Annotated in this window: 93 protein-coding genes, 1 tRNA gene and 1 pseudogene (1 of these 95 running past the window's edge); 30 read left to right on the forward strand and 65 right to left on the reverse strand. The window is 43.9% G+C overall.

Translation table 11 applies throughout. The features are described 5' to 3' along the window. Positions 1–252 precede the first annotated feature (252 nt). Positions 253–1,401, forward strand: coding sequence for an iron-containing alcohol dehydrogenase (locus tag ACHUFN_RS15415; protein ID WP_394223328.1), 1,149 nt, complete (start codon positions 253–255; stop codon positions 1,399–1,401). Here ACHUFN_RS15415 and ACHUFN_RS15420 read toward each other — a convergent pair. The 7 genes from ACHUFN_RS15420 to ACHUFN_RS15450 all read right to left on the reverse strand — a co-directional run bounded on the left by ACHUFN_RS15420 (position 1,398) and on the right by ACHUFN_RS15450 (position 9,098). Then, the gene (locus tag ACHUFN_RS15420; RefSeq protein WP_394223329.1) at positions 1,398–2,165 is read right to left on the reverse strand and encodes a 3-keto-disaccharide hydrolase; all 768 of its coding nucleotides are present in this window, start codon (positions 2,163–2,165) and stop codon (positions 1,398–1,400) included. The two genes, ACHUFN_RS15415 and ACHUFN_RS15420, sit on opposite strands and share 4 nt — an antisense overlap. Before the next feature lie 146 nt (positions 2,166–2,311). Further along, on the reverse strand, positions 2,312–2,929 hold the full coding sequence (locus tag ACHUFN_RS15425) for a gluconate 2-dehydrogenase subunit 3 family protein (RefSeq protein WP_394223330.1): 618 nt from the start codon (positions 2,927–2,929) through the stop codon (positions 2,312–2,314). Continuing rightward, entirely contained in the window at positions 2,929–4,614 is a 1,686-nt protein-coding gene (locus ACHUFN_RS15430; protein ID WP_394223331.1) for a GMC oxidoreductase, read from the reverse strand. The genes ACHUFN_RS15425 and ACHUFN_RS15430 overlap by 1 nt, the downstream gene beginning before the upstream one ends. A 44-nt stretch (positions 4,615–4,658) precedes the next feature. Further along, positions 4,659–5,540: a hydroxypyruvate isomerase family protein gene (locus ACHUFN_RS15435; protein ID WP_394223514.1), complete on the reverse strand. Its 882-nt coding sequence runs from the start codon at positions 5,538–5,540 to the stop codon at positions 4,659–4,661. A gap of 43 nt (positions 5,541–5,583) precedes the next feature. Next, positions 5,584–6,813, reverse strand: a complete 1,230-nt coding sequence (locus ACHUFN_RS15440; protein WP_394223332.1) for a nucleoside permease — start codon at positions 6,811–6,813, stop codon at positions 5,584–5,586. A 26-nt stretch (positions 6,814–6,839) separates the two neighbouring features. After that, the gene (locus tag ACHUFN_RS15445) at positions 6,840–7,907 is read right to left on the reverse strand and encodes a sugar phosphate isomerase/epimerase family protein (RefSeq protein ID WP_394223333.1); all 1,068 of its coding nucleotides are present in this window, start codon (positions 7,905–7,907) and stop codon (positions 6,840–6,842) included. A 36-nt stretch (positions 7,908–7,943) separates the two neighbouring features. Then, positions 7,944–9,098: a Gfo/Idh/MocA family protein gene (locus ACHUFN_RS15450; RefSeq protein ID WP_394223334.1), complete on the reverse strand. Its 1,155-nt coding sequence runs from the start codon at positions 9,096–9,098 to the stop codon at positions 7,944–7,946. Positions 9,099–9,507: 409 nt separating this feature from the next. Here ACHUFN_RS15450 and ACHUFN_RS15455 point away from each other — a divergent pair, with 409 nt between their 5' ends. The 3 genes from ACHUFN_RS15455 to ACHUFN_RS15465 all read left to right on the forward strand — a co-directional run bounded on the left by ACHUFN_RS15455 (position 9,508) and on the right by ACHUFN_RS15465 (position 11,908). Next, positions 9,508–10,512, forward strand: coding sequence for a LacI family DNA-binding transcriptional regulator (locus tag ACHUFN_RS15455; protein WP_394223335.1), 1,005 nt, complete (start codon positions 9,508–9,510; stop codon positions 10,510–10,512). Positions 10,513–10,565: 53 nt separating this feature from the next. After that, a complete protein-coding gene (locus ACHUFN_RS15460; RefSeq protein ID WP_394223336.1) occupies positions 10,566–11,501 on the forward strand; it encodes a sugar phosphate isomerase/epimerase family protein in 936 nt (311 codons plus the stop codon). Between the two features lie 83 nt (positions 11,502–11,584). Then, positions 11,585–11,908: a DUF3392 family protein gene (locus ACHUFN_RS15465; protein WP_014947959.1), complete on the forward strand. Its 324-nt coding sequence runs from the start codon at positions 11,585–11,587 to the stop codon at positions 11,906–11,908. A 396-nt stretch (positions 11,909–12,304) separates the two neighbouring features. Here the strand turns inward: ACHUFN_RS15465 and ACHUFN_RS15470 are convergent, their stop codons facing one another. After that, a complete protein-coding gene (locus tag ACHUFN_RS15470) occupies positions 12,305–16,147 on the reverse strand; it encodes a hybrid sensor histidine kinase/response regulator transcription factor (protein ID WP_394223337.1) in 3,843 nt (1,280 codons plus the stop codon). 72 nt (positions 16,148–16,219) lie between these two features. Here ACHUFN_RS15470 and ACHUFN_RS15475 point away from each other — a divergent pair, with 72 nt between their 5' ends. Beyond that, the gene (locus ACHUFN_RS15475; RefSeq protein WP_394223338.1) at positions 16,220–16,372 is read left to right on the forward strand and encodes a hypothetical protein; all 153 of its coding nucleotides are present in this window, start codon (positions 16,220–16,222) and stop codon (positions 16,370–16,372) included. Here ACHUFN_RS15475 and ACHUFN_RS15480 read toward each other — a convergent pair whose 3' ends face one another. Beyond that, entirely contained in the window at positions 16,373–16,891 is a 519-nt protein-coding gene (locus ACHUFN_RS15480; RefSeq protein ID WP_394223339.1) for an HAD family hydrolase, read from the reverse strand. Positions 16,892–17,145: 254 nt separating this feature from the next. Between ACHUFN_RS15480 and ACHUFN_RS15485 the strand changes: the two genes are divergently transcribed. Together ACHUFN_RS15485 and ACHUFN_RS15490 are read left to right on the forward strand one after the other, a co-directional pair. Further along, a complete protein-coding gene (locus tag ACHUFN_RS15485; RefSeq protein ID WP_394223340.1) occupies positions 17,146–18,039 on the forward strand; it encodes a DMT family transporter in 894 nt (297 codons plus the stop codon). A gap of 155 nt (positions 18,040–18,194) precedes the next feature. Beyond that, positions 18,195–19,994: a GGDEF domain-containing protein gene (locus tag ACHUFN_RS15490; RefSeq protein ID WP_394223516.1), complete on the forward strand. Its 1,800-nt coding sequence runs from the start codon at positions 18,195–18,197 to the stop codon at positions 19,992–19,994. Positions 19,995–20,089: 95 nt separating this feature from the next. Here the strand turns inward: ACHUFN_RS15490 and ACHUFN_RS15495 are convergent, their stop codons facing one another. The 3 genes from ACHUFN_RS15495 to ACHUFN_RS15505 all read right to left on the reverse strand — a co-directional run bounded on the left by ACHUFN_RS15495 (position 20,090) and on the right by ACHUFN_RS15505 (position 24,085). After that, positions 20,090–21,631 (reverse strand): trehalase family glycosidase, encoded by a 1,542-nt coding sequence (locus ACHUFN_RS15495; protein WP_394223341.1) that lies wholly within the window; start codon positions 21,629–21,631, stop codon positions 20,090–20,092. 2 nt (positions 21,632–21,633) lie between these two features. Beyond that, positions 21,634–22,872: an MFS transporter gene (locus ACHUFN_RS15500; protein ID WP_394223342.1), complete on the reverse strand. Its 1,239-nt coding sequence runs from the start codon at positions 22,870–22,872 to the stop codon at positions 21,634–21,636. Between the two features lie 187 nt (positions 22,873–23,059). Further along, entirely contained in the window at positions 23,060–24,085 is a 1,026-nt protein-coding gene (locus tag ACHUFN_RS15505) for a LacI family DNA-binding transcriptional regulator (protein ID WP_394223343.1), read from the reverse strand. 317 nt (positions 24,086–24,402) lie between these two features. Here ACHUFN_RS15505 and ACHUFN_RS15510 point away from each other — a divergent pair, with 317 nt between their 5' ends. Together ACHUFN_RS15510 and ACHUFN_RS15515 are read left to right on the forward strand one after the other, a co-directional pair. After that, on the forward strand, positions 24,403–26,664 hold the full coding sequence (locus ACHUFN_RS15510; protein ID WP_394223344.1) for a TonB-dependent receptor: 2,262 nt from the start codon (positions 24,403–24,405) through the stop codon (positions 26,662–26,664). A gap of 229 nt (positions 26,665–26,893) precedes the next feature. Beyond that, entirely contained in the window at positions 26,894–27,565 is a 672-nt protein-coding gene (locus tag ACHUFN_RS15515; protein ID WP_394223345.1) for a haloacid dehalogenase type II, read from the forward strand. 109 nt (positions 27,566–27,674) lie between these two features. On the opposite strand, the gene ACHUFN_RS15520 is transcribed toward ACHUFN_RS15515, so the two are convergent. From ACHUFN_RS15520 to ACHUFN_RS15590, 15 genes are all read right to left on the reverse strand, one after another. Further along, entirely contained in the window at positions 27,675–27,935 is a 261-nt protein-coding gene (locus ACHUFN_RS15520; protein WP_394223346.1) for a hypothetical protein, read from the reverse strand. 436 nt (positions 27,936–28,371) lie between these two features. Beyond that, positions 28,372–28,977 carry a chemoreceptor glutamine deamidase CheD gene (cheD, locus tag ACHUFN_RS15525; protein ID WP_394223347.1) on the reverse strand — a complete coding sequence of 202 codons (606 nt, stop codon included), beginning with the start codon at positions 28,975–28,977 and terminating at the stop codon, positions 28,372–28,374. Between the two features lie 39 nt (positions 28,978–29,016). Then, positions 29,017–30,063 carry a protein-glutamate methylesterase/protein-glutamine glutaminase gene (locus ACHUFN_RS15530; RefSeq protein WP_394223348.1) on the reverse strand — a complete coding sequence of 349 codons (1,047 nt, stop codon included), beginning with the start codon at positions 30,061–30,063 and terminating at the stop codon, positions 29,017–29,019. Next, positions 30,038–30,667: a chemoreceptor glutamine deamidase CheD gene (cheD, locus tag ACHUFN_RS15535; protein ID WP_394223349.1), complete on the reverse strand. Its 630-nt coding sequence runs from the start codon at positions 30,665–30,667 to the stop codon at positions 30,038–30,040. Before cheD (ACHUFN_RS15535) ends, ACHUFN_RS15530 begins: the two co-directional genes overlap by 26 nt. 14 nt (positions 30,668–30,681) lie before the next feature. Continuing rightward, positions 30,682–31,512 carry a CheR family methyltransferase gene (locus ACHUFN_RS15540; RefSeq protein ID WP_394223350.1) on the reverse strand — a complete coding sequence of 277 codons (831 nt, stop codon included), beginning with the start codon at positions 31,510–31,512 and terminating at the stop codon, positions 30,682–30,684. A gap of 3 nt (positions 31,513–31,515) precedes the next feature. Then, on the reverse strand, positions 31,516–33,996 hold the full coding sequence (locus tag ACHUFN_RS15545; RefSeq protein ID WP_463424085.1) for a methyl-accepting chemotaxis protein: 2,481 nt from the start codon (positions 33,994–33,996) through the stop codon (positions 31,516–31,518). Positions 33,997–34,470: 474 nt separating this feature from the next. Beyond that, complete coding sequence (locus ACHUFN_RS15550; RefSeq protein WP_394223352.1) at positions 34,471–34,974, reverse strand: chemotaxis protein CheW; 504 nt, start codon at positions 34,972–34,974, stop codon at positions 34,471–34,473. Next, positions 34,971–37,070, reverse strand: coding sequence for a chemotaxis protein CheW (locus ACHUFN_RS15555; RefSeq protein ID WP_394223353.1), 2,100 nt, complete (start codon positions 37,068–37,070; stop codon positions 34,971–34,973). The genes ACHUFN_RS15550 and ACHUFN_RS15555 overlap by 4 nt, the downstream gene beginning before the upstream one ends. 37 nt (positions 37,071–37,107) lie before the next feature. After that, the gene (locus ACHUFN_RS15560) at positions 37,108–37,473 is read right to left on the reverse strand and encodes a response regulator (protein ID WP_394223354.1); all 366 of its coding nucleotides are present in this window, start codon (positions 37,471–37,473) and stop codon (positions 37,108–37,110) included. A gap of 54 nt (positions 37,474–37,527) precedes the next feature. Continuing rightward, entirely contained in the window at positions 37,528–38,712 is a 1,185-nt protein-coding gene (locus ACHUFN_RS15565) for a methyl-accepting chemotaxis protein (protein ID WP_394223355.1), read from the reverse strand. Positions 38,713–39,003: 291 nt separating this feature from the next. Continuing rightward, the gene (locus ACHUFN_RS15570; RefSeq protein WP_394223356.1) at positions 39,004–39,195 is read right to left on the reverse strand and encodes a hypothetical protein; all 192 of its coding nucleotides are present in this window, start codon (positions 39,193–39,195) and stop codon (positions 39,004–39,006) included. Positions 39,196–39,933: 738 nt separating this feature from the next. Continuing rightward, positions 39,934–41,226, reverse strand: a complete 1,293-nt coding sequence (locus ACHUFN_RS15575) for a hypothetical protein (RefSeq protein ID WP_394223357.1) — start codon at positions 41,224–41,226, stop codon at positions 39,934–39,936. A 110-nt stretch (positions 41,227–41,336) separates the two neighbouring features. Beyond that, positions 41,337–42,116 (reverse strand): hypothetical protein, encoded by a 780-nt coding sequence (locus ACHUFN_RS15580; protein WP_394223358.1) that lies wholly within the window; start codon positions 42,114–42,116, stop codon positions 41,337–41,339. A 110-nt stretch (positions 42,117–42,226) separates the two neighbouring features. Continuing rightward, positions 42,227–42,682: a hypothetical protein gene (locus ACHUFN_RS15585; RefSeq protein WP_394223359.1), complete on the reverse strand. Its 456-nt coding sequence runs from the start codon at positions 42,680–42,682 to the stop codon at positions 42,227–42,229. Positions 42,683–42,883: 201 nt separating this feature from the next. Then, positions 42,884–43,252, reverse strand: coding sequence for a hypothetical protein (locus tag ACHUFN_RS15590; protein WP_394223360.1), 369 nt, complete (start codon positions 43,250–43,252; stop codon positions 42,884–42,886). Positions 43,253–44,171: 919 nt separating this feature from the next. On the opposite strand from ACHUFN_RS15590, the gene ACHUFN_RS15595 reads away from it, so the two are divergent. Further along, entirely contained in the window at positions 44,172–45,038 is an 867-nt protein-coding gene (locus ACHUFN_RS15595; protein ID WP_394223361.1) for a hypothetical protein, read from the forward strand. A 47-nt stretch (positions 45,039–45,085) separates the two neighbouring features. Here the strand turns inward: ACHUFN_RS15595 and ACHUFN_RS15600 are convergent, their stop codons facing one another. The 8 genes from ACHUFN_RS15600 to ACHUFN_RS15635 all read right to left on the reverse strand — a co-directional run bounded on the left by ACHUFN_RS15600 (position 45,086) and on the right by ACHUFN_RS15635 (position 51,676). Then, positions 45,086–45,316, reverse strand: coding sequence for a hypothetical protein (locus tag ACHUFN_RS15600; protein ID WP_394223362.1), 231 nt, complete (start codon positions 45,314–45,316; stop codon positions 45,086–45,088). Positions 45,317–45,424: 108 nt separating this feature from the next. Further along, positions 45,425–45,685, reverse strand: coding sequence for a hypothetical protein (locus ACHUFN_RS15605; RefSeq protein ID WP_269918772.1), 261 nt, complete (start codon positions 45,683–45,685; stop codon positions 45,425–45,427). 423 nt (positions 45,686–46,108) lie between these two features. Further along, complete coding sequence (locus ACHUFN_RS15610; protein ID WP_394223363.1) at positions 46,109–47,716, reverse strand: hypothetical protein; 1,608 nt, start codon at positions 47,714–47,716, stop codon at positions 46,109–46,111. Beyond that, the gene (locus tag ACHUFN_RS15615) at positions 47,706–48,725 is read right to left on the reverse strand and encodes a hypothetical protein (protein ID WP_394223365.1); all 1,020 of its coding nucleotides are present in this window, start codon (positions 48,723–48,725) and stop codon (positions 47,706–47,708) included. The genes ACHUFN_RS15610 and ACHUFN_RS15615 overlap by 11 nt, the downstream gene beginning before the upstream one ends. Positions 48,726–48,730: 5 nt before the next feature. Next, a complete protein-coding gene (locus tag ACHUFN_RS15620; RefSeq protein ID WP_394223366.1) occupies positions 48,731–49,510 on the reverse strand; it encodes a hypothetical protein in 780 nt (259 codons plus the stop codon). Between the two features lie 85 nt (positions 49,511–49,595). Further along, positions 49,596–50,636, reverse strand: a complete 1,041-nt coding sequence (locus tag ACHUFN_RS15625; protein WP_394223367.1) for a restriction endonuclease — start codon at positions 50,634–50,636, stop codon at positions 49,596–49,598. 285 nt (positions 50,637–50,921) lie between these two features. After that, positions 50,922–51,314 (reverse strand): hypothetical protein, encoded by a 393-nt coding sequence (locus tag ACHUFN_RS15630; RefSeq protein ID WP_394223368.1) that lies wholly within the window; start codon positions 51,312–51,314, stop codon positions 50,922–50,924. Between the two features lie 38 nt (positions 51,315–51,352). Then, positions 51,353–51,676: a hypothetical protein gene (locus ACHUFN_RS15635; protein WP_394223369.1), complete on the reverse strand. Its 324-nt coding sequence runs from the start codon at positions 51,674–51,676 to the stop codon at positions 51,353–51,355. Between the two features lie 107 nt (positions 51,677–51,783). Here ACHUFN_RS15635 and ACHUFN_RS15640 point away from each other — a divergent pair, with 107 nt between their 5' ends. From ACHUFN_RS15640 to ACHUFN_RS15650, 3 genes and pseudogenes are all read left to right on the forward strand, one after another. Then, positions 51,784–52,110, forward strand: a complete 327-nt coding sequence (locus ACHUFN_RS15640; protein WP_394223371.1) for a hypothetical protein — start codon at positions 51,784–51,786, stop codon at positions 52,108–52,110. Positions 52,111–52,235: 125 nt separating this feature from the next. Beyond that, on the forward strand, positions 52,236–53,987 hold the full coding sequence (locus ACHUFN_RS15645) for a tyrosine-type recombinase/integrase (RefSeq protein ID WP_394223372.1): 1,752 nt from the start codon (positions 52,236–52,238) through the stop codon (positions 53,985–53,987). A 215-nt stretch (positions 53,988–54,202) separates the two neighbouring features. After that, a pseudogene (locus ACHUFN_RS15650) lies at positions 54,203–54,982 on the forward strand (tyrosine-type recombinase/integrase); the annotation flags it as partial. Between the two features lie 200 nt (positions 54,983–55,182). Here ACHUFN_RS15650 and ACHUFN_RS15655 read toward each other — a convergent pair. From ACHUFN_RS15655 to mutY, 3 genes are all read right to left on the reverse strand, one after another. Next, positions 55,183–55,258: transfer RNA gene (locus ACHUFN_RS15655), tRNA-Phe, on the reverse strand. A 150-nt stretch (positions 55,259–55,408) separates the two neighbouring features. After that, on the reverse strand, positions 55,409–55,681 hold the full coding sequence (locus tag ACHUFN_RS15660) for an oxidative damage protection protein (protein ID WP_071816741.1): 273 nt from the start codon (positions 55,679–55,681) through the stop codon (positions 55,409–55,411). A gap of 59 nt (positions 55,682–55,740) precedes the next feature. After that, a complete protein-coding gene (gene mutY, locus ACHUFN_RS15665) occupies positions 55,741–56,808 on the reverse strand; it encodes an A/G-specific adenine glycosylase (RefSeq protein ID WP_394223373.1) in 1,068 nt (355 codons plus the stop codon). A gap of 114 nt (positions 56,809–56,922) precedes the next feature. Here mutY and ACHUFN_RS15670 point away from each other — a divergent pair, with 114 nt between their 5' ends. The 6 genes from ACHUFN_RS15670 to arcA all read left to right on the forward strand — a co-directional run bounded on the left by ACHUFN_RS15670 (position 56,923) and on the right by arcA (position 63,710). Further along, positions 56,923–57,627 carry an alpha/beta fold hydrolase gene (locus ACHUFN_RS15670; protein ID WP_394223374.1) on the forward strand — a complete coding sequence of 235 codons (705 nt, stop codon included), beginning with the start codon at positions 56,923–56,925 and terminating at the stop codon, positions 57,625–57,627. 91 nt (positions 57,628–57,718) lie between these two features. After that, positions 57,719–58,438 (forward strand): tRNA (guanosine(46)-N7)-methyltransferase TrmB, encoded by a 720-nt coding sequence (gene trmB, locus ACHUFN_RS15675; RefSeq protein ID WP_394223518.1) that lies wholly within the window; start codon positions 57,719–57,721, stop codon positions 58,436–58,438. Then, positions 58,438–59,520 carry a methyltransferase gene (locus tag ACHUFN_RS15680; RefSeq protein ID WP_394223375.1) on the forward strand — a complete coding sequence of 361 codons (1,083 nt, stop codon included), beginning with the start codon at positions 58,438–58,440 and terminating at the stop codon, positions 59,518–59,520. Before trmB ends, ACHUFN_RS15680 begins: the two co-directional genes overlap by 1 nt. Positions 59,521–59,669: 149 nt before the next feature. Then, the gene (gene glgA / locus ACHUFN_RS15685; protein ID WP_394223376.1) at positions 59,670–61,097 is read left to right on the forward strand and encodes a glycogen synthase GlgA; all 1,428 of its coding nucleotides are present in this window, start codon (positions 59,670–59,672) and stop codon (positions 61,095–61,097) included. A gap of 104 nt (positions 61,098–61,201) precedes the next feature. Next, positions 61,202–62,848 (forward strand): HAMP domain-containing sensor histidine kinase, encoded by a 1,647-nt coding sequence (locus ACHUFN_RS15690; protein ID WP_394223377.1) that lies wholly within the window; start codon positions 61,202–61,204, stop codon positions 62,846–62,848. A 154-nt stretch (positions 62,849–63,002) separates the two neighbouring features. After that, a complete protein-coding gene (gene arcA, locus ACHUFN_RS15695; RefSeq protein ID WP_014996957.1) occupies positions 63,003–63,710 on the forward strand; it encodes a two-component system response regulator ArcA in 708 nt (235 codons plus the stop codon). Between the two features lie 74 nt (positions 63,711–63,784). On the opposite strand, the gene ACHUFN_RS15700 is transcribed toward arcA, so the two are convergent. Beyond that, positions 63,785–66,955: a beta-galactosidase gene (locus ACHUFN_RS15700; protein WP_394223378.1), complete on the reverse strand. Its 3,171-nt coding sequence runs from the start codon at positions 66,953–66,955 to the stop codon at positions 63,785–63,787. A gap of 104 nt (positions 66,956–67,059) precedes the next feature. Here ACHUFN_RS15700 and ACHUFN_RS15705 point away from each other — a divergent pair, with 104 nt between their 5' ends. Then, positions 67,060–67,914, forward strand: coding sequence for a helix-turn-helix transcriptional regulator (locus ACHUFN_RS15705; RefSeq protein WP_394223379.1), 855 nt, complete (start codon positions 67,060–67,062; stop codon positions 67,912–67,914). An 85-nt stretch (positions 67,915–67,999) separates the two neighbouring features. On the opposite strand, the gene pmbA is transcribed toward ACHUFN_RS15705, so the two are convergent. After that, complete coding sequence (gene pmbA, locus ACHUFN_RS15710; RefSeq protein ID WP_394223380.1) at positions 68,000–69,331, reverse strand: metalloprotease PmbA; 1,332 nt, start codon at positions 69,329–69,331, stop codon at positions 68,000–68,002. A 72-nt stretch (positions 69,332–69,403) separates the two neighbouring features. Here pmbA and yjgA point away from each other — a divergent pair, with 72 nt between their 5' ends. Continuing rightward, positions 69,404–69,964: a ribosome biogenesis factor YjgA gene (gene yjgA / locus ACHUFN_RS15715; protein ID WP_394223381.1), complete on the forward strand. Its 561-nt coding sequence runs from the start codon at positions 69,404–69,406 to the stop codon at positions 69,962–69,964. Between the two features lie 125 nt (positions 69,965–70,089). Here yjgA and ACHUFN_RS15720 read toward each other — a convergent pair whose 3' ends face one another. The 14 genes from ACHUFN_RS15720 to ACHUFN_RS15785 all read right to left on the reverse strand — a co-directional run bounded on the left by ACHUFN_RS15720 (position 70,090) and on the right by ACHUFN_RS15785 (position 87,030). Beyond that, positions 70,090–71,016: an acyl-CoA thioester hydrolase/BAAT C-terminal domain-containing protein gene (locus tag ACHUFN_RS15720; RefSeq protein WP_394223382.1), complete on the reverse strand. Its 927-nt coding sequence runs from the start codon at positions 71,014–71,016 to the stop codon at positions 70,090–70,092. An 81-nt stretch (positions 71,017–71,097) separates the two neighbouring features. Next, positions 71,098–72,540, reverse strand: a complete 1,443-nt coding sequence (gene tldD, locus ACHUFN_RS15725) for a metalloprotease TldD (RefSeq protein WP_394223383.1) — start codon at positions 72,538–72,540, stop codon at positions 71,098–71,100. Then, positions 72,533–73,351: a carbon-nitrogen hydrolase family protein gene (locus tag ACHUFN_RS15730; protein ID WP_394223384.1), complete on the reverse strand. Its 819-nt coding sequence runs from the start codon at positions 73,349–73,351 to the stop codon at positions 72,533–72,535. The genes tldD and ACHUFN_RS15730 overlap by 8 nt, the downstream gene beginning before the upstream one ends. Then, positions 73,344–77,339, reverse strand: coding sequence for a YhdP family protein (locus ACHUFN_RS15735; RefSeq protein ID WP_394223385.1), 3,996 nt, complete (start codon positions 77,337–77,339; stop codon positions 73,344–73,346). The genes ACHUFN_RS15730 and ACHUFN_RS15735 overlap by 8 nt, the downstream gene beginning before the upstream one ends. Before the next feature lie 26 nt (positions 77,340–77,365). Then, positions 77,366–78,832, reverse strand: coding sequence for a ribonuclease G (gene rng / locus ACHUFN_RS15740; protein ID WP_394223386.1), 1,467 nt, complete (start codon positions 78,830–78,832; stop codon positions 77,366–77,368). Then, positions 78,829–79,434 (reverse strand): Maf family protein, encoded by a 606-nt coding sequence (locus tag ACHUFN_RS15745; RefSeq protein ID WP_394223387.1) that lies wholly within the window; start codon positions 79,432–79,434, stop codon positions 78,829–78,831. Before ACHUFN_RS15745 ends, rng begins: the two co-directional genes overlap by 4 nt. Before the next feature lie 36 nt (positions 79,435–79,470). Next, positions 79,471–79,947, reverse strand: a complete 477-nt coding sequence (mreD, locus tag ACHUFN_RS15750) for a rod shape-determining protein MreD (RefSeq protein ID WP_394223388.1) — start codon at positions 79,945–79,947, stop codon at positions 79,471–79,473. Next, positions 79,940–80,830, reverse strand: a complete 891-nt coding sequence (gene mreC, locus ACHUFN_RS15755) for a rod shape-determining protein MreC (RefSeq protein WP_394223389.1) — start codon at positions 80,828–80,830, stop codon at positions 79,940–79,942. Before mreC ends, mreD begins: the two co-directional genes overlap by 8 nt. 37 nt (positions 80,831–80,867) lie before the next feature. Continuing rightward, positions 80,868–81,911 carry a rod shape-determining protein gene (locus ACHUFN_RS15760; protein ID WP_014947909.1) on the reverse strand — a complete coding sequence of 348 codons (1,044 nt, stop codon included), beginning with the start codon at positions 81,909–81,911 and terminating at the stop codon, positions 80,868–80,870. A gap of 353 nt (positions 81,912–82,264) precedes the next feature. Beyond that, the gene (locus ACHUFN_RS15765) at positions 82,265–82,759 is read right to left on the reverse strand and encodes a hypothetical protein (protein ID WP_394223390.1); all 495 of its coding nucleotides are present in this window, start codon (positions 82,757–82,759) and stop codon (positions 82,265–82,267) included. Between the two features lie 362 nt (positions 82,760–83,121). Then, the gene (locus tag ACHUFN_RS15770; protein ID WP_394223391.1) at positions 83,122–83,625 is read right to left on the reverse strand and encodes a hypothetical protein; all 504 of its coding nucleotides are present in this window, start codon (positions 83,623–83,625) and stop codon (positions 83,122–83,124) included. A 145-nt stretch (positions 83,626–83,770) separates the two neighbouring features. Further along, a complete protein-coding gene (locus ACHUFN_RS15775) occupies positions 83,771–84,337 on the reverse strand; it encodes a phosphoglycerate mutase family protein (protein WP_394223392.1) in 567 nt (188 codons plus the stop codon). Between the two features lie 124 nt (positions 84,338–84,461). Continuing rightward, entirely contained in the window at positions 84,462–86,009 is a 1,548-nt protein-coding gene (gene glpD, locus ACHUFN_RS15780) for a glycerol-3-phosphate dehydrogenase (protein ID WP_394223393.1), read from the reverse strand. Positions 86,010–86,271: 262 nt separating this feature from the next. Beyond that, positions 86,272–87,030 carry a DeoR/GlpR family transcriptional regulator gene (locus tag ACHUFN_RS15785; RefSeq protein WP_394223394.1) on the reverse strand — a complete coding sequence of 253 codons (759 nt, stop codon included), beginning with the start codon at positions 87,028–87,030 and terminating at the stop codon, positions 86,272–86,274. A gap of 160 nt (positions 87,031–87,190) precedes the next feature. On the opposite strand from ACHUFN_RS15785, the gene glpK reads away from it, so the two are divergent. The 6 genes from glpK (at position 87,191) to ACHUFN_RS15815 (ending at position 97,802) form a co-directional block, all read left to right on the forward strand. Beyond that, entirely contained in the window at positions 87,191–88,675 is a 1,485-nt protein-coding gene (gene glpK / locus ACHUFN_RS15790) for a glycerol kinase GlpK (RefSeq protein ID WP_394223395.1), read from the forward strand. A 306-nt stretch (positions 88,676–88,981) separates the two neighbouring features. Beyond that, positions 88,982–91,726, forward strand: coding sequence for a TonB-dependent receptor (locus tag ACHUFN_RS15795; RefSeq protein ID WP_394223396.1), 2,745 nt, complete (start codon positions 88,982–88,984; stop codon positions 91,724–91,726). 65 nt (positions 91,727–91,791) lie between these two features. Further along, on the forward strand, positions 91,792–93,246 hold the full coding sequence (locus tag ACHUFN_RS15800) for an SLC5 family protein (protein WP_394223397.1): 1,455 nt from the start codon (positions 91,792–91,794) through the stop codon (positions 93,244–93,246). A gap of 17 nt (positions 93,247–93,263) precedes the next feature. Then, the gene (locus ACHUFN_RS15805) at positions 93,264–94,811 is read left to right on the forward strand and encodes a tryptophan halogenase family protein (RefSeq protein WP_394223398.1); all 1,548 of its coding nucleotides are present in this window, start codon (positions 93,264–93,266) and stop codon (positions 94,809–94,811) included. 15 nt (positions 94,812–94,826) lie between these two features. Then, complete coding sequence (locus tag ACHUFN_RS15810; protein ID WP_394223399.1) at positions 94,827–95,579, forward strand: SapC family protein; 753 nt, start codon at positions 94,827–94,829, stop codon at positions 95,577–95,579. A gap of 93 nt (positions 95,580–95,672) precedes the next feature. Further along, the gene (locus ACHUFN_RS15815) at positions 95,673–97,802 is read left to right on the forward strand and encodes an alpha-galactosidase (protein WP_394223400.1); all 2,130 of its coding nucleotides are present in this window, start codon (positions 95,673–95,675) and stop codon (positions 97,800–97,802) included. 41 nt (positions 97,803–97,843) lie between these two features. Here the strand turns inward: ACHUFN_RS15815 and ACHUFN_RS15820 are convergent, their stop codons facing one another. The 8 genes from ACHUFN_RS15820 to ACHUFN_RS15855 all read right to left on the reverse strand — a co-directional run bounded on the left by ACHUFN_RS15820 (position 97,844) and on the right by ACHUFN_RS15855 (position 107,856). Further along, positions 97,844–98,941 (reverse strand): tetratricopeptide repeat protein, encoded by a 1,098-nt coding sequence (locus ACHUFN_RS15820; protein WP_394223401.1) that lies wholly within the window; start codon positions 98,939–98,941, stop codon positions 97,844–97,846. Positions 98,942–99,132: 191 nt separating this feature from the next. Continuing rightward, positions 99,133–100,419, reverse strand: coding sequence for an alpha/beta hydrolase family protein (locus ACHUFN_RS15825; RefSeq protein WP_394223402.1), 1,287 nt, complete (start codon positions 100,417–100,419; stop codon positions 99,133–99,135). A 121-nt stretch (positions 100,420–100,540) separates the two neighbouring features. Further along, entirely contained in the window at positions 100,541–101,509 is a 969-nt protein-coding gene (locus tag ACHUFN_RS15830; RefSeq protein WP_394223403.1) for a hypothetical protein, read from the reverse strand. A gap of 207 nt (positions 101,510–101,716) precedes the next feature. Further along, complete coding sequence (locus tag ACHUFN_RS15835) at positions 101,717–102,301, reverse strand: single-stranded DNA-binding protein (RefSeq protein ID WP_394223404.1); 585 nt, start codon at positions 102,299–102,301, stop codon at positions 101,717–101,719. A gap of 267 nt (positions 102,302–102,568) precedes the next feature. After that, the gene (locus ACHUFN_RS15840) at positions 102,569–104,131 is read right to left on the reverse strand and encodes a sodium/sugar symporter (protein ID WP_394223405.1); all 1,563 of its coding nucleotides are present in this window, start codon (positions 104,129–104,131) and stop codon (positions 102,569–102,571) included. Positions 104,132–104,472: 341 nt separating this feature from the next. After that, positions 104,473–105,612: a galactokinase gene (gene galK / locus ACHUFN_RS15845; RefSeq protein ID WP_394223406.1), complete on the reverse strand. Its 1,140-nt coding sequence runs from the start codon at positions 105,610–105,612 to the stop codon at positions 104,473–104,475. After that, entirely contained in the window at positions 105,605–106,660 is a 1,056-nt protein-coding gene (locus ACHUFN_RS15850) for a UDP-glucose--hexose-1-phosphate uridylyltransferase (protein ID WP_394223407.1), read from the reverse strand. The genes galK and ACHUFN_RS15850 overlap by 8 nt, the downstream gene beginning before the upstream one ends. A gap of 173 nt (positions 106,661–106,833) precedes the next feature. After that, entirely contained in the window at positions 106,834–107,856 is a 1,023-nt protein-coding gene (locus ACHUFN_RS15855) for an aldose epimerase family protein (protein WP_394223408.1), read from the reverse strand. Positions 107,857–108,183: 327 nt separating this feature from the next. Here ACHUFN_RS15855 and ACHUFN_RS15860 point away from each other — a divergent pair, with 327 nt between their 5' ends. Then, on the forward strand, positions 108,184–109,185 hold the full coding sequence (locus ACHUFN_RS15860; protein WP_394223410.1) for a LacI family DNA-binding transcriptional regulator: 1,002 nt from the start codon (positions 108,184–108,186) through the stop codon (positions 109,183–109,185). Positions 109,186–109,624: 439 nt separating this feature from the next. On the opposite strand, the gene ACHUFN_RS15865 is transcribed toward ACHUFN_RS15860, so the two are convergent. Continuing rightward, the gene (locus tag ACHUFN_RS15865) at positions 109,625–110,485 is read right to left on the reverse strand and encodes an alpha/beta hydrolase family protein (protein ID WP_394223411.1); all 861 of its coding nucleotides are present in this window, start codon (positions 110,483–110,485) and stop codon (positions 109,625–109,627) included. Between the two features lie 216 nt (positions 110,486–110,701). Here ACHUFN_RS15865 and ACHUFN_RS15870 point away from each other — a divergent pair, with 216 nt between their 5' ends. Next, positions 110,702–111,310 (forward strand): hypothetical protein, encoded by a 609-nt coding sequence (locus ACHUFN_RS15870; RefSeq protein WP_394223413.1) that lies wholly within the window; start codon positions 110,702–110,704, stop codon positions 111,308–111,310. 12 nt (positions 111,311–111,322) lie between these two features. On the opposite strand, the gene ACHUFN_RS15875 is transcribed toward ACHUFN_RS15870, so the two are convergent. Then, positions 111,323–111,907 carry an HAD family hydrolase gene (locus ACHUFN_RS15875; protein WP_394223414.1) on the reverse strand — a complete coding sequence of 195 codons (585 nt, stop codon included), beginning with the start codon at positions 111,905–111,907 and terminating at the stop codon, positions 111,323–111,325. A 35-nt stretch (positions 111,908–111,942) separates the two neighbouring features. Then, a complete protein-coding gene (locus tag ACHUFN_RS15880; RefSeq protein ID WP_394223415.1) occupies positions 111,943–113,280 on the reverse strand; it encodes an MFS transporter in 1,338 nt (445 codons plus the stop codon). Between the two features lie 364 nt (positions 113,281–113,644). Between ACHUFN_RS15880 and uvrA the strand changes: the two genes are divergently transcribed. Continuing rightward, a protein-coding gene (uvrA, locus tag ACHUFN_RS15885) for an excinuclease ABC subunit UvrA (RefSeq protein WP_394223416.1) crosses the window boundary here: on the forward strand, positions 113,645–115,343 show its 5' portion. Its footprint extends 1,133 nt past the window's final position; 1,699 of the gene's 2,832 nt are visible here — the first part of the coding sequence; it begins with the start codon at positions 113,645–113,647; its stop codon lies beyond the right edge, outside the window.

Below are 115,343 nucleotides of genomic sequence, written 5' to 3' on the forward strand. Positions count from 1 at the left end.
GAGGCTTGCTGTTTTGCTTTTCCCCCGAAGCGGATGCGCATTTTAGGGAAATGAGCGCTCACGTCAACACTTATTTTGAAAAAATCCTTATTTTTCGATCGTTTGCATAAACAATACACAATACGTTCATAAAAACTACTAATTACGCTTACTTTTAGCATTCTATAAGGTTAGATAATTGGAAAGTCTCATCGTGTACTATAAGTTTAAGTATCACTATTTGAATTTCTCATTGCCTTTGCGAGTGTTTATATGAAAGTTTCAGAATTCAAAACCGCTGGAAAACTCATAACGGGCCTTGGCGCTATTAAAGCCCTTGCTGATGAAATGGCACACCTGTCTATAACGGACTATGTCATAGTTACCGACAAAGGGGTGTCTTCTTCTGGTATTCTTGATCACGTGCTTTCACTCATTCCCTTCGCACCTTCGTTAGTTATTAATGACATTCCCCCTGAGCCCGAAGTAGAGGTTATAGAAGCTAAACTACGTTTACTTAAACAGAAGAATGTAAATGGGATAATTGCTCTTGGCGGAGGTAGCGCTATTGATAGTGCAAAGGTACTTGCCGCTACCTATGATCATGAAGGGTCAGTTAAAGCTCTATTTGGCGAAAATACGTTATCGCAGCGACAACTGCCTCTTATTGCTATTCCCACTACCGCAGGTACAGGCTCTGAAGTGACTAACATTGCTATTTTGTCTGATACTGAAGCTCAAATGAAGAAGGGTATTGTTAGTCATTGCCTTTTGCCTGATGTGGCTATTGTGGCACCTGAAATGACAAAAACCTGTCCATCGTCGATAACAGCTGCCAGCGGTATTGACGCATTCGTTCACGCATTAGAGGCTTATATAAGTGTAAATGCCAGCCCCATTACCGATGCGCTAGCAGAAAAGGCATTAAAGCTTATCTTTAATTCGCTAATACACGCGTACAACAACGGTGAGAATTTATCAGCCCGGGAGGATATGGCCACCGGCAGTTTAATGGCTGGGCTTGCATTTGGTAATGCTGGCGTAGGCGCAGTTCATGCTCTGGCTTATCCTTTAGGTGGACGCTTTCATTTATCGCACGGCATGAGTAACGCGGTGATGCTTCCTCATGTGTTAAACGTAAATGCACCGTTTTGCCAAGACAAACTTTATTGTGTAGCTAAGCTACTTAAGGTGTGCGAGCGTCACAACTCAAAAGAAGAGGCAATAGCACTGCTTTTAACAGCCGTGGAAAAGCTTTGCAGAGATGTAGGCATTCCTTCTTCACTCACCCACTTTAATATTCCGCCCTCTTGTGTAAGTGAATTAGCAGAAGAGGCGAGTAAAGTAACCCGCCTTCTTCGCAATAATCCCAAGCAATTAAGTATTGAAGAGATTGAGGATATCTACAGACTTGCTTTTTAAAGCGGTCTTACCCACATATTTTTAAAGCTTACTAGGTTGCCGTGGTCTTGTAATTGAAGCGGCGCACATCCGTGAGCTTTATACTTAGGCGCACCAATCCACTCTGTTGTGCCTTGGATCTCAGTATGGTTCTGAACCACAACACCGTTGTGAATAACGGTAACATAGCCTTTAGTTGCTAGCGCTTCACCATTAAAAGTAGGGGCTTTGTAAATAATGTCGTAGGTCTGCCACTCGCCGGGGGCCTTCATAGCATTAACCAACGGAATGGTTTGCTTGTATACACTTGCAGCCTGACCATTGGGATAGGTCTTGTTTTGATATGAGTCTAGTACCTGAATTTCGTATCGTTGCTGTAAGAAGATACCGCTGTTATTGCGCTGTTGTCCTTCCATACCCGCTTCAGGCTGTGGTGCTCTCCACTCAACGTGAAGCTGTACGTCACAAAACGCCTCGTTCGTTTTAATGTCGCCTGTGCCTGGCTTCACAGTAAGCACGCCGTCTTCAAGCGTCCATTTAGCGTCACCCTTTTTTACCGAGCTCCAGTTTGATAGGTCACTGCCAATTAATAGAGTAGCATCAGAGGGCACACCAGCATTATTAAAAGACACAACTTCAGGAACTGGTTCCCAAACTTCTGTTTTAGCTGCTTGCTGTTCGCGCGTTAAGCGTGATTCGCTTTTCTCAGTATCTGCATTGTTCGTAGCGCATGCACTAAGTGGCATAAGTAGCGCTACTGTAGAAGCAATGAGCGTTTTATTCATTGTGTCAGTACCTTTTCTAATCTGTTTCATCACTGTATTGCGTTTGGCTGTGTTGTGTTTTGCGTTTTGCGTTTTGCGTTTTGCTTTATTCGTACCAAGCTTTTTGTTCGCTAAGCATTTACGTTCTAAGCACTTATATACTGCGCTTATGTCGCCCACGCTTTGTCGCCCTTTTTATAAGGAAAGGCACCATCGTATCGACCGGGGATGGCAACGTATCGAAGCACCTTGGTTGCCCCTACTTGAGATGTGAAGAAGCAATACAATGTTAGCTGCTTTAATAAGGTAAAGTAGTGAGGCGTTGGCTCATCGGTACCCGGCTCCCATTGGCTAGGCTTACCGGTTTCAACACCCTGATAAACCCCGTTTGCAAGGTTCGCCGCCTTCGCTTCTACATCTAAGTCATTGAAAAGCGTTTCTCGTTCTTGTTGAGTCAACTGAATAAACTGTTTATTGAAGCGATCTTGACTCAATGAAGAGATTTTCTTTATGCCATCTAAAAAGGTTTTTTGAAGCAATGGTGTATAGCAATCGGTGACTAGCACAGCCATGGTCTCACCCACATTAGCGGCCTTTGCCCCTGGGGTGTCGGTTTGCGGAATAATGATCTCACCCATTTCGTTAAGCAAGGCTACGTCTTTTTCATTAAATAATGTGGCACTTAATGGCACTGAAGGAATGTCTCTGTAGGCGAGCACATTCCCTGCAAATAGCGCCGACCCCGTTGCTGTTGCAATAAGTTTAAGAAGTTCTCTGCGTTCCATTATAGATTTCCTCGCTTTAACTCTTCTACGGCAAAGTCTGCAGCTCTTGCTGTTAATGCCATATAAGTTAGTGACGGGTTAACGCAGCTTCCCGACGTCATCGCTGCGCCGTCTGTCACAAACACGTTTGGCGCATCCCACACTTGGTTGTGTGCGTTGAGTACCGAGGTTTTAGGATCTCGTCCCATACGTGCAGTACCCATTTCGTGAATACCCATTCCCGGGGCATAGTCGGCATCCCAACCCTGAACGTTTTTGAGCCCTGCCGCTTCAAACATGTCAACGGCATCTTGCTGCATGTCTTTACGCATCTTGAGCTCGTTTTCTTTAATCTCAACGTCCATAGCAAGTACTGGCAAGCCCCACTTGTCTTTCACTTTTTTGTTCAAATACACTTTGTTTTCGTGATAAGGCAGAATTTCACCGAAGGCTGTCATGCCGATGGTCCACGGACCCGGCTCTGTAATTGCGTCTTTAAGACCCGCACCTATACCAAGCTCTGCAATGTCTTTACGCCAACCTGAACGACTTGCACCACCTTGATATCCAAACCCACGTAAATAATCGCGTTTGTCGCTGCCCCAGTTTCTGAACCTTGGTACGTAAAAGCCGCTCGGTCTGCGACCGTAGGTGTATTTGTCGTCAAAGCCCTCAACCTCAGCAGATGCACCTACTCTAAAATGGTGGTCCATTACATTATGACCAAGCTCACCACTACTACTGCCCAAGCCGCCATCCCACACATCGGTGGCTGAGTTCATTAACACCCATGCCGAATTCAATGCCGATGCATTCACAAACACAATTTTGCTTTTGAAAACGTAAGTTTCGTTGGTTTGTGCGTCGATAATTTCCACACCCATTGCGCGCTTCTTGTCTTTATCGAACAAAATTTCTTTTACTATCGAGAAAGGACGAAGTGTTAGGTTTCCTGTTTTAACCGCTGCAGGAAGCGTAGAAGCTTGCGTACTAAAATAACCACCAAACGGACAGCCCAACCAACATTTGTTGCGATATTGGCAGTGAACACGCCCCTCTTCAGGTTTGCTTTGCGTCATGTTTGAGGTACGGCCATGCACCATGTGACGTGAACCTTCAAACGCTTTTTTCACCCGTGCCGCCACACTCTCTTCAACAATGTTCATAGGCATAGGCGGTTGATAAACGCCGTCGGGCAATACGTCTAAACCATCTAGGTTTCCACTGATCCCTGCAAATTTTTCAACATAGTCATACCAAGGTGCTAAGTCCTCATAGCGAATAGGCCAGTCGACAGCAATACCTTCTTTCGCGTTAGCTTCGAAATCTTCTTTATTCAGTCGGTAGCTCTGGCGGCCCCACAACAATGAACGTCCGCCAACGTGATAGCCCCTAAACCAGTCGAAGCGCTTGTCCTCAACATAAGGGTTCTCTTTTTCATTCGCCCACATGCCGTAGGTTTTTTCGTTAAGCGGGTAGTCGCGCTTAAGCACTGGATAGTCAACCTTCATTGCCTGTGTGGGTAAATCGCGATGTGGATAATCCCAGTCTTCTTTGTGCGCGTTTTTATAGTCTTTTATATGCTCAATATTTTGGCCACGCTCGAGCATAAGCACTTTTAAGCCCTTCTCGGTTAGCTCCTTTGCAGCCCAACCGCCACTGATACCAGATCCAATTACTATTGCATCATATTCGTTACTCGCCATAACACGTCCTTAAAACTTAATTCGTCGCTGTGCCTGTTCGCACGTTACACATCACAGATATGGATCGCTTGTTGTAGCGACGCTATTCTGTTGGCTTTGGTTTTCGGTGTGGGTATAAACTCTTGCGCTAAGTAGCCGTTGAATCCGGTCTGTACAATGGCTTTAGCAATGGCTTCATAGTTGAGTTCTTGTGAAGCATCTATTTCATGACGCCCAGGTACGCCGGCCGTGTGATAATGACCAAAGTACTGGTGGTTGTCGCGAATGGTTCGAATGATATCGCCCTCATTTATCTGCATGTGGTAGATATCGTAAAGTAGTGAGAAGTGTTTAGAGCCTAGACGTTTGCAAAGTTCTATGCCCCAAGCAGAGTTGTCGGCCATGTAATCGGGGTGGTCGACTTTACTGTTAAATAGCTCCATGAAAATCACAACATTGCGCTTTTCAGCATGGGGCAAAATACGCTTTAGCCCGTTAACCGCATTTTCTAAGCCTTCTTCTTGAGACATACCTCTGGCGTTTCCGCTAAAGCAAATAAGATTGGTATAGCCCGCATCTGCCACTAAATTGATGTGCTTGATATACCGCTCTTCTAGTTCATCGTGCAATTCGCTATGTATGAAACCGTCTTCGAGGCTAATTTCTGCGCCATTGCACATTGAAGAGTCGATGCCATATTGCTTGAGCACAGGCCAGTCTTCAGGGCCCACTAAATCGATAGCATTAAACCCGAGTTGTTTAACGGTTTGGCACAACTCTTCAATGCTTAAATCGCCGTAGGTCCATCGGCTTACAGAGTGATTTACATTGCCCTTAAGCGGCGCATTCGTCGAACGACTCCCTTTGGCATCGCCAGCAATTGTCGGCATTGCCATTGCTGAGCCTGCACTGGCTAGGCCCGTACTCACTATTCCGGTCATTGCCATGCTCTGCAGCAGCTTTCGGCGTGTTAAGTTATCTAGATGTTTACTATGCGTTGGCATCAACCTTCTCCTTTTTGAAAAGAGCGGTGAAAAGCACTAGTACAACAGCAGCGAATGCCGCTGGGAACAGCCAAATTTGCTGCCAGCCATGTGCGCCAGAATCTAGGGTATAAGAGTCGGTGATGGCCCCTGCTACCGCAAAACCCACCAGCATACCTACACCGTAAGTGGCTAACGTAATAAGCCCCTGCGCCGCACTTTTTATTGTGCTGCCCGCTTTGGCGTTAGTATAAATTTGGCCTGATACGAAGAAGAAGTCGTAACAAATACCGTGTAGCGCAATGCCAACAATTAGCATGAATAAGCCTTCATCAGCATTGCCATAGGCAAACAGTGTGTATCGAATAACCCATGCTGCCATACCAATAACTAAGGTGGCTTTAATGCCAAATCGGTTTAAAAATATCGGCAAGGCAAGCATAAAGAGAACTTCTGACACCTGCCCAAGGGTCATTTTACCCGTTGCGTTTTCAACGCCTATTTCAGTAAGAAACGGGTTCGCGTTTTGATAGTAAAACGCTAAAGGAATGCATATGAGTACCGACGATAAAAAGAAGACGAAAAAGTTTTTGTCTCTAAGCAGTGCTAGCGCATCTAAACCAAGAATGTCGCGCAGCGTTACAGCCTGCCCATTAGGCTGCGTTTTAGTTTGCGGCGGCGTGTTTGGTAACGTGAAGCTAAACACCCCCAACGCAAGCGAGGCTATGCTGCATAATAGAAAGGTGTTTTTGAGCATACCATCGGCAATAGATTGCGCAGAATCCCATGAAAAGACATAGCTAATCATAAGACCTGCCACAATCCAGCCGATAGTGCCCCACACACGAACTTTTCCAAACTCTTTTGAAGGGTCTTCCATTTGGCCGAACGCTACAGAGTTCACCAGTGCAAGCGTTGGCATGTAGGCAATCATGTAGGCCAACACATATGGATAGAAACTAGCAAAATCATTGGCCTGATACAGGTAATACATAAGTACTGCGCCAACAATATGTAATAAGCCGAGGATCTTTTCGGCATTAAAAAATCGGTCGGCAATAAGACCCACGATAAAGGGCGCGACTATGGCCCCCCAACTTTGGGTAGAAAAGGCCATACCTATTTGACCGCCATTGGCAGACAAGGTGTTCGACAAATAGGTGCCCAAGGTTACAAACCAGCCCCCCCAAATGAAGAACTGAAGAAACATCATTAAACTAAGGCGTAGGGTTATCATAGTTATTGTTATCCTATTAACGGCGCTTAGCGCTCAAGGCCTAGAATACGATTGTTTTTCGCTTCGCTTACGTCGCCGCCAGCAAAATCGTCGAATGCATATTTACTTGGCTCGATAATGTGAGAAGCGATGAACGGTGCGCCTTCTGCTGCACCTTGCGTACTGTCTTTTAGGCAACATTCCCACTCAAGCACTGCCCACCCGGTGAAACCGTACTGAGTCAGCTTGCTAAATATGCCTTTGAAATCGACCTGGCCGTCGCCCAATGAACGAAAACGTCCTGCGCGGTCTTGCCAGTCTTGGTAACCACCATACACACCGGTTCTTCCGTTAGGGTTAAATTCGGCGTCTTTAACATGGAACATTTTAATGCGGCTGTGGTATCGGTCGATGAAGTCGAGGTAATCAAGCTGCTGCAATACAAAGTGACTTGGGTCGAAAAGAATATTCGCCCGAGGGTGATTATCTACCGCTTTTAAAAACTGCTCGAATGAAGCGCCATCGTGTAGGTCTTCACCCGGATGAATTTCATAACATACGTCAACGCCTGCATCGTCGAATGCGTCGAGAATAGGTTTCCAACGCTTAGCCAGTTCTGCAAAGCCTTGCTCGACTAAACCAGCAGGACGCTGCGGCCATGGATAAACAAGGTGCCACATTAATGCGCCCGAAAAGGTAGCATGCGCTTTTAACCCTAAACGCTGGCTGGCAATAGCGGCACACTTCAATTGATTAATGGCCCATTCGGTTCGCGCTTGTGGCTTACCGTGTAAATGCGTGGGCGCAAAGTTGTCGAACAGCTCATCGTAAGCAGGGTGAACCGCCACTAGCTGACCTTGTAAGTGCGTAGATAGCTCGGTAATTTCCACGCCAGCGTCTTTACACAACTTAGCAATGTTGTCGCAGTACTCTTGGCTTTCAGCTGCTTTTTCTAAATCGAACAGGCTAGGATCGGTAGGTACTTGTATACCTTTATAACCCAGCGATGCTGCCCATTTTGCCATATTCTCAAGCGAGTCGAACGGCGCGTCTTTACCCATGAATTGAGCAAGAAAAATAGCAGGCCCTTTAATAGGTTGTTGATTATTCGCCATGTTTGCTCACCTCTTTCATTGTGTTTAGTAACCGCATTATTGCGCCCCTTCCTGACTTACCGACTCCCATTTGGTTTCACTGTCAGTGCTGGCTAACATGGCGTCGATAAATACCATGCCCCGCAAACCTGCATTAATTCCAGGTACGCCCTCGGCTTTGCCCTTTTGACCAGCGCGTATTGCTGTAGCGAAGTCGGTATATAAGTTTGCCATTGCTTCTAAATAGCCTTCTGGGTGACCTGCTGGAACGCGGCAGCGTGAAGAAGCCTCGTCGCACAGCCCTACTTGGCCTTGCCCGGCTCTAAAAACTTGGTAAGGAGCATCTATTGGGCGATAAATAACGGAGTTCGGTTCCATTTGACGCCATTCCAGCCCGCCTTTGTCGCCGTAAACGCGAATTTTCAGCGCATTTTCTTCACCGGCACAAACCTGAGAGGCAATCAGCACACCCGTCGCCCCTTTCTTGGTTTTAATAAGCGCGGCGCCATCGTCATCTAATCGACGCCCTTCAACGTGCGTGTTAAGTTCGCCACATAGTGAGGTAACGCTATCGTTTAATACAAACTCAACCAAGCCAAAGGCATGAGTACCAATATCGCCCATTGCACCCGTTGCGCCTGAAATGGCGGGGTCGGTGCGCCACTGGGCTTGCTTGTTATGTGTTTCTTCTTCGCCCGACAACCACCCTTGCGGATACTCAACATACACTTTTCGAATGTTGCCCAACATGCCGCTTTCAACCAAGTGGCGCGCTTGCCATACCATTGGGTAGCCAAGATACGTGTGAGCTAGCCCGTATAACGACTGGCTACCGTGAATGACATCTTGAAGTTCTTTCACTTCTGCAAAGCTTACGCCTGCTGGCTTTTCGCAAAAAACATGAAAGCCCGCTTTAATTGCAGCAACAGAAATAGGTACGTGAAGATGATTAGGCGTAACAACAACCACCACCTGCATGCGCTCTTGCTCTGGTAGCTTGGCTTCTTCATCTAGCATTGCCTGCCAACTACCGTATACGCGAGATGACGGCACATTTAACGATGCAGCCGTGCGTGAATTATTGTCTTCATTGCGGCTAAATGCGCCGCACACCAACTGGTAGTTCCCATCTAACCCTGCGGCATGACGATGAACGGCACCAATAAACGCGCCTTCTCCGCCTCCGATCATTCCCATTCGAATTGGTTGCATTGAAATTCCTCTGTGTGCAAACGCACTTTTGGTGTCACTGATTACTTTAAAAACGTACTCCAATAGACAAAATGTAACCCGTTACATTTTCATGGTCAACACAAAAGTAAGCATTTCGTTAATCTAACGTTTACAAAAGTTACACAAATACTTACTAAGCGGCCCTAAAACGACTATTTCACCGTACTCCACTCAGGAAAAACTCTTTCCATCGTTTACAAAATTTCTACAAATAATCTTTGACCTTCAAATGAAATTGCGTATTCTTTCAATTGAATGAAAACGGTTACATGAAATATTATCGATTCTGCATCACCGTTAAAGCCACAAGTTAAACTTCATGTTTAGGTAGAACGTTAGCGCGATGGGTTTACAATATGTGTGTCGACAACCAAATAACAAAAAGTAAATGGCAAATATAAGAGATGTAGCCGATAGCGCCGGTGTGTCGGTAGCTACGGTATCAAGAACATTACAGCAACCCGAGCGTGTTTCCCCGAAAACGCGAAACAAGGTGATGGCTGCCGTACAGGCTGTGGGGTACAAACCTAACTTAATGGCCGTTAAATTTCGTTCGGGAAAAACGCATAACTTGGTAGTGCTGGTTCCCACTGTAGCCAATGTGTTTTTTGCCCGAGTAATAAGCGGTATGCAGGAAGCGGCAGCAGAACTAGGCTATTCCATATTGCTTGCCAACACCCTTGGCAACAGTGAAATTGAAAGCCACTATGCAAAAATGGTAAGCACATCTCAGGCAGACGGGCTTATTCAGTTACGTGCGCACAACCCTTTTGATGCCTCGATGATTAACGATAATGGCTTACTTCCCATGGTGAATGCCTGTGAAGTTATTGACGATGGGCAATATCCGGTTGTGTCGCTAGATAACCGCGCGGCGGCAAAGGCCATGACAGAGCACCTGATTTCTTTAGGGCACACGCGCATTGCTATGATTAAAGGGCCGAACTCTAGCCCTCTTACCCAAGAGCGACTAGTAGGGTACAAAGACGCCCTAGCCGAGGCCAACATTACCTTTGATGAAAGCTTGCTGTTTCCTGGCGACTTCACTTTGCAAGCTGGATACAACGCAGGGGAAACCATCAGTCACCTTGAAAACAGGCCAACCGCCGTATTTTGTGAAAACGACGAAACGGCCATTGGTGCTATGCAAGCGTTTAAGCAGGCAAACTTACATATTCCCAACGACATATCGGTAGCAGGCTTCGATGATATTGCATTTTCGGCCTTTGTTGACCCACCGCTAACCACTATTGCCCAACCCGCAGAAGAGTTTGGCAGAACAGCGGTCACGCTACTGGTTGACTTACTTAATGGAAAAATTCGTAAGGCCCCAAAAGTCATTATGCCGTTTGAGCTGATTATGCGTGAAAGCACGGGCCAAGCCCGAGGCTAGATGAATAGGGCGAAGCACTATTATCCATATACCACGACCAAAAGGAGCAAGCAGTGAATTTAAGTAAAACACACTTAAGTAAACCGGCAGTAATAAACGCGGCCAACGACATTGATGCTGCCGTTTCAAGACGACAGTTCATTAAATATTCGTCGGGCTTACTGGCTGCAATGAGCGCTCCTGCTGTTTTGGCGCATAATCATAAGGCGGGTAATAGGAATACCATGACAAACCATGCTAGCCATGCTGTTGGCCTGCAGCTTTATACACTTAGAGACATCATGAAGGTAAGTGTTCCCGCCACGCTTAAATTAGTGGCCGATGTGGGTTACACAGAAATGGAGTTTGCAGGGTATTTTAGTCACAGTGCTAAAGAGATAAGACACTTACTTGATGAGAACGGCCTTACTGCCCCTTCTGCGCACATTATGCTAGATGAATTCGGCACTAACCTAACGCAAGTGTTAGATAACGCACAAACCGTAGGTCACAAATATTTAGTGGTGCCATGGCTTAGCGAAGCGCAGCGCGGAACAGGCATAGCCCCCTACCAAACCCTTGCGGACAAGCTAAATAAAATTGGTGAAGCGTGCAGTAAAGAAGGTATTACCCTTGCCTATCATAATCACGACTTTGAATTTGAAGTGCGCGACGGCCAAACACCATTAGACGTACTAATAACCCAGACCGACCCAAGCCTAGTTGCCATGGAGCTAGATTTGTACTGGACCGTTAAAGCGGGCAAAAACCCGGTTGATTACTTTAAGCAGTACCCAGGCCGCTTTAAGCTGTGGCACGTGAAAGATTTAGCCGAAGATGGCAGCTTTGCTGATGTGGGCAAAGGCACCATTAATTTTAAAGACATTTTTGCCCACGGTGAGCTGGCTGGTATTGAGCACAAATTTGTAGAACGCGACCACACCACCGACCGCATTGCCACCATTGAACAAGGCTATAAAGCCGTTAGCGCCCTTAATAGAAGCATATAGAATAAAAGCGCGAGCTAACGCTTTTATTCTTACCATGGTTATAATGGGCACACAGCAAAAACAATCATAATAGTAGTAATTTTATGAGTGAACTTTTCAGTGCCCTTTCTCGCGCATTAAGCCCCTATTACACCGAAATGAGCATTATGCTAATGGCCACTATTTTGGTGGTATACGGCGACCTAATTAACGGCCACGTAAAACGCATTTTGGCACCTTATCATTTCACTATTCGCGTAAGCCTTTTTGTGGTGCTATGTGCCTTTGGCTATGGCGCACTAACCCTGTACGGCGCACCGTTTTTGAAACACACCCTAGCCTACTTACCTTGGCAGTACCAAGGTGCAGGCTACGTGGCATCGTTTCTGTTGATTGGCTTTTTGGCTGAAAGGCGTAGGTATATTTAGTTCTTTCGGGAATACTTTCTTTTAAGTTCGGAAATGCTCATACGCTCATTGCTTCTTTTGAGCACAATTCCTTCATAGCTAAGGCTAACTTCGAAGTTGGCCATATTTGGGATAAACCGACCTTTTCGATTATTGGCAGTCTTATAAACTAAGTTTTTCATATACCCTCCAGTGACTTCTCAATTTTACGTTATCAGGCAAAAAATAGCCACTTTGGGAAGTCTGCCCTCTTGTCATCAAACACAGACAAATGTTTCTTTTTTCACATCACTAAAAGATGACACGCCCCTACACTTATATATCGCAAATCAGACATAATGTGGAACTTTTCGGAATAGCTCGGAAGCGCAACCGCGTATTCTTTTGTATTCGAAATATAATACTGCGCCAGATGAATCACGCTACATTTTTATTGTATTGCTCCACAAACTTCTTGGGCGGTAAAAGCATTACTTTTTTAAACGACGTAGAGAAATACGCCGCGGTGCCAAAACCTACATCTAAACAAGTATCTAAAATACTATTTCCTTCCAGTAGCAATGGAATTGACTTTTCGATTCTGAAGCGTGAAAGGAACTCGCTAAAGTTATACTCAAAAAGCTCTGACATTCTTCTGTTTAGACTTCTAGGGCTTATCAGCAATTCTGAAGCGGCCTGATTTCTACTAAATGATTCGTCGTGATAGTTCTTTTCCAGTACCGCAATAAAGTTTAGATAGAACGCCATATCCTTTTCATTATTAAACTCTGGAATTTTCAAACACCCGAATTTGAAGACTGGTTGATCGCTTCTCTGCTCTTCTTTCTCTTTTGCTTCTCTCACAGACAGTAAATGTTCAACTCGCAAAATGATTTCTTCATTAGACGCAGGCTTTGCTAGGAAGTAATCAACTTTCTCTTCCAATGCCGCTTTCTCTAATTCTGCTCCAGTTTTTGCAGTTAACATTAGAACAGGTATGTTTGCGTAACTTGTATTGCTTCGAATGGACTTTGTTAAGGTCAAACCATCCATCTCTTTCATCATTTGGTCTGTGATAACAAGATCTACTAAATAGTGCTGCATGACTTCTAAAGCCTGAACGCCGCTGCGAGCAACCAAGCAGCGATACTTATCTGAAAATAAATCGAAAAGGTGTGAGCGAAACTCTCTACTGTCATCAACGATTAGAAGTGACTTTTTGTTCGTCTTTACATTGGATGGAGACAAATCTTCCGCATGAGAGTTAACATAATCAATGTCGTCGATGGGTAAAGTGACGGTAATCTTTGTTCCCACGCCTTTTTTACTGTCTAAAACAATGTTTCCCTGATTCAACTCTACCAATGTTTTTACCATCGCTAGGCCCACACCACTGCCTTCTTGATCTGTATTTCCTCTAGCAAATCGCTCAAACACTTTGCTATGTAAATGATCTTCAATACCCTCACCATCGTCACTAACTACAATTTTTAGTACTTTGGCATCTTGCGTAGCAGCGACCTTAATTGTTCCTTGTTCCGGTGTGAATTTAATTGCATTTTGAACCAAGTTAGCCAAGATTTTTTCAAGACTGTCGTTGATAAGAGATACTTCTTTCTTTCCCTTAATTCTTACTTCTAGGTTCTGTCTCTTTTGCTTCGCCAAGGGTTCAAGCGATAAGGCGATAAATTTCACGTTTTCTAGTGAGTAAGACTTATAGTAATCCGCAGCATCAACTGTCTTCGGAACTCCGTCACTCATTTGGTTAATCAACTGCTCAACCCTTTTCATGTTGTTCTGAACACAAATTAACTCCTTGCTGCTTTCTTTAGCTGAATCTGAAATGTTTTCTAACGAGCCTTTTATCACTTGTATAGGAGTTCGAAGCTCATGGGTAATCTCACTGATAAATCGCTCTTTGCTACGCAGCATTTTTTCGAATTTAGATTGTCCATCTGTAATTTCGTATCGGGTAAGGTGTTTGTACAGGGTTGTTGTTTTGAAGTGCCCATAGACCTTACTTATAAAGCCTATTTTCCACAAACAAATAAATACAGCTGTTAGAAGAGTGTAAATAGTATAGCCAGTATAAGAAGCCCAAATAGGAGGGGCTATTTCAAATTGTATGGTGGAACCTAACTCACTACCATTTGGCGCAACAACAGTTACATCAAGTTTATGGTGGCCAACGCCAATATCACCTAAAGTGAGGTTCAGCGCAGTTTTATTATGAGAAACCCATGCATCATCGTCTAATCGAAACTTAAATCCACTGCTTTCATCGTATGTAGTGCTGACAACGAAGTTAAATGTTACTTCTTTGAAGCTACTATCGAACTTGAAGCTAGAAGTCTTGGGAAAATAACCTGTATGCTGACCTTCATCATCAATCCACTGCACACGGGTCAGCACTGCGGCCCCTCCTTCAATTGCGGTAGCTTCTAAATTCCCTAAGATTTCTTTTTCATCAAGCAAATAACTGTACTTGTCTCCTTTAACTAGAATTTTGTCAGTAAGCTCTTCAAAACTCTTATACTCGAAATCAGTGTCAAAGAGACCAAATTTGGCCCCTACAATAGATGCCTTTTCATAGTCAGAGTGTTTTATGAAAAGCCCCATATTTGATGCAACCCAAAGGCTTCCGCTTTTAGTGACGATGGCCCCTCTAATAAACCGTAATTTCTCTACGCCTAAAATAGTTGATGTACTTACTGATCCAGTTTTTTTGTCAATAGATTTTAAACCTGCCCCGGAAGTACAAACCAAATAACTTTCTTCAAACTCTACTAAACACTGAATTCCAAACCACTTGCCTTCTTCAGCCTTAATTGTGCGCCAATTAAACTTAGATAATTGAAAATGGACGTTGTCGAACACATCAAAAGCTGCTATCTCGCCTCCACTTAAGAGCGAGCCACCTAGAATCTGTCTTGGCGCTTCAATCTTGTCTAGAATAGTATTGTCTGCTATCAAATAGTAGCTAGCACTTTCACCGTCATCGTAATAGAAGTAGAAGGTATCTGTGTTGACTTCGATATAATGCGCATATTCAGTATTGCAAATAAGATCGGGTTCAACATTAATAAGCTTTGAAAATACTTCCTCCTGCCACGTGCTGCAATATGCTCCGTCTTGTGTCTTTTTTGTCTTTACTGTCAACTCACCGTTACTTTCATTTAACTGATATAAACCTTTGTCTGTTCGAACTAGAGTACCTGCCTCAGCGATAGACATTTTTAGTATATTTTCTCTTAACACGCCACCATCTAATGACACCAAGTTAGTTGCAGATTTTGATTTGGGTAAAGAAATCAATCCTAGTTGAGAGGAAGCAACTAGAAGCGAGTTGTAGGGGCCTGCCGCTATTTTTGTTACGGATCTGATAGCTTCAGATGCCAATATCGGATTCATGAAAGATGGTGCCTTTAACTCACCCTCATCTAGAACTAATAGACGACCGTCAGAAAGCCAAATTTTTCCATCTACGTTTTTTACAACATCATGGATAAATGTACCTTGAGTACCTTCGGTTGGAATAAAGCGAACGCTGTCACCTTTTATGTATAAACCTTCGGGGCCCCCAAGAAACAATTCGCCGTCGCTCTCTTTAATGAGAGTTACACTAGACAACATTGGAAATTTGCTGCTTAGTTTGTTCTCTTCTAGTTCGGCTAGATTGCCAGACACTGAAACGTAACCTTTATCAGAGGCAATGTAGATATTGCCCAAGGACTCAGAAAGTGAATAAACGCTGTTTAGCTTAAAAGTCTGAACTAAGGTATTCAATCTCGTCGATCTACCAGTTTTTCTATCAACGACGATCACGTCGTCTATTATTGAAAAGAAAAAATGTGTTGGTGTCACCGCCATGGCCCAGACAGATTTTGACCAGTCTGAGTCACTGTAAACCTGATTGGTTTCCCTAGTTCCCAAATTAACTTTAAAAACACCAACGCCGTATTCGACTACCCATAAACACTCATCACCCAAATCGATATCAGAAATTATCCCTGTAGCATCACTAAATGAATTAAACTCTAGCTTCTCTGCTTCATTTCCAACTACCTCAAACACACCATTTTCAGCCGCAACATAAACGACCTTATCTAATACTTCTAAGTCTCTAATTACGCCTGAAGGGATACCATCAAACGAAGTTTTTCCTTCTAAATTAATTCCAACTGCTTGGCTCAATTTTGGAATAATTAATAGACAAAATATGAAAATAGAGACACACGAATAGAATTTTCGCTGCCATTGGTAACGTGACCCAGTAAACATGCAATACTTCCCTGTTTAACTATTACTGTTGAAATGCTCATGAGAGCTTAAGATTCAAATAAAGGAGTGCCAATGAATATCGGACAAAAAACAAACATGCAAGAGCTGACTGAGGAAGAGTATACTAAAGTATATGGTGGAGCAGACATTTTTGAGCCTGCAGATGACCTCTATTTCATTTTGCCTGTTGACCCATTTAAGCCCAAGAAACCAGATATAAAATAGCTAAACCAAAAACCACTTCATCCCAGCATTTTCGGCGGCTTGCTGATCATAAATAAAGTCGCCTACATACAGGCAGTCTTCAGGCTGAAGCTGCCATGTGTTCGCCACCATTAACAAGGCTGTTGGGTCGGGTTTGGCTGGGGCATCTTCGCGGGTTAGCACGTAATTAATAGGTATGCTGTTATTAGCTACTTTAATAGCGGTTGCTTGGCGGCAGTTGCGAGTAACTATTGCCATGGGTAAGTTGTGCGCTTGCACTTTTTCTACCATGGCTTTTCCTATGGGTAACCATTTGGCGTTTTCGGCATCGTCTAGTTCGTGCTGCAAAATGGCGCGGTGGGCATTGGCTTTGGTTTCGGAGCACGCAATGGCATCTACAAAGGTAAGAATATCTTCGTTTTGTGGGCAGCCTACGTCGGCGCGCATTTTCGTGAAGTTAAGGCTCGACTCTACTAAGGTACCGTCTAAATCGAATATTACACCTTTAACGCCTGTTAAATTCATTTGGTTAATGCTCACGCCTTGTTAGTCCTTTTTTGCTGAAACGAATAGTGCGGTTGTCGCCTTGGTTTAACTAAGTTTTCCATGGCGCTTATAACTACTTACTTTATATTGCCACGATTACCCCTTGCCTACCGTTACGTTTACTTAAGGCTTTGAAGTTTTAGCTAAAAGGCACTTCAATTATTTAAGTTTACCCTAACCTTACCTTGCATTAGCATAGCCGCTCTTTTTTATACGTGTCTTTTCGTTCTTCTGTTTTAAGGTGAATTATGGGTGTTTTTGCTGCGCTAGGTACGGCGCTTTGTTGGGCCATAGCTGCACGTCTTTTTAAAGGCACAGGCAACGCCTTTTCACCGCTTACCATGAATTTCTGGAAGGGCTTAATCTCTATCGCTATTTTGGCGGTGGTGCTATTGGTGATTCAACCAACTGGGCTTAGCACTAACGCGGTTTTATGGTTATTACTTAGCGGGCTTATTGGTATAGGCATTGGCGACACCTGCTTTTTTAAAGCCCTGCAAAGCATTGGCGACAGCCAAGCCGTGCTAGTGGCCGAAACCCTTGCCCCGCTTTTTACTGCCCTTTTTGCAATGGCGTTTATTGGCGAATGGATTACCTGGCAACAATGGATTGGTGTTGCTGTAGTGCTATTTTCTGTTGATATGGTGATTAAAGCGCGTAAACGCAGTACTACTCATGTGTTTGCTACCAGCGGATACTTGTTTGGCGTAGGTGCCGCGCTGTGTCAGGCCGTAGGGGCCGTGGTTAGTCGCGATATTCTAAGTGCAGGCGACATTGATGCAGCCAGTGCGGCATTTTTACGATTAGTAGGCGGTATGTTTTTTGTGGTGCCTTTTATTGCCATAACGAAAACGCGCTACATGCCGGCTATCGACAAAGGAAGCGATAACGCAAAGCGCGTGTGGCCCGCTTTTGTTCTAGCTACATTGCTTGGCACCACTGCCGCTATATACCTACAAATGTTTGCGTTCGCCTACGCTAAAGCTGCGGTTGTTCAAACGCTAATTGCCACCAGTGCGTTAATGTCGTTAGGTGTTGCTTGGGTACTTGGCGAACGTGCCACAAAGGCCACTATTGTGTGGTCTGCCGTTGCCTTAGTTGGCGTAGCTATTTTGGTAAGCTTCGGTACGCCTGCCCATTAATAGCGCTCTGCTGGAGGCCCTAAAACAGTTGAAGCCTGTGCTATTTTTCACTTTAAAAGGCAATAATGCGCAAAAAGCGATAACTTTCGGTTGCTATAGTGGTAGTTCGCGTACCAAATCGATATTATGAAGAAAAAATAAAAATGTTGTTTCTCATGTTTCACAGGTTGCCGTTAACAGTATTTTCTTTTTTAAGCCTTATGTTGGTGCCATTCACTGCACTTGCTAACAACGCCATAGATGCGGTTATCGAGAAAGTACGCACACCTTCTTACGACTGCCCTAGCCAAGCCTTACTGCCTGAACTTGAAAGCGCTTTAGCGCTAGATTCTATCACCTCTCAGCAGCGCTTTGCGTTAATCGCCGCCAAAAGCCAGTTTTTAATTTGCCGCGGTAAATACGAAGAAGCAGAGAACATGCTGCTAAAAGCCATTATGCAAAACGATATTGATGAAAGTTCGTATGCGTTTGCCTCGGCTATTTATCAAATTGGCTTTTCATACGACGCCAGAGAAAACCCAGCGCGTTGTAAATACTACCAACAAGCTCAAGACTTATCGTCTCCTGAACGTCACAGCGATATTTTTACCAGTGCGTCATTGGGCCTTATTAGCTATTGCTCGGAATCTACCTCACCTGAAATTAGGCTAGGCAAAATGTTTGGCGTGCTAAAACGTTACTCTGGTAACGGAAGCCCAGGTGAATTAGCCCACATTCATAACTCTATTGGCCTTCTTTATGGCGATTTAGAGCAACATGCACTTGCCGCTGAACAGTATTTAAAAGCGCACGAAATGGGGCTTCAAGTATATGAAGGCAGTAATAAGGTAAGCATTATTATTAGCGCCATTGTGTCGCTGTTGAGTAGCGGGCAAATAGACCGCGCCTATCAAAGCATTTTGGAGCTGAGCGCACTGAACAATGAAATAGACACGCCACTTACCAACTTTTTGTATCAATATGCGCTGTCTATTTATTATCGAAAAACACAAGATTACAACAGCTTGGCCTATTCTCTTCCCGATTTAGAAGAAGCCACTGCGAATATTTCTAGTTCACTAGGAAAGCTACTGGTCGACTGGCATAAGGCAGAAATTTGTCTGCACAAGAACGACTTAAATTGTATTAAGCAGTACTTATCGCGTGTACAGTCAATGAGTGACGACACCATACCTCGAGTGTTCAAGTCGAACTTAGACTACTTAAGCTTTAACGTGTCGATGTACATTGCCTTGGAAGATTTGGACAGCGCGCAAATAGCACATAACACTTACTCAAAGGAAGTGACAAAGCGACGAGAACAAACCCAAGATTCTTCGCTAATTATCGGTGCAGCCAACCTTTATACGCGCATTTACGACTTGGAATCTGCTATAGAGCAGGCTGAAGTGCGCCGCCAAAATACGCTATATACAGCCGTTATTATCTTTGTGTTACTTAGCAGCATTACTGGCTATGTACTACGAAGAAAGCATTTAGCGCGTAAAGCTATAGACCCTGTAACCCAGCTGCTTAATGCAAACTCAGCCATTGCGCGCATAAACAAGCTTGACGCGCCGAAAAAAGGCAGGGCCATCGCTATTGCTATATTCGACATTAGCAACCTGCGTGAAATTACGCGAAAAATGGGGTCGACCAAGGGCGATGCCGTGCTAAGGAAAATGGCGCAAACCCTTCAAAACGTTACTCGCGGTAATGATATTTTAGGAAGATTTGGCACCGAGCAGTTTATTTTATGCCTTCATAACATTGAGGAAAGAAGTGCGCGTCAGTTTTTCGATAGAGTGCAAAATGCCCTTGATAACACGTTTGAAAACAATGTGAATAACAACCACATTGTGGTTGAGTCGCAGATGAGCGTATTTATTGCCAACGAGAAAATTACAGGCCTAAACGACATACTCGACGATATTGCAATGTCGATTGATATGGGTAACCGCGCTAACGATAAGTAGCGTGTAAAAAGTAAAAACGCGGCATTTTTATAGTGTGGTTTCAATAAGAAAACCATAAAAATGCCGCGCTTTTGGTTGTAATAAAGCGGTTTTACTTATTGATTCAAGTAAGCTTGAAAACGAGTATAAACGCCGTTTGTCCAACCAAAACCAAGCTGAACATCGTACTCGCCACCGCCCGCTTTTATGTTTGGTTCAACTACATTGTATTTTTCTAGCAGCACGTTGCTCGTAGCAAAATGCGCTTCAATGGTTTTGCAAAAACGCAGCATAATTGTTTTTGCCTGCATTTCGAAACCGTAGTTACGCAGCCCCTCTACCGCAAATAACTGAAGAGGCGCCCAGCCATTTGGTGCATCCCACTGTTGTGAAGTCGTGTTCAATGTTGTTACTACTCCCCCTTCTTTAAGCAAACTATTCATTACTGTTGTGCGCACAAGGTTGGCCTGTTCGCTACTTGCAATGTTTACGAACAAAGGCACACACATAGCCGCCGACACTACATCAGTTCGGCGTTGGCTTTCAAAGTGGTAGTCGAAATATCCCGCTTGTTCACTGCTAAATAAGTAGGTGTTAATAGCGTGAATACGTGTTTTCGCCGCATCGCTATAGAAGGCTTGCTCTGTACGTTCCGTTTCACTTGCAAGGGTTTGCTCAAGCGTAACCAATAGTGCATTTAAATCGACGGGTATAATTTCCGTTGTGCGAATACTTGCCAAGGCATCTGGGTTAGCAAGCCAGCGTGAACTAAAGTCCCAGCCCGACTCACACGCCGCACGAACATGCTGGTAGAACTTTGTTTTGTCTGCGCCAATGTGCTCTGCCGTTTCAATATCTTCACGGTACGACTCAGGGCGTGGCGTAGGTTCAGTATCGAAATAGCGATTTAACACCGCGCCGCAAGGCATGGTTACTGTACGCAGCTGTGCATTACACGCCGTGTTTTCAGTGCCATCCAAAAGCGGTGCTTGTTCCGCTTTATGCATCCAAAACTGATATTCTTTTTTCAAACCTGCAATCACGTAGCTTTTTTGCTTATCGCTTAATGCGTCTTTAAGCAGGTTATAGAAAAGCGCCAAAATAGGTGGCTGGCTACGCGAATAATAGTAAGCGCGGTTTCCGTTAGGAATACAGCCAACCTCATTTAAGATATCGACGAAGTTCACCAACATATTTATTGCCATGTCGGTACGCCCTGCATCAATTAAACCCAGCGCAGTAAAGTAGCTGTCCCAGTAATAAATTTCACGAAAGCGCCCACCCGGCACTATGTAAGGGCGACTTAAAGCAATTAAGCTGTCTTGCTGTTGGGTGTCTGGTGTTCTCGTTAACACCTGCCACATATGCTCAATATAGTCTGCAACATTGGTAAACGTGGTTTGTGTTGTTGCGCTGATCATTTCTGGAATATGAAAATGCGCATTAACAAACGCGGCAAGATCTACAGCTTCACCGCTTTTTTCAGCCTTCAAGCGCACGCTATCGTAGGCGGCTAATACGGTTTCAAGATTGGTTTTCACTATCGCATCGGCAAAGGTTTTACTGTCTGGAAACAGTTGAGCCATTTGTACATGTTTGAAAAGGTCGCTGGCAAAGAACGACAAGCTGTCTCGCCAGTTGTGTGAAGATGAACTCATAATTACTGCGCACCTTTAGCCGTTAAAGAAGAAGACGCTTTTTTAAAGAAGAATAAGGTTACTACCAACGCACCTATAGGAATAAGAGATAAATAGAATGCTTGCTGCCCGCCTACGGCGTCGAAAATAAAGCCCGTTACAATAGACCCCGTGGTTCCCCCTAGCGCTGAAAACACAACAATTAACCCTGTCATTGGTGCATGCTGATGCTGAGGCAATGCACTTAACATTACCGAGTTAAGCACAGGGTAAATAGGTGCCATCATTAACCCAATTAAAGGAATGAGGAACGCCGCAATGGGAGCATCGGCCCAACTTGCTATTGCGCTGTCTGCCACGTTTTCTGCAAGTGGAAGGCTTAGCAGCATAACCGTGGCCATACCCGCTAAGCATATGTTTAGGAAGGGATACCAGTTCATTCGCGTTAGTACCGCACCGGCCGTTAAGCGCCCTACAGCTAAGGCAATAGCAAATATGCTGGTTATTTGAATGCTCACTTGCGTGGGTAACCCTAACACTTCTTTATTAAATGTAGGCAGCCATGAACCTATGCCCTGCTCTATTAGCACATAAAGAAAAATAGAAAAGATAAAAACCAGCACCAGCGGCTTGTAAGCCAGCCTCAACATGCTTAAAAACTCATTAGCTAGCCCTTCAGATTTCGATTTTTCAACACCTTGAATGGGAGCCAGTGCAACTACAATAAGGGTAAAGCCCACCAGTGCAGCCAATAAGTAATACACATTTAGCCACGACAACGACGCGTCGTTGTTGGGGTCGATGAAGCCAGCAAACATCCAATAGCCCGACAACACCCCTAGCATAAAAATTCCTTCAATGGTGTTCATTAACGAAGAGTGCGCCTTGGTTGTGGATGACAGTTGCCCGATGATGGCATACACCGACACCTTCACCAGCGCAAAAGCAGTACCTATGCAGGCAAATAGCACTTTAATAAACCAAAAGCTGGCGATTGTTGGGGTTAGTGCACATGCAACGGCAACTAGTGCTAGGCCCAGTAGCATAGATAGCTTATATCCTACTCTTGGAATGAAACTGGCCACTAGGAATGAAACTATGGCAATAGAAAGGTCTTTAAACCCTTCTAGGGTGCTAGCTTGTGGTTTACTGATGTCGAAACTATTGATCGATTGCAATATAACAGTACCAACACTGTTAAGCAGTATGGCAAATACGTAATAGCTAATGGCAATGGCTGCAATGACCATGAGTCGAGACATGTGTAAACACTCTGTTAACTTAATTATGCTGGAGTGTAGTCGCAAGAAAATTAAAATGCAAACGTTTGCAATAACACTCTACAGCATTAAAAAACGACCTTCATTCACCAGCTAATTGGGTAAATAAACTTTTCTCTCTAATTCTCAGACAGCGTTTATGTATAAAGACCATAGTAAAAACTGCGTGTTAGTCGCTATGCTGCGTTGAACGACGGGGTATTAACGTGGTTTCCACAACTTGGCTGTTGGTGGGCTTGTTCTCAAGTTGATTTAACAATTGAGCAACCATGTTGGTTGCAGCCTGCTGTGTATTTTGGCGTACGGTTGTTAATGATGGATGCATAAGCTCGGCTAATGAAATATCGTCATACCCCACTATGCCAACATCACTTGGAATGCCTACGTAACGCTCTTTCAATGCTTTTAATGCGCCAAGCGCAACCATATCGCTTACACAAACAATGCCGTCGAAGTCTAAACCATTAGCCTTAATGCGCTGATTAATATATTGGTAGGCCGCTTTCGAAGTAATATCTATGGCACAAGTACACTGTGGGTCTAGTGATGTGTTGGCGTCAAAATGTGCTTGCGCGTAGCCTCTGTGCCGTTCTTGCATTTCAGCGTGTTCAGAGTCACCCAAAAATAAAATACGTTTTGCGCCATGGGCAAGTAAATGCTGCGTAGCAGTATATCCGCCCAAATAATTGTCGCCACCAATAATGGGGTACGGCGCATTGGCTTTTGCATCACCCCACACCACAATTGGAATGCCTGCTTCAGCCGCTCTGTCTATCTTCGCCGTCGACTTCCCCTGCCCAATAACAATAATGCCGTCGGCACGTTGGCTACGTATAAAGTAATTGGCCCAGTCATCCGATGCCATGAAGGAATTAGACAGTAATAACTCGTAACCCTTGGCGTTAAGCGCTTGGTTTAATTCGCCCACCAGCTTCAGCAAGAACGGGTCGGTGGTGCTCTGCTCAGTGTTATCGATAAGGTTTAAGATTACCGCTATTACATTGGTTTTTTGGGTTCTTAAACGGCTTGCAGCCGCGTTAATACTGAAATTATGTTCTTTCGCTAACGCCTGAATTCTGCTTCGCGTTTCTTTCTTTATCAGCGGATTGTCTTTTAATGCTCGTGATGCAGTAGAAGTAGAAACGCCAGCTATTTCAGCTAGCTTCGCCAAAGTGAGTTTTGTTTCAGAAACCAATGTATACGTTCTCTAATTTTATTGGGTATGCCGCGCAATCGGTGGCTATTACATTGATAATACGGCATTACTTGCTTGCCAGCTACCCGATAAGCCTTGCGCTACGCATGTGAAATTACAATATAGCGCGAAACGCTAACGCGTCAAACCATGTTAACAACAACCAACAAAAAATTTGCAAACGATTGCATTTTATTCTTGCAATCGTTTGCAAACAGATCTATTTTGTTCCGAAATCGTGATGCGTATAACAATTTTTAAACCTGTTTAACGCATTCAGTTAACAACGCAATAGAACATTTTCGGGAGCACACACCATGAAAACGTTGTTTACAAAAGGAATGCTGGCGAGTGCAGTAGCAATAGCACTAACGCAGCCTGCTTTGGCGCAAGAAGACGTAAAGCAAAAAGCGAAAGATAACGCTGAAATCATTGTTGTCAGCGGTACGCCAGGTGGCGCAGGAATTAGAAAAATTGACGCAAGCTTCGCGGTTACAAACATTGATGCAAGCGACATTGAGAAGTTAGCACCTAAATCAACAGCCGATCTTTTCAAGGCCATTCCAGGTGTTTGGGTTGAAAGTTCAGGCGGTGAGTCGGGCGCAAACGTTTTTGTTCGTGGTTTTCCTGGTGGCGGTGATGCACCGTTTTTAACTATTGCGCTGGAAAACTCGCCTATTTACCCTGCTCCTACGCTGTCGTTTTTAGAAAACTCTCAGCTATTTCGTATAGACGACACCATTGAAATGGTTGAAGGCTTACGCGGCGGCCCAAACCCAGTAGTGAGTAATGGTCAGCCTGGCCTTACAACTAACTTCCGCCTTAAGCGCGGCTCAGAGTCTACCGAAGCATCGGCGAAATACACTATTTCTGACTACGGTCTTAATCGTGTAGATGTTGTGGCAAGCGGCGCACTAGACGACGACTTGTACTACATGGTGGGTGGCTACATTAAAAGCTCAGAAGGTATTCGTGATGCAGGCTTTAACTCAGAGCAAGGCAATCAGTTTACCGTTAACATCACCAAAGTTTTCGATAAAGGTGAATTGAACCTTTATACACGTCAAACCGACGATCGCGGTACTTGGTACTTGCCAACGCCTTTGAACGTTGAGGGTATAGACGCTAATTACACACAAATTGGCCCACTAAATCGCCAAGCCACTATTACATATGGCCCGAACGACACTACTGAGGCGTTTGATTTTGGTGAAGGTCGTGGCTGGGACGGTCACGTAAGCGGCGGTAGCATTAAGCTTGATTTAGGTAATGATTGGCAGCTTGTCGATCGCTTTAACCTAACAAAAGGTGAAGCAAACACATTTGGTCTTGTACCAAATGGCTCTGCAGCTACAGTAGGTGAAATTTCTGACAACGGTCAGTTTGCAACGGGCGCTGTAACAGGTACAGAGTACGATGCAGATACACCTATTCAACAAATTGGCCGCTGGGTAGTGCTTAAAGACATTGAAGCGTTTACCAACGACTTAGCAGTATCTAAAAGCTGGGACGACTTTGACACGTCATTTGGTATCTACAGCGCAACCACAAAAGCGAAAGACTGGTGGAGCATTGGAAACACGGCATACCACGTACTACAGCCAGGTGGAGAGTTGCTTGACGGTATTGAGTGTAACACCAACCCTGAAGGTTGCAGTGACTTCAACTACGACATTAGCGCAGTGGGTGATGCAAGCACGTTCGCACTTTACGCCACCAGTACATGGTATGCCACTGATGACTTAAGCATTGACCTTGGTTTGCGCCGTGAAAATCACGAAGTTAACTATTCGGTAGATGAAGGCCTTGATGGTCAAATTACTAAAGCCGTGCAATACGATGAAAGCAAAACATCGTGGACGTTAGGTGCAAACTACGCGCTAAACGATACCAGTGGTGTCTTTGTTCGCATGAACCGTGGCTACAAAATGCCTTACTTCGATGACTTCAGAGACAACTTCGATGCGTTCAATGGCGGCAACGATCTTATTAAGCAAGTGACACAAGGCGAATTAGGCTATAAGTACATGGACGATAGCATTCAGTTTTTCGCTACGGCCTTTGCTAACGAAGTTGAAGGCGACACGTTTGTACGCCGCCCGGGCGCGCCAGCTGAGATCCTAACGAACCAAGCCTACGGCGTTGAGCTTGACGGTCGCTATAATCACGATTCTGGTTTCTCGCTTAGCGTAAATGCTACGCTGCAAGAAACTGAGATTACGGAAAGCGCAACCAACGAAGGTAATGAAGCACAGCGTCAGCCTAGCTGGCAGGTTCGCGTTACCCCAAGCTATGCGTTTGAAGTTGGCGATATGTATGCCACCGTATTCGGTACGTTCTCAGCCGTTGATGACCGTTTCGGTAATAACGAAAACACAGTGGTGCTTGAAGGATACGAAAAGCTTGATGTGGGCCTAACCCTAGAGCCAATTGAATCGCTTCGCCTTCAGTTCTCGGTAGACAACCTCACTGACGAACAAGGCATTACAGAAGGTGATCCACGTAATCCAGACTCGCCAAACGGTCGCTATATTATGCCTCGTAGTATGAAGCTAAGCGTTGCGTACTTATTCTTCTAATTGCTTAACAGCACCTTGTTTTACGCAAAGCCGGCATGTTTTCATGCCGGCTTTTTTATTTTTGTACTAATCAGTGTTTTGTAGTTCCTTTCTTTTCGCTTTGTAGAAAAACCAGAAACACAGAAGTAACACCAAAAGGAAAACCAATTCTGTTATACAGCGGTATAAGCAACAAAGGAGTTTGGTGAAAACCTCATGTTTATTGCCATCAACAACAGGAAGGTGAATTATGACCCCACGGGTTATTTTCTTCGATATTAACGAAACGCTGTTAGACATGCAGGCCATAAAAACGGGCCTCGCCTCGGTATTAAACGGTGATGAAACACTGGTAGATTTATGGTTTGCTAACTTGCTTCATCATAGCTTGGTAGAAACAGCATCTGCGCAGTTTCACGATTTCATAGATGTAGGCGCAGCAGCACTTACTATGGTGGCTTATAGCAAAGGCATTTCACTGGATGAAGCTACCGCGAAAGAAACGATTAAAGAACACATCACCAAGCTTCCTGCTCACGACGATGTTGTTCCCACACTTGAGGCGCTTCAAAGCGCCGGCGTTACTTTAGTTGCCCTTTCAAACTCGTCAGATGCTGGGCTAAATGCACAGCTAACATTTGCCAACATAAAGCACTATTTTTCACATGTCTTAAGCGTTGAACGCATTCGAACCTACAAGCCAAACCCAGCTGTGTATCATTGGGCCTGTCAGCAGGCGAATGTAAAAAATGAAGAGGCTATGATGGTTGCCGCTCACGGATGGGATGTCAGTGGCGCTAAAGCAACAGGAATGCAAACAGCCTTTGTTAAACGTGCTGGCAAAATGATGTACCCACTAGGTCTTTGCCCTGACTATAGTATTTCATCGCTTAAAGAACTTATAAGTATTATTGAGTTGTAGGCTGGCGTGGTCGCGATTTGAAGTGACATTACGTATAAGATGTTAAACGTAAAAGGTATAAACAAAAAAGTCTTACCGAAGTAAGACTTTTTAGATAGACATGAGCCGATTAAACTTTTGCCAGCTTTGGTTGATTGGCTTCAAAGCCCTTTGTGCTGCACGAGTTACGTTTTGTCTCTAGTGCGCCTAGTTGGCGCTTTAGCCACGACTTTTGAATACCAGACTTGGCTGTATCCATTTCAGTGCTTACGCGTGTGATTTCTTTTCCGACGTTTACGCATGCTTTCTTATTCGGTTCAAAACCACCATTCGCTAGAACAGAAGAAGAAAACAATAAGGCCGATACCGCTATAAGTGTTTGCTGTTTCATAAGAGTCCCCAACTACTCGTTATAATCCCGGGTTAGTGTCATACCGTAAAAATGAGCATAGTTTTGCTCTGGAATCTGTAAGGAATATAGCAGGCCTTTTTTCGTTGTTAGGTACTACAAAACATACGCAGTAATGAATCGACCACCATATAGGTATTGCCATTACTGATAAGTCATTGTCTTTTATATTATTATGGCGACAATGCTTAGCCTTTCTAATTTCCTTACGTATTAACGTTTATATTTTTACGTACTTTACAGTAAGCCTATCCATAGTATCGGCCACAGCAACAGCTTTCTGTAGCAGCATTACTCACTATTAAGCGCCGCTATTAAAACACCTAAGCTTTACTGGAACAACCCTAATAAAGATAGTTGAAAACTCTAAAAAAAGTGAGCATTCACTGTAAATTTTCACACTTGTATTGAAAGCAACTTAATCCTCGAATAGATCTACACTGCCACTTGAAGCGCGCCTTGATAGCTCCCACCTGTGCTGACTCTCTCTGTTAATAATAGTTGCGTTCTTCAGCGTGTGAATCTTTTTCATAAGCACACTGCCATCGTGAGGAAAAAAGTAAATTTTCCTTGCGTAGTCTTGGCGCAAGTCACTGGCAAGTACTGTTATCCCTTCTGCCATCAAATACTTTTCGATAAAGTTAGCATTGATTTGGCCGACATCCTGTTGAACGAACGTAGGCACAACCTTACCGCCGCCAAACACTTTTGCCTTCATTCTCTTCTTACTTGCTCCCATTTTAATGAGATCGTTAACCAATAGCTCCATTGCATAGACGCCGTAACGTGCGGCGTTTTCATGGGCCTCTGATGTGTTCGAAGATGTGGGTAGCATAAAATGATTCATTCCCCCAACATTTAACAGCGGGTCGTAAAGGCATACCGCAATACACGAACCTAAAACCGTCACCAGCATTTTGTTGGCACTGGTTACAAAGTATTGCCCAGGCAAAAGCTTTACCGCGTCAATGGAAAAACGTTCATCAAAATATTGTATTGGGCTTTCAAACTCTTCATTTTCCATTGAATATTAATAACTTCGCTATGCAGTGTGAAAAAGTGGCTAGTATCGACTTGCAGCACCTAGCGACTCTAGAGTGTCTAAAATCGCATCTGAAATATCTTCTAACGGTTTGATAAAACTAGCAGCACCCATGTCAATGGCCGCTTTTGGCATACCATAAATCACACAGGTCTCTTCGTTCTGGCAAAACGTTATAGAGCCTTTCGACTTCATATTCATTAAGCCTGCGGCGCCATCTTTTCCCATTCCGGTAAGTAGAACACCTACGGCATTCTCTGCGGCGTGCTCGGCAAGTGAATTGAACATCACATCGACAGACGGCTTGTGCCCAGACACTTTAGGTCCATCGCTAAGGTTCAATCGGTAATCTGCCCCGCTCCGCTCTATTTGTAAATGCTTGTTACCCGGCGCTAAATAAGCAAAGCCGGGTAATAGCCTTTCCCCACCTTGCGCTTCTTTAACGGTAATTTCGCATAGGCTATCAAGTCGCTTGGCATAGGTACTGGTGAAGCCTGGGGGCATGTGTTGTGAAATGATGGTGGCGGGTGCATTGCGCGGAAAATGCATGATTACATCTTTGATAGCTTCTGTACCTCCGGTAGAAGCACCAATACCTATAAGCTTCTCTGTGCCCGTGTAACGCAAAGACGCGTGTCTCGTGCTTCGTGTTTGCGTGGGCCTACTCATTGTCGAATTTGCCGCGGCTTTTATCTTTTCCACAATTACAGAAGCGTACTCGGCCATTCCCTGTGCTACCCCTATTTTAGGTTTAGCCATGAAGTCGACAGCACCTAACTCTAGTGCGCGAAGTGTGGCGTCGGCCCCCCGTTCCGTTAACGTTGAAATCATCACTACCGGGGTTGGCATTGCCTTCATCATTACCTCTAGAAACCGTAAGCCATCTACCTTTGGCATTTCAATGTCTAAAGTAAGTACGTCAGGTTTGAATTCTTGCATTATTCGCTTAGCTGCATAGGCATCTGGCGCCGCCCCCACTAATTTGAAAGTGGGTTCCTGCGTTATAATCTCTGTCAGTAATTGGCGAATTAGTGCAGAGTCATCAACTATGAGGACTTTTATAGGCATAAGGCTGTTCCGAAAATGAAATCACACCCGTTTTTGCTTGTTCAGAAAGCAAATACCGATGACTAGACTCTCGTTCGTAAAGCGTCGCATTATTAAACTCACGTATACGCTTCATATAGACGTTTCCGTCTGCCGGGAAATAATATATTTTCCGCGCATAGGTAGACATAAGATCTTGGCTTACCACAGGAATGTTTGCGTTATCTAAATAGTCCAATACGAATTCCGCGTTTACTCTGCCAATATCCTGTTGAACAAAGCCTGGCAACACTTTTCCACCGCCAAACGCCTTCGCCACTAGTTTATTGCGACGGGCACCAAGGTGCACAAGCTGATCGATAAGCATATTCATTGCATGCACACCGTATTTCGTAGCTAAACAATCGTCTTGGCTTGAGATGAAATTAAGGTCAGGCAACATAAAATGATTCATGCCGCCAATCTTCTTTTCCTGATCGAAAATACATGCGGCAACACATGAGCCCAGAATAGTCACTAACGCCTTATCTGAAGCGGTTGCGTAGTATTGACCTGGGAGTAATTTCACCGCTTCTTTTTGAAGGCGGTTATCAAAATACCGAATAGGAGTTTCATCCTGACACATACTGCACATTCCTTTTATACAACCGGCCGATAAATCGTTTTACCCATAGGTGCAACTAGCTCAGGATACATGGTGAAGTTTTCTGAGTGCCCAGCGACATACATCCCATCGTGTGGCATCAGCTTAACCATTCGCGCCAAAATTTTTCGCTGGGTAGGGCGGTCAAAGTAAATCATCACATTCCTACAAAAAATGACGTCAACGGTTCCAGCTACACACCAGTTCGGCGACGTTAAGTTTAATAGCTCAAACTGCACCATTTTCCTTAATTCGTCGACAACCCTTACTCTTCCAGTCTGTGCTCCTTTGCCTCGGTAAAAGAACTGCGTTTTATAATCGTAAGACAACTGATTAATACTGTTTTGCGCATACACACCCTCACGTGCTTTCTGCAATACCTTACTATCGATATCTGTAGCTATTATCTGTATGTCGGGCGTGAAGGTGCCAAACACCGAGGCTACCGTCATGGCAATGCTATAGGGCTCTTCGCCCGTGCTGCTAGCTGCACACCAAATGCGTTTAGTTTGCGGGCGCTTGTGTAGATAGTTCGCGAGGGCGTCAAAGTGGTGAGGCTCTCTGAAAAAGGCAGTAAGGTTAGTGGTGAGTGCATTGATGAAGTGCTCCATTTCATCTTTGCTACTGTTTACATACGTCAAATATTCCTTAAAGCTGGTAAGTTCAAGTAGACGCAGCCGCCTAGCAAGGCGGCTGTACACCATGGCATCTTTCGAGTCAGATAAATTTATACCCGCTTGCTTAAATAGCAGGCTTTTCACCCTCTCGAAGTCTCTTCGGCTATATGAAAATTCCCTTTGAGCATCCGCACTTGGTATAGCCGTCATACACTAAAATGCCTCCCAATCCGACTCGTCTGGTTTTGCAGGGTTGAGTGCTTTTAAGCGCTGCCTTGGAACTTCACGCTCTTTCGGTAGCGCTTTGCTTCCATTTAGTTGTTGTAGCGCAGCGGTAGTTGGTGCTTTGCGAGTACTTCCCACTTTGAACACCGACACACGCTGTGCAAGCTCGCCAGATTGCTGTCTCATGCTATCTGCAGCCGCCGCCGCTTCTTCTACTAACGCTGCATTTTGCTGCGTCATTTCATCCATCTGTACTACTGCGTTACTCACTTCCTGAATACCCGTAGCTTGCTCAGATGATGCCGCTGCAATTTCAGACATAATATCGTTTACGCGCTTAATTGCCGTAACAATATTAGCCATGGTTTCACCAGACTTATTCACTAACACGTTTCCATCGCCAATTTTGTCTACCGACGCTGAAATTAATGCCTTTATGTCTTTCGCTGCTTCGGCAGAGCGCTGTGCAAGGGTTCTTACCTCTGAGGCAACAACCGCGAAGCCACGCCCTTGTTCACCTGCCCTTGCTGCTTCAACAGCAGCATTCAAAGCAAGAATGTTGGTTTGGAACGCGATGCCGTCGATAACCCCGATAATGTCAGAAATTCGCTGTGCTGAGTCGTTAATTTCGCCCATGGTATGCACCACTTGCTCAATTACTTTACCGCCCTCAGAAGCCACTTCCGACGCTTGACTTGCTAACCCTTTCGCTTGGTCGGCATTCTCTGCATTTAACCGCACTGTGCCAGTTAACTCTTCCATGGCAGAGGCGGTTTCTTCTAGGCTTGAAGCTTGTTGTTCAGTGCGACTAGATAAGTCTGCATTTCCTGTAGCGATTTCATTTGATGCGGTGTCGATGGTTTCTACCGCCGTGTGAATTTTGACTATAGTGTCGCGCAGTTCACCAATAAAGTGGTTGATAGACTCACCAAGCACTTTGAAATCGCCTTCTAGTGGCTCATCAATGGTTTTCAGCAAATCACCATCCGTTAAACTTGCCATAATCGACTTAATGCTTTCTATTGCTAGCGTTCGGCCTGTAATGTCTGTAGCGTATTTCACTACTCTAAATGGCTTGCCGTTTTGGTCTAAAATTGGGTTATAAGAAGCTTGAATATAAACAGGGTTGCCTGTTTTATCTAAGCGCTTGTATTCTCCGCTGGCGTAAACGCCTTGGCGCAGCTGCTCCCAAAATGCGGTATATTCTGGGCTGCTTTTTAAGGCAGGCTCTACAAAAATGCTGTGGTGTTTACCCTTTACTTCCTCAAGCGTATATCCCATGGCCGCCAAGAAATTGCTGTTAGCATTTAATATCACACCTTCAAGGTCGAACTCGATAACCGCCTGAGACTTACTTATTGCCGTTAACTGACCTTCGAAATAAGCATTCTTAAGTTTATCTTCGGTAATATTCGTGGCGTATTTTACCACTCTGAATGGCTTACCATTCATGTCTTCAATTGGGTTGTAAGACGCTTGGATCCAGACGTTTTTGCCTTCTTTACTGACTCGCTTGAACTCTCCAGAAAAGAAGTTACCTTCTTTTAGCTCTGACCAAAAACGTTGATACGACTCTGACTGTCTGGTTTCCTCGTCAACAAATAATTGGTGATGCTTGCCTTTCACTTCATCTAGGCGATAGCCCATGGTGTTGAGGAAATTATCATTGGCGGTAATGATGGTGCCATCAACATCAAACTCGATAACTGCCTGCGACTTGCTAATAGCGTTTATTTGTCCTTCGAAGTAGGCATTCCTAAGCTTGTCTTGCGTAACGTCGGTAGCAAACTTCACCACTTTAAATGGCTTACCGTTGCTGTCGAAGATAGGGTTATAAGACGCACGGATCCAAATCTCTCGTCCGCCTTTGGCAATGCGCTTGAATTCACCCTCACTGTGCTCACCTGCTTTTAGGCTTTGCCAGAATGCGGCGTATTCGGAGCTCAACTTATAGCTTGGGTCGACAAACATACTATGATGCTGCCCTTTAATTTCTGAAAGGCTATACCCCATTGCAGCAAGAAAGTTTTCATTGGCATCAAGAATGTGCCCATCTAGGTCAAATTCAATAACGGCCTGAGACTTATGAATGGCCGTGATTTGCCCTTCAAAATCTGCATTCTTTTGCTTCTGCGCGGTAATGTCAGAGGCAAACTTAATAATGTAATCAACCTCACCGTTTTCGTCGAACACGGGGTTGTAGGTAGCTTGAATCCATACCTCTTCCCCTTGTTTGTTCACTCTGCAAAATTCGCCACTGTGTACGTCACCGCTCTTTAGTTTTCCCCAAAACTCTTTGTACTCTTCACTTTTGGCGTAATTGCTATCTACAAAAATACGATGATGCTTACCAACAACTTCGCTTTCGCTGTACCCCATAGCAGTTAAGAAGTTGTTATTGGCCGATAAAATTTCTCCGTCAGTGGTAAATGATATTACCGCTTGGCTTCGCATAATGGCATCAACCATGCCCTTATTGCGCTTGTTGTCGGTGTTGTCTTGCCATTCAGTAACGAAAAGTTGTTTGCCTTCATCTTCTACTGTTACAGCCGATGACGTTACACAAAAACCATGCTCTGCAAGAGCGACAACTCGCTTGCTGTCGCCCGTAACTTGGGTAAGAGAACTAGACAAATTACCTGCTGTATTCGATGGCTTTGTAATGTCGTCAATATGCTTACCTAACAGCGACGGCTCATCGGCACGAACAGAAAAGTCTTTTGGATAGGCTTTCGTCAAACTCAAAAAAGCAGGAGTGTGGTAGCAAATAACTCCCGCTCTATCGATAACTAACAAGTTTGATGCACTGGCCTCTAGAATACTCGACTTCAATAGCGCATCATGCTTTGCTATTTTGAGTTCTTCGCCTTTAAGAAAATTGAATACGCCCATAACTAATATTTCCCAATGTCAGGTGTTTCCGTTTAGTGAAGGACCTTGAAACTACGCGTTTTCTCGTACGCTTTCAGGGGCAACTAAACCCAGCTCATCGCTGGTAATTAAACTTTCTATGTTCACCAGAATGACCATATTTTCATCTACATCAGCCAGGCCGTGCAGATACCTGCTGTCAAAAGCTACGCCAAACTCTGGTGGCGGAAGCACTTGCTTTTCAGACAAGCGAATAACATCGGAAACACCGTCTACTACGATGCCAACAATGCGCTCTTGAATATTCAGCATTATCACTATTGTGAAGTCGTTGTACGTGGCCTCGCCCACATTAAACTTAATGCGCAAGTCCACAATAGGCACAATGTCACCACGCAAATTAATGACGCCTTTTATGAAAGCAGGCGCATTCGCAATTTTAGTGACCTGTTCGTAACCTCTTATCTCTTTAACCGTTGTGATGTCCAAAGCGTAGTGTTCGTCGCCAAGCACAAAACTTAAGTATTCTTTGTCTTGTCCACCTGAAACCGTTTGATGCAACGCAGTTTCATTCATGAAAGTAACTCCTCTATTTGACTTGAGGTATACGTAGTAGCAATGGAGTCTGCGTCGATAATAAGCGCAACTTTGCCGTCGCCCATAATGGTTGCTCCCGCAATGCCTGCTACTTTACGGTAGTGTTCTTCTAAACTTTTAATCACTACCTGCTGCTGTCCTACCAATGCGTCAACCAAAATACCAAACCGCTTTTTACTGCTTTCAAGCAAAACCACTATGCCCTCTGTGGGTGATTGCGCGGCATCTTCCACTTCCATAAAATCGTACAAGGGCACAAGGGGCCAGTATTGATCGCGTATATAAAGTACGGTGTCGTTGCCTAAGGTTTTGAGCTGCTGCTTCGTGGGCTGGAAAGATTCAACAATATTGAGAAGTGGGATAACGAATATTTGCTCGCCCACCGATACACACATGCCATCAACTATTGCGAGTGTAAGCGGCAAATGAATAAAGAAAGCCGAGCCTTCACCTGCGCTGGATTCAATATCGATACGCCCGCCAATTGTCTCGATGTTGCGTCGCACAACATCCATTCCTACGCCGCGCCCCGACACGTCGGTAATGGCTTCAGCAGTAGAGAACCCAGGTTGAAAGATTAGCTGCCACACGTCTGAGTCTGGCATGTCGTCTGATACGACAAGCCCGTTGCTTCGCGCTTTCTCTAAAATTTTGTTGCGGTTCAGGCCACCACCATCATCAATAATGCTTATGATAATACTGCCGCCCTTCTGCTCAGCATTTAAGATAACCGTACCTTTTTCAGGCTTCCCTGCCGCTGCACGTTTCTCAGGCATTTCAATACCATGATCAACGCTGTTGCGAATCAAATGCGTGAGCGGGTCGACGATTTTTTCAATCAAGCTTTTATCAATTTCAGTGCTGCCGCCCTGAAGAACAAGTTCAACTTGCTTCCCTAACTTGCCTGCTAAATCTCTTACCAAACGTGGGAAACGATTAAACGTTGCCGTTAGCGGTAGCATTCGCATAGACATGACCGACTCTTGAATTTCTCGCGTATTGCGCTGTAGCTCGTCGATGGCAAGCTGAAGACGCTCACCCACTTGCCCTTCTACGTCTTGCCCTATCATAGACAGCATGGACTGAGTAATAACAAGCTCGCCAACTAAATTAACCATGTCATCGATTTTGGTAGTATCTACCCGAATAGAGGATGCCTCTCGGGCCGTATTTTTCTTAGCCAAAGGCTTTGCTGGCGCTTTAACCGATGTTGGCAATGATGCCTCGTTTTCGGCATTCGTCGATGTGTGTTTTTCGTTGTCCGGCGCGTTCGTTGAACTTATTGAAACATTAGCGCCTTCTGGCCCTTTACTATCAGCACTGTGCACAACAGTATTGATATGGGCAGCAGATGGGACATCGTCAAAAAAGCCAAAACCATCATCTTCTTCTACCTTTGGCGCAGAGTGAGCAGCCTTGTCATCGTCAAAGAAACCAAAGCCATCATCAGTTTGCGCGGAAGTGTCACTGGACTCATCGTCGAAAAAGCCGAAGCTATCGTCGTCGCTAGTTTTACTTTTAGCGGGTTCGTCATCAAAGAAGCCAAAGCCTTCGTCTGATGCCTTAGCAGTATCACCGCTCTCATCATCAAAGAAGCCAAAACTTTCATCCTGTGCACTTTCGCTATTATGTTCCGTGACAGTGTCCGGCGATTCTTTGTGATGTTGACCGACAGCGTTCGCAACTTGACCATTTATTGCCAAGTTAAGAATTCTAATGCGCTCGGCAATACTGTCTTCTGGTAAGGGGGAGTCTTCGCGGTAGGCGTTTAGCGTGTCTTTTAAAACATCTAAGGTTTCCAACAGCACGTTTACAATATCGGCCGTTACGTTAAGCTCGTTATTACGTGCTTTATCGAGCAAGTTTTCCATAACATGCGTTAAATTCATTAACGCATCAAATCCAAATATTCCGCTCCCCCCTTTAATGGAGTGCGCGGCGCGGAATATACTATTTAGTTCTTCTGGATCTGGTGATTCGACGTCCAAGCTCATCAATAGCTGTTCCATATTGTCGAGATGCTCATCGCTCTCGTCAAAAAACACGCTATGAAATTGTTCGATATCAATGCTCATTCCGAATCCTTCCAGATTTTAAGATTGCTGGGCAGTTTTAGCCCAGTACTCGCTTTGCTACATCAAGCAATTTATTTGGGTCGAAGGGCTTAACCATCCAGCCCGTTGCACCAGCAGCTTTGCCTTTTGCTTTCATGTCGTCGCCGGCCTCTGTGGTAAGCATAACCACTGGTGTTCTGCTATAAGCACTTAATCCTCTGAGGTTTTTAATAAGTGTTAGGCCATCCATACGTGGCATGTTCTGGTCGGTTAGAACAAAATTGAAATTCTGGCTTTTGCATTTGTCTAACGCTTCTTGACCATCTTGAGCAGTCGTTACGGTATAGCCCGCGCCCTTTAGCGTCATCTCTACCATTTGACGAATTGATACTGAATCGTCAACGACTAATACATGCTTGCTCATATACTTACTTCTCCTATGAATGCCATAACTGATTTTGCTTTCTGTTCTTTTAGCCTAGAACAATTCAACTTCCCCAGCGTCCATAGACGTTGCTGAGACTGGGTTATGGTCGTTTTTTCCTTTAGCAGCCAGTGCTTTTTGATACTTAGTTAACGCACTTGAGAATTCATCGACATTATTAGCGTTCAATGTTGCCAACTGCTCTAAAATAAAATTCACCATGTCTTGGGTATATTGGATGTGCTGGCCGTTTATATCGCCAAATTGCATTCCGCGAATGGCTGCATTTACAGAGTTATCAATTTCAGAGCCAATGTTCTCAATCTGTTTGGTGGTAACTAAGTCCGCTTCGGCTTTTTTAATAATCTCTTGTAGCTGCGTACTTATATGCGTTTTCGCGTTTACGACTTGCGAGATGTCTTGCGAGGCCACCAATTTAGCTGTGTCTGTGAGCTTATCGACCAAACTTCGTATGTTTTCTACTTGGGTTTTAATGACGTCGCTAAACTGTGTTGAACGTGTTGATAACGCCCTTACTTCGTCAGCCACTACTGCAAACCCCCTTCCCGCCTCGCCGGCTCTTGCCGCTTCAATGGCAGCATTTAAAGCCAGCAAGTTAGTTTGAGCAGCAATATCGTCAATACCGCTTAGCGCATCAATAACCGTGGGCATGGCTTGTTGAATAGTTTCTACTTGTTCCATCAGAAACTTGGTAGAAGAAGACATTTTCTCAGTCGAGCCAATGAACTGTGTAAGGGTACTGTCGGTTTCTTTCGCAAAGTTGCGCATACGATCGGAATACGACTGCGTGTGTGCTTCATCAACACTTAACAAGTCTTCGATGCACTCAGTTTGTTGAGAAACTAATGCTTTTAAACTACTGAATGCGTGTGACAGAGTTTCTACGGCGTCGTCTTGCGTAGACTTAATGTCAGTAAGGTTAGTAACACAGGTACTCAGCGATACTTTTAGACCTTCGCTCGCCTTTTTAATATCTGCATTACTATTTAATGATGGAATTTCGGCACTACTTTCTACCGGGTAAATCACCTCGCTTTCACTCGCGCTTTTTGAGAAAACGAGGGCACATACAATAACTGACGCCGTTAGAACCACAAGCCCTGCCAGCGCTGAGACCAAGAAGTAGAGCGCCCACGCAACAATAATTCCTACACCTGAAATGACAAGTATACTCTTGAGCGTACTTTGCTGATTTAATGATGAGTTATTAACTGACAAAAAAGCTCTCCTTGAGATTAACACACGGTTTTGCTCTAACCGTAAATCCTACTTCTGATGCACATAGCGTTCAGCCAATCGATGTGGCTTGGAGGCTCTAACCGTTGCCCCATTACATGAGTCTTGTGCCGTATCTACTGTTAGCAAAACACAGCCTTATTGCGAAAAAGTAACAGCGTTATATTTAACCGCGCTCCTACAATATCCAGTAAGCGTAGTACTCATTTTGAAAAGTTGGCAAGAATATGCATCTTTTTTTAGTTAAACAAGCGCTTTTGGCATTACTTGCGTCTATCTGCATGTAAAAGCACCAAACGTGCCGATATAATACGTGATAACATAACGAATATTGCCTACGCTATTGAGCGTATTCATGGTGAGGAAACGCTTTTTTGCCGTAGGGCGAGGGGTAGCAGGAGGGCTGTCGATATCGTCAATTTGTGCTTTACCAAAGTCTAACTGTGCCGATGCATCTTCGGCCATAGTTAATTAAGGGGCGAACGCAGAGATTTGCTCTGCGACAAAGGTTAAACAATTCAGTTTAACCTTTGTCGCATGCTTGCGTGCCACCAGCTAAAGCCGTGGAATCTATTGCAGAGGCATTACCAAGGCCCTGCGTCGTATCTGTAATATTGGTAACACTGTCGCAATTAGCCGATGCCAATGAACTGTCTGTATTAAAGCCACTGCGCTTTTAAAAAGACGAAGAGAGATATTTGGCTTCAATGATGGTGCCTCGACCCAGGGTCGCAACGCGCGGCGCAGCCGCAGGGGCACGTTGGCGTGCGCCGGTTTTTCTCTAACCGCCGGAAACAAAAAAGCCCCTGCATTTTTGCAAGGGCTTCAATGATGGTGCCTCGACCCGGGGTCGCAACGCGCGGCGCAGCCGCAGGGGCACGTTAGCGTGTGCCTGTGTTTTCCCAACCACCGGAAACAAAAAAGCCCCTGCATTTCTGCAAGGGCTTCAATGATGGTGCCTCGACCCGGGATCGAACCAGGGACACGCGGATTTTCAATCCCTACAAGCCTTGTAGCAATGATGCTACCTATTGATTTTAGCGGCCTGCAGCGCCGCCTCCCTGTGACAAAATACTGTGACAAAGCGAAAAATCGTCACACTTTCATCCAGAGATTACGATGAGCAGTTACTAAGAAATTGAATAAAAAACCTCATACCGTCCTCCGTAAACATTGACCCTTACTGGAGGGCATTGCCACTCATTACCAATGCGGGATGCGAGGCTCTTTACCTCTAGACAATGATACTCTATTAATTACTGATATATACTCGTCTTTGAAGCTCTGAGTTTGAAGTAATGAAATAGCGTAATTTTTCATTTCTTGGGTTGTATTTAATGGTTTTTCTGCAATTAAAATTACAATGCTCTTTATATAAAAATAAATGGTCTCACTTGCACTACTAGGTTCTTCTGTCATCTCATAAAAGTCCTTCCCCTCGTGAACAAGCTTGTTTCTTACATCTGTATAGAGACCATCATACTCCTCAAGCTTCTTACCAAATAACGAAGGATCACCGTTAGAAAGCAAGGCCGCGATATAAGTTCTGTGCTTCCACCCATTCCATTCGGGATCAGTTAATCCGTCAAGCACAAAGACCAAGTTTAAAAATTGAGATTCGTCACCTATTGAGTAAAAGGATTGCCGACAAGATCTTAACGCCGAAATCACCGCATGCGCCATTTCATTGTCAATGTCACTGCTATATATGAGAGAAAGATAGTCAATTCCTTGACCCGAAAAGCTGTCTACTTGAGGCCCTAACCAGTTGTTACTTACTGATATTGGCTTTGATATTCTAGTTAATTCAAGTGGCTTAAGATGAGTTTTCCCTAATGGAATTATATTAACCGCATAAAAGCCATCACCAATTTGTCCTGCTGGATTTGGAGTGTACTCACGAGTTAAAAAGGAGCTATAAGAGAATCTAACAACATCCATTGCATGTTCTGCAAGCAACAAACATTTATTGATGACATAGTTGTCGTGCTTAGTGTTTTTGTTTAACTTTAAGAGGTCTCTGTAGTTTAAGCTGGCTTTAAACTGGACGTACTCGCTATCAAAATCAGCTAACCTTTCAGAGGGTTCATCATCCAATTGCTTTTTACAATAAAAAGTATACTTGCCCAACACTAGGTTTTGTTGAATGAATATTTTATCTAAAGGAACGATGACTATGCACTCAATCGTTTCCTCTTCATCCACTAATTCTGCTAGTTCGGCATTGGAATCTTGTGACTGCGCCTGTTCGATATCGACCCAATCAAAAGCCGACTGAAAATCATCGAATATTTCATTGTTATTTTTTGTAATGGTCTCATCAGCAAAATTGAATGTAACACCATCGCCTTCAGGGAATGCACTTGCCCAATAACCCATTTTTCTCAGCTTCTCTAATGAGGCTTCAATCTTTAAATTCGAATCACTAAACTTACTTTTACTCCACAGCAAATTACCCTGTTCGTTTCCCTTTGGAGGCAAAAACCTTGCTTTCATTTTTAATCCTTTGGCTAACATATTTCTAAGAAACTAAAATACTTGGCGATAATTAGTAACGGAAAAGTACAAAACGAGCATTGTGCAAAATTTTGAGGGAATTTTTACAACTACTTTTGCACACTATCTAGTTCTTTCAACATTTGCAGCCCCATATACAGAGCTTCATGGGCATGGCCGCTAGATACATTCTGACCATGGATTGCGGCGTTACATACTTTAAGAATGTAGTCATATGAGCTTTGCATTCCTTTATAATGAGGGTAAAGAGTCGTAATTTCTTTAAATAACTGTCTAGCAGACATGAATTTCGACTTCATTTCTGTTGGGTCTGATGTGTGGATTCTTTTCCCCAAAATTATGCGCATCGACTTCTCTAAATCCATTCTCAGGCGAGCAAGAGCGAAATTTAAATCATTGCCTGAAAGGCTAATATAGTCTTGCAACTCATCTTCGATATTAGTGTCACCATTTTCTTGATGAATTGTTGATTTCAATTCCTCCTTAGCCTCTTGAACTTGTTCCTTACCAGGAAGGTGGACGTTCACAGTTTGATTAACAGTATTTGATATAGCGGTAACCATGTTGCTGTAAACATTTAGAAAATCTCTTGTCTCGACTTTAAAATCTGCAACTTCATTTTTTACCTTTCCGATTTCCCGCTCAAAGGTGAGCAATTTACCCAAACTTATTTTTTTAGCTAACGGTAATAAAATGAAAAACAAGGATAAAAAAAGTAACAGGGCTGATGTACTACCAATATCGGACTTCGGCGGGAAGCCAACTCCGTATAGAGCGATAGTTAGTAAGCAACATCCTATCAACCTACACAGAAAGGGGAAAACGTCGAAAATAAGAACATTTTTCAAGAAGTTAAAGACATTTTTCATGGTTATAATATTCATTTATTAGATGATATTCAGTAGACTAAAAGTAAAGTGCATGAGCCTAAGTGTCATGACTTCACCAATACCACGAGCAAACCTATGCACTTGATTGGTTACTCACGAGAACACACTAAGCTTTCTTCCATATAAAGTAAGCAGGCTTTTTTATTCCAATCTTCTTTTAGGAGTGGTGATTTCGCAACAACTAGTAATTCATTAGGTTTAACTTCAGCAATATTGGAGTTGGTATAGTTAAAATTTACCTTTCTAACACCTCCAGGTAGATTACTGTGAAAGGAACGATGAATTGAATCTCCAATCTTTAACTCCGTGACAATTACAGTATCATCACCAGTATTTTTGAAAATGTACTCACAAGTAAAAATAGGCTTCTTTGTAGTACCTCTATTCCAACACCCATAATCAACAAAGGATAGGTTTCCGCCTTTTTTTGTATATTCTATTAGCAAATATTTGATGCCATCGACTGCACCACTACCAAAGCCCGCGGCAAGAAAGATAGAAAACAACCACATTTTGAAACTTGGTATATATCCGTTACCTGACATTATAGAAATCCTTTTTTAACTAGTAATCTAAAACCTTATTTTAATACTTAATGTACTTAGGAGATTACATTCCTTTGAATTACCAAAATAATCTTTTGTTTAATTACCTTACACTTGATCGCAGTCCAGTTACCAGTGCTTCACTCAAATACTAGAGAATTTTCAGTCGGATAATAAAGGAATTAATTGAAAACCCGTCATTTACCAGTCCCCATCAAATCCTGACAGGTCATTAATTCCAAAATCGTCAAAACCATTATCAATAGACGTTGTATCTGTCATCCAGTCGGTGTCAGAATGAATATCACATCCACCGAACACATCAGTATCTATAGAACTAATATCGAGCGTGATATCCACACCTAGGTGGTCTGACATATCAGTCCCTCGTGGATTACCTTCAATATCTATAACACCAGGACAGCCTTTTAGCCCACTAGGTAAAAGCGGTAATCCATTTGCTTCGTTAACTCCAGGCGCATCATACTCGCTCTCATCGATAGCTGAAGTATTAGCCTCTTCACCGCTTTCTGAGCAGTGTCCGAATAATTGATAACTTAGTAATGACATTGTGCTGTCCTCTTGTTTATTAATCAGCACAAAATTACGTTAATGAAAAATACCTCTAATACAAACCCTTTCCTTTTTACGTCCATCATCATGGGCGTGGTATTGCAATACATTTGTAAATTTAAGATGTCGAGTCTTCGTTCATAGAGCGTTAGCCGCCACGCAAAACTAGTCAGCTCTCAGTTGCTGAAACCCTGGTACATTTTTAGTTCATACCTTTTTCCTATTCATTGTTTTACTAATTTAAAGTTGCGGCCTCTACTTAAGAAGCCAGACTCGACATGAATATTCTCCCTCAAAAAAATTTTTTAAATAAAATCTGATTATGCTTGGAAAGCATGAATTACTAGTTGCAAAGCAAAGTGATAGCACCAAACTAAAAGTTTGTGTGCAAAAAAGCAGTTGTGAGACAACTCAATAGCTCGCGCAGAAAGACAATTGCGAAGCACATTTTCTTTTGAAGCTGGCGCATGTTCGCAGTTGCGAACTACCTCCTATTTTGTTTTGCCCTAGCAAAATTTGATGAATAGGGCGAAAGCGCTATGAATCAAACCCCTTGCAGCAAGCAACGCTAGCGCAACGAATAGCCGTGTATGAAATACATAGATATGAGAGGAAAAATGGGGGGTAGTGCGCAGCACGGGAACATGCGCCTCAAGCGTTGGTGCTAGACGCGAATGCGTCGTAGAGTCGCTGCGTTGACGAACGTCAACATCAGCAGCGGCGGGCACTATAAGCGTTTTTCTCACAACGAACGTTGTGAGCTTCTCTTTTTCTGGTGGGTTGAAAACAAGGAACAGCGGTGGGTGTTTGAGAGTTTAAGAAACTCCCAGTTAAAAACCCGAAAAAGAACCTTAAACACTTAAATTTTGCGTTAGCTGTTCCTTCGTAGTTTCTCAATTAATGAACAAGGAACACAATGATAAACACTAATACACCTTCCCTAGACACCGAACACCAAAAATACTTCAACCTTGATATGAGATTTCACAAAAGTGCGAACCCCGTTCTTCGAGGACGGCAAAAAAAGTATTTAGCGTTACTGCTCGCCGCTAGATTTGGTTTTGTATCTGCCATTACATGTGAAGCAATATGGCAGATTAAGCGGCACAAAGTTTTAGAGTCTCTAAATAGAATAGTGAAAGAAGGACTTCTATCAATTGCAGAAACAGACAGGGCAGCAGATGGACGCATATATGTACTAACTCATTCAGGTGCTAGGTTTGCGTCAGACTTGATGCGAATAGACATCCCTTTCCGCTCCGCACAAGAGCCAATCACTCAGGTTAATCAAAATGCAATCATGCACGACTCTATTATGAGCTTCGTACTAAGCTTAGGATTACAAAATCAAACAAAGGATGGCATCCCAAAATCTCTATGGGATGGCTATTTAACTGAAACTGAATTTAAGCGAATTCATACTTCGTCAAACATAAAAAATGTCGATGCGTTGGTACATCTAGCCAATGGCGAGATTGCAGCTGTTGAACTAGAAGCGTCATTTAAACGCAAAGCGCAACACGAAAAGACGTTACTGAAATTGCATGATGCAACGTTAGGGGAAAATAAGCTTTACGATAAAGTGTTCATTATACCCTGCTCTCAAAAGATTAATAGCGACACACAACGCTTTCACAAACAACTGTTTGAGGAAATGCCTCATCGTTATGATCGTAAAACGAAACAGCCTCTGCTAAGTGAAACTGATGCCAAAAAACTCCAAGAAAAAATCATCTATAGAACAAAGTTTATTGACCCAATAGAACAGACATTTTATCGATAAACTATTGTCGGAAGAAAAAGAGCACCTAGCGGTGCTCTCAATATTTTCTAATAATACTTTTTACGAAGCCGTACCTCTTGAAGGTATATCGCAAGAGCGAACAGATATATCAGAAGTATATAAAGCGCCCCTTTTGTACCCACGAAAGGATAGGAGCTGTGTGACTCAAATCGAGTAACCACCTGAACTATCCACACCACAAAAAGTACGTCTCCAATACTCATTAATAATTTAGTCATCATGTCTAATGCCATGATGACGAGTTGTTGCTTAGCCATTTGTCCTCCGTAATTGTTTATGACTTGCATAAAGAACTAGGAGCGGTAGATGAGAATTTTCGAAGAACAAGAAAACGGGCATAGAATGCCCGTTAGTAAAAAGTCGCTTTATTCGTCTGTCATAAACCGCAGAACAATAACTGCTGACAGTGCGAAAAATAACGACGCAGCAATACACACCCAGTTGTAGTAAAAATACTCATTTAACTCAAAATCTGCTTCAGCAACAGGCTTCCAATCTAGCAATACAGCGACTATCTCATGCCAAAATGGAAACAGTGCAAACGCGAGAAATATATACCCTAACGACATGCTATTTTTTGAGAATTTAATAAGTGTGTTAAACGCTATCTCTTTTGTAATCTTCATGTTGATATCCTTAGTTAGTCCTAAAGATATCTAAGCTCGTCAGAGGGAAACTTTTTGCACAAAAGAAAAAAGCAGGCATTAAAACGCCTGCTTTCTATTTTTTAGCTCTGCTAGTATCAACCATGATTATAACCAGCGCATTCGTGACTATAACCAAACCAAAGTGCCTAGCCCTGGCTCTTCTACACAGTTAATCTCACGCCAAGTGATTTACAGCAACTGCTGGATTTCCTAATGTGGGCTTCCAATCATTGACCCAGCCGCTAGGACGGCTGGTGATAGCATTTAGCGAAGTGGTCGTGAGCATTCCTCGTCAGTATGATTTAGGCTTCATTATTCAATAGCGTCTAGCCTAGGGAAATATAAAAGTTCGTTTTTCAGAACTATGTCATTAATCTCGATATGGATAAAACATAATTATAGTCACGAGTGTTTAACTCCAAATTCGTCACAAATTGTCAAAAACTCAGGAAGATAAGAGCTTGTTAAAATTCGACTATCTATGTGAGAACTATAATCTAATGCGTTAATTGAACCATATGTCTCATATTTATCATTGCTATATTCCTCCTTCTTCAAGGTAGCAGTAACAATGACTTGATTATCGAGAGCCTCGAAAACTTCAATCATCTTCTGTTCTTTCAAACTTGACAATTCCCTATCCCTAAACGAATCAATGATGATTGGAAATTTATGTTTAAAAACAGCGTAAAAGGCATAGAGCTTAGCAAAATAAAACTCTTGCTCTTCACTTCCTGAGTAATTTACTGATTTCTTAGTAAACAAATCTGTAAATACTTGCACTCCTGACTCATCAACAACTTTGTAGATGGCATTCATCGTTTCAACAATGGTTGAGATCAATTGTTTCTGTTTAACTGAAAGCCCTTCTTGTTTGCTGCTGGACGCTTGGATTTTTTGAGTTAATAAATCAATTTCACGTTGCTTGTCTTGGCGTTCTTTGTCCAAACTACCTGTATTTTTTAACTCGTCTGTAAACAATATGACATCTCTCAGGTCAGGGGTGACCTGTGATAGTTCATTGTTGAGCCGCTCTTGAACAACCGACATTTCGTAGTTAATACGCGACAATAGTTCTTTTTTTGTTTTAATTTTATTGTCTAAAGAATCCAGAATTGAATGTCTAACTTCTTTGTTACTGATATCAAAAGTTACTTCTTTAGATTTGTAGGAAATATTTTCACTACCGCAGTCGTCACAAGATACTTTACCTATTGAAATCGCTCTATTTAATGAGTTCAACTCTGCTTGCAAGTTTAAGTGGTGGTTTAGGCGCGTATTTTCTGAATACAATTGTTTTCGTAAAGCTACTAACTGTTCGTTCAACATTTTTAAACGTTGTTCTTGCTCTTTAAACGCACTATAACTTGCGGAAGACTTCACATTTTCCAAAACGGCTTTACTGATATTGAAGCGGTCAATCTCTTTGCCGAGCTTACTTTCAATTGCTCTAAGTTGTTTCAACTCATCTTTTAACTGCTTTAGCTGTTCGTTCGACAGCTCAGTACCAGATAACCCTTTTAAAGCGAACAACATCTCGACAAAATCGGACTTAGTGTAAAACCCGCTATTGAATATGCTCGAAGTATCTCGCTTGTCTTGACCAACGAAGAAAAGCTGCAAAAAGAGGCTCAAATCAACGAGCTTTGGTAAGCCTTTGTGGATAATTTCAGGGAGTTTAAATATGTGTTGATTAAAAAAATATTTAAATTCAGAAACTGACTCCAGAATGTGTAGCTGCTTGTTAACTAAAATCGAAAATGTCGTATGTTTTCTGAGCACTTTGAACGTTCTACCTTCGACATCAAACTCTAGGAAAAAGTAATGTTCTGAATTTTTGAAGCCAGCTGGAAAGATGGGTTCGTTTCCCAGTGCAAACATTATCCCCTGTAATACAAGGGTCTTGCCCTTGTTGTTGTCATCACTAAAAATAATATTAACTTCAGCGTCAAAACGCTTTTCAACGAAGGCAGCTTCACTATTTCCAAAAGCAAACTTTCTAATTATCACTTAATAATCCATCCCTAATCATAGCTACGAGGAACCTAGTAGCATCCATATCAATATGCGCAGTGCGCTCGATAAGCTTTTCATCAATTGACTCTATGACTTGGTGTACTTTTTTAGATGAATCACCGTCAAATTCTTTAAAAATAGCTGCGAACAAGCGCCAGAAGTTTTTTTGGTTGTTTTTGTCGAAAAATGCTCTACTTAGCGCAGCATTCTGTTCAAATATGTGATCTTCGATTTCTTCTTCGTCAAGACTCCGTGTGAATATTGCGTAACTGCTTGGTAAATAATTTCCTCTCGAAAAAACATCTCCACCGATCAGGCGGTTTAAGACGAATACTTGGAGCTTCTCGCTTGTAAGGTGTCTGTCTAGTTGAAGAACCTCATTAGGACGTGTAATTCTAGTATTTTCGATATCAGAGTTTTTTAGGCTTGTTTGTTTGTCTCGGATTTCTTTAAAGATTGCGGAATAAAAGCTGTCGCTATTCAATTTTAAAGATTTAAATTGCATTATTCTTTTTACGTAAGTGCATTCATCTGTTCTATCTTCAACAAATAAAACCTTTGCCAGAAACCCTGATAAATCTATATCTTCTTCTAGGTTTGCGGCACTTTTAAGACCTTCAATTACTTTGAACCGCTGCGCCTCTTTAAAGTTATCAATTTCATAACAGGAAAGAGTTGAGTTATTCAAATACTGCTCACCCAGCGGTGGCATAAAAAATATAAACTCTTGAAAGAATGGGCTAAATACAGAAACATAATTTTTGTATAAGGTGATCAGATAACGCCCAATTTTTCTTGGAGTTAAGCTTTTTTCACCTTTGGCTTGGACATCCCAGATACTTTCCTTATCAGACATCCCCCCTACATCGTTAAAGCAATCTACAGTGAATACTGTAATGTCTTTATACTTTTTACTCTTTGTAGCCAAATACAAAAGCGATTTAGTTTCAAAAACTGAAGCCTTGAGATTATTGCGTTCTGTGTTGGTAAAGGTGTATGTCATAAAAGTTAACTCACTAAATCATCGTGAAAGGATTTCGACAGTATCGATTGAGTAAGTTTCTCTAATCTTACTTTGGAAGCGTTATATTGCTTTTCACTAATCTCCGCCTCATCCATTTCAAAGTGAGATTTTTCAATGCGTTGAAGCTCAGCAGCCTTTTGCTCTTTTGGTTGCGCTCTGAAATGGTCAAAGTTGACTTTATTTTCACGCTCAACTTCAGCTCGATAGTTGGCAAGCGCTTCTTCTTGCTCAATTTGGCTAAGCTTTTCAGCAATTTTTATGCGTTCTGATGTGCATTGAGATTCGATCTTGAGCTGTTCAAATAGTTCTTCTATTTCACTTACGTAGGTGGGGGGCTCTTCAGGTTTCACAAACTTGGAAACTCTAAAGCCTTTGGCCTTGTCTCCTCCAAATGTGCTGTGAAACCACGTGGAAAGCGCGTGGCCTACCATCATCGACTTCAGGGCGTCGAGGTGGCTGTTACTATCAAACTCGTGGGTTGCTGTATTACCTAACTTTCTTGAAGTATGAAAAGCGCCTCGAACGTTGTCATGTAATCTAAGTGAGTAATCTATATCGCGGAGTGAATCTACTTGCTTGATATCATTGCCATACTCAACGCCCACACGGGCTGCAATATTCTGGGCAATGGCTTCGCCGAGTTGGCGCATTTTGATAAGTGTTGAATTAGGATCAGAGGAGAGGGTGCGTTCAGCAATTGCTGCAAGGTTATAAAACCAAACTCCGTGTGCTTTAAGAAACTCAAAATTGCTTGTGGATACCATACAACTTTCCTTGTCTACTCATCTACTGCTCACACTATATATTAAAGTTCAATCTTGATTAAGGCTTGTCTTAATGTCGTTATTGCTAAAAAGTTAGGCTTCCTCTAGCTATAGCTTGCAGTTGGGTGAGTGTAGAGCACACTACATCTGTTGATTCTGCTAGGGAAAGCGCAGCCTTTCCGAATCCATCTCGACCAATAACCATTGCTTTCTCACATTGGTAGTGCATTTTTCCAGCGAATACCTCTTGAATGGCGCTCACGCCTACCTCACCTTTGAAATCCTTGCACTGCACAGCTGTACGACTTCCATTTTCGGGACTGATCAGAATCAGATCAACACCGAAGTCCCCACTGGTGGGTGTTGTCTCTGTCTCGAATCCAAGTGTTTGTAGGAAGATATTTACTTCGTTTTCGAAAGCTATGCCTTTAGCAGAAGATGTTGTTGAGGGTAAGATTTCGCGTTGTATAAAAAGTTGTTCCAGATAAAAACCGTAACGCCTACTGGTCTGTGAAAGAGGGATTGAGGATAAAAAGAGACAAGGTAAATCTTCTTCTAAGCGTGTTTCCTTTTTGAGTAGAGAAAACAATTTTTTGCAGTCTAGTTCGCCTGTCGCGAGGTGTATCTTACGGTTTTTTGCTAAATCGAGGATCTGAGCCTTGCGCTTAATAAGCCAATGCCACAAATGTTGTTCTTTCTTCGACTTTGAACAATCGAAATGGTAGAGGAGTTCTCTTTCAAGAGTGTACAGTACGCCTTCAGGCAGTGTTATCTTTTCCAACTCGCTTATGGTGGTCTTGCGTCCAATCAGTACAGAGAAGAGGCGACGTGGAGAAACGTTGGTGACTGGACGAAATAGTTTCTGTCCCTTTTTTAAGGATTGTACCCACCTGGCATCCGTAATAGTGAAGCGAAGATCTGGCGCAATATGTTCTAAGAAAAGTACAAGGTCGGCAGCAAAGCCTTTATAGCCAATCACTGTCAGATCCGGTTCGTCACTGGCATAGAGGCGATCCATCCACGAACAACCGTTGTCAAAATCGGCAGTAAACTGCTGAGTGAGTTTTCCTTCAAGCTCATGATGTGAATGTGTATCGAACGTAATACCAAATTCTGAATATTTCACTCGTAAGTCCCTTTAAAATGTCTTTTTATCTAAATTTCCAAGGCTTTTATTTACACTAGTAATCTAGTTATTACCCAGAAACTCGCCATGCTTAGTAGCCACAGATTCCATAGCAACATCATAACCATACCTAGAGCGAATAACTATCAGTGATTCACTGATAGTACACTTCACACCTGACAACCCGTCAATAGAGGTTAAAGCCTACTAATTAAACCTATAAAGAACATTAAACGTAGACCACTACCAATAAACAAAAAAATGGCCTCTCCTGAGGCCATTAGTCTATTTGAGCAACTTTCTCCATCGCGCCTTACACGCAATCATCCATGTTTCAGCGTCAATACCAAAAACTGACTCTATTTCATCCGAAAAGTGTTTTAGAAAGGTACGAATCTCTTCGTGGTATCTCAGTAACACAGTTAATGCTTCTCTGTGATTCCTATATTTGCCTTTGCCATCAGATAATTCATCAATTAACGAAGAACTTAGCGATATCCCCAGCCATTGGCCTGTTTCACTGCGATGTAAGTAAATATATCGCTGATAATCCAGCCGTAAGTTCTCATCTTCAATTTCTAAATTCGCTAAAAACAATATGGTTGAATCATCACCTACAAAAGGAGATCTTGATTGACTTTTGTATTTTCGGATGATGCTAGATTTTTTGTCTTGCATGTTGTTACTCCTGTTTGTACTCAGAAGTAACTAGGCTCCTAGTCGGGAAAATCTTCGCTAATGTCGTCGAAGTCAAACTTCATTTGTTCTGAAAAGAATTCGAAGTCGCCCTCTGTCCACTCTGCATATAACAAAGGTTCACTCACTACTACACCAACAAGCTCTCGAATAAGAGGCAGATACGAAGGGTCAGTAATCACCTGATTTTGCAATACTACGTTCATTATCGAATCTTCGATGTGTTGGTTATTTCTATACTGCGCACCGTCTAATTCATCTCTAAACAAGAGAAACGCGTTAGCTAGTGAGCCAAAAATGTCAGAGATAACAGCGGAGCACAGGTAAGTATTATTGGTTGTCATAAAATTCCTTAATTTAATGGGTTTCATGACTAAGTAGTTCGCGTAAACGAAAAATTTCCGTCCGTGTGGCTTATTTCACTATAAGACTTAAATGATGGAGATAAGACATGACAAACTTGAAAGTGGTTGAAAGGTCTACACACTTTTTTTCAGATGACGAAGACTGTATTGCACTATACGAACATAATGACTCATATATCTACTATGTTCGAAATTACGTATCACAAACTGAGTTTATCATCATAAGCCATACCCTTATGGATACACTCCCAGAGGAGGCCAAAACGTTGACGGGTGTATACGTAACAATGCATTTTGGCGTGTTGAAGTATTTTCAAGACGAAGTGACGCACCACGTGATGACAAAAGGCTTGCTAGCGCACTTTCACTATCTTTTTAACTGCTCAGTTTCACGTTTTATTGAACAGTTGTAGCAATACTGAGCCAACTGAAAAGTTGGCTCTTTTTTTTCGCCTAGAGCTACAGACAAAAAATTTACGTGCTTTTGTAAATTCTACATCGATTACACTGCTACCAAATCATGAATTAGGTAGCAACATTGTTTCAATCGCAACAGCCTCACAAACCGGAAACGTTTGGGTATAACCCAAGTGTTGCTGCGGGTGCTGTTCGACAAGAAATCCCTAAGACAACAATCGCAGCAAGCCCGATTCGCCCGATGACTGTTAAAGATGCTGCCCAGTTTCTTTTACTTTCAGAGCATGAGGTCATTGCGTTAGCTAACGATGGTTTAATCGCTCATAAATATTCAAAGACTCTCAAAAAATACTTCTTTAGCTTGCGAGGCTTATCTTCGTTTTGTGAATCGCTAGACGATTTCGGGCATCGTCAGGAAAGTAAACGTGATTATCACGTACCTGAGAATTCACCAGTTGATTGTATTTCCAGCGCCGATAATAGCTCACACAACAAAATAGACGACTCAAATAAAGCAGCGGAGTTCTCAGAAGTAGCGTTTGAATCAAAAGAAGTGTCTCAACTACTTACTCCTCAACCAGAACTTGAAAAGCAATTTCAGTTTATTGATACCAATAATGAACGCGCTTTGTCACGCTTGAACCATTTACTTACACGTAATAAAGAGCAGCTTTCACCTCTTTTAGATGAATGGACTTTGTCAGATAAAGAATATTGCTTGGCGAGAAGTTTTATCGAATATTTTAAAGTGAACGTAGTCAACGTAAATAATAAAGATCCTCAAAAGAAGAGAATGGATTTGAGGAGTGCAGATGAGCTTGCTAACTTGTTTAGGGAAAATAAGTTCAACTTGCGAGAAAGGCTGAACAGCAGCGACCACAAAGAAGCGGTCAAACTCGCAGCAGCAAGTTTGAAAGAAAAGTTAACTCTGCTAGATATCGACTTCTCTTATCTCGAACACTTTCAAGAGCAGAATTTTGATTTGTGGAATGAGGTTTATCGAAAGGCCAAAAGAGCAGTTCGTGATAAGAAGTCGTCTACTAAACAAGTTGAGCAACGTTCAAGAAAAATTGCGTTTTTCAATTATATGTTCGCTACCACCGATCTCCGAAATTTTTCCCAAGAATTAGTCGAAGAAATTAACGATGCTATTGTTTTGAACGGTAAGCAAGACAGCACCAGAAACAAATATTTAATCGAATTAAGAGCTGTATATGACGAACTATTTGCAAAGCGTCTTATAAACGAAAACATCAAGGTGTGTTCTTTCCAATCAGGTAAACGTGAATTAATTGAATTGTCTACTGAGCAATTTACTAACTTCCGCGACGAATATGCGCGATGTGCTACTGAAGCAAATTTGCTCACTTTTGCCTTCTATTCTGGGGTGAGGAAAAGCAATACACTCAACCATATATGTACTTCCAGTATGAAGCTCAGCGATATTGAAGATTTAACAATAAGGAACAGCAGTTTCATAAAAATCCCTGCTCGTCACGCCAAAGGAAGCAGGCTCATCACGATTCATGTAACGAAAGCCCTTAGGGAGGCCATAGAGCGCCAGTTAGAATATCGTAGGAAAAACAATATTACGCATGACAACTTGTTTGCGCTGGATAATCAAGGTGCAACAATTGAGTTTGATATGGCGAGATGGGAGGCCGCTTTGGAAAAGGCGGGTATTGATACCACCTTTAGATTTCATCACTTCCGTCACAATCGAGCGTATCAGATTCTACTTGAGGGCGGAACATTTGAAGATATTCAGCAGCTTTTTGGCTTAGCGAGCACTAAAATGGTCGCTACAGTTTATGGACACCTAGACATAACTCAAGGTGCGCTGAACGTAAATGAAAAGGCGGCAGCGAACTAGTTCTATTATTTAGCTTTTAAATCATTAATGTTTTTATTTTTAGAGGAGCAATATTGATGGTTTATAAAAAGAGTAATTCCAAATTCTGGTTTACGAAGTTTCAGGTTTCATTTGCTGACAAGGTTAAACGAGTTCATTGCAGCACCAAGGAAACTGTGAAAAGCCGTGCAGAGCACTTTGAACACCGCCTTCGCGATGAAACGTTAGCTATACTGATGCGTAACTCTCAAGAGGTTGGCTCATGGAATGAAGCATTAACACTTTATCTAGAATCCAGACAAACAAACAAGACCATTGATGAAAAGAGGAAAAAGCTAGCTTGGTGGTCTCAATATCTAGCAAATATTCCATTAACCGAAATTAATTCTAAGCTTATTCTGACGACGTTAGTGAAGAAGACCGCCGTCACGTTAGCAACGAAGAATAGATACCTCGCAGAGATCAAAAGCTTTTTAAATTTCATTCATAAAGAGCTTGAGTGGATTGATCGCGTCCCCCATCTAAAAAACCACAAAGAACGAGAAAAAAGCTTCTACAAGCTTACTGAGAAAGATTCCGCTCGCCTTATTGATTGTGCCCCAGCCTATCTGCAACCCATAATCATATTTGCCTTAGTAACCGGATTTCGCTCATCAAACATTACGGGTTTAAAATGGTCTCATGTAGACTTAATGAAGAAAACAATACGAGTAGATGCAGATTCACACAAAAGTGGCTCTTCAGTCATTATACCGATGAACAATATAGTTTTCGAACTACTGAGTTCTTTGCATAATTCGAAAAATTCCGTATTTGTTTTTCTCAATTATGATAATTCGCGTATTAAAGACTTAAATAGAAGAATATGGGCTAGGACGACAAAAGCTGCTGGTCTAGATGGGCTGCGTTTTCACGACTTACGTCATAATTGGGCATCACGCCATGCGGAGAGTGGCACTGACCTATTAGCTATTAAAGAATTAGGGGGCTGGAAAACACTAGAGATGGTTCAGCGATACACACATCCATCGCTGAGTTATTTGTCACAGCAAGCAAACAATATTGTAAAAGAAAAAAATGATACCTTTGTCACACAGTCAGGTTGTGACAAAAAATCGTCACACTTTGTGACAATCAATGGCCTGTTGCTTAAAAAAGACAAGGCCCAGAAATGGAAAAACCTGATAGTTTTCAATAAACTATCAGGCTTCAATGATGGTGCCTCGACCCGGGATCGAACCAGGGACACGCGGATTTTCAATCCGCTGCTCTACCAACTGAGCTATCGAGGCTGAAACTTGTTAGCGTTCTAGGCGTTGCTGCCTGTCCTGCTGTGGGTGCGTATTAAACGGTTTTCGCCTTCACAAGTCAACCGTTTTTCTCGCTTTTTTTGCGCTTTTATTACTGTTTGCACATTGTTTGCTCAAAAAACGCTTTTTTGCTTATTTTTCAGGCGGAACATAGCCTTCAATCGTAGGCTCTACGTCGTCAAACAAGTACGCCGACATTTTTTCTTCTAAAAATGCGCGGGCATTCGGTTCCATCATATTCAACTTATGTTCATTAATTAACATGGTTTGCTTCTTTTGCCATTCGGCCCATGCTTCTTTAGAGATGTTGTCAAAAATACGCTTACCCAGTTCACCCGGGTAAAGTTGGAAATCTAAGCCGTCTGCTTCTTTTTGAAGCTTGCGACAAAATACCGTTCTTGCCATGTTCTTTCCTTTCGTTCGCTATCTGCTTAGCCGCTAATATTAGCTTACGCTATTTACGCCTAGCTTATTAACTGCTGAATAATCTTGGTTGTAGGTGCCGCTAAACCAACTTCAATAGGCTCGTTCAACGAAAACCAGCGAAATGCCGTGTCGGCTACGCGCTTTGTTGGAGCAGAGTTTACCACGGCCACTACCGGGGTGATATCTAAATGAAAGTGACTAAACGTATGACGAAACCCTTCAAGCACTCGAGTTTCCTCAACATGTATACCTCGTTTATTTAGCTGCTCAATTCCCTCTTCTATTGAAGGCACTTCAACAAACCCGTATAAGCCGCCCCATAAACCTGTTGATGGGCGCTGCTCTAAGTAAACTTGGCTAGTAAACTGTGCCACCATCATAAAGGTCGATTTCTCGGGCAGCGTTTTTTTCGGTTTTTTACCCGGGTAATCGGTTTGCGCGCCTTGGGCGTAGGCAATGCAGTCGGCCTGAAGAGGGCACTCGTCACATTTTGGTTTGCTCCGCGTGCAAATTATGGCGCCCAAATCCATCATCACCTGTGTATAGTTAGCACAGCGCCCGCCTTCTGGGTTGGTAGGGGTATTTTTTTCGGCCACTTCCCAAAGCTGGTTTTCTACTTTCTTCTGACCCGGCCAACCGCCAATTGCATAGTAGCGTGCCAGTACGCGTTTCACATTCCCATCTAAAATGGGAAAACGCATATTGCGAGACAGCGACAATATTGCCCCAGCAGTTGAGCGCCCAATACCGGGTAAGTCCATAACTTCGTCAAGACTATTGGGAAACTCTCCGCCGTACTTGTTTACCAGCGTTATTGCAGCTTTGTGCAAGTTTCTTGCTCGTGCGTAGTAGCCAAGGCCTGTCCAATGATGAAGCACGTCGTCTTGGGATGCCTTCGCCAAGTCGTGCACGGTAGGAAAAGACGCCATAAACCGTGCGAAGTAAGGAATGACCGTAGTGACTTGGGTTTGTTGAAGCATTATCTCCGACACCCACACTTTATAAGGCGTAACGTCTTGCTGCCATGGCAAATGCTTGCGACCATGTTTGTCGAACCATGCAAGTACTCGTTCAGCAAAGCTACCTGTGTATTGTTGTTCTGTCATATTCGTCTATGTTTGGTAGTGGTTACCGCTTGCTCGCTTATCGTGTAGCGACCATTCATTAAAAAGCGCGCTATGGTAGCATGTAACTAGCCAGTTTATTGTTAAGGAGCACACGTGTCTGTGCAGCACCCCGTTTTGTTTTTCCCCGGTACGCTTTGTGACGAGCGCATTTTTCTCCCGCTTTGGCGCACGCTTAGTAGTGCCCAGCGTCGTTACGTACCACTTCAATGGGCAGCGTCTAAAGAAGAGATGCTGGCGTTAAGCGAAGATCGCATTCTTGAAAACGAGAAAGTGCATCTTGTGGGTTATTCCATGGGAGGGTTTATTGCTTCGCTGGTAGCACAGCGCAATCCTGCCAACATTGCTTCAGTTACACTCATTGGATATAACCCCGAGGGTTTATCGAAAGAAGAAATTGCCAAGCGCAAGCAACTCACCACAATGCTTAAGCAAGGTAACTTCAAGCCCGATAACGATGCCTACCTTTCACGATTTATTCACCCTTCCCGCTTGAATGATGAAAACGTTGCCGGTGTTGTAAAATCTATGGCACAAGATTTAGGCAAAACAACATTGCTAAACCACACTCTTGCAACCACGCCACGAGAAAGTACCGTTAAAGCATTGGCAAAGATCAACGCCCCTTTGACTTTTATTACTGCTCAGCAAGATGCTATAGCCCCAGCCCAAGTCATTCATAAACTTCAAAATGTGCTGCCAAAGGCCGTGTTCCATAACATTGATAATGCAGGACATATGTTAGTGCTTGAGCAAACTGACGCTGTAGCATCTATTATTGCTAAAAGCATCGGCGTATAAAATTACAGCATTTTTTACTCTATAACGTTGCATAAGCCGTGGGTAAATGGATAATGCGCCACCAGAAAATTGGGTAAGAAAGGCATTGCAAATGAGGCAATTCAAAAGTCAGGCGGAAGCAGAAGCCGCTGGAGTATACGTTAGCAAAGTAAAAAGCTTCGTTAAGCGCGAAGGTAGACTTACGAAAGCGCAAGAAAAAGCGCTGGCAGATTTCTGGCCAACGAAAGGCATAGACTACGTTGAAGCACCGCTGTCGTTATCAGAAGTGTTTGGCCGAAGCGCGCCTGTTGTCGTTGAAATTGGTTTTGGTATGGGCAAGTCATTAGTTGAAATGGCTGCGAATGCACCTGAAAAAGACTTTATCGGCATTGAAGTTCATCGCCCAGGCGTTGGCGCATGCCTAGCTGATGCTAGCGAGCATGGCGTAGAGAACTTGCGCGTTATGGACCATGATGCAGTAGAAGTGCTAAAAAATATGATCCCTGACGGTTCTTTGTCTCGCCTACAATTGTTTTTCCCTGATCCGTGGCACAAGAAACGCCACCACAAACGTCGCATTGTACAACCTGAATTTGTTGAACTTGTTCGCACCAAATTGGCTATTGGCGGGTGTTTTCATATGGCAACTGACTGGGAGCACTATGCCGAACACATGGCCGAGGTCATGAACAATGCTGAGGGTTATACCAATACTTCAACTAACGGTGATTACGTACCACGCCCTGAATATCGCCCTATCACTAAGTTTGAAACCCGCGGTCAAAAACTAGGCCACGGCGTGTGGGACTTAATCTTCGAGCGTACTAAGTAATGATATTATCTCCTCAAAGCCAACTGCTAGAACGTAATATTGCGCTTTTTGATGAAGGCCAATGGGCGTTTGTAAATCCATCTGACGCCTACTTTCTAGACGGTTTAAAGTCGCAAGAAGTCACGGTAATTCATCAGTATTTTGATATTTTTTCAGAGTGCGTAAGAGTGGTTCCTTCGGTATCTTTTGATAGCCGAGATATTACCCGCACAGGTTTTGAGGTTGCGCAAAAAGTTGGCAACCATACCCATATTTTCACACCTTTCGTGGCACTAGAAAATTCACACACCGATGTGATGATTTTCTTACCCAAAGCAAAAACGCATTTTCAAATGTTGCTACGAATGGCTGCCAGTATGGTTGGTCAAAATGGTCGTATTCACGTGGTGGGTGAAAACAAAGGCGGAATAAAAAGTGCCGCTAAACTAATGCAACAATACGGCCCTACGCAAAAAGTTGATTCGGCACGCCACTGCAGCTTAGTTACAGTTGTGGTTGAAGAGCCGCATATTGCCTTTGAAGCCGAAGCATGGATTGACATTAATACCTATAACGTTGAAGGCACCACATGGCAGGTCGCATCAATGCCAGGGGTGTTTAGTTATAAAGAGCTAGACGCGGGAACAGAGCTTTTACTAGAAAAACTCTCAACCTCTCTAAGCGGTGAAATACTGGACTTTGCGTGTGGCGCAGGCGTGATAGCTAGCTACATTATGCTGAAATACCCACACTTGAAGCTGCACTTAACCGATGTTAGTGCTCTTGCGGTTTACTGTAGTGCGCTTACCCTTGCCGAAAATAACTTAACAGCAACCCTATATGCTGCAGATGGCTTGCACGGTATAACGAATAAGGTACAGCACATTGTAACAAACCCACCGTTTCATACAGGCATTAAAACAGACTACACCATCACTAAGCGTTTTATTTCCGATGCTAAAGCGTGCTTAACTCGCGGTGGTACTATGCAAATGGTTGCAAACCGTTTCCTACCTTATCCGGGTTTACTGTCTGAGCACTTCCAAACGGTATATACTACTGCACAAACATCGCAATTTTCTGTCTATCAAGCGGCTTTGTAATTAAAATAATTATAAGCTTGTGCTAATTTAGCACTACCACCTGTTGCTAAATGCCATTGTGTTTAAAACACAATGGCTCACAGCGCTTTTTCCGTACACTATATTAAGCATTACTAGTGCACTGCACGTTACGCTCTGGGAGATCACCTGTGAATATTGTATTTGCTATTTCAGAAGTTGAAGAGTTGGTAAAAACCGGCGGCCTTGCAGATGTGGGGAAAGCACTCCCACTCGCGCTACACGACTTGGGCGAGAACATCACTATTGTGATGCCCTATTATCAAGTGTTGGCACAGCAACTGAACCTCCCCGCTATAACTGAGAAACAAACGCTATTCACTGAAGGTCAGGTGTATCACTTTGAAATACGCTATTTGCAGTGGAACGACATCCCTATTTATTTTATAGATTCGCCTGAACATTTTATGCGTGATGGGCTCTACGCCAATGCATTTGAAGCTTACGAAGACAATGGTGAACGTTTCAGCTTTTTTAGCGGCGCAGTGCTACAGGCGTTAAAAGCCATAGATAAAAAGCCTGATGTTATTCATTGCCACGACTGGCATGCTGCCATGTTGCCGTTTTTGCTTACTCACGATAAATCTGGCTACTTTGCTAATACAAAAACCGTATTCACTATCCACAACGCGGCATTTCAAGGTGTACATAAGCTAGACTCTATACCTTTCTTGCGCCACCACCCAAGTATTCTGGCACAAGTACATGGCGGCTATATAAATATGCTTCAAAGTGGAATTGAGTTTGCCACTAAAGTCACAACGGTTAGCCCAAACTACGCCAGTGAATTACTTACCGATTTAGGCAGCCATGGGCTTCACGAGCGTCTTGTAAATCGCCAAGCTGATTTAAGCGGTATTCTCAATGGTTGTGATTACACCCAGTGGAACCCCGAAACAGACAAGTTTTTGCCAGAAAATTACAGCGTGGATAACCTTCACCCTAAAACCGTTTGTAAGCGCGCGTTACAAGAGAAGTCTGGGTTACCCGTTAATAACAATGTGCCAGTGATTGGTATGGTTTGCCGCCTAACCGAACAAAAAGGTTTTAGTTATATATTGCCAATTTTGGATGAACTAATTAAACACAATGTTCAAATGGTGATTGTAGGTACAGGCGATCCCAAAGTATGTATGGACTTAGGCGAATTTGCACAGCAACACCCTGACCAGTTTGCTTTTATTAACGGTTTTAGCTCTGAGCATGCTCATTTAGTTGAAGCCGGTGCTGACTTTTTCCTAATGCCATCTCAGTTTGAGCCTTGCGGCTTAAATCAAATGTACAGTTTAGCGTATGGCACAATACCAATAGTCCGCTCGGTTGGCGGCTTAAAAGATACGGTCATTGATTACAGCAATGACAAAGATGGCACAGGCTTTGTGTTTGGCGAGCCAACACCGTACGCCCTACTGTCGTGCATTCGACGTGCACTACTGGCGTTCTACGAGGATGCGGGAAAATTTAGAGCCATGCAGCAACGAGGAATGAGAACGCGATTTACGTGGGAAACAGCTGCTAAAAATTATCAGCAGTTGTACCTTTCAACCTTAAATAAGTAGACCAGGTTTACTTTAACTATTGTTTGTAGGCGCCTTTCCTTTTACATGATTTTGCGCCAATATTGTTAAATGGAAGACGCTGGTGGGCAGTGCGCAAAACGTTTATGACGGATAAAGCAGTTAAGCTTTCTATAAAGAGCCTATTTCTTTGGGTGGTAATGTCAATTGCCACCTTTTCGCTTGCGGTAATGTCTGGCCTTGCCGTGTATACACAAATAACAACTTACCGTAATAACCTCGAGTCAAATACACTCACATTGGCAAAACTGGTCGCCACTAGTTCAGCCAGGTATCTTTACGATGAAACGCCTGAACGAATAGAAATTGCATTAAGCAACCTTTCCGCTGCGGACCATGTTTTAAATGCGCATATCTACAAAGCGCAAAGCGATGACAACGAACCTCAAATATTTGCCTCATACAACAAAGAAGGCCAATTACTGTTAGGAGGCAAAGAAAACCAGCTAACGTCGCTGTTTTTGACGCCTCAATTGGCTGGCAACGGCGAATACCTTGAACTTAGCACCAAAGTTTTTGATAGAGAAACTAACATTCAATTAGGCTGGGTTTATTTAAGGGTATCTTCAAACAACTTCAACCAACTAGTAGGTAAGTCAGTTTGGTTAAATTTAGCGTTTGCATTAGCACTTCTAGCCATTAGTTTTTTTTGTGCAGTAAGAATGCAGCGCATTGTAACTGGCCCATTTGAAAAAATAGCAAGCTTTTTACAGCGTACCTCAAGACAACGCGACTACTCAGCGCGTGCCAGCGGCTCTAGTATTCGCGAACTGGATATTCTTGCCGACGCTGTGAATGTAATGCTGCATCGAATGCAAGAGTACATGCAAAAGCAAAGGCAAGCTGAAGAGCAGCACAGAAAACTCAATGCCAGCTTGGAAGAAATGGTAAGCCACCGTACCACCGCACTTAAAGATGCGAACCAAGAGCTTATTCAAACATTGGAAAAACTGCATCAGTTCCAGCGCCAAATTGTACAAAATGAAAAAATGGCGTCTTTAGGTGACATGGTTGCGGGCGTGGCCCATGAGGTAAATACGCCTATTGGTTTAGGTGTAACCGCCTCAACGATGATGTTAGATAGACTGGCTGTAATTCAAAAAGATTTTGAAAACAAAACGTTGAAAGCCAGCGCAATGAAGCGTTTTTTGGATGAAAGTAACGAAAATCTAAACATTATTTACCGTAATTTGAACAGGGCAGCCGAACTTATTAGTAGTTTTAAGCAAGTTGCAGTAGATCAAACCTCAGAATCTAGCCGAAGTTTTTGCGTTGTACAGCTAGTTAATGAGATACTACTGTCATTGCAGCCTCGACTAAAAAAATTAAAACACAACATCAACGTAGATTGCGACCCTACCCTTAGCGTTGAAACGAAGGCTGGCCCAATAAATCAAATCTTGATTAACTTAATCATGAATTCGGTTATCCATGGGTTTGAAACCATGGAAGAAGGTACGATTGATATTCGTGCCGAATTGGTTAGTAGCAATAAGCTCAAGCTTGTTTATACCGACAACGGAAAAGGTATTCCTCCAGAAATTCGCAAGCGAATATTCGACCCTTTTGTTACCACAAAACGTGGGCAAGGTGGCTCTGGACTTGGAATGCACTTGGTATACAACCTAGTAACGCAAGCCCTCAACGGTTCAATATCAATAACTAGCGAGGAAGGCAACGGTGTGGAGTTTGTAATTATCTTCCCCGTGGATAATGCGAAAACGTCGGAATAGTTGTATAAAGTATGAACTTTTCTTGATTTTTATTGGCTAACCCCAATACCTTTACAGTAAGAATATTCACAAGTTGCTTGCAATCAAGTGCATGAATATTAAAATTTAACCAGTAAGTTGCTTAAATCGTATTTTAGAAAGAGTGTAAAACACCATGCAAACGCCAAATGTGTTAATTGTTGAAGATGAAGTGGTAACCCGTACCACGCTTAAGAGTTTGTTTGAAGCGGAAGGGTATAATGTGTTTGAGGCCGAAAATGGTGATCAAATGCATGATTTCTTCGAGAATCACGCGATCAATTTGGTTATCATGGATATCAATCTTCCGGGTAAAAATGGCCTAATTTTGGCGCGTGAAGTACGCGACCGTAAAAATGTAGGTCTTATTTTCTTAACGGGTCGTGATAACGACGTTGACCGTATTCTAGGTCTTGAAATTGGCGCAGACGATTATTTGACCAAGCCTTTCAACCCTCGTGAACTTACTATTCGCGCACGCAACTTACTGTCTCGTACTACTAACTCTTCTGAAGATGACGATTTACCAAGCCGTGTAAGCTTTAACGGTTGGACACTTGACGGTGATAGCCGCTCACTGATTTCGCCTAATGGTAAAGAATTCCGTTTGCCGCGTAGTGAATTCCGTGCCCTTCACTTGTTCCTTAGCAACCCGGGTAAAATTCTTACCCGCGAACAGCTAATTATGGAAATGACTGGCCGTGAACTTCGTCCGAACGACCGTACAGTAGACGTAACTATTCGTCGTATTCGTAAGCACTTCGAATCAGATCCTACAGATGAAGAGTTGATTGTAACTATTCACGGTGAAGGTTACCGCTTCTGTGGTCAGGTTGACGGCTAAGACCCAATCTGAATAAGTATTGAATTAATAAAAAGCCGCTACTGTGTAGCGGCTTTTTTGTGCATGCTAATCCATTATTGAAGGCTCAGCGTCAACGTATAACGGTAGTACTTCTGTTCTAACAAAAAGGCTTTGTGTGTACTAGGGCTCCACGAGTCATCGCCACCTACCCCCATGTGAGCGTGATCAATATACACAAATACACTGTCTTGCGGTGTTAAGTCACAGGTATGCTTCGCATTATCTAGCTGCGCTTGGCCGTATTCGCTTACGCTGAAGTGAAACTGCCCGGCAACGTTAAGCCTGCCAACGGCAAGCTGAGTACAGTCACACCGCAAACCATTGTCTGTAGGGAATATGTAGCGCGTTTGCATATCGGTAATTGGCAATGAGTAGTGCCCAAAGCGCGCTGCGGCTTTTCTATCGGGATAGTTCTCAAACGGTCCCAAACCTTGCCATTCAACATTCATCAACGCTGTATTTTGCTCTGGTTTCTGTGCAGAGTTTATCGCTTGCTGGCTTGGCAACGTTTCAGCAACAGGCGCAGGCACCGCAGTTTGTAAACCAATGCGCGGCATAGGCGGTAAGCTATCATCTAACAGCACCTCTACATCTACAGTTAGCTCTGCAAACGCATTAATGGTGTATACCCATTTAGTTGCAGCTACCAGTTTGTCTTCAAAGTGATACTCAAATAACGATGTTATACGTACGTCACCTGAGCTTTCAGCTACCTCTACGCTTGTACACGTGCGCTCCCAATTGCCTATTCCTGCGCGGCGCCAGCGCGACTCCCATGCATTCGGGTCTGGGTTATCCACTTCGCTTACCCCAATATCATTATCAAGGGGCGCTCTGAAGAAATTATCTTCAAGGGGCGCGCTAAGGGTTTCTTCTTCGCCGTTGCGCCACGAGGTTAATAGGCCTGTTTCTCGATTGATACGAAACGCTTGGTCTTGAACGTTTACGACTAGCTCAGCCTCTGTTTTCTTAAGCTTTATTTCAGATACAAGGTCGCCATTTGCTCGTTCAGTGTTGGAGGAAAACGTCACAATACCGCTTCTATTGGTCAGCCCTAACTGTGCGGTGTCTGTGACATGCCCTGCTTCCGCCCACGGACAATCATTTGCCAATACCACATCAATGTTTACGTGATACGTTGCGCCCGGAATGAATGTAAACTCAGGGTTTAGCGTAAGCGTTTGGGTTTGCTGTGGCGCTATGTCAATTGAGCATTCACCTTCAGCAACCGCGGTACCGTTTTCTAGTACTTGCCAGCGCAACAGCTCGTTATCGGTGTGCCTAAATAGATAGTCGCTTAGAATGGAAAGGCGCAGCGTGCCGTCTTTTTCAATTAGCGAAAAACTTAAGTGTTGCTGACAATATTTTGCCTCAAATAAATGCGGGTGAGGCGTTCTATCTGGGAACAACAAACCATTAATACAAAACTGCCTGTCGTTGTCGGTATCACCAAAGTCACCACCGTAAGCCCAGTAGGCTTCGCCGTTATCTGTATGCTTAGTTAGCCCTTGGTCAACCCAATCCCAAATAAAGCCACCTTGAAGACGAGGGTACGCTTTAAATGCTTTCCAGTATTCATCAAAGCTGCCCAAACTATTTCCCATTGCATGGGCATATTCACACAAAATAATCGGGCGATGCTCTCCTGGCATAGATAACCACTTCTTAATCGCCCATTTAGGCACAGCGTCATCTTTTACGTCGGTATCAACTCGCGCATACATGGGTGCGATAATATCAGTGGCGGTAGTATCTGCACCGCCCCCTTCGTACTGAACAGGACGTGAAGAGTCAAAGGATTTCGCCCAGCCGTACATGGCATCATGGGTTGGACCATGGCCACACTCATTACCTAACGACCAGATGATAATGCTAGGGTGATTTTTATCGCGTTCAACCATTTGCGTAAAACGCGCCATGTAAGCGCCAGCCCACAGCGGGTCGCGAGACAGCCTTCCCATGGGGAACATACCATGGGTTTCAATGTTAGCTTCGTCTACCACATAAAGCCCATATTCATCACAAAGCTCATACCATCTTGGATGATTAGGATAGTGTGCAGTACGCACCGCATTAAAGTTGTTCTGCTTTAACAACTTAATGTCTTCAAGCATGTCAGCTTCATTTATAGCATGGCCTTTTGTTTGGTGGTGCTCATGACGGTTTACACCGCGAATAAGCACCGCTTTGCCATTTACCAACAACTGACCGTTGTTCATTTCAACATTTCTAAAGCCAACACTATGGGCTTCAAAGTCTACTGCATTGCCGCTCTCATCAATCAGTGACACCACAATGCGGTACAAATAAGGCGTTTCGGCAGTCCAGTGCTTGGGCTCTTTAACATGTAATGTCTGAAAAACCACATCATCCCAGCCGCCCTTTTCATCAATACGCTTGTTATTAGTACCTGTAACGACTTGCTCTGTAACAGCCATATCACCATCGAAAAGCTGGATGCCCACTTTATGAGTAGAAGGTGCATTAATAGCACTGCGCACTGATACCGTTGCATCGCGATAGCATGCATCAAGGTTTGGCGTTACGAACACATCTTGAATGTGGTGTTGGGGTTTAGTCACTAAGTTAACATCGCGGAAAATACCGCTTAGCCACCACATGTCCTGATCTTCTAAATAGCTGCCATCAGACCACCTGATCACCATGACCGCCAAGCGGTTTTCACCTTCAATAAGTAAGTGCGACAAATCAAACTCGGCAGGTAAACGGCTGTCTTGCGAATAGCCGACGTATGCACCATTACACCACAAGTGAAACGCGCTGTTCACACCTTCAAACACAATATGGTTACGCTGTTTTAACTGTGTTTTAGTTACCGTAAACGTAGTGCGATAGCACCCTGTTGGGTTTTCATGAGGCACAACAGGTGGGTTAACCGCAAAAGGATATTTAACATTGCAATAAATGGGTTTGTCGTAGCCTTGTAGCTGCCAGTTTGAGGGCACGGTAATAGGCTGCCATTGGTCTGACTCTGCCTTATCTAGCGTTGCAGAAAGCAAGCTTTCGGGTACTTGGTTTGGCGCGTTGAATAAACGAAAGTCCCACTCACCGTTTAAACTGCGCTTTTGCGCATTGGTGTTGTGCAGGGCATCTTCTAACGATGCATATCCGTGGTGTGGACTGTGAGCATTAATACGATTTCGCTGAAACACGACCGGGTTTTGCCAATCGTTTTGGGCCACTATTTGCGCAACGCTTTGCATGTCATATCCTTTACGGTTTAGATAAATGCAATATAGCTAACTTTTCACAAATCCATTATGCTCTAATCTTTCATCTATTTATCCAAAACTATCACTTTACCTTTATGCCAGCCGCCTTCAATGACATCGTAGATATTGGCCCCAGCTGCTTTGAACGCTTTATTGATAGCAGCAACGCGCCACAAATAAGCGATATAGATATTGAGCTTGCTGGATGCTCTAATTTATCAGGCAACTACACAGTTGGTCGCGTAACACCGCCGAATCACACGCTGTTTTACAGCATTAATGGGGTTGGAAAGTTCCGCATGCCCACAGGCGAACTGCCTTTACAGGAAGGCCAGCTTATTGTGTTGCCTGCAAACCAAAGCTTTGAGGTGAGTATAGTTAGCAGCCAGTGGGATATTATTTGGCTCAATTTGTCTAACGCTGAGCGATGGAAAGCATTTAAGAAAAACCACGCCGTTATTGTTGATAACGCAAAACTGGAAGGGCTGCATCATGCTATGGAGCTGCTATATCTAGAGCGCGATGCCGATAACAGAAATGCTGCAATGCAGGTGGTGACTAGGTATTTACAACGTATTGTAGAAACATCAACGGGTGGGCCGCAGGTACAAGACGATAAACAAGCTCGCCAACTTAATAGACTGCACAACTTGTTTTCTGCTGTAGATAAGCAGCTGCAATTTGACTGGGATATGCAAAGCTTAAGTGAGAAAGCCCATTATTCGGCGCCTCACTTGCACCGCTTGTGCCTGCAGTTGTTCGGGCGAAGCCCCAAGCAACACGTTATTCACTTGCGCATGGCACGAGCCAAAAGTTTACTGTTAAGTACTCGGTGGCCCGTTGCTTATATCGCAAATTACGTGGGTTATGCGAATGTGTTTACGTTTTCGAAGCGCTTCAAAAAATCTACGGGAGTTTCACCCACTGAATTCCGCCTAGGCAATAAGTGAAAACCATCAACATGAGTGTGCCTTGCCTCTGTCGCATTTAACGTGCAGCTATAAGTGCAACTAAAGAAGCAGGAGCTAGCGTTTATCAGCTACCTGCTATTTTCATTTGGTCAATGAGCACAGAGCCAGTCTGCACGCTACCGCGCACATCTTTTTGCGCACCAATGGCCACAATGCCTTTAAACATATCTTTTAAATTACCCGCAATGGTTACTTCATGTACTGGGTATTGAATGATGCCATTTTCAACCCAGAAGCCTGCCGCTCCGCGCGAATAATCACCGGTTACGCCGTTAACCCCTTGACCCATTAGCTCGGTTACAAACAGCCCGGTGCCCATTTCTTTTAAAAGCTCAGCGTCGCTATGACCCGTATCGCCTACTAGCCAATTGTGAATGCCACCTGCGTGACCGTTTGAACGGGTATTAAGCTTGCGCGAAGAATAAGTGGTGTAAAGGTATGTGGCCAATTTACCTGCATCTACAATGGTCATGTCTGAACAGGCTACGCCTTCGTTATCGAAGCTTGAACTAGCAAGACCACCTTTGATAAACGGGCGCTCTTCGATATTAAGCCAGTCAGGGAATACCTGTTTGCCCAAGCTATCCAGTAAGAAGCTTGAACGACGATACAAACTGCCGCCACTGATGGCGCCAACGTAATGACCAAACAAGCTTGACGCTATATCGCGATGTAACACGACTGGCACATTGGCCGTATTAATTTTGCGGGCACCTAAGCGGTCTACTGTAGCTTTTGCCGCTTCCTCACCTACAGAGCTTGCTGATTGCAGCAATGAGGCATTTCGACTTACCGTGTACGCATAATCGCGCTGCATATCGTCATCTTGTGCGCCAATCACCATACAGCTTAGTGAATAACGGCTGCTTGGATAGCCCGCATTTATGCCGTGAGTATTACCATACACACGCATGCCTAAATTCGCGTTATATGAGGCGCCGTCTGAGTTGGTAATGCGCGAGTCATAATTCATCGCCGCTGTTTCAGCCTCGATTGCCGTTTTAATGGCTTTTTCTGTATCAAGCTCTTCAGGGTGATACAGATCTAAATCGGGAAATTCAGTGGCAATAAGGTCGGCATCGGCTAGACCTGTGCAAGGATCTTCACTGGTATAGCGTGCAATATCCACGGCTTTTTCTACTGCGAGCGTTAATGCCGCTTTGCTTAAATCTGCGGTAGACGCACTGCCCTTTCGCTTACCTACATAAACGCTAATACCCAAACCACCATCGTTAGTAAACTCAACGTTTTCAACTTCTTGCATACGTGAAGATACGGCAATGCCCTGCACTTTAGACATGCTGGCTTCGGCTTGTGTTGCGCCTTTAGAAAGGGCTAATTTCAGTACATCATCTACGACATTTTGTATGTCGGCTAACTGCTGCTCAATTTGCATAGTAAGTTTCGCTGTCTTAATTCGACTGTGATAGTTACAATTTAGCTAAAGTGTAACACTAATGAGTTTGAAATGAGTGATCAGAAATACAATTCTCCTGAAGATCCTTACTTCGAAGATGCGCAAGCAGATGAGTTCGAAGAAGAAGAGTTAATCAGTAAAACTGAGCTAAAGCGTCAAGCCAAAGAGCTTCACAAACTAGGTGAAACGTTGGTTAACTTAACCGATGCTCACATAGCAACGATCCCGATGGATGAAGAGCTTGCTGACGCCGTTGCTATTGCGCGCAAGGTGAATAAGAAAAAAGACGGCTACCGCCGCCAGCTGCAGTTTATTGGAAAGGTTTTACGCCAACGTGATACTGCGCCTATTGAAGAAGCGCTAGCAAAAATTACTCACCAACACCAAGCCAGTAATGCTGCATTTCATGCATTGGAGAAAGCGCGCGAGGCCGTAATTGAACAAGGCGACCCCGCCATTCAAAAGCTTATCGAAGCGCACCCTGAGTTAGACCGCCAAAAGCTTCGCCAATTTCACCGCCAAATTAAAAAAGAGCGTGAAAAAAATGCACCGCCTAAAGCGTTCAGAGAGCTGTTTCAGTACTTAAAAGACGTCATGCTTGATGACGAATAAGGCGCATTTTCTGAAATGAATATGCATGGCTTCCAAGAAATGGAAGCCTGCTGTTTTGACTTATCTAGCGTAGTACAAACAGGAAGATACGAGAACACCTAATTCAACGCAGCGTTACGATGCTTCTACGCCTTTTTTTCGTTGGTTTCACTTTGGCAAGTAGTCTTAAAATGTTTATTTAAGAAGGCTATCGCACGATCATGGTAGTCGCTTTGGGGCGTAAAGTGATTACCGCCAGGTGCCACAATATGTTCGTACGGGTAAGCAAATTTGTTTTCCTTAAGCCGCTTTATGACTTTGTCTGACATTTCTGCAGACGGCCAAACATGATCGTTTTCACCAGATACTAGCAGCACTGCCCCCTTTATATTCTCAACGCGAATGGCTGCATTTGCTGCTTCCTGTGCGCCTTGTTCAAGGGCAATATTATGTGCTTCGCGGAAATCTCCGGTAAGCATGCTAGGAATAGCGCCATTTGGTATCTGAACAAAGGGGATGTCACGACCATTGTGCTGAAACGAAGCGGTAGACGCTCCTGTCCTGAAAGAGGGGCTTGCAAAAGAAACATGGCTACCAGCGAAGGCAACAGCACCGTTGATGTCAGGATATAATGATGCAAGCAGCAAAGCCAACTCAGCCCCCTTAGAACCTCCCATTACAGCAACACACTGAGAGTTAATAAAGGGCAATTGCTGGGCCTCTGTTACTTTCTCGTAAATTGCATCTAGCGATATACGATCAAGTTCTTCGGGCAAACCTGGCATCTTGAAATACCCTACCGCGAGAACAGCGTAGCCCGCATCTAAATACTGGTTTCGTTCAGATACATTAGATGGCTTTGTCATGCTGTTGCCACCCTCGCTGCCGCCAAAATAAACAAGAAGAGGGCGTGTTTGTGACTTGTCCGTGAAAAGGGCAGTGTCTACATTGCCATAGTTTTCGATGGGCTTCGTGCTGTCAAAAGAAAGCTGAACAAAGAGAGCGTATCCTACAGCTGAGGCCACTAAAACCAGTACTGCGATAGCCATCCATTTTAATACACTAATAAACATTGATAATTCCCTTTATCTAGAACAAAACACGAAGCACAGTACTGACTTGCATTGGCGCAAGCCAGTGGCATTGTACAATTGTTAGGCGGTTCCGCCTACCGTTAGTTCATCTATTTTAAGCGTTGGCTGACCTACACCAACCGGCACGCTTTGTCCGTCTTTTCCACACACACCAACGCCCTTATCAAGCGCAGTATCGTTGCCTATCATTGAAATTTTCTGCATAACTTCTGGGCCGTTACCAATTAAGGTTGCCCCTTTCACAGGTGCGGTAATTTTACCGTTTTCAATTAGGTAAGCTTCAGCGCTAGAGAACACGAATTTACCCGATGTAATATCCACCTGCCCACCAGCAAAGTTCGGCGCATAAATGCCTTTTTCTATTGAGGCAATAATTTCTTTCGGGTCATACTGGCCTTCCAGCATATAGGTGTTCGTCATACGAGGCATAGGAAGGTGCGCGTAAGACTCTCGACGACCATTACCTGTAGGCGCTACGCCCATTAGCTTGGCGTTGTGCTTATCTTGCATGTAACCTTTTAAAATACCGTCTTCAATAAGTACGTTATGCGCTGTGGGTGTGCCCTCATCATCTACTGATAACGAGCCTCGGCGGTCGTGTAATGTACCGTCATCGACAACAGTAACCCCTTTGGCCGCGACACGCTGACCAATACGACCACTGAACGTTGATGCACCTTTACGGTTGAAGTCACCCTCAAGACCGTGACCTACCGCTTCGTGAAGCAACACGCCAGGCCAGCCGTTGCCTAATACTACAGGCATAGCACCAGCAGGTGATGCCACAGCCTGCATATTTACACGTGCCATGTGCAGAGCATCTTCTGCCAAGGTTTCGTAATAAGGCTTGCCGTTTTCGTCTTGCTTAAAGAACGAGTAAGCGTAGCGACCACCAGCGCCAGCGGACCCGCGCTCGCGCCTGTCGCCTTCTTCCAGCAATACCGAACAGTTAAGACGTACCAGCGGGCGAATATCAGTTGCTAAAGTACCGTCGCTGCCTGCTACTAAAATCTCTTCATAAACGCCGCTTAAGCTTACCACTACTTGGTTTGCCGACGGTTCCTGCTTGCGAATGTAGGCGTCTACGGCTTTAAGTAGAGAAATTTTCTCTGCATCTTGCATGGCAAGAATTGGATTGTTTTCGCTGTAGCGCGCCTCAACAGGCTTTTGACCCAATGCTGCAACTTGCTGCTTACCACCGCTTGGCGCAATACCGCGAGCTGCTTTACACGCTTTTGTGAGAGCTTCTTCGCTTATTTCATCTGAATAAGCAAACCCAGTTTTTTCACCGCTAATTGCACGAACGCCTACACCGCGCTCAATGTTATAGCTACCTTCTTTGATGATACCGTCTTCCAGTACCCAACTCTCATGTTGGCTAGACTGAAAATATAAATCGGCATAGTCGGTTTCGTGGTGGTGAATAGTCGCTAAAGCACGCTCTAGCTTAGTAATATCTAGCCCTGAGTCAGATAATAAATGACGCTCAACAGATTTAGACAAAGTGACTCCTGAATCGGTTATGTTCGGCAACCGGCATATTCTGTTTTATGGTTTCTCGTTCTGCAACATCTACGCTTGCAGAAACAAACCCAGTGTCGGTTTTTCGTTCGGCAAGGGTCTCGCCCCATGGCGACAGCACAATGCTGTGACCGTAAGTTTCTCGGCCGTTTGCATGCACGCCACTTTGATTTGCAGCTACGACAAAGCACTGCTTTTCAATGGCTCTCGCTTGCAACAAGGCATGCCAATGTGCCTCTCCTGTGCGCTGGGTGAAGGCCGCCGGCAATACTAAAATATCGATGTCACCCATTGCAGTGAACAACCCTGGAAAGCGGACATCATAGCACACCGCAAGCCCAATGTTGCCTATTGGTGTTCGAACAGTGACCACTTCGCTTCCCGCTTCTGTTGTGGCCGACTCTCGATAACTCCCCGTATTGTCGTTTACCGATACATCAAACATATGAATTTTTCGGTAATCAGCTAACACCTGGCCATTTGGCCCGAACAACATGCAGGCCGCAGAAAATTTCTCAGAGTTCGCTGTTTTTACAGGAAACGTTCCCGACACAAGATAGCATCGATATTGCTCAGCCAACGCTGACAAACGGCGCTGAATAATGCCCTCGCCTTTTATCTCGGCAACGGCTAATTGCCCTTTATCTTTTCCACCAAAGCAGGCGAAACACTCGGGTAGAACAACCACACTATTTTGTTCAATGTTAGTTGACGCCATCTGTTTGGCCACGGTATCGAGATTTTCTATCACGTTTGGTGTAGACGTCATTTGTAACGCAACTAAGTTAACCATCAATCACCTCCATTTTAAGCCTGCGCAGGTCGTCTTCCGTTAATGGCCTGTCTTGCGGGTTGGCTGGTACAGGCGCATTCTGTGCAGGTAAGCTGATATCTTTACTATTGCGTTCAACTTCGTCGAACTTAGGATCTTTTATGGTGCCCGTCACGCGATAGTTCACATTTGAAATAACTTTCGCCGAGGTTAGCACTTGGTCAATTGCTAGCGCGGCGAGCGCTGTCGGTGGCGTAGCCAAGAAATACACTAAAAACGGTAAATTGCCCGTTACATTAGGCGCAAATGACACGTTGTAATTTAGAGCGCCGGTGTTAAGGTCGGTAAAACCGATAATTTCTATTTCACCCGCACCACCGTCTATTTCAGTGTCGTCAGTATAAGCTTTACCGTTTACAATATTCAGCGTGCCGCCCATGTCGTCGTAGAAGAAGCCTTTGGCAAATACATCGCGAAAATCGAGGCTCAGCTTTCTTACCAGCGAGTTCAAACTAAACAGGGTAAAGATGCGTGAGCCTTTATCACTAAGCTCGGTAAGATAACCATCAGACAGCGACCATTGTACGTTGCCATTTAGCGCCTCAAATCCAAAATCCATCGGCGCATTAGGCCAGTGGATATCGAACTTCACATTAGCACTTGAATCTTTTATGCCCGACTGAACGCCATACTCTTTCAACATTTGCCCAACGTCTGGCGAGGTTAGCGTTCCGTTCAATGAACTTTGAACGTTACCCCCTATGTGTTTCCAATAACCGCTTGCAGTAATGTTGGTTTCATCAGACTTCACTAAAAGCTGACGTATAGTTAAACCGTTGTCCTCTTTTGCAATATCAAGCGTAATCTCGCCTAAATCAATACCGTGCACGCCACAAGAGTGACAGTAAAAATAGATAGGAGGTAGCGTGTTGGGGTCGATGTTAAACGGTGAATCGCTCTCTTGCGCCACTTCCGCTTTATTTTCAGCGGTGCCTTCATCTGTGTTTTGGGAAGCCTTGTTAGCAGATAGCATTTCAACAGGTTTATCTAACAAAAGATAATCTGCGTTAATATCGATACCTTGCTGCTCTAAATCACTATTGATGCGAATGGTTGCCCTTGCCTGCGGTGACGCTAATTCTAAAATCCAATCCTTATTGCGCTCTGTCGCGTTTAGTTCTGCGTTCTTGATACTGTGACCCGCGAAATTAAGCTGGGCAGCTTTCGCGAAAATCCGCGACGGCGTGCCAAACAAATCCTCGCGCTTAGCGTCCTGTTCTTTGGGCAGAGCGTTAGCTACCTCTTTATTTGGCCCCTCACTCTCTTTTTCGCCTTTTCCAGAAAGTAACATATTGATGGTGCTAAACCATTCCTGTACGTCTGCTTCGGCTAAATTCGCACTGATACTAAAGCCAGTACCAATATTTCTAATATCGCTATCACCTAATGCTAAGTGGGCACGAGAAAACTGCATTTCTTTGTGCGGTAATATGCCGTCAAAGCGAATATCACCACCTAGCGTCGCCTCTACACTCGACGCTTTATTGTCGCCTTTGCTCGTTATGCTTAAGGGTAAACTATTGCCTACAGACGTTGTAAAAGGCGCTGGCAAAATGCTTTGCGTCGCCGTTAAGTCAGCCGTTAAGTTAGCACTATAAGAAAAGCCATTGTTAGATAGCACAAGGTCTACCTCGGTTTTCCAATTGCTCTCACCGTCAATATAGTTGGTCAGGTCGGTATTGACATAATTAGCTAACGGGTGCACGTGCCAGCGGCCACCTAACGAAACGTTTAAGTCATAGGTTTTGTTTTGTCTGCCCGATAAAGATAGTTGTACTGGCTGCTTTAAAAAACGCGCGTTGAGGCCTTTGGCATCAATATCTCCGTTGACAAAAGACACGTCTCCCGAGGCGTTATCAAAAAGCATATTGGTGGTTGTAACATAAACGGGGTTATTCGATAAATGCGCGGTGCCCGATGCCACAACATCTTTGCCCTTGAAAGGAATATCAAGCTTTATATCGGCAGAAAGCGGGCCGCTAACTTGCACACTCTCATTAAGCACTTTACCCAACGAGTTTTTCAGTGACGAGTCCATCATTAATGCAGTAAGCGAGTCGCCTGTTCCCGCACCATTAGCGTAAATTAATAGGCGCGCGTCAGGGCTAAAGCTTGGGATCGCCGCTGACATGTCACTTATTTTCACATCTGCCAATGTTGCGCTTGGGCTCTCCATTACCAATGCATCATTCACAAAATACAAAGACAGGTCTAGGTCATTAAGTGCAGGCCAATCTGGAGAGAAAAGAAAGTCGCCTTGTTTAATACTGACGTTGGCTTGAAAAATACCCGTATTATCGTCAAACGGAAAGTCACCAGTGCGTCCGTGCCATAGTATGCGCGCATTCTCAATTTCGCCTTTTCCGGTAAACGCACGCGTTAAATATTTGTCGGTATTTGCACCCATCAAGTTTTTAGGAAACAGGTTGCTAACCTCGTTGAGCGCTAACGGGCTAATATCGGCATATAACGACATAAACCCCGTTGCGGTATTGAGCTTAAACTGAGGCTCAAGAGTAACGGTGTCGCTATCAAAGAGCATGTTGTGCCCTTTTACTAACCATTCTTGACTACCGTTACTGCCAGTTTCTGGATAAATGTAAAACTGGCTTTTAAATGTATCGACATTGATGTCTTTTTTAATGACACCTGCGGCGCTTAATAAACTATCTGTGCTTTGAAGGTACACCGCGCCGTTATTTTTATACCAAAACAGATCGGCGTCGAGGGATGAAAGCCCAGGTACTTTGTCGGTTTTGTCCCATTGTAAATCTAGAACTTTCGCGGCCAATGAAGGTTGACCGTTGTGCCATTGTACTTGCAGTGTGGCCAACTCGCCCTTGGGATTTAAACCGCGAATTCCGTCTTCACTGGTGTCGTCCATGAACAGCGGTAGCAGCATTAAGAATGGGTTTATTTGCACGGGTTTCACCGTGTTTATCAGTGCATCGCCATTATTGCTGATGCTACCAATAAGGTCAGTAGTCAGGGTTTCATCATTAGAATTTACCACTAGCTGGTCTACTCTGACATTCCAGCCACCGCGCTTATTGTCATGATTAGGCAGCGCTTGAAGACTGCCGCCGCTAATTCCCGTTACCGTTTTTACGCGGCCACTCCCCCACTGTAACAAGCTGTCATCCAGCTCGGCTTGTACACTGGTAACTTCACTGTTTGTAAAGTTCGCCCACACCTCAAAGTTTGCTCGGCTCATGGCTAAAGGGCGCTTTGTTTTAATAAGGTCGCTCACCCAAGGCGAGATATCCAGCTCTTCGGCTTTGGCGTAAAACACCCCTTCAAAGTCTTCCCGCGTTCCGGTGATATCAATAATAAACGACGCCGAATTAGCAGCTAAATCGGCAACTTTGAGCTGCCCTAAACCTTGGTGGCGCTCATCAAGGTTGTTCCAAGATAAGCCCTGAATATCGAATGATTGGGTTTCTTTAAGGTGTGTAATTGACACCACGCCATCTTCTAACGAGAAGCTTTGTAATTGCTCAAGAAAAAGGCGCTCTAAGGCGTTAACTACAGGAAAGTCATTTTTGCCGCCACCCGATAGGCGATCGGCATCAATATCAAGGTGAAGACCGCGTAACTCGAAGCGTCGAGAGGAGATTAGCCGATGGCGAATGGACTGCCAAAAGTCTAGCTCAACGTAAATTTGACCAATATCCAGCGCAACAGGCGATGCCTCGTCTTTTGCAAGCGATACTGAGTTAAGCACAATGCTTGGGCCGCTGCGCTGCCAGACGGCATGCACACTGTTAATCGAGAGATTTACCCCGTACTGCTCATTAATATAGTTTTCCAACAGATGTTTGTTGTGCTCAATATGCGGCAGAGCATAGCGTGCAGCGCTTAAAACCAGCGCGAAAAGTACAAGCAATACGGCAAGTAGCAGCCAAAACTTCTTAAGCAAATAAGCGGCTACCGACGAAAAATTTGTCACATTTTGCCTTTGTATACGTTAATGCATTACATCATGACGACGTCGTACTTATCCTGATTGTACAGTGTTTCCGTTTGAACCTTTATTTGCTTAGATACAAACAACTCCAGTTCGGCCAGCATATGAGACTCTTCACCCATGAGCGCTTCGGCTACTTTCGGTGAAGCATAAACCACAAATTTGTCAGCGTCGTACGCGCGATTAACCCGCACAATTTCACGCATTATTTCAAAACAAATGGTTTCAATTGTTTTTACTGTGCCCCGGCCTTTACACACCGGGCATTCACCGCACAATATATGCTCAATGCTTTCACGGGTGCGTTTACGGGTCATTTCAATTAGCCCCAACGCAGTAAACCCATGAATATTAATTTTGGCTCTGTCCTTGTTAGTCGCCACTTCCAATGAGTGTAAGACACGGCGTTTGTGGTCTGGTTCAATCATATCGATAAAGTCGATAAGGATCATACCGCCTAAATTGCGCAGCCTAAGCTGACGAGCAATCGCCTGTGTCGCCTCAGTATTAGTGTTGAAAATAGTTTCTTCTAAATTACGATGGCCAACGAATGCCCCCGTATTGATATCAATCGTCGTCATGGCTTCAGTTTGATCTATGATCAAATAGCCGCCTGATTTCAAATCGACGCGACGCTCTAGCGCACGCTGCGCCTCGTTTTCAACGTCGTACAAGTCGAATATTGGTCTATCACCTGTGTAGTACTCAAGCTTGCCATTCATTTCAGGCACGTACTCTTTGGTAAACTGGTGAAGCTCTTGAAATGACAACTTCGAGTCGATGCGAATTCTATCGAGCTCAGTGCCCACAAAATCGCGCAGCACGCGCCTTGCAAGCGGTAAATCTTCATAAAGCACATTTGATTTGCGCTTTTTCATGCGAGATTGAATTTTATCCCACAATCGACGCAAAAACGCGGCATCTGACTGCAATTCGTTTTTGCCTACGCCTTCTGCAGCGGTTCTTAATATGAAACCGCCGTTTTCATCACAGAATTCTTGAACCAGTGACTTTAAGCGCTCTCTTTCGGTTTCTTCTTCTATGCGCTGCGACACACCAACGTGGGTCACTGAAGGCATAAACACTAAATACCGACTTGGTATCGTAATGTCTGTGGTGAGTCGTGCGCCTTTAGTGCCGATAGGATCTTTCACCACCTGCACCACAATATCTTGGCCGTCTCGCACTAATTCGCGAATGTCTTGCTTTTGAATATGACTTGCAGACACGTCTTCTGCAATTTCATTATGGATCACAATATCTGACGCGTGTAGGAAAGCGGCTTTTTCAAGTCCAATATCTACAAACGCCGCCTGCATTCCGGGAAGTACACGGCTTACTTTACCGCGATAGATATTTCCCACTAGGCCACGTTTTGTATGACGTTCTACGTGAATTTCTTGCAGTATTCCGTTTTCAATAAGCGCAACGCGCGACTCTGATGGGGTAACATTAATAAGCAGTTCAGCACTCACGAGACTACTCCAAATTCATTCAGTCCAAATGCATTTAGTAATTGGCGGGTTTCATAAAGCGGAAGACCGATTACAGCGCTTGCACTACCGTTAATTGATACTACGAACTCACCGCCAATCCCCTGAATAGCGTAACTTCCTGCTTTATCGGCAGGTTCTCCTGTTTCCCAGTATGCGTCAATTTGCGCATCCGTCAATGTTGCAAATGTCACAGAGGTAGTAATTACTTGGGTTTGTTGCTGTGTTTCACTTAGCGCACAGATAGACGTTAACACTTGGTGAGTTTTTCCAGATAGCATCTTCAATATGCGCTTCGAGTCTGCTTTGTCTTGCGGTTTGCCAACGCTTTGCCCGTTGAAAGCAATAAGGGTGTCGCTTGCCAGAATAACCGTGTCGCCCGTCATTACCTGCTCAGACTCTAACTGTGCTTTAACCGCTAGGGCTTTTTCACCAGCAAGTCTAGACACAAGAGCCATTGGCGTTTCGTTTTCACGAGGTGACTCATCGATATCGGCAGGTTGTATGGTGTGCGCTATGTTCATTTGATTGAGCAACGCTGTGCGCCTAGGAGATGCCGACGCTAACACTACCGATTTTGTCATGAGCTTACCTTTGATTTAATCGAAAACGCGTTTGAATTACGATATTGAAAGTTGTCTACGGGTGCGTCTAAGTAACCAAAACACCCAAGGCCACAACACCATAGAGGTCATGACAGGCCACAAATAATCGAATTGGAAATAAATGTCTGTAAGTAGGTGCTGAACCCAAAACGTCAATAAATGATATAGCGATGATAAAAGGCCAATGATTATCGCTTGCTGCCAAACTGAGTAGTTGCGTAACCTTTGATAGTTTGCTGCGAGAACATATACGCAAATACTAAAGCCCAAACTGTGTATGCCCAATGTTGTGCCAACCAGAACATCCATGGCTACGCCTGTTAAAAAAGCGACTCCTACGTTCACTCTGTGTGGCAGCGCCATGCTCCAATACGCCAACACCACTAACACCCAGTCTGGACGATACACATCAACCTGAGAAGGCAAAGGCACTATTTGCAGCACTAGTGCTACCAAAAGGCTTATCCAAATAACGAGGTTACGTTTACGCATTCGTCGATTCATCCTCGTTTACAGCTTGCTCTCTAGATTCACCATCGGCGTCTAAATCGCCTTGGGTGGTGTCCCAAAGAAGCAGAAGGTGTCTTAATCTGTCTAAGCTTGCTACAGGCGTTACGATAACGCGAGCAAAAGGGCGGCTTTCATCGCGTACTACGTTAGTAACCTTAGCAACAGGGTAGCCTTCAGGAAATATTTTACCTAGCCCAGACGAGATAAGCGTATCCCCTTCTTTAATATCGACACTGTGTGGTACATGCTCTAGATAAAGCTCGTTCAGTGCGCCACTTCCGGTTGCGATAAAACGAATGTCGTTGCGAAGTGAGCGAACAGGTATGGCGTGAGTCACATCGGCAATTAAAAGTACGCGACTGTTAGTAGACCCCACTTCAGTCACTTGCCCCACAATACCCTTGTCATCAATAACGGGCTGCGAAAGATACACACCATCTATCGCGCCCTTGTTAATCACCACTTGCTGACTATAAGGGTTTTTATCCACCGCCATCAGCTCTGCCACCATTTTTCGCGAGGAAACTCGGATAGGTGCCTGCAATAATTCACGTAACTGCGCATTTTCTTTTGCGATAACGTCGAACTGCTGAACTTTTTCGCTCATCAGTAACAGCTGATTATTAAGCTTTTGGTTCTCGGCAAGGAGCTGTTCTTGCGATGTGAGGCGCTGGGCACTTTCGCTCAGCATTAAACCGGGAAGATTTGCAATGTATTGCAAGGGGCTCATGAACGAGTTGAGGTATACCCGCGTAGATTTAAAGCCATCAAGCTTGTGATCGACAAATATCAGAATCACCGACAGCACAAGCGCCAGTGTAAGCCTGTTATTTAACGAGGGGCCGCGGGTAAAAATAGTATCCATGATACAAATAAGGCAACCTTACGGTTGCCTTTCCTGTTTATTCGTAGCTAAACAGGTCGCCACCGTGAAGGTCAATCATGTCGAATGCCTTACCACCGCCGCGTGCTACACAAGTAAGCGGATCATCGGCAATAACCACCGGAATGCCCGTTTCTTCCATTAGCAATCTATCTAAGTCTTTAAGTAGTGCACCACCGCCAGTGAGTACCATTCCGCGTTCTGAAATATCAGACGCTAGCTCTGGTGGTGACTGCTCTAGCGCAACCATAACCGCAGAAACAATGCCAGTTAGCGGCTCTTGAAGCGCTTCAAGAATTTCGTTTGAATTCAGCGTAAACCCGCGAGGTACACCTTCTGCAAGGTTACGTCCGCGAACTTCTATTTCACGTACTTCTTCGCCTGGGTATGCCGCACCAATTTCATGCTTAATGCGTTCAGCGGTTGCTTCACCAATAAGTGAACCAAAGTTACGACGAATATAGTTAATGATAGCTTCATCGAACTTATCACCACCGATACGAACAGAAGATGAATACACCACACCGTTCAGTGAGATAATAGCCACTTCCGTGGTACCACCACCGATATCAACCACCATTGAACCTGTTGCTTCAGAAACCGGAAGACCTGCACCGATTGCCGCAGCCATTGGTTCGTCAATTAAGTAAACTTCGCGAGCGCCAGCACCAAGTGCCGATTCTTTAATAGCGCGACGTTCAACTTGTGTTGAACCGCAAGGCACACACACCAAAACACGTGGGCTAGGACGCAAAAAGTTATTGTCGTGCACCTGCTTAATAAAGTGCTGGAGCATTTTTTCAGTCACGTAGAAGTCGGCTATTACACCGTCTTTCATTGGGCGAATTGCACGAATGTTACCCGGTGTACGGCCAAGCATTCGCTTCGCCTCTGCACCCACTGCTGCAACACTTTTTGGTCCTGCTGCGCGCTCTTGACGAATAGCTACTACTGAAGGCTCGTTTAGCACAATGCCCTGATCTTTTACGTAAATCAGCGTGTTAGCTGTTCCGAGGTCGATGGACAGATCGTTAGAGAACATGCCTCGAAGCTTTTTAAACATGAAGAGTGTATTCCTGTTTCTATGTTAACGCGTGTTTGCAAAGGTGAGATGGCGACGCTTTAACGTGAAGTCGATATTTATTCGCACACTTTAACAATGGGGGCAATTTTGGGCAAGTAATGCTGTGATTTAACGACTAAATATGTGCTCTTTCTCTAAGTCCTGTCGACCTTAACAGCTAATGCGCTTACCCAAAGCGTTTACCACACACGCAATTTGCGAGAATTTCAAAATTAGACCACATAGTGACCCTGACAACATCGGAAGGTTCACTGTGTGTATGCGAATTACTCATTATCTGCCGGCCTACGCTTGTAAATAATGCCGTCGCTTTCGCTCTAAACACCGATAATTTAACCAATTTTTTGCCTAACAACACCGCTGCCGGCGTTATATTCGAACCACATTTGATTCTCAATAAAAAATGCGCACTGTAAGTAGCCATTTGCATAATAGTTGCTAACGGTAACTACTGAGAAGGCATCAAATTCTCTTAACGTTGCCAGCGTGAGTAAATATTCACAGCCGTTCCCTTGCCCTCTAACCAGCCCTTCTGGCCATCCTTTCGAATTCATATAAAGTTCTGCAGCGACGTCTTTTTGCTGCTTAAGCCTGCCTGTTGCATCGAACTCAGTTTCGTAAAGAAGTACCGTTTGTTTTTTGGTTTTAATCCATTGTGCCCTTGCCAGCATTACCACGCGTCGAAACTGAGTAACAGCATCTTCTTTATTCACTTTTTCCACTTCATCGAAAATAGATGTCGCGTGATATACATAAGTAGCGCCTGCTACCGTAAGCAGCACGCCAATTAAGATAATGCTGAGTAACCCCGTTTTAGTGCTTGCCACTGTTCGACCCGATAAGAAGGTGAGATAAGTCACGGAAAAAACTGGGACAGAGCTCTATTTTTATGCTGAATGAGCACACGTTGTTTTTCTCATCTTGAGGCGCAATGAGAGGCTTGGACATGCTACCTGCAGCGCACGACGCTCCACCTACACTAAGGCGGGTTTTATTTTTCTGTGGCAAGTGCAAGCCCGATAGCATATATCTACTTTTCTTGGAGACGAGTATTGTCCTTGTAATGACAATAACTTAAGGTGACACAAGTTAAAATGGCAGCGACTAAAAAGTAGACTAATTATCTAAATAGAACTCATACCTCGGTTAGCATCGATTCATATAGATTATTAGCATTGTAGTGGTGCGATTAATCGCTCAAATTGGTGACAAAGCCGCTAGCAGGGAAATAATCAAAATATGCGCCCCTACTTAGACCATAGCGACACCAGTAGTTATCTTCATCATCGTCAAGTTCAGCGTAATAGTTTGCGTGAACTTTAAACCCGTCTACACGCAGAGGTCCGCCAACCAAAGAAGTCCATATTTTTTCGCACCCCTCGTTAGAAAGGTCAGCCGTAGGCCACCCATTGTGATTCATACGAACGGGTGTTCTATTTGTTTCCTTACCCGTTTTATCGTAGTGGATGAGCATGATCATGGTGGTAGGTTGTCGCACACGCCACTGCCAATGTGATGAAGTCACGTGCCCCTTAAACGTTTCGAGATTAGCAGTAAACGCAGAAGTGGTAGTATCTTTCTCGTCGGTATGGAGAAAGTTAATTGCAATTCCCAATACCACTGCAAACACCGCAGCAATAGCCGCTTTTAGAACATTTGCGCTTGTAGACGTATTTTCATTTATTTTTTTCATTATTATTTTCCCCCCGCCTTTGTTTAAGCAGAGCGTTGCGCTTAAGTGGCAGTGCACTATTTTATCGACATTTTGAAAAAAAAATGAAGTGACGTGTAAATAAAACTCACTTTGTACGTGCTAGAAACGGCAATGTTGGGGGCGTTCATTCAACTTTCTGCAATACAGTCACCCCCCAAAAATCGCCATCTTTTTGAACGAGTCGCCATCCATTATTCCTAAGAGACTTACTTGTAAAGTAATTAGTCATACCGTGCCCGAACAGCACTATTCTCTTATTGGTTTCACTCAAGTCTTCAATACGCTCTCGCAGCTTCTCTACTCTGTGTTTAGCATATTTAAAACTTTCAAATCGTCCTTTTTTGCCTAAAAACCACAGGGCTCGACTAAGTAAAACCCAGTGCCATGCGCGCAACGTAAACGGCAATTTGTAGTAGGGAATGTCCATTTCTTTAAGATAAGAAATTTCTTCATCGATTTGCTTAGCACCGTAATGAGCAGCCGATAACCGTGCTCTTAAGAGCGGGCTTACCACAATGTAGCTATCGTCAAGGTGCGTTTTATACTTTGGATGGCTAGCGGGGTCTAGAACAGATTTGTCGTACTTGTGCACCCATTTCGCATATTGCGTCGCGTTTATTTTCTCGTTGTGGGCTGAAAGTGGTTTTCCGTGTCGAATGAAAACCACCTCTCTAATTGGGTTCTTTTGCATAACGTCCCTGTATTTATCAATATTGCACGTTTAACTTAAAACTGATGTTCGCATACAAGCTACACAACACTATTGTACTGACTGCACGACATGCCGCGCTTTTTTCATATTTGAATAGATGTTTTTATGCACTTTCCTGAGTGACGTTAGCCGCTTCACTGAGCCCTACTATATTCTGACATTTTTGAGCTATGTACTGCTCTAAGGTGTCTTTTTGTGCATGGTCTAAACGTAAGCCATGTTTGGTCCTACGCCAAATCACATCCTCTATTGTGCATGCCCATTCAAAGTCAATTAAGTAGTCGACTTCTGCTTGATACATTCCCGAGCCAAAATCTACGCCCATTGATTTTATCGAAGTCTTTTCTTTAAGAAACTTTTGGCAGAGCAAACCGTATTGTCTTGCATAACGTTCAGCAATGCCTTTGTCTAACCACGGATATTCTTGCGTCAACTGACTGACAAGCGAGGCTTGATCTTCAAACGCACCACCGGGCAGCGGCACTTCTTTAGTCCACGCTTTCTTGGCTTTAGGAAAACGAGTAACTAACTTATCCACAGCGTGCTCTGCAAGCTTTCTATAGGTCGTGATTTTTCCACCAAAAATATTAAGCAGCACTGGCGTGCCCGCTTCGCCTTTAAGCTCTACTTTATAGTCGCGAGTTAGCTCTTGTGCAGATGCATTTTTCTCTTCCAAAAGTGGCCGCACCCCGCTGTACGAATGAACAATGTCGTCTTTGGTAATCTTCGACTTAAAGTAGGTATTTACAACATCTATAAGGTACGCTGTTTCTTCATTTGAAATGGCTGCATCTGACGGATTGCCTTTAAAGTCTTCGTCGGTAGTACCAACCAATGAAAACTCACCTTCATAAGGGATCACAAACACGATACGCCCATCTTTATTTTGAAGTATGTAGGCTTCTTCTGTATCGTACAGTTTAGGCACTATAAAGTGGCTTCCTTTCACCATACGCATGGCATTCGGATTATTAACGTTTACCAAGCGATCTAAAAACGATACCGCCCACGGCCCTGCTGCATTAACAATAGACCTTGCTTTTATTGTAAACGTTTTCCCTTGATACGTTTTAAGCTCAACGTTCCATAGTTTGTCTTGCTTCTCTGCTTTCACGCACTCTGTACGCGTGTATATTTCAGCTCCCTGATCTTTTGCCGCCAGCGCATTCAATACAACAAGACGAGCATCATCTACCCACCCGTCGGAATACTCGAAGCAGGTTGTTATGTCGTTAACAAGAGGGCTTTCGCTTGTAGTTGCAAGCTTACGCGAACGGGGCAGCATGTTTCGCTTTGCTAATGAGTCGTACAAAAAAAGACCAATTCGAATCATCCACGCAGGGCGTAAGTGCTTTTGGTGCGGCAAGCGAAACCGCAATGGCCACATGATATGTGGTGCTTTTTTCAATAAAACTTCACGCTCTGCCAGCGCTTCTTTTACTAAACGAAATTCATAATGCTCTAAGTATCTTAGGCCACCGTGAATTAATTTACTGCTAGAAGAAGACGTTGCACCAGCCAGATCACCTTTTTCGCACAGCGCTACTGAAAGTCCACGTCCTGCGGCATCTAGTGCTACGCCTACGCCATTAACACCGCCACCGACGACCAAAACGTCAACTGGCTTATCAGATTGATTGCTGTGACTCATAAACTGCCCCTAGTGGTACTCATACAAACCTCTTCATATAGCTGTCTATTTGACAACCAAAAAGAAAACGTGTCAACACAAAACGAACATAGTCGAACATTAAGGAACGTTAAGGAAACCACAAACACAGTGGTTTTAGTGTTAGGCTGCGTGAAAAAACTGCTTAGAGGTAAGGCAAATAAAGTCTTAAATTGAAGGTGAAAATAGCAATTTATTCCCGCCTATCGAGATAAACTGCCTTAGTTTTGTGACATCAACATGATCACGCTTTAACAAACGTAATATTATTTTCTTTGATTATCTTACTTATGCCTGGAGGGGGCGCTTTATCACAAACTAAGCAATCTACTTGAGATATGTGCCCTTGTTCTACCATTGCTCGGCGTTCAAACTTACTGTAGTCAGCAGCAAGTATGACATGCTGGGTATGCTCTAATATGGCTTGCGAAACCTTTACTTCTCTAAAATCAAAATCGAGTAATGCGCCATCTGCGGATATTCCACTAATACCAATAATGCCGTAATCCATGCGAAACTGACTGATGAAGTCACACGTTGCTTCACCAATTATACCGCCATCGCGATAACGCACTTCACCTGCTGCGATAATGACAGAGAAGTCTTCTTTTGCTGACAAAATAGTTGCTACATGGATGTTGTTAGTAACTACGTGTAAGTTTTTATGATTCAGCAGTTTTGTTGCAATAAGCTCAGTAGTAGTACCAATATTGATAAACAGCGATGCGCCATCGGGGATCATAGCTGCCACAGCGTCGGCTATTTTTTCTTTCACTTCACTATTTTGCGTTTTGCGTTCTTGATAAGGCGTGTTTTCCCAACTTCTGTTTAGTCCAGCGCCACCGTGATAGCGGCTAACCACACCATTTTCAGCTAGTTGGTTAAGGTCTCGGCGAATAGTTTGAGGCGTTACTGCGCAGGCTTTAACCAAATCATCAATAGACATAAAACCATGTTGCTTTATCAGCCCAACAATTTTTTCGTGCCTTTGTGTTTGGTTCATCGCATGTCCTAGTCATTTTGAATCACAACCGATTATACGTGCTTAGTTATTAAGTTCCTATGATAAAACGAAACAGCAATGTTCGTTTGCGAAAATATAGCATTGTTAATCACGTGTAAATGATGCAAACTCTATGAAATCTATCTTCAGGAGTGACCTTATGGGACAACATATTCTAGCCATTGACCAAGGCACAACAAGCTCGCGCAGCATTATCTTCTCGCCAAAAGGCAGCATTGAAGCCATTGCACAACAGGAATTTTCGCAAAAATATCCAAAAGATGGTTGGGTTGAACACGATCCTGAGGAAATTTGGGAAAGCGTTGTCTCTACTCTGAAAGAAGTTTTCAATAAATGTGCGCTGGCTCCTTCAGATATAGCAGCAGTAGGCATTACCAACCAGCGTGAAACCACACTGGTATGGAACAAAAGCACAGGGAAACCAGTTTATCCTGCAATTGTCTGGCAAGACCGGCGAACCGCTCAACTGTGCCGCGAGCTCAGTGAAGATGAAGAGTTGGTGTCGCATATTACAGAGTCGACAGGGCTTTTATTAGACCCTTACTTTTCCGCCACGAAAGTGGCATGGATACTCGATAATGTTGATGGCGCCAGACAACAGGCCGAAAACGGCGAGTTACTGTTTGGAACCGTAGATACCTTTTTAATATGGCGCTTAACTGGCGGCGAGTCGCATAAAACAGATGCAACAAATGCGTCGCGTACCATGCTTTTTGATATCAATAATCAATGCTGGGACGAAACCCTGCTTAGAAAGTTCAACATTCCGCAATCTATGCTTCCTGAAGTAATGGATTGTGCCGATGATTTTGGTGTAATAAAAGAAGACATTATTGGCAAGGCGATTCCTATACAAGGTGTAGCTGGCGACCAACAAGCTGCACTTGTCGGGCAAGCATGTTTCGAAAAAGGCATGGCGAAAAGTACCTATGGCACTGGGTGCTTCATGATTCTGAACACCGGTGACGAGCCTTTACAGTCGAAAAACCGATTACTCACAACGGTAGGTTATCGCCTTAGTGGAAAAACGACCTACGCGCTTGAGGGCAGTATTTTCATGGCTGGCGCAACCGTGCAATGGCTTCGTGACGGTTTAAAACTTATTGATGATGCGGCGGAATCTGAGGCGCTAGCGCAGCGCGCAAGACAAGATAACGGCGTCTTTTTAGTGCCAGCTTTTACCGGGTTAGGCGCTCCTTATTGGGATCCAGACGCTCGCGGTGCTATTTTGGGCCTTACCCGCGATACAGGTATTAGCGAAATTGTTGCCGCTGGATTGCAATCTGTTTGCTACCAAACCAAAGACTTACAAAAAGCTATGGAAAGCGATGGCGCCCGCCCTACCACTATTCGCGTAGATGGAGGTATGTCTAGAAACGATTGGGTAATGGGCTTTTTATCGGACATTTTAGGAGCCGAAGTTGAACGCCCAGAAATCACTGAAACTACAGCATTAGGCGCTGCTTTTCTTGCAGGCTTACAGGCTAAAATCTTCAAGTCTATAGACGACTTAACTCACTGCTGGGAAAGTGATAGCGTTTTCACTCCTAGGTTGTCAAAACAAGAGCGCGACCAAGCGTATGACGGCTGGAAAGCCGCTGTTGACCGTATCCGCTGCTCCTAATTTCTCCATATTTTTCCGATTGTTAATAAAAGTGCGGCAATTACCCGCACTTTTTTTATACAAAAAAATTTTTTATAACATTGTAATTACATTGTCATTTTGTGCTAGTATTGAATTCAAGGTAAACGTTTCACCTTTTACCTTGAAAAAGAAACATTATATTTTTCAAAAAGTTACAAATAATAATCACGAAAATATAACGTTAAATGTGTAAAGGTAATGTTAATACGCTTGATCCGCACACACTAAAAACGTAATTTAAACGCAAAGTACGTTAAAACGTAGCCTACTCACGGAGAAAACACAGTGACACATAAAATTAACACATCACAGATAGGCCCTATCGCAAGACGCTCACTTTTAGGTGTTGCTATCGCCTCTGCCCTACACTCACCGATTTTATTGGCACAAGAAGATAATACTGCTAACGACCAACAAGTAGAAGTTATCGAAGTTAAAGGTTTTACCAGTTCACTTAAAGCATCAATGCTAGACAAGAAAGCATCAGATGTCGTTTATGATGGTATTACTGCTGAAGACCTAGGTAAGTTTCCAGACCAAAACGTTGCAGAGTCATTGCAAAGAATCACAGGTGTCGCGATTGACCGTTCTGGTGGTGAAGGTCAATTTATTACTGTGCGTGGCTTTGGCCCAGATTTTAACACCGTGCTTGTTAATGGTCGTCAGATTGCGACTGAAAACCAAGGGCGTGCTTTCAGCTTCGACACCCTTCCAGCTGAATTGATAAGTGGTGCAAAAGTTTACAAGAGTCCGCTTGCTTCAATGCAAGAGGGCGGTATCGGCTCAACCGTTGAAATTACAACCGCACGCCCATTTGCTTTTGATGGGTTTAAAGCTGTAGCAAGTGTAAAAGGAATGTATGAAGACATTTCTGAGGAAACATCTCCTCAAATGTCAGGCCTTGTTACCAATACATTTGCAGACGGCAAACTTGGAGTATTAGCAGCTGCGTCATTCCAGCAGCGTGAACTACAAACAAATATTCTAGAAACTCGTTACTGGCGCCCTGGCGTAAGCATTACAGATCGTTCAGAGCTGGACAACCCTGCTTATGCTGACAGCGCACAATACAATGGCGTTTATATTCCTCAAAACTTCGACCAGATTGTCGACCTTGTGGACCGTGAAAGAACGTCGGGTACGCTCGTTGTTCAGTACGCGCCCAACGATGATATGACCCTTACTCTAGACGGCCTTTACTCAAAATTCGAAGTCGATTCAGATGCACACAGTGTTGGCCACTGGTTCTCTGATAGTAACCTCGACAATATGTCTTTCACCGACAACGGTAGCCTTTCAGGTGTAACTAGCACCGTAGTTGATGGTGTAGGTGGTGCGACTGACTTTATTCGACGCCGCTATGGTCGTGACGTTGAGATTCAAGCGTTCGGCGCTAATTTAGATTGGCAGATCAACGACACTTTGATAGCCAGCATTGATCTTTCAACTTCAACTGCTGAAGACTCCAGCGGCGGTGACAACTTCTTCACCGTTGTGGGCTACAACAACGAATACAGTGTTGACTACTCTGGTTCAACCCCCACTCTATCGGTTGCGGGCGGCGACTCTGCTCTTCAAACTCCTTCGTTAGGCAGAATGCATTACAACGAAAGAAATGGTTTCGATACCGAAGATACGATTAGCGAATTCAGAACTGATTTCACATGGTTACCGGATTCGGACAACGCATTTTACAAAGTAGATTTTGGCCTTTATTACCAAGACCGTGAAAAAACCAACACGCGCTTATTTGCATCTGCGTGTAACGTTTATTGTGGCTATAATTTCGACCTTCCAGATGAACTTCTTTCGGTGTTTACTGCAAATAATTATTTTGGCGGTGTTCCCAATCAGTGGCTGACGTACGACCCAGAAGCATTCTTCAATTACGCCACCTCAGACGCTGCAGTACAGCAAATTTCAGATGCGACGGGGTTACCATTTGATGAAGTTCGAGCAACGATTGACGCAACCAACATTGCCAATCCTCAGCCAAGTAACGATTCATTTGTAGTCAGCGAAGAAGTGCTCAGTGCCTATGCACAGTTCTACTTCTCAACTGAAATCTCTGACATGCCGTTAGACATTAACTTCGGCTTCCGCTTTAGCGAAACCGATACGTCAGTTGATGGAACAAGCCAAATCGTCCGAGATCTTGAACCTATTCCAAATGACCCGTCAGATCTTAATATCGTCTTTGAAACAGACTTTGGAACGCCGGTTAATGAGAAAAACAGTTACTCGTCTTTACTGCCGAATGTAAATGTTAAACTTCAGCTGACTGACGACCTATATCTACGATATGCGTACTCAGAAACGTTAACTCGTCCAATGATGGATGACTTAGTTCCAGTGTTTAATGTTACGGTTTCGCGCCCGGGTAACCTACAAGCTCAAGCGGGTAACACCGCGCTTAAACCATACAGCGCAACAAGCTGGGACGTTTCACTTGAGTGGTACTATGACGACACCAGCTATTTCTCTGCCGCTGCATTTAATAAAGAAGTTGAAGACTTTATTGCTGGTGACGTTGAAGACGAGTCGCTCTTCCTAGAAAGTGGCGAGTATGTTTTCAGCGTACTACGTCCAAGAAATGGTGAAACTCTGGAAGTTGAAGGTTTGGAACTTGCCTGGTTACACACTCTTGAAAGCGGTTTTGGTATTCAAGCAAACGCGACTATTGTGAATTCAGATGCAGAGTTTAGTCTTCCAGGGTTAGGTGATTCTCAGAACATCACACTGTTCTACGAGAAAGACGCTTTCCAAGCACGTGTTGCGTTAAATAATCGTGAAACGTTTATGCAAGAAGCTGTGAGCTCTTTGGGCGGAACAGAACCTCGCTTTACTGAAACTTATACTCAGGTGGATATGAGTGTAAGCTACGACATTAACGAAACCTTTACTGTGTTCTTCGAAGGTATAAACATCACTGACGAAGAACTTACTCGTCGCGGTCGTTTCACAGATCAATTTGTTCAACAAGTTGCTGATGGCGCGCGCTACGCAGTAGGTGTTCGTGCTAGCTTCTAAAAACAACTAGTGTACCAAGGGGGCAGTCTTGCCCCCTTTTGTCTTTTTTTGCTGAGGAGTTGTTCGTGTCAGGCAGCTTAACCCAACTTGTCGTCTTTATTTTCATTACCGCTCTCATTGGATTACTTACCTACTTAAAATGCCGGGGGCATGGTCATAGTCAAGCTAACGAAAACAAAGAGTATTTCTTAGCTGGCGGTGGACTTACGTGGATCTTCGTCGCAGGCTCTATTACCCTAACAAATCTTAGTACCGACCAACTGGTAGGTATGAATGGAAACCAAATGGCTTTGCTGGCCTGGTGGGAGTTTGCTGCTGTTGCTGGCCTAATAATTTTAGCAAGAGTATTTCTTCCTGTTTACTATCATTATCAATGCACCACCACCACAGAATTGCTCGAGATGCGATACAACAACAAGCATATTCGCGCATTAATAGGCCTGCTATTTTTCTTAGGCAGTAGTCTTATCTTTATGCCCGCTGTGATTTATTCGGGTTCGCTGTTCATGATCAACATGTTTAACGTTGACGTCCCTTTAATGTATGTCGCAACCGCATTTGCCCTGATAGGTGCATTTTATGCTATTTTTGGCGGCTTACGTGCTGTGGCAGTGTCAGACACATATTCTGGTGTACTCTTGCTTGTCATGGCAATAGTCGTTGTTATCTTGGCACTCTTTGCCATCGACTTTGATTTTTCAGGCATTCCTTCAGAGCGTCTTACGCTAATTGGCGACAGTGACTCTCCGCTTCCATGGCACACCTTACTTACGGGTATGATTTTTATACAAACCTTTTATTGGAGCACCAACCAGGTTATTACGCAGCGTGCAATGGCAGCGCCAAACCTTAAAGAAGCTCAAAAAGGCGTTTATGCGGCAGCCATAATACGCTTCATTGTTGTGCCCACCATCATAGTGGTGCCAGGTATAATTTCCTTCAAGCTATACGGTGACATAAATGATGCCGCTTATGGCACTTTAGTTGGCGACGTGCTGCCAAATTGGCTATCTGGGGTATTCGCTGCGGCACTTGCAGCGGCGGTGCTTACTACTTACAACAGTAATCTAAACTCTGCTACAGCCCTTTATGTATGTGACATTCATGAAGCTTACTTTGAGAGAAAACCCAATGTTGCCCGCTTAAGCGGTGTGGTAACCGCAGCACTGACCATTGTTTCGTTGTTAATGGTGCCTATTTATGCTCAAGCTGAAAGTATCATTAATTTACTACAACAGTTATTTGGGCTGCTGAGCATGCCTATACTTTCCATTTTTATCGTTGGCTTGTTATTTAACAATGTTAATGCAAATGCGGGCATTGCAGCCGTTGTGTTTGGCGTAGCACTATACGCATACTTTAGCTTTGTTCATGCGCCGTTTGGATTGCACTATATTCATTTGATGTTAGTGACGCTAATTTGTTGTATTGCACTTGCACTGTCATTGAACAGGGTTGTATTCAAACAAAAAGCGCAATGGCGCGGTCGACTCATCGACGATGAAAAAGTAAGTATTTAAGGGCTTTTAAACAATCTATGACTCAAATTAATCGAATTATAGTGGTTGGTGGTGGGACAGCAGGTTGGCTTACCGCAGGCCTTCTTGCTGCAACTCATTGTAAACCTGACGCTGAAGGCAACGCGCTATCGGTTACAGTTGTAGAATCAAGCACGGTTCATCCTATCGGCGTTGGCGAAGGTACTTGGCCAACAATGCGCCGAACACTAGCTAAAATTGGCCTGTCTGAAACCGATCTTGTTAAACAAGCCAGTGCAACATTCAAACAAGCAAGCAAATTTGTTAATTGGCATACCAACAATGTAGGGAATACTTACTATCATCCGTTCAGCGCCCCGCAGGGTTCAGCTAGCTTAGACGTAAGTCCTTACTGGTTGTCTGATTGCGAAAGACGTGGGCAATACGCCAGCGATGTTTGCTTTCAACCAGCTATTTGTGATGCAGGGCTTGCTCCGAAGATTTCAGCTCAAGCAGGTAAATCATTCGTAGCGAACTACGGTTATCATTTAGATGCAGGGCAATTTATCGATTTATTACGTTCCCACTGCACTGAAAAGTTAGGTGTGAAACACATTGTTGATGATGTGATATCTGTTAACCAAAATGTGGAAGGTATTAGTAGCTTACAAACCCGTGAAAACGGAGAGTTATGCGCAGATTTATACGTAGACTGTTCAGGCTTCAGCGCTTTGTTAATAGAAAAAGCGCTTAATATTGAGCTCACTGATGCATCTCAATATCTTTTTGCCGATAGGGCGTTAGTTTGTCAATTACCTTATGAGGACAGTACTAAGCCCATTGCTTGCTATACAAAATCCACAGCTCAAGAAGCGGGGTGGATATGGGACATTGAACTACAAGCACGCAGAGGCACGGGCTACGTTTACAGCAGTCAACACCAGAGTACTGAATCAGCGAGCAACACTCTTGCTAACTATCTGAACCAATATACAAATAATGCTTTAGATACATCTGACTTCAAGGAAATACGCTTTAAGACGGGTTACAGGAAAAAGTTTTGGGATAAAAATTGCGTGGCCATTGGCCTATCCAGTGGGTTTCTTGAGCCATTAGAAGCATCTTCATTAATGCTCATCGAACAAAGCGCTCAGTTACTTTCAGAACAATTACCTTCAGACACAAGCGTAATGAAACTAGTCGAGCGTCGCTTCAATAAGCAAGTGCGCGGCATGTGGGAAAGCGCTATCGACTTTCTTAAACTCCACTATGTATTAAGCAACAACAATACGGCTTTTTGGAGCGACAACCGCCAAACAAGCACCATACCAGACAAACTAGAAAATTTATTGAAAGAGTGGCGTTTACGGCCAGTGTTGGAAAGCGACTTTACCCAAACGAGCGATATCTTTAGTGCACAAAGCTACCGCTATATCCTTTATGGTATGTTAGACAAGACAGCTGACGGGGTTGCAGCCAGTGCCAATGAAAGAATGCTAAAAGACCGTGAATTCGCAGACAAACAGTTTTCTTTAAACCAAGCACTCGTTAAGCAGTTACAAACGCGTTTACCCTCACATAGAGGGTTAATTGAAAGCTTTTCTTAATCGAGTAAATGATTTATGCCTAAACCTCACTTTGTTCCTCTTGACCCTATTAAACACAAAGACGTCAGACTCATTCACGATGATGCATTTTCCCATGCAGAGGCTTTCAATTTCGTTAACGTCGGCTTTAATGAGATTGCTACGCTAAGTGGTTGTATGCCCCTGGTTATAATTGATACAGAACAAGGGAGCCCCTTAACGCTGGCTTGCTGCCTAGGGTTTGAAGGCTTTGGCAATGTATTTTGCAGTGGTCAAAAATGGCTAGGACATGCCGTGCCTTTGAGTATCCAATGTCACCCGTTCAATTATGCTATTGATGAACACAAAGTGAAGGTTTTGATTGATGAATCGTGCAAAAGAGTCACACAGGACACCAACAATAGCACCGCGTTGTTTTCCTCTGACGGGCAACCCAGCTCACTACTAAAGCAGCAGCAGGAAAACCTCGCAACACTGCTTAATGGGCAACAACAAGCGCAAGCCTTCGTTGACGTTCTTAAGCAACATGACCTTTTATCACCACTTTCTATTTCGATAACGTTAAACTCGGGCCAAACCTTACACACACACGGTTTGTATTCTATTGATGAGAATAAATTTGCGCAGCTGAAGCCAGAGACTGTGATTCAATTTCATAAAGAAGGTATTTCCATGGCTATCAATGCAATGCTTTTATCTCTTCGACAATACAATAGATTAGTGCAGCTAACCCAAACCTTTGAAGACCCTGCCATGAAAGTTGGCATTAAGCTCGAATCATCGCAATAAATAACAAGGCCGAAAGCTTCTCTTTTTCACTTTTCGAGCTTTCACTTTAATAAATTGCGTCGTTAACTACGCTATATATCACACGAGGTTCTTATGTCGTCACTCACATCATTCGTTCGTTTGTCGAACGATAAAGCCACACTACTATTCGACTGTCAGGGTCGCATGCCCAAAGTCATTTACTATGGTGCGCCATTAAGTGACAGTACAACGCCAGAAATGCTGAGTGTATTAAACACCCGTCAAGAAGCCAAATGTGCGCCTGTAATCGAGCCGCCAATTACGCTTGTGCCTACTCATGGTGAGGGCTGGACAGGTCAACCTGGTTTAGAAGTGTCTGGCGACGCTGACCAGTGGTCTGCAGGTTTTACCTTGGTTGAAGTAAATCAAAGCGCACAATCTGTGTCTTTTGTCGGGGAAGACGCCCGTCGCGGTATGCGTCTTATTACCACAGTCGAATTAGATGCCAACACCAGCGTGGTAAAGTATGTATCTCGCATTGAAAATACGGGTACTACGGCGCTTAATCTGGGCTATTTGAACGCAGCCACCTTACCGCTACCTACAACGGTGACTAAAATTAAAACCTTTGAAGGTCGCTGGTCGGCAGAATTTCAAACCAAAGATCACGACTTGTTCTTTGGCAGCTATGTACGCGAGAACCGACGCGGAAAAACCTCTCACGACACCTTTCCAGGCCTTATTGCTTTTCCACAAGGAACAGGCGAGCTTGACGGCGAGTGCTTCGGTTATCATTTAGGTGCATCAGCAAACCATAAGCTGCGTGCAGAGTTAATGGCAGATGGCAGAAGCTATGTGCAATTTGGTGAATTACTGTTTCCCGGCGAAGTCGTACTTCAAACGGGCGATAGCTATACATCGCGGGTACTTTACGTAGGTTACGGCTCAGTCGGCTTCTCCTCGCTGTCACAGCAGTTCCACAATTACATTCGTGAAAACGTGCTTAATCATAGCGCTGAAAGTAAACCTCGCCCAGTTCACTACAACACATGGGAAGGCATTTACTTCGACCATAAAGAAGAAACGCTGAAAGCCCTTGCTGACAAAGTGGCACCATTAGGAATAGAGCGTTTTGTTCTTGACGATGGATGGTTTAAAGGACGCCGTCATGACAAAGCCGGGCTAGGCGACTGGTTTGTTGACGAGGCGATTTACCCCAATGGTCTTGATGGGCTCATCGACCATGTGACAAATCTTGGCATGGAGTTCGGCATTTGGTTTGAACCGGAAATGGTTAACCCTGATAGCGATCTTTATCGTGCACATCCAGAATGGGCGCTACAGACTGAAAACAACCCACACGTACCGTTTAGAAACCAGTATGTTTTGGATTTAACGAACCCAGAAGTTGTGGAATATCTGTATAAAGTCATTACAGACATACTAAAAGCGTACCCTAAGATTAGCTATATTAAGTGGGACATGAATCGCGATGTTAACCACCCTGGAAACCTTCAAGGTAAACCTGCAATGCATGGCCAAATGGCTGCGCTATATCGCTTAATTGATCGCGTGAAAGCCGCTCACCCTGGCTTAGAAATTGAGAGCTGCTGTTCGGGCGGCGGTCGAGTGGATTTGGGTATTTTGCCGCATACCGACCGTTTCTGGACTTCAGACTCTAACGATGCGCTAGACCGATTGTACATTCAGCGCGGATGTTCCTATTTCTTCCCTTCTGAAGTGATGGGAGCGCATGTAGGCCCTCGTGACTGCCATATAACTGGTCGTAATCTTCCTATCGAAATTCGCTCGGCGGTTGCCTTGTTTGGCCATATGGGAATTGAAATGGACCCGCGTGAACTTACAGAACACGAGCAAAACGTGCTGACCAACGCCATTGCGCTTTACAAAAAGTATCGTCATGTTACCCATAGCGGTGATTTATTCCGTATGGATGACGACGGCAAGAATGTGAAGTTCGGCTACGTTGCTAAAGACAAGCAAGAAGGTATTTTTGCGTACAACAGTGTTACTGAAACTGTGCGCACCACTCCCAACCGCCTCTATTTTGCGGGGCTTGATGCCAATAAACAGTACACCATCGAGCGTGTTTGGCCTGAAAAGTTAAAAGAATACACCCCATCAATTTTGCAACAAACCGAGGGGCAAGTATTCTCAGGTGAGGTATTGATGAAATACGGTATGCAGCTGCCGGTATTGTTCCCGCAAACTGCATTAATTTATACCGTTAAAGCCGTGTAATTCGCCTAGCACCAATACACGATAAAGCGAGCCTTTCGGCCTTAAACCGCGGCTCGCTTTTTTAATGCCTTTTTGATTTTCTTGAGTACTTTCGTAAATCGCTCGTCATCTTCATCAGTTAATGAATTGACCACACGTTGCGCCTCATCAATGTTGTTGGCATTTAAAAACAGCTCGGCTAAGCGCAATTGCGCCCAATTAGGCGTGGGTAAATTTTCAGTATCAATCTCAGTTGTCGCATATTCTTTTAAGTACCCTTCAAGCGCACTTATGCCCGCTTCGGTGTATTCGCCACTTTCAACCGCCAACTGGCCTAGCCGATACGTACCATACATCAGCGTGCTTTTACTTTCCTGATAGCTTTTCCACGCTTCAGCGTTCGTTTTCGGTACCGGCGCTAACTGGATATCTGCAAGAGGTGCCAAGGTATCGTACGACGCTGCATATTGCTCATCAAACAAATAAAAACTTCCCAGCTCCATACGTGCACGAATCTGCGTACTCTCATTTTCAATAAGAGACGCAAACAAGGCTTTAGCCTCTTTTTCCTTGTCGTCTTCTAGATAGAGCTTTGCAAAAGCAAATTGCCCATCTTCTTCATCTAATTCAGTAATTTTTTGCGCAAGCAACGCGGCCTCATCCATGTCTCCACCGGCAATTGACGGTGCCATCATATGAAATTGCATTAGTGCCTGATACACCTCGACATTATCAGGTGCTATTTCAACGGCTTTCTCTAAGCTTTTCTTCGCCTTTTTTGCATAACCTAACGCAGAAAAAATACTACTTGATGCTTGTGCGCCCATTACACTTGCATGCATGTGATAGGCTTTGAAGTTGTCGCTATGCTCGTTGATATATTTTTCAGCAGCTTCTTCAGCGTCATCTAAATCTATATTCATTAACGCTGAAACAAACATATTGTATTGGCCCGGCGTTTTTTTCTCTAGCGGTGCAAGTACGTCAACAATGTGTGAAAACTCACCTTTATTGAAGTGTTGCTTAAGCTCCTCCATTTGAGTGCTTTGCGTTTGAACAGCACTCAAGCTGCTTGAGTTGGGATTGGCATTAACCATTGTGAAAGGCGTTAAAAAAGAACATACACACAGTGCAGAGGCGGCAAACTTACGTATTTTCATATCACGTCCTTTTGTATTTAGATGAGCGGTAAAGAGCAAGGTTTATTGTTGAGCGCAATTGCTGACAAAGTAAACAACATTTACGTGACTTTACAGTCTCTCAAATTCAACAACCACTCAAATTTCAGCGTGAATATGTAACAAAAAATATAAAGGCGCGGCTTAAATGAAGCCGCGCCCGTAATCAGCCCTTATTTGCTCTGCATTTCTAATCCCAGAGCCCACCGATCATCAAACCCTTTCCACGGTTCTGGCTTTTTACCGTCAACCGGCACCTGCGCGCTAGTGCCTTGAACATTCAGGTATTTACAAAAATCTGGCAACGCTTTCACATGGCAATTCATTAGCGCCAGCGCAAAGTGTTCATTTATCGCATTTAGCTTTTGTACTTCCCACGCAGGCTCTATGTAACTCCCTAAATCGAACTCACTGCTGTACGCTTCTTTCGGCGCAGGGTGCGGTGCCACGTTGTGGCGAGCATTTTTAACAGTAAGTAGTTTCGTGTCTTTGCTTCCGGTATTTTCAAACAACCATTTAATGCCGTCGTAACCAGAAATATCATCGTTATCACCGGCAACATAAAGCACTGGCACCTTGATGTTATTTAGCGAATCAACATCAAATAACTGATGCTGACCACCCCAAGGCGCTAACGCTAGCGCGGCTTTCCATGCTGGTAATACTGCACTACTATCTTCATTCCCACCGGCACAGGTATTAAGCACTTGTTTCACAAGCGCTGTTGTTTTTGGGTCTTGCGTTCCGGTAAATGTTGCTGCACTTGTATCGTCAAAGGCGTAGCAACCGCCCACAGTACTTACTGCGCCATAGCCTCCCATTGAATACCCTATGACACCGGCATTAGTTGCATCTACCCTACTTTCAAAAAAAGCATTCTCACTAACGGCTTTCAGGGTAAGTATTTGGTCCCTTGAACGATTTAACAGCGTGCTTGGAAAACCTGAGTATGGGTTTTCAGCAAAATTTACGTCTTTATTGGTAGAGTCTGTATGGTCGATAGCCGCCACCACATAGCCATGAGACGCTAAGTGTTCACCTAGGTAATACATCAAAGTACGGTAACCCGTGTATCCATGAGATATAATAACAACTGGGAATTTTTGGTCATCTTGTGCAATAGGTGCATCGCGATACGCATCGGACTGAATTTCAAACGCCTGACCACTTCGAGTTTCGTTTTTATAAATTGCTGCTTGCGTTTCACTGCCCGCGGGATACCACACCTCTAGGGTTAACGCGCGTTTCACCTCGCTCCCCGTAATGTCTTTTACTGTAGTAGGGTACGCTGCTTCTATTGTTCTAACCCCAACATCATGCGGCCCACTGTCGCTTAGCGATGGCATGACATCAGCTGGGAATGGTTTGTAAAGTGTTTGTGCGGCAAAAGCGGGTGTTATTAAAGCAAGGGTTGTCGACGCAAAAGCAACAGCGCCTAAAAGCAGGGATAACGTTTTCATAATTTGGCTAATTTTCGTTATTTATAGACAAATTAATAATACCCCGTAATAGGCATCACACAAGTTCGCGCCCATTATTATTGGTGATTAAGAAAAATAAAGAAAAGTAATTTAAACGAGATTAAGGTAAAACGTAATACCCCTGCTTCCTACTGGACATATATGTTTTCCACCTTTCATCAAAAAGTGGCTTTAACAAAACAGGGTAAGCATCTGAGGAAAAGTTAATTTCTCTTAGCGTCTGGCTTAATTGAGGCTCTGAAAAAGCGCGCTCTAGTGCGCCGTTCAGATCTTTTGTAACAGCTTGACCTAATTCGCTTTTAGAACACAGTAAGCGCTTTGTCCCTCTTACCTTCTGCGACAATTCACTCACTTGATACACATAAAGTGAGTCGAGTTCCTCTTCAGATAATGCCGATAGCTCTCGATGCCCCACGTAACCAAAGTCTATTCGTCCGTTCTTAAGTAGCGCAATGGTGTGAATGCCTAAATCTTTGTCTAAGCTGTTTAAGCGAACGATGTTTTTATCCGACGCCCACTGCTCCACTGCATCTGCATAGGCGTTATTTACATCGTTGTATAACACCGTTTTAAAACCATGCGCAAAAAGGTTTTGTAACGAAATAGACGTGAAATGTCCCTTCGCGATTTGCGCATCGTTATTGTTTGCAAAAGGTTGTAAATTTCGCTTTGAAACAATAATGAGCGGTAAATTAGTTGACGTAGGTTGAGAAAAATAGCCCCACTCTGTTCGCTTTTCCTTAAACGATGCGCCGTAAAAGCAATAAACCTGTTCAGAAGAGTGGTGGTTTTTAATGAGCGACCACGCACGTTTAACCGGGTAGGTTTCAAACTGATGATGGTAATTGTCTAAAAACCCTGAAAGGTATGCCATCAAGTCATACATTGGCCCTGATGTGATAGTAACGCCATTAGATTCAATATCGAGCCCGGGTGGACGTAACCAGACCACAGTCGGTTTTTGCGCAACGCAATGCTCAACCTCACATTGGTCTGCCGTTTGTGCAAACACAATGTTGCTTATGGAAATAAGTAAAAGATAGAAAAAAACCGTTACTACTTTTGACACTGCAAACAACCAATCCTTTAAGATGCAATCAATCGAAACGCTGTTGGGCATTCATTTTTTACTACGAGATATAAATACCTACAAGATTCTATTTTAAGTGACTAAGAAAGCGAGTTGCGGTTACCAATCTCATATCTGAGCGCACCTAACTTAAAAAAAAAGCCCAAGAGGGCTTTTTTGAAATGTTATTTTATTCGACTTACCAGCTTAGAACGGAATATCGTCGTCAAAATCGAAATCTGGTTCAGCCATTGGTGGGTTCTTAGGCTGCCCTTGGTTGCCACCTTGAGGGGCTTGGTTGTAGCCGCCACCTTGGTTTGGGTTATAACCGCCTTGCTGGCCACCACCTTGTTGCGGCGCCTGGTTATAACCGCCCTGAGCAGGCGCTTGATTGTAACCACCTTGGTTGTTTTGAGGGCGCTGGTAACCACCGTTACCGCCACCACCATCACCGCCGCGACCGCCAAGCATTTGCATTTGGTCTACAATGATTTCCGTGGTGTATTTGTCTTGACCTTGCTGATCTTGCCACTTACGCGTTTGCAATTTACCTTCAACGTAAATTTGCGAGCCCTTTTTCAGGTACTCTCCGGCAATTTCTGCTAAGCGACGGTACATTGTAAGGCGGTGCCACTCAGTGCGCTCTTGAACCTGACCTTGTTGGTCTTTCCAGCTTTCGCTAGTTGCTAGGCTTAAGTTCGCAACGGCGTTTCCGTTAGGCATGTATCTAACTTCAGGATCATTGCCAAGGTTTCCAACAAGAATAACCTTATTAACGCCTTTCGTTGCCATTGATGTCTCCTGTAACGTTTTTTAGTGGCTTGCTGTATTACTCTTTTTAGTAAGACATCAGCAAGCGCGAAAGTTCATCGAATATTAGCCGGCTAGTATATCGTATTTTATGAGGAAAAATTGAAGTTTTTCGCCCCGCATTTACGCTACCAACTGCAACACATTCTAGAACTTAACAAAATTTATTGTTAGCGTCTTCTGAACTTTCGCGTTGTTTTTAACAAACCCTAATGAGAGCAAATAGCTTAGAAACGCCCTCTCAACTCGTTACCACCATGTAATGTAAAACGCTGCGGTAAGCACTACTACAGCGATTGACGCGACGTTAAACCCGCTTGTGGTTTTAAACTGCACTTCGTTTAAATCTACTGCGTCTTCACTTACACCTTTTTTCTCTACAAGAGAAACAACGACAGCCAGCGCCACACACAGCAAGAACACAATGCCAACGCGGTCGATAAACGGCAGTTCAGGCCAGAATTGTCTAAACACAATGCTTAGAACAAAAGAACCAAGTGCTGCGAGAAGCCCGCCGTTTGCTGTAGTTTTCTTCCAGAACATACCCAATACAAATAGCGCACAGATTCCCGGCGTGAAAAACCCGGTAAACTCTTGAATGTACTGGAACGCTTGGTCGAAGTTGCCCAGTAGCGGCTTAGCCACCACCATCGCAATAATTAGCGCCACAAGGCTTACAATACGGCCTACTTTTACGTAATGCTGCTGTGACTCATTCGGGCGCTTATCTTTGTATAAATCCATGGTAAAGATAGTAGAAACACTGTTTGTCATTGACGCAAGTGACGACACAATTGCGGCTACCAAGGCAGCGAAGATGATTCCTTTAAGGCCAACAGGCATTAACGTCATCAAACTTGGATAAGCTTGGTCTGGTTTGGCTAGGTCCGGCACTATAAGTACTGCTGCAATTCCCGGCAACACCACAATTAACGGCATAAGTAGCTTTAAGAATGCAGCAAACGCAATACCTTTTTGCGCTTCCTGTACGCTTTTCGCTGCCAAAGTACGCTGAATAATGTATTGGTTAAAGCCCCAATAAGACAGGTTCATGATCCACATGCCACCAACCAATACAGAAATGCCCGGCAAGTCCATGTAGTGCGGGTTATCTTTCGACAAAATCATGTCGAATTTTTCAGGTAGCTTATTGGTTAAATCTACAAAACCTTGAATAGCGCCGTTGCCGTCACTGATTAAGTTAAGTGCCGTGTAGGAGAGGAACAAGCCGCCAAGTACTAACAATACCACCTGAATGATATCGGTAAGTGCTACGGCTTTTAAACCACCGTACAGTGAATAGGTTAACGAGAAAAGACCTAAGAACATCATGCCATAAACCATATCCACGCCAGCAATTGTGTTGATTGCTAACGCACCCAGCCACAGTACCGCAGTTAAGTTTACAAAGACATAAACCCCCAACCAGAAGATAGCCATAACCTTTCGCACGCGATGATCGTAACGCTGCTCTAGAAATTGAGGCATGGTGTAGATTTTATGTTTTAAAAAGATAGGTAAGAAGAATTTACCCACAATGAGCAGTGTAATTGCGGCCATCCACTCATAAGACGCGATAGCAAGGCCTAATTGATACCCTGACCCTGACATACCAATGATTTGTTCGGCAGATATATTGGCCGCAATCAGTGATGCGCCAATGGCCCACCATGGCAAGCTTGAGCCAGCTAGAAAGTAATCGTTTGTATCTTTTTGATGACCCTGCTTTTCGCGAGAAACCCACCACGCAATACCAATAAGCGCGACGACGTATATCACAAATAACGTGATATCTATTGATGCTAATTTCATAGTTTTTCCCAAAGTTCTTATTTTGGGTGCGGCGATTATTATGCAGGGTACACAGGTGAAAAATTGTTTTTATTATTATTGGTTTTGCCACACCAGTGTCACATCTTTTGAAAGACGCGTTACGCAGCAAATCGCAAAACATGAAAGGTAAAAACCTACCGTTACATGCGATATTTTGCTGCGGATAGTATTAGTATCACACTTTGTTTACTTTTTTTAACTAGAAATGTGCAATTTTGTAAAAAAAAGCCGCAATCGTGAGATGCGGCTTAAGGGACACAAACAATTCTATAGCATAGGATTGTTTTGAAAAGGGAAAGGTTGTGCACTTAAATCGGTAATTAGGCAAATGCGCCTTGCGTAGCAGTGCATACGTAAATGTCGGCGTTGTAGCCCGTTTCATTGAAATACTTATCTGCCACCACTTGTTTAACCGCATCGACCTTGTCGGTTGGAACAAGTGCTACCACACAGCCGCCGAAGCCACCACCTGTCATACGAACGCCGCCTGTTTTCCCAAGCACTTCGCCAATGATCTCAACCAAGTAGTCGATAGGTCGCACAGTAATTTCGAAGTCGTCACGCATAGAGACATGAGACTGCGCCATGGCCTTGCTCACGGTTTCAATATCACCCTTTTTTAAGGCTTGGCTTGCAGAGAGTGTTCGCGCGTTTTCCGAAATAATGTGCTTTGCACGGCGATATACCACGTCAGGCATGTGTGCTTTTGCTTCTTCAAGCATATCCATGGTTGCCTCGCGCAGCGACGACACACCAAGTAATGAAGCACCCTGCTCGCATTGCTGACGGCGCAAGTTATATTCACTGTCTACCAAGCCGCGCTTCACATTAGAATTAATAATAACGATTTGATGTGAATCAGGCAGTGGTGAATGCTCTATCGCTAACGACTGGCAATCTAGCAGCATCGCCATACCTTCGTTGCCCATGGCAGAGATAAGCTGATCCATAATGCCACACGAGCAGCCTACGAACGTGTTTTCAGCTTTTTGCCCTAGTATCGCGGCTTGAACACCGTCTAATGGCAACGCATACAACGAACTTAGGGCTTTTAGAATTGCCACTTCAAACGAGGCTGATGAACTTAAACCTGCACCTTGAGGCACGTTTCCAGTTACCAATAAGTTGGCACCACCAAAATCAGGCATCGCTTCTTTAAGTACTTTTACCACGCCACGAACATAATTGGCCCAGCCCTGCTCCTCATCATATTCAATGCCAGACAGTGAGAACTGGTTTTGCTGATCATCAAAGTCCATTGCCGTAACTAAGATGTCGTTGTCGTCGCGCTTAGATGCAGCCACCCATGTGCCAAAGTTAATAGCAGCGGGAAATACAAAGCCTTCATTGTAGTCGGTGTGCTCACCGATAATGTTCACTCGCCCCGGTGCATGCGCTATTAGCGAGGGAGCGTTGCCGTAATGCGCTTCAAATTTAGAAGTAAGTACCTGGTTATCCATTCGCATTCTCACGTTTTTTATAATGCACTGTTGGCAGTGCCTTTAATCTGTCTGCCGCCTGCTCAGGCGTTAAATCTCGCTGCGCTTCAGCCATCATTTCATAACCAACCATAAACTTTCGAACACTTGCCGAACGCAAAAGAGGTGGGAAGAAATGTGCGTGTAGTGTCCATTCTGGGTGTGCTTCCCTGTCAAAGGGGGCACTGTGCCATCCCATGGAATAAGGGAAAGACGTTTCAAACAAATTGTCGTATTTAGCTGTAATCTCGCCAATTATTTTAGCAAGAGATAACGACTGGGAGTCAGTCAACTTATGCATTGATTGTACGTTGAAGCGCGGCAATAACAGGGTTTCAAACGGCCATGCCGCCCAATATGGAACCACCACAACCCAATCGTCATTTTGACATACCACGCGCTCTTGCTTCGCGACTTCTTGCTCGGCATAGTCAAGCAGCATTGGCGTAGCGTTTTCACTCAAATATTGTTTAAGCTGAACTACTTTTTTCGCAGGGTCTGTCGGCAGATGTTGTTGCGCCCAAACTTGCCCGTGAGGATGAGGGTTTGAACAGCCCATCATAGAGCCCTTATTTTCAAACACTTGTACCCAGCGATATGTTTCGCCTAGCTCAGCCGTTTGCTCCTTCCATGTATTAACCACGTCAAGACGCTCTTCGTCTGTTAGCTCTGGCAAGGTCTTACTGTGATCAGGTGAAAAACAAATAACGCGACTACAGCCTTGTTCTGTTTCAAACTGGAATAACCCTTTCTTTTCACTCGCTTGTTCTGTGTCTTTTTTTAACGCGGCAAAATCGTTCTCAAAAACAAATGTCCCTTTATAGTCAGGGTTGATCTCACCGTTTACGCGGGTATTTGTTGGGCACAAATAACAAGTAGGATCGTAAGAAGGCTTTTGCTCGTTATTTGGTTCTTCAGAAGCCCCCTGCCACGGACGCTTCGCTCGATGCGGCGACACCAGTACCCACTCGCCCAGTAATGGGTTGTAACGACGATGTGGATCGTTTGTAGGGTCGAAAGGGGTTCCCATAATTACTCTCTCTGAATAGACCAGCCGCGCTTTAGTGCACAACATCAATTAGGGTTAAACGTTTACCCTATCAATGATATAGCAAGAATTAACGTTAATCAATTAAGTAACAAAGAAAATTAATTGTTAAAACAGTAACAATTAATTTTCATTGGTTCGGTTGGCGCGTGTAATTACTGCGCGCTGAACTTATACCGAATACTAGACTTAAAAGTTTCACCTGGTTTTACAAAACAATTGGGGAACATAGGTTTGTTCGGTGCATCAGGAAAATGCTGGGGTTCTAAACACAGTGCACCTAACTGTTCATCACTTGTCAGGCTACCTGTGTAAAGCTGCAGTCCGGGTAAAGTAGTGAACAATTCCATACTTATCCCTGTATCGAGTGCCTTAACCGTTGCTTGAGGTTCATTTGCGTCTTTTCTACGAAGCACATAGTTGTGGTCGTAGCCACCTACCCTATCATACAGTGGATGCGACGGTTGCTGGTTTGCTTTTTGAGCAATCTCGGTTAACGAAGAGAAATCAAAAGGTGTGCCTTTTACATCAACTAACTCACCCGTAGGGAGCAACGAACTGTCTGCGTCGGTGACCGATTCAGCATCTATGTGCAGCAGCGTGTTACCAACCTTGGTTTCATTGCTTAATGTAAAATATGCATGTTGCGTAAAGCTAAGCGGCGTTTCTTTGTCAGTGGTGGCCGTCATCACCAGCGACAGTTCGTTATCATTATTGAGGGTATAACAGGCTTCAACACTTACATTACCTGGAAAACCACCTTCACCATCGGGGCTAGTTAAAGTGAATGATACACTGGCGCTATCGGCAAGTTCTTGTGTACTGGCGTGCCAAAGCTTCTTATGAAAGCCTTGAAGGCCACCGTGCAAGTTATGCTCTGAACCATTTTTATCTAAGGTGTACTGTGTTCCATTCAGCGTAAATGTGCCATGCCCTATTCTATTCGCGTACCTACCAACAATTGCGCCACGATAGCTTGGGTCGTCAATGTAGTCTTGTAGCGTTTCGAACGTCTGAACACAGCTAATTAAATCGCCTTCTGCATTGGGAAAATTTATCTCTTTTATTATTCCGCCGTAATTGAGCAGCGTTACAGACATTCCATTGGCATTGCTCAAGGTGAAAGCTTTTACAGCTTCGCCATTTAATTCACCGAATGTAGACACATTTATTTTCATAACAAAGTATTTACCTTTTCTAGGGCCTAATTGACGAAGGCGTTCAACCTTCTGAGAATTCCAATATGCTGAAACATACTGACATCGTTTAAAAGCGCATAGCAGGTTATACGTTTTCCACATGTTTTTACAGCGCTTTAGCTTACATATGTAGAAGGTAAAACCACTTGGTTTTTCTTTTTCTGTTATCAAGTAAACCTAAATGAAAAAAGAACAGTAGGCATGCTGTAAGTGTGAGAATTTTATCTTTTTTTGTAAATATAATGTACGCTATGGCTATCAGGTCTAACGACCCCCCACGCAATGCAAAACGAAGTTTGAAAGAAAATGGCAACTATAAAAGATATAGCCCAAGCAGCCGGCGTTTCATTAGCTACGGTATCAAGGGTTATTAATAATGGCCCTAAAGTGGGCAACGATACGCGAAAGCGCGTTAAAAAAATCATGGAAGAGATGGGCTATCGCCCGAACGCTAATGCCAGAGCGCTTGTAACCAAACGCAGTGCGTCGTTAGGGGTTGTTATCGCCGAATTACACGACCCATTTTTTGCCATGCTTGCCCACGGTGTCGAATCGATAACACGCAAAAATAATGTGCAGATATTATTAAGTGCCGGCTCTATTGAAAAAGAAACCGAACTTCGCGCAATTGAAACGCTTTTGGAACACCGGGTAGAAGCGATGGTCGTTCACAGTAAAGCGCTCGACAATGAAACGCTCATTGAGTTTGCTAAACAAGTTCCGGGCTTTGTTCTGATTAACCGTTATATACCGGAAATTGCTAATCGCTGCGTTTGGTTGGATAACGTTACTGGCGGACGATTAATGGCGGAGCATGCAATAAATCAAGGCCATGAGCACGTTGCCGTTATAAGCAGCCAATATCGTATTGACGATCCTAATCATCGTCTTGAGGGAATTCGAAACGCCATAGACAACGCACAACTAAGCTTGCCAGAGAGTATGATTGAATATGCTACACCCGATCAAGAAGGTGGTGAGCTAGCAATGCAGAACTTACTTGCTACCGGCGCAAAATTTACCGCCGTTCTGGCTTACAACGATGCGATGGCATCCGGCGCTATGACTATGTTGCAAGACCACGGCATATCTGTACCTGAGCAAGTTTCAGTGATGGGCTACGACGACGTACTGCTTGCCAAATATTGTCGCCCTAAGTTAACCACACTGCGCTACCCTGTTGAAATGATGGCAGCAAAGGCAGCCGAACTTGCATTGAAATACGCATCGGGAAGTAAGCCAGAAGAGGGCCTAACCTTCAAGTACACACCTACGGTAGTGAAACGAGACTCTATGGTAAGGGTTTAGCCCCTTTCTTCTTCCTACTTAGGTGAAAAGAGAACACAACAATACCCGCCATGAGCGGGTATTTTATTTGAACACTATTACCTATTTAGCCCCTATTTTGTTGACCAAATAGTCGTGTTTCGATGAGTTACTGCGCATCCCTGTTTTAAAAACTCCATAGCACTAAAGATTATTGCTCTTTTCTATTGACAAAATAACTGGCTTGATCATTTTGCTTCAAACTTTTATCCCCAATGAAGAAAATTGCCTGATCCTGCGCACCCTTACGATCAAAAAAGATTAAGATCTGAACCAATTGCTCTACAGCGCTTGATTTAACTGATATTTCGTGATCCGACCAGAAAGGCGCGTAAAGATCGTGATCTATTGTGCTATATGGCTGTTAACAGACTTACCAACAAGGTTTTCCACCAGTTATCCACAAGGATTAAGGTTTCAATTACTGGGCAAATCTGGCCAAAAACTGCTTGTATTGCTTGATAGCATAATCGCTTTTTAGCGTTGCGTTATGCGTGGCCCCGGGAATGACAGAAATGTATTTTTCGCTGCTTGATGCATCTTCTAGCAACTGCTGGCTGATAGGGTAAGGCGTTATCTTATCTTCCTCACCCACCACCAACCATAAAGGGCCATCATAATGACGTAAAATAGGTGCGATTTGCATGCTGTGCACATCATTGTGAAGCTTCATGTTCGTGAACGAGTTGGAAAAGCCTGGAACCATATTGGCGATAAGGTCTGAGATGTTATTAAAAGCACCGTCTAAGACAAGAGCATCAATCTTTCGATTAGCCGCGACATAGCTTGCGAAGTAACTACCAATACCTCGGCCATGCACAATGGTTGGAAGTGAAGCATCAAAAGCATTTTCAACATAGTCGAACTGAGTTAGCGCATCTTGTTTAATAGCTTTGATACTTAGGTTTTGTGCCTTATCGCTGGCCCCAACCCCCTGATAGTCAAGCCACAAAATATTAGCTGGAAGTTTACCGAGTCTATGAATAACGCTGTTATTCTCGCTAAGTGGCATACGGTTGTCAGCAAAGAAAACAATATTAACAATAGGGTTAGGATAAGACACAGCTACGCCCCTTAAGGTTAACCCAGCCTCATTTTTTACTTCAACACGAGTTATACCAGCTGAAGTTTTGTCTTTTTGAATGGCGGCGTGCAATTTAGTGGTGTCCACCGGTTTTTGCTCTGCGTCTTGATAAAAGAACGCCGTGGGCGATACGTTTATCGCACAGCCAATAAGCAACAAACTTGCAAGTGTACTCACTACTGCATTTTTAAAAGTCATAATTTGAAACTGTCCGTGTTGAATGGTTATGGTGAAATTTTAAGTGTAGTTAATTTTGCTTTGTGACCACGCTTTTGTCTAAATTTCACTCGGCATCTATGCTAAACAAGCTGTAACAGTTTGCAACAGTTGTTCTATTTCGTAGCGCTGTAAACTGGCTTATACTCTTATCCATATTACTTGCATAAAACATCTCCAAAAAGCAAAAATAAATTAATGAAAAATAAATTATTTTCAAAGCCTCATCTTTCACAATCAGCGCGGATACTTGTTGCCAGCTGTACCCTTCCTTTATTGATTGCTTGTGAGTCTACGCCTTCTGGGTTTGAGTCTTCATTGATACCCGAATCGCATAGAAAAGGTTATCAACTGTCGATGTCTAAAGCGAAAGCCTGCCCAGTGAATCTAGCAGAACTTGCCGATACACGTTCCAGTAAAGATTTGTTGGTCGGAGGTAGCAAACTAACCGAAGATACGCTTTATGACTTATTGCAGCAAAGTTTAGAAAGTATGAATGTAAGCCCAAGCATTGAAGCACGCAACAGCGTTAAGGTTGTGCTGAATCGCGCGTTTGTTAAAAGCTTAGGAAGTAATATGGTTGCCACGGTAGTACTTGATGTAATGTACAAACCAGACCTTGCAGAAGACTATTCACCTGCCGCCACTTTTCGTGGTCGAAGCGTAAATGTGAATGTTGGCGAAGAAAATAACAATCAAGTAGCCATTGAAGCAATGAAAACTGCCATTGATGATGCCACCAAACGCATAAAGTCTTCTCTGTTGCACAATTGTGGTGATGCGCTTAGCGAGCTAGAAGCGGTTTAATCTGGTGTGCCATTAATAGATTAGCTTTTTATTATCGACCATAAAACACGTCATTCCGCCGTCTAAGGCTGCTTTTTGCCCCATTTCGGTATCTTCAAATACCACGCAATGCTGTGGTGCTACGCCCATTAGTTCGGCTGCACGTAAAAAGGTTTCAGGGTGTGGTTTACCGTTTTCAACATCATCAGCAGTCACTAGCGCCGACAATTGCGATAATAAACCATGTTGGTTTAACACCCACTCGGCATGCGGTTTGTCTGAACCTGTTCCTACAGCAATAGGTATGCTGGCCTTGTAATGATTAAATACGTCTAACGTTTCCTGTATTAGCTCAGGTACGTGATTCAAGTCTTCAAATGTCTGCTTTTTAAATGACGCAACTTCTGCAGGATTGTGGCTTTTTCCGTACTTCCCGTTCATTAGTTGAACGGTTTCAACGGACGGAACACCGCCTAAGCTATAATGGTAATCGTGGTTGAATGGGTACCCGAACGCGTCACAAGTTAGCTTCCACGCTTGAATGTGTGCGCCCATAGAATCGACCAAAGTGCCATCCATATCGAAAATAATGGCTTTAAAGTTACTCAGGTTAATCATGGTTGCGCACTCCCCTTTTTGAATTGAGCTTTCCTTTATACCGATAAAACGTCTCGTGCTTTAACGGCGTCGAAATCTCGGTCAACTTTAAGATATACCGCGTTATTTTGACTGTTTAGCGTTACTTCTAGCACGCCCGGCACTAGCATCAACTTATCTTCAATAGCATTTACGTCGGCGTTGTTGAACTCGCCATGCATCATTACGCGCTTCACGCGGCTCACTTCTTTTACACCAAAAATAACGAACAGCCATAAAAGCGTGCTAGCGGCGCCAATACCGTACGCCAATTCTTGCGACCAAATGTCGGTGACCAAACCTGAAATAACACCGCCTAAAAACGCGCCGAAAAACTGAAAGCTGGCATAAAGACCCATAGCCGTGCCTTTTTGGCCAGCAGGAGCAATGCTTGACACCAAAGCCGGAAAATTCGCTTCTAAGTAATTAAACCCAGTGAAGAACAAGACTACCGCTGCGGTTACCCACCACCAGCTGTGATCTTCTAAACTGAGCGCCAGAAACGCGCCCCCCATTAGAAGAATGCCGATAACAAGTAACGACTTAGGCGTGCGGCCTCTCGCAGCCCCCATCATAATGATTAAGCCTACAATTGAAGCGCCTAGCACGGGCAAGTATACCGTCCAGTGACTGTCTAGCGTCATATCAAAGTTCAGTAACGTAACGGGCAGCTGAACAAACAGCAGTGTGATTAACATGTGTAAAATCATCACGCTAATATTTAAGCGCCACAGCTGGGAAGAAAAAACCAAACGTTTAAGCTGATCTTTTTGAGGAAGTGTATCGCCACTGCTTAGCTGCACCCCATTTGGCACAACCCATTTAACCAGCGGCATGCACAGAAGAGCTAAAATACCCGTAATACCAAACACACCGGCAAGGCCATAGCTATTGGCAATTAGCGGCCCTAAAATAACCGCTAAATAAAACGAAAAACCGATGGCGATACCGATAACGGCTAGCACTTTGGCGCGCTGACTTTCGCGGCTTACATCGGTAGCCAAAGCCATAATCGCGCCAGCGATAGCCCCTGCGCCTTGCAGAATACGGCCAACAATCATCATTGCCATGGTGTCGGCGTTGGCTGCAACAAAGCTACCTAAGGCAAAAACGGCAAGTCCTAACAAAATGACAGGCTTGCGCCCCCATTTGTCAGACATCATACCCATAGGAATTTGCAGCGCGGCTTGAGTTAGGCCATAACCACCCACGGCAAGCCCTACCAATAGCGGCGAATAGTCAGGGTAATCCATTGCGGCTACGGCCAATACCGGCATAACCATGAACAAACCCATCATGCGTAATACGTAAACGGAGGCGAGTGCAAGCGCGGCGCGTAATTCCAAAGCGTTCAAAGCGTCTGTTTCCCTCAATAAGTAAAATCAAAAAACAAAAAAGCGCGCAGAGACCGCTGTTTCTGCTGCAAGAAGAATAAGGTCGCGAAGTGTAGCATAATTTGCACTTTCGCCCACTTCCCTTAAATTCGATTAATGTCAGTGGCGTTTTTCCCACTTTAGGGTTCAATTTACTTCTTTCGCTTTCACAGGGGTTTAAAAGTGGGGATAAAATCACCATTTCACAACGCAGCTCAATTAATTGTCATCGTAAGCTTATGCCTTTAGGTGATCTGCTTACCCCGCTCACAGTATAACTTGAATGTCATATCACTTTACTTGACACCTATGGCATACTGATTCTTTTTCTCTCATTTAGGCTTCAATGGATAAAATCGAAATTCGCGGTGCTCGCACCCACAACTTGAAAAACATCGATTTAACACTGCCACGAGACAAACTGGTGGTGATTACGGGCCTTTCAGGCTCGGGTAAATCGTCTCTTGCTTTTGACACGCTTTACGCAGAAGGCCAGCGTCGCTACGTTGAGTCTTTATCTGCTTATGCGCGCCAATTCCTTTCTATGATGGAAAAACCAGATGTTGATCATATTGAGGGTCTTTCGCCTGCAATATCCATTGAACAAAAATCAACATCGCACAACCCCCGTTCAACGGTAGGCACCATCACAGAGATATACGACTATCTGCGATTGATGTTTGCTCGTGTGGGCACACCACGCTGTCCTGACCATGATGTGCCGCTAGACGCGCAAACGGTCAGTCAAATGGTCGACAAAGTGTTAGCGATGCCTGAGGGCAGTAAACTAATGCTGTTAGCGCCTATAGTGAAAGACCGTAAGGGCGAACATGTTAAAACGTTACAAAACCTGTCTGCACAAGGTTTTATTCGAGCTCGTATAGACGGCGAAGTGTGCGACTTATCCGATCCACCGCCACTCGATTTGCACAAGAAGCACACCATTGAAGTAGTGGTAGATCGCTTCAAAGTACGCGACGACATGGCGCTGCGTTTAGCTGAATCATTCGAAACAGCGCTTAGCCTTGCAGGCGGTAACGCAGTTGTAGCAGACATGGACGACAAAGATGCAGAAGAGATTGTTTTCTCAGCTAACTTTGCTTGTCCACACTGTGGTTACAGCATTAGCGAACTAGAACCGCGTTTGTTTTCATTCAACAACCCGGCGGGCGCGTGCCCTACGTGTGACGGCTTGGGAACTAGACAGTTCTTTGACCCGGCACGGGTAGTAGGTAATACCGAACTGAGTCTGTCTGGCGGTGCTATTCGCGGCTGGGATAAGCGCAGTTATTACTATTTCCAAATGCTGCAAGCAGTAGCAGACCATTATAAATTTAGCCTTACCGTGCCTTTTGAAGAGCTAGATAAAAAGCATCAAGACATTGTGCTGTATGGTTCAAAAGGCAAGTCGCTTTCGTTTAAGTATATTAACGAACGTGGCGATGTCATGGAGCGTAAGCATCCCTTTGAAGGCATTATTCCCAATATGGAGCGCCGCTACCGTGAAACCGAGTCGAACTCGGTGCGCGAAGAGCTAGCAAAATATTTAAGCCAGCAGCATTGTAGTAGCTGTAACGGCACCCGTTTGCGCGTTGAAGCGCGCAATGTCTTTATTCAAGAAACTAACTTGCCTGCTATTGCAGACATGTCGATTGCCGACGCGTTCGGTTTCTTCGAAAGGTTGAAATTAGAAGGCCAGCGCGCGCAGATAGCTGAAAAGATTTTAAAAGAGATTATGGACCGCTTGCGCTTCTTGGTGAATGTTGGCCTTAACTATCTTTCAATGTCGCGAAGCGCCGATACCTTATCTGGTGGTGAAGCGCAGCGTATTCGTCTGGCCAGTCAAATTGGTGCGGGCCTTGTTGGCGTAATGTACGTGCTGGATGAGCCTTCCATTGGTCTTCACCAACGTGATAACGAGCGCTTGCTTGGCACCCTTACTCACTTGCGCGATTTGGGTAACACCGTATTAGTGGTTGAACACGACGAAGATGCTATTCGCGAAGCAGACTACATTGTTGACATCGGCCCTGGTGCAGGCGTGC

Source organism: Alteromonas gracilis (assembly GCF_043642145.1).
GTDB classification, from domain to species: domain Bacteria; phylum Pseudomonadota; class Gammaproteobacteria; order Enterobacterales; family Alteromonadaceae; genus Alteromonas; species Alteromonas gracilis_B.

Bases quoted from the DNA above. Each gene is read 5' to 3' on its own strand.
- ACHUFN_RS15415 (WP_394223328.1), top strand. From the start codon at position 253: ATGAAAGTTTCAGAATTCAAAACCGCTGGAAAACTCATAACGGGCCTT.
- ACHUFN_RS15420 (WP_394223329.1), bottom strand. From the start codon at position 2,165: ATGAATAAAACGCTCATTGCTTCTACAGTAGCGCTACTTATGCCACTT.
- ACHUFN_RS15425 (WP_394223330.1), bottom strand. From the start codon at position 2,929: ATGGAACGCAGAGAACTTCTTAAACTTATTGCAACAGCAACGGGGTCG.
- ACHUFN_RS15430 (WP_394223331.1), bottom strand. From the start codon at position 4,614: ATGGCGAGTAACGAATATGATGCAATAGTAATTGGATCTGGTATCAGT.
- ACHUFN_RS15435 (WP_394223514.1), bottom strand. From the start codon at position 5,540: ATGGCAATGACCGGAATAGTGAGTACGGGCCTAGCCAGTGCAGGCTCA.
- ACHUFN_RS15440 (WP_394223332.1), bottom strand. From the start codon at position 6,813: ATGATAACCCTACGCCTTAGTTTAATGATGTTTCTTCAGTTCTTCATT.
- ACHUFN_RS15445 (WP_394223333.1), bottom strand. From the start codon at position 7,907: ATGGCGAATAATCAACAACCTATTAAAGGGCCTGCTATTTTTCTTGCT.
- ACHUFN_RS15450 (WP_394223334.1), bottom strand. From the start codon at position 9,098: ATGCAACCAATTCGAATGGGAATGATCGGAGGCGGAGAAGGCGCGTTT.
- ACHUFN_RS15455 (WP_394223335.1), top strand. From the start codon at position 9,508: ATGGCAAATATAAGAGATGTAGCCGATAGCGCCGGTGTGTCGGTAGCT.
- ACHUFN_RS15465 (WP_014947959.1), top strand. From the start codon at position 11,585: ATGAGTGAACTTTTCAGTGCCCTTTCTCGCGCATTAAGCCCCTATTAC.
- ACHUFN_RS15470 (WP_394223337.1), bottom strand. From the start codon at position 16,147: ATGTTTACTGGGTCACGTTACCAATGGCAGCGAAAATTCTATTCGTGT.
- ACHUFN_RS15475 (WP_394223338.1), top strand. From the start codon at position 16,220: ATGAATATCGGACAAAAAACAAACATGCAAGAGCTGACTGAGGAAGAG.
- ACHUFN_RS15485 (WP_394223340.1), top strand. From the start codon at position 17,146: ATGGGTGTTTTTGCTGCGCTAGGTACGGCGCTTTGTTGGGCCATAGCT.
- ACHUFN_RS15490 (WP_394223516.1), top strand. From the start codon at position 18,195: ATGTTTCACAGGTTGCCGTTAACAGTATTTTCTTTTTTAAGCCTTATG.
- ACHUFN_RS15495 (WP_394223341.1), bottom strand. From the start codon at position 21,631: ATGAGTTCATCTTCACACAACTGGCGAGACAGCTTGTCGTTCTTTGCC.
- ACHUFN_RS15500 (WP_394223342.1), bottom strand. From the start codon at position 22,872: ATGTCTCGACTCATGGTCATTGCAGCCATTGCCATTAGCTATTACGTA.
- ACHUFN_RS15510 (WP_394223344.1), top strand. From the start codon at position 24,403: ATGAAAACGTTGTTTACAAAAGGAATGCTGGCGAGTGCAGTAGCAATA.
- ACHUFN_RS15515 (WP_394223345.1), top strand. From the start codon at position 26,894: ATGACCCCACGGGTTATTTTCTTCGATATTAACGAAACGCTGTTAGAC.
- ACHUFN_RS15520 (WP_394223346.1), bottom strand. From the start codon at position 27,935: ATGAAACAGCAAACACTTATAGCGGTATCGGCCTTATTGTTTTCTTCT.
- cheD (WP_394223347.1), bottom strand. From the start codon at position 28,977: ATGGAAAATGAAGAGTTTGAAAGCCCAATACAATATTTTGATGAACGT.
- ACHUFN_RS15530 (WP_394223348.1), bottom strand. From the start codon at position 30,063: ATGCCTATAAAAGTCCTCATAGTTGATGACTCTGCACTAATTCGCCAA.
- cheD (WP_394223349.1), bottom strand. From the start codon at position 30,667: ATGTGTCAGGATGAAACTCCTATTCGGTATTTTGATAACCGCCTTCAA.
- ACHUFN_RS15540 (WP_394223350.1), bottom strand. From the start codon at position 31,512: ATGACGGCTATACCAAGTGCGGATGCTCAAAGGGAATTTTCATATAGC.
- ACHUFN_RS15545 (WP_463424085.1), bottom strand. From the start codon at position 33,996: ATGGTTGATGCCATTATGCGAAGCCAAGCGGTAATATCATTTACCACT.
- ACHUFN_RS15550 (WP_394223352.1), bottom strand. From the start codon at position 34,974: ATGAATGAAACTGCGTTGCATCAAACGGTTTCAGGTGGACAAGACAAA.
- ACHUFN_RS15555 (WP_394223353.1), bottom strand. From the start codon at position 37,070: ATGAGCATTGATATCGAACAATTTCATAGCGTGTTTTTTGACGAGAGC.
- ACHUFN_RS15560 (WP_394223354.1), bottom strand. From the start codon at position 37,473: ATGAGCAAGCATGTATTAGTCGTTGACGATTCAGTATCAATTCGTCAA.
- ACHUFN_RS15570 (WP_394223356.1), bottom strand. From the start codon at position 39,195: ATGGCCGAAGATGCATCGGCACAGTTAGACTTTGGTAAAGCACAAATT.
- ACHUFN_RS15575 (WP_394223357.1), bottom strand. From the start codon at position 41,226: ATGAAAGCAAGGTTTTTGCCTCCAAAGGGAAACGAACAGGGTAATTTG.
- ACHUFN_RS15580 (WP_394223358.1), bottom strand. From the start codon at position 42,116: ATGAAAAATGTCTTTAACTTCTTGAAAAATGTTCTTATTTTCGACGTT.
- ACHUFN_RS15585 (WP_394223359.1), bottom strand. From the start codon at position 42,682: ATGTCAGGTAACGGATATATACCAAGTTTCAAAATGTGGTTGTTTTCT.
- ACHUFN_RS15590 (WP_394223360.1), bottom strand. From the start codon at position 43,252: ATGTCATTACTAAGTTATCAATTATTCGGACACTGCTCAGAAAGCGGT.
- ACHUFN_RS15595 (WP_394223361.1), top strand. From the start codon at position 44,172: ATGATAAACACTAATACACCTTCCCTAGACACCGAACACCAAAAATAC.
- ACHUFN_RS15600 (WP_394223362.1), bottom strand. From the start codon at position 45,316: ATGGCTAAGCAACAACTCGTCATCATGGCATTAGACATGATGACTAAA.
- ACHUFN_RS15605 (WP_269918772.1), bottom strand. From the start codon at position 45,685: ATGAAGATTACAAAAGAGATAGCGTTTAACACACTTATTAAATTCTCA.
- ACHUFN_RS15615 (WP_394223365.1), bottom strand. From the start codon at position 48,725: ATGACATACACCTTTACCAACACAGAACGCAATAATCTCAAGGCTTCA.
- ACHUFN_RS15620 (WP_394223366.1), bottom strand. From the start codon at position 49,510: ATGGTATCCACAAGCAATTTTGAGTTTCTTAAAGCACACGGAGTTTGG.
- ACHUFN_RS15630 (WP_394223368.1), bottom strand. From the start codon at position 51,314: ATGCAAGACAAAAAATCTAGCATCATCCGAAAATACAAAAGTCAATCA.
- ACHUFN_RS15635 (WP_394223369.1), bottom strand. From the start codon at position 51,676: ATGACAACCAATAATACTTACCTGTGCTCCGCTGTTATCTCTGACATT.
- ACHUFN_RS15640 (WP_394223371.1), top strand. From the start codon at position 51,784: ATGACAAACTTGAAAGTGGTTGAAAGGTCTACACACTTTTTTTCAGAT.
- ACHUFN_RS15660 (WP_071816741.1), bottom strand. From the start codon at position 55,681: ATGGCAAGAACGGTATTTTGTCGCAAGCTTCAAAAAGAAGCAGACGGC.
- mutY (WP_394223373.1), bottom strand. From the start codon at position 56,808: ATGACAGAACAACAATACACAGGTAGCTTTGCTGAACGAGTACTTGCA.
- trmB (WP_394223518.1), top strand. From the start codon at position 57,719: ATGAGGCAATTCAAAAGTCAGGCGGAAGCAGAAGCCGCTGGAGTATAC.
- ACHUFN_RS15680 (WP_394223375.1), top strand. From the start codon at position 58,438: ATGATATTATCTCCTCAAAGCCAACTGCTAGAACGTAATATTGCGCTT.
- ACHUFN_RS15690 (WP_394223377.1), top strand. From the start codon at position 61,202: ATGACGGATAAAGCAGTTAAGCTTTCTATAAAGAGCCTATTTCTTTGG.
- arcA (WP_014996957.1), top strand. From the start codon at position 63,003: ATGCAAACGCCAAATGTGTTAATTGTTGAAGATGAAGTGGTAACCCGT.
- ACHUFN_RS15700 (WP_394223378.1), bottom strand. From the start codon at position 66,955: ATGCAAAGCGTTGCGCAAATAGTGGCCCAAAACGATTGGCAAAACCCG.
- ACHUFN_RS15705 (WP_394223379.1), top strand. From the start codon at position 67,060: ATGCCAGCCGCCTTCAATGACATCGTAGATATTGGCCCCAGCTGCTTT.
- pmbA (WP_394223380.1), bottom strand. From the start codon at position 69,331: ATGCAAATTGAGCAGCAGTTAGCCGACATACAAAATGTCGTAGATGAT.
- yjgA (WP_394223381.1), top strand. From the start codon at position 69,404: ATGAGTGATCAGAAATACAATTCTCCTGAAGATCCTTACTTCGAAGAT.
- ACHUFN_RS15720 (WP_394223382.1), bottom strand. From the start codon at position 71,016: ATGTTTATTAGTGTATTAAAATGGATGGCTATCGCAGTACTGGTTTTA.
- ACHUFN_RS15730 (WP_394223384.1), bottom strand. From the start codon at position 73,351: ATGGTTAACTTAGTTGCGTTACAAATGACGTCTACACCAAACGTGATA.
- ACHUFN_RS15745 (WP_394223387.1), bottom strand. From the start codon at position 79,434: ATGACAAAATCGGTAGTGTTAGCGTCGGCATCTCCTAGGCGCACAGCG.
- mreD (WP_394223388.1), bottom strand. From the start codon at position 79,947: ATGCGTAAACGTAACCTCGTTATTTGGATAAGCCTTTTGGTAGCACTA.
- mreC (WP_394223389.1), bottom strand. From the start codon at position 80,830: ATGGATACTATTTTTACCCGCGGCCCCTCGTTAAATAACAGGCTTACA.
- ACHUFN_RS15760 (WP_014947909.1), bottom strand. From the start codon at position 81,911: ATGTTTAAAAAGCTTCGAGGCATGTTCTCTAACGATCTGTCCATCGAC.
- ACHUFN_RS15770 (WP_394223391.1), bottom strand. From the start codon at position 83,625: ATGAAAAAAATAAATGAAAATACGTCTACAAGCGCAAATGTTCTAAAA.
- ACHUFN_RS15775 (WP_394223392.1), bottom strand. From the start codon at position 84,337: ATGCAAAAGAACCCAATTAGAGAGGTGGTTTTCATTCGACACGGAAAA.
- glpD (WP_394223393.1), bottom strand. From the start codon at position 86,009: ATGAGTCACAGCAATCAATCTGATAAGCCAGTTGACGTTTTGGTCGTC.
- ACHUFN_RS15785 (WP_394223394.1), bottom strand. From the start codon at position 87,030: ATGAACCAAACACAAAGGCACGAAAAAATTGTTGGGCTGATAAAGCAA.
- glpK (WP_394223395.1), top strand. From the start codon at position 87,191: ATGGGACAACATATTCTAGCCATTGACCAAGGCACAACAAGCTCGCGC.
- ACHUFN_RS15805 (WP_394223398.1), top strand. From the start codon at position 93,264: ATGACTCAAATTAATCGAATTATAGTGGTTGGTGGTGGGACAGCAGGT.
- ACHUFN_RS15810 (WP_394223399.1), top strand. From the start codon at position 94,827: ATGCCTAAACCTCACTTTGTTCCTCTTGACCCTATTAAACACAAAGAC.
- ACHUFN_RS15815 (WP_394223400.1), top strand. From the start codon at position 95,673: ATGTCGTCACTCACATCATTCGTTCGTTTGTCGAACGATAAAGCCACA.
- ACHUFN_RS15820 (WP_394223401.1), bottom strand. From the start codon at position 98,941: ATGAAAATACGTAAGTTTGCCGCCTCTGCACTGTGTGTATGTTCTTTT.
- ACHUFN_RS15825 (WP_394223402.1), bottom strand. From the start codon at position 100,419: ATGAAAACGTTATCCCTGCTTTTAGGCGCTGTTGCTTTTGCGTCGACA.
- ACHUFN_RS15835 (WP_394223404.1), bottom strand. From the start codon at position 102,301: ATGGCAACGAAAGGCGTTAATAAGGTTATTCTTGTTGGAAACCTTGGC.
- ACHUFN_RS15840 (WP_394223405.1), bottom strand. From the start codon at position 104,131: ATGAAATTAGCATCAATAGATATCACGTTATTTGTGATATACGTCGTC.
- galK (WP_394223406.1), bottom strand. From the start codon at position 105,612: ATGGATAACCAGGTACTTACTTCTAAATTTGAAGCGCATTACGGCAAC.
- ACHUFN_RS15850 (WP_394223407.1), bottom strand. From the start codon at position 106,660: ATGGGAACCCCTTTCGACCCTACAAACGATCCACATCGTCGTTACAAC.
- ACHUFN_RS15855 (WP_394223408.1), bottom strand. From the start codon at position 107,856: ATGAAAATAAATGTGTCTACATTCGGTGAATTAAATGGCGAAGCTGTA.
- ACHUFN_RS15860 (WP_394223410.1), top strand. From the start codon at position 108,184: ATGGCAACTATAAAAGATATAGCCCAAGCAGCCGGCGTTTCATTAGCT.
- ACHUFN_RS15865 (WP_394223411.1), bottom strand. From the start codon at position 110,485: ATGACTTTTAAAAATGCAGTAGTGAGTACACTTGCAAGTTTGTTGCTT.
- ACHUFN_RS15870 (WP_394223413.1), top strand. From the start codon at position 110,702: ATGAAAAATAAATTATTTTCAAAGCCTCATCTTTCACAATCAGCGCGG.
- ACHUFN_RS15875 (WP_394223414.1), bottom strand. From the start codon at position 111,907: ATGATTAACCTGAGTAACTTTAAAGCCATTATTTTCGATATGGATGGC.